Annotated in this window: 120 protein-coding genes and 2 pseudogenes (1 of these 122 only partly in view); 74 read left to right on the forward strand and 48 right to left on the reverse strand. The window is 45.6% G+C overall.

Translation table 11 applies throughout. The annotated features are described in order from the left end of the window. The first annotated feature begins 71 nt into the window (after nt 1-71). The 8 genes from ICN23_RS05220 to ICN23_RS05255 are packed head-to-tail and all read left to right on the forward strand — an operon-like array spanning nt 72 to nt 6,838. The gene (locus ICN23_RS05220) at nt 72-548 is read left to right on the forward strand and encodes a 4Fe-4S dicluster domain-containing protein (RefSeq protein ID WP_216231193.1); all 477 of its coding nucleotides are present in this window, start codon (nt 72-74) and stop codon (nt 546-548) included. Nucleotides 549-568: 20 nt separating this feature from the next. After that, on the forward strand, nt 569-2,416 hold the full coding sequence (locus ICN23_RS05225) for an aldehyde ferredoxin oxidoreductase family protein (protein ID WP_216231194.1): 1,848 nt from the start codon (nt 569-571) through the stop codon (nt 2,414-2,416). Between the two features lie 10 nt (nt 2,417-2,426). Continuing rightward, nucleotides 2,427-3,683, forward strand: coding sequence for an NAD(P)/FAD-dependent oxidoreductase (locus tag ICN23_RS05230; protein ID WP_216231195.1), 1,257 nt, complete (start codon nt 2,427-2,429; stop codon nt 3,681-3,683). A 9-nt stretch (nt 3,684-3,692) separates the two neighbouring features. Continuing rightward, a complete protein-coding gene (locus tag ICN23_RS05235) occupies nt 3,693-3,947 on the forward strand; it encodes a MoaD/ThiS family protein (RefSeq protein WP_216231196.1) in 255 nt (84 codons plus the stop codon). A 20-nt stretch (nt 3,948-3,967) separates the two neighbouring features. Further along, a complete protein-coding gene (locus tag ICN23_RS05240; protein ID WP_216231197.1) occupies nt 3,968-4,264 on the forward strand; it encodes a hypothetical protein in 297 nt (98 codons plus the stop codon). Nucleotides 4,265-4,302: 38 nt separating this feature from the next. Then, nucleotides 4,303-5,538 carry a bifunctional glutamate N-acetyltransferase/amino-acid acetyltransferase ArgJ gene (gene argJ / locus ICN23_RS05245; protein ID WP_216231198.1) on the forward strand — a complete coding sequence of 412 codons (1,236 nt, stop codon included), beginning with the start codon at nt 4,303-4,305 and terminating at the stop codon, nt 5,536-5,538. 15 nt (nt 5,539-5,553) lie between these two features. After that, entirely contained in the window at nt 5,554-6,411 is an 858-nt protein-coding gene (locus tag ICN23_RS05250; protein WP_216231199.1) for an ATP-binding protein, read from the forward strand. A gap of 10 nt (nt 6,412-6,421) precedes the next feature. Then, on the forward strand, nt 6,422-6,838 hold the full coding sequence (locus ICN23_RS05255) for an NUDIX domain-containing protein (RefSeq protein ID WP_216231200.1): 417 nt from the start codon (nt 6,422-6,424) through the stop codon (nt 6,836-6,838). On the opposite strand, the gene zapD is transcribed toward ICN23_RS05255, so the two are convergent. Genes zapD through ICN23_RS05285 form a run of 6 tightly spaced genes read right to left on the reverse strand, consistent with a single transcriptional unit; the run spans nt 6,835 to nt 12,142 of the window. After that, the gene (gene zapD, locus ICN23_RS05260) at nt 6,835-7,587 is read right to left on the reverse strand and encodes a cell division protein ZapD (RefSeq protein WP_216231201.1); all 753 of its coding nucleotides are present in this window, start codon (nt 7,585-7,587) and stop codon (nt 6,835-6,837) included. The two genes, ICN23_RS05255 and zapD, sit on opposite strands and share 4 nt — an antisense overlap. Nucleotides 7,588-7,598: 11 nt before the next feature. Continuing rightward, nucleotides 7,599-8,237: a dephospho-CoA kinase gene (coaE, locus tag ICN23_RS05265; protein ID WP_216231926.1), complete on the reverse strand. Its 639-nt coding sequence runs from the start codon at nt 8,235-8,237 to the stop codon at nt 7,599-7,601. A 2-nt stretch (nt 8,238-8,239) separates the two neighbouring features. Then, a complete protein-coding gene (locus ICN23_RS05270; RefSeq protein WP_216231202.1) occupies nt 8,240-8,740 on the reverse strand; it encodes an A24 family peptidase in 501 nt (166 codons plus the stop codon). Beyond that, complete coding sequence (locus ICN23_RS05275) at nt 8,740-9,786, reverse strand: type II secretion system F family protein (RefSeq protein ID WP_216231203.1); 1,047 nt, start codon at nt 9,784-9,786, stop codon at nt 8,740-8,742. Before ICN23_RS05275 ends, ICN23_RS05270 begins: the two co-directional genes overlap by 1 nt. Continuing rightward, on the reverse strand, nt 9,777-10,856 hold the full coding sequence (locus tag ICN23_RS05280) for a GspE/PulE family protein (RefSeq protein WP_216231204.1): 1,080 nt from the start codon (nt 10,854-10,856) through the stop codon (nt 9,777-9,779). Before ICN23_RS05280 ends, ICN23_RS05275 begins: the two co-directional genes overlap by 10 nt. Continuing rightward, complete coding sequence (locus ICN23_RS05285; RefSeq protein WP_216231205.1) at nt 10,853-12,142, reverse strand: HlyC/CorC family transporter; 1,290 nt, start codon at nt 12,140-12,142, stop codon at nt 10,853-10,855. Before ICN23_RS05285 ends, ICN23_RS05280 begins: the two co-directional genes overlap by 4 nt. A 225-nt stretch (nt 12,143-12,367) precedes the next feature. Between ICN23_RS05285 and ICN23_RS05290 the strand changes: the two genes are divergently transcribed. After that, nucleotides 12,368-12,772 carry a methylated-DNA--[protein]-cysteine S-methyltransferase gene (locus tag ICN23_RS05290; RefSeq protein ID WP_255532707.1) on the forward strand — a complete coding sequence of 135 codons (405 nt, stop codon included), beginning with the start codon at nt 12,368-12,370 and terminating at the stop codon, nt 12,770-12,772. 4 nt (nt 12,773-12,776) lie between these two features. On the opposite strand, the gene ICN23_RS05295 is transcribed toward ICN23_RS05290, so the two are convergent. Then, nucleotides 12,777-13,751, reverse strand: a complete 975-nt coding sequence (locus ICN23_RS05295; protein WP_216231207.1) for a squalene/phytoene synthase family protein — start codon at nt 13,749-13,751, stop codon at nt 12,777-12,779. Nucleotides 13,752-13,868: 117 nt separating this feature from the next. Here ICN23_RS05295 and ICN23_RS05300 point away from each other — a divergent pair, with 117 nt between their 5' ends. Further along, on the forward strand, nt 13,869-15,284 hold the full coding sequence (locus tag ICN23_RS05300; protein WP_216231208.1) for a sodium:solute symporter family protein: 1,416 nt from the start codon (nt 13,869-13,871) through the stop codon (nt 15,282-15,284). A gap of 100 nt (nt 15,285-15,384) precedes the next feature. Next, the gene (locus ICN23_RS05305) at nt 15,385-16,404 is read left to right on the forward strand and encodes a 2-dehydropantoate 2-reductase (protein WP_216231209.1); all 1,020 of its coding nucleotides are present in this window, start codon (nt 15,385-15,387) and stop codon (nt 16,402-16,404) included. A 74-nt stretch (nt 16,405-16,478) separates the two neighbouring features. Here ICN23_RS05305 and ICN23_RS05310 read toward each other — a convergent pair whose 3' ends face one another. Continuing rightward, nucleotides 16,479-17,246 carry a fumarylacetoacetate hydrolase family protein gene (locus ICN23_RS05310; protein ID WP_216231210.1) on the reverse strand — a complete coding sequence of 256 codons (768 nt, stop codon included), beginning with the start codon at nt 17,244-17,246 and terminating at the stop codon, nt 16,479-16,481. Between the two features lie 56 nt (nt 17,247-17,302). On the opposite strand from ICN23_RS05310, the gene ICN23_RS05315 reads away from it, so the two are divergent. Continuing rightward, entirely contained in the window at nt 17,303-18,238 is a 936-nt protein-coding gene (locus ICN23_RS05315; protein ID WP_216231211.1) for a reductase, read from the forward strand. On the opposite strand, the gene ICN23_RS05320 is transcribed toward ICN23_RS05315, so the two are convergent. Beyond that, the gene (locus ICN23_RS05320) at nt 18,235-19,239 is read right to left on the reverse strand and encodes a polyprenyl synthetase family protein (RefSeq protein WP_216231212.1); all 1,005 of its coding nucleotides are present in this window, start codon (nt 19,237-19,239) and stop codon (nt 18,235-18,237) included. The genes ICN23_RS05315 and ICN23_RS05320 overlap by 4 nt on opposite strands. Before the next feature lie 75 nt (nt 19,240-19,314). Here ICN23_RS05320 and rplU point away from each other — a divergent pair, with 75 nt between their 5' ends. The 4 genes and pseudogenes from rplU to proB form a co-directional block, all read left to right on the forward strand. Next, nucleotides 19,315-19,626, forward strand: a complete 312-nt coding sequence (gene rplU, locus ICN23_RS05325) for a 50S ribosomal protein L21 (RefSeq protein ID WP_011902040.1) — start codon at nt 19,315-19,317, stop codon at nt 19,624-19,626. 18 nt (nt 19,627-19,644) lie between these two features. Further along, complete coding sequence (gene rpmA / locus ICN23_RS05330) at nt 19,645-19,905, forward strand: 50S ribosomal protein L27 (RefSeq protein WP_011902041.1); 261 nt, start codon at nt 19,645-19,647, stop codon at nt 19,903-19,905. 87 nt (nt 19,906-19,992) lie between these two features. Then, nucleotides 19,993-21,081, forward strand: coding sequence for a GTPase ObgE (gene obgE, locus ICN23_RS05335; protein WP_216231213.1), 1,089 nt, complete (start codon nt 19,993-19,995; stop codon nt 21,079-21,081). Nucleotides 21,082-21,102: 21 nt separating this feature from the next. After that, a pseudogene (gene proB, locus ICN23_RS05340) lies at nt 21,103-21,882 on the forward strand (glutamate 5-kinase); the annotation flags it as partial. Here the strand turns inward: proB and ICN23_RS05345 are convergent. Further along, nucleotides 21,882-22,454, reverse strand: a complete 573-nt coding sequence (locus ICN23_RS05345; protein WP_216231215.1) for a CNP1-like family protein — start codon at nt 22,452-22,454, stop codon at nt 21,882-21,884. The pseudogene proB and the gene ICN23_RS05345 sit on opposite strands and share 1 nt — an antisense overlap. Further along, on the reverse strand, nt 22,451-23,050 hold the full coding sequence (locus ICN23_RS05350) for an RNA pyrophosphohydrolase (RefSeq protein WP_216231216.1): 600 nt from the start codon (nt 23,048-23,050) through the stop codon (nt 22,451-22,453). The genes ICN23_RS05345 and ICN23_RS05350 overlap by 4 nt, the downstream gene beginning before the upstream one ends. 48 nt (nt 23,051-23,098) lie before the next feature. Here ICN23_RS05350 and ICN23_RS05355 point away from each other — a divergent pair, with 48 nt between their 5' ends. Further along, on the forward strand, nt 23,099-24,841 hold the full coding sequence (locus ICN23_RS05355) for a proline--tRNA ligase (RefSeq protein WP_216231217.1): 1,743 nt from the start codon (nt 23,099-23,101) through the stop codon (nt 24,839-24,841). A 19-nt stretch (nt 24,842-24,860) separates the two neighbouring features. Here ICN23_RS05355 and ffh read toward each other — a convergent pair whose 3' ends face one another. Next, the gene (ffh, locus tag ICN23_RS05360; RefSeq protein WP_216231218.1) at nt 24,861-26,243 is read right to left on the reverse strand and encodes a signal recognition particle protein; all 1,383 of its coding nucleotides are present in this window, start codon (nt 26,241-26,243) and stop codon (nt 24,861-24,863) included. Between the two features lie 20 nt (nt 26,244-26,263). Here ffh and ICN23_RS05365 point away from each other — a divergent pair, with 20 nt between their 5' ends. From ICN23_RS05365 to ICN23_RS05390, 5 genes are all read left to right on the forward strand, one after another. Then, entirely contained in the window at nt 26,264-27,112 is an 849-nt protein-coding gene (locus ICN23_RS05365; RefSeq protein WP_216231219.1) for an inner membrane protein YpjD, read from the forward strand. A 3-nt stretch (nt 27,113-27,115) separates the two neighbouring features. Beyond that, complete coding sequence (gene ampD / locus ICN23_RS05370; RefSeq protein ID WP_255532708.1) at nt 27,116-27,934, forward strand: 1,6-anhydro-N-acetylmuramyl-L-alanine amidase AmpD; 819 nt, start codon at nt 27,116-27,118, stop codon at nt 27,932-27,934. Nucleotides 27,935-28,264: 330 nt separating this feature from the next. Beyond that, nucleotides 28,265-31,189: a ribonucleoside-diphosphate reductase subunit alpha gene (locus ICN23_RS05380; protein ID WP_370624776.1), complete on the forward strand. Its 2,925-nt coding sequence runs from the start codon at nt 28,265-28,267 to the stop codon at nt 31,187-31,189. Between the two features lie 44 nt (nt 31,190-31,233). Then, entirely contained in the window at nt 31,234-32,418 is a 1,185-nt protein-coding gene (locus ICN23_RS05385; protein ID WP_216231221.1) for a ribonucleotide-diphosphate reductase subunit beta, read from the forward strand. A 333-nt stretch (nt 32,419-32,751) separates the two neighbouring features. Beyond that, nucleotides 32,752-33,066 carry a hypothetical protein gene (locus tag ICN23_RS05390; protein ID WP_255532790.1) on the forward strand — a complete coding sequence of 105 codons (315 nt, stop codon included), beginning with the start codon at nt 32,752-32,754 and terminating at the stop codon, nt 33,064-33,066. Nucleotides 33,067-33,281: 215 nt separating this feature from the next. On the opposite strand, the gene ICN23_RS05395 is transcribed toward ICN23_RS05390, so the two are convergent. The 7 genes and pseudogenes from ICN23_RS05395 to ICN23_RS05420 form a co-directional block, all read right to left on the reverse strand. After that, nucleotides 33,282-34,241, reverse strand: coding sequence for a carbohydrate kinase family protein (locus tag ICN23_RS05395; protein WP_216231222.1), 960 nt, complete (start codon nt 34,239-34,241; stop codon nt 33,282-33,284). 52 nt (nt 34,242-34,293) lie between these two features. Then, the gene (locus ICN23_RS10010) at nt 34,294-34,809 is read right to left on the reverse strand and encodes a DUF3426 domain-containing protein (RefSeq protein ID WP_370624777.1); all 516 of its coding nucleotides are present in this window, start codon (nt 34,807-34,809) and stop codon (nt 34,294-34,296) included. A gap of 93 nt (nt 34,810-34,902) precedes the next feature. Continuing rightward, nucleotides 34,903-35,823 (reverse strand): annotated as a pseudogene (gene prmA / locus ICN23_RS10015) (50S ribosomal protein L11 methyltransferase); the annotation flags it as partial. A gap of 16 nt (nt 35,824-35,839) precedes the next feature. Continuing rightward, complete coding sequence (accC, locus tag ICN23_RS05405; RefSeq protein ID WP_216231224.1) at nt 35,840-37,204, reverse strand: acetyl-CoA carboxylase biotin carboxylase subunit; 1,365 nt, start codon at nt 37,202-37,204, stop codon at nt 35,840-35,842. Between the two features lie 51 nt (nt 37,205-37,255). Beyond that, the gene (gene accB / locus ICN23_RS05410) at nt 37,256-37,720 is read right to left on the reverse strand and encodes an acetyl-CoA carboxylase biotin carboxyl carrier protein (RefSeq protein ID WP_216231225.1); all 465 of its coding nucleotides are present in this window, start codon (nt 37,718-37,720) and stop codon (nt 37,256-37,258) included. 36 nt (nt 37,721-37,756) lie between these two features. Further along, entirely contained in the window at nt 37,757-38,206 is a 450-nt protein-coding gene (gene aroQ / locus ICN23_RS05415) for a type II 3-dehydroquinate dehydratase (protein WP_216231226.1), read from the reverse strand. 250 nt (nt 38,207-38,456) lie between these two features. Further along, on the reverse strand, nt 38,457-38,984 hold the full coding sequence (locus ICN23_RS05420) for a redoxin family protein (protein WP_216231227.1): 528 nt from the start codon (nt 38,982-38,984) through the stop codon (nt 38,457-38,459). Nucleotides 38,985-39,010: 26 nt separating this feature from the next. On the opposite strand from ICN23_RS05420, the gene mpl reads away from it, so the two are divergent. Genes mpl through mtgA form a run of 6 tightly spaced genes read left to right on the forward strand, consistent with a single transcriptional unit; the run spans nt 39,011 to nt 45,786 of the window. Further along, a complete protein-coding gene (mpl, locus tag ICN23_RS05425) occupies nt 39,011-40,411 on the forward strand; it encodes a UDP-N-acetylmuramate:L-alanyl-gamma-D-glutamyl-meso-diaminopimelate ligase (RefSeq protein WP_216231228.1) in 1,401 nt (466 codons plus the stop codon). A gap of 20 nt (nt 40,412-40,431) precedes the next feature. Continuing rightward, entirely contained in the window at nt 40,432-41,166 is a 735-nt protein-coding gene (gene fabG, locus ICN23_RS05430) for a 3-oxoacyl-ACP reductase FabG (protein WP_216231229.1), read from the forward strand. Between the two features lie 2 nt (nt 41,167-41,168). Further along, the gene (locus ICN23_RS05435) at nt 41,169-43,214 is read left to right on the forward strand and encodes a ribonuclease catalytic domain-containing protein (RefSeq protein ID WP_216231230.1); all 2,046 of its coding nucleotides are present in this window, start codon (nt 41,169-41,171) and stop codon (nt 43,212-43,214) included. Then, nucleotides 43,198-44,085 (forward strand): energy transducer TonB, encoded by an 888-nt coding sequence (locus tag ICN23_RS05440; protein ID WP_216231231.1) that lies wholly within the window; start codon nt 43,198-43,200, stop codon nt 44,083-44,085. The genes ICN23_RS05435 and ICN23_RS05440 overlap by 17 nt, the downstream gene beginning before the upstream one ends. Before the next feature lie 42 nt (nt 44,086-44,127). After that, the gene (gene aroE, locus ICN23_RS05445; protein WP_216231232.1) at nt 44,128-45,033 is read left to right on the forward strand and encodes a shikimate dehydrogenase; all 906 of its coding nucleotides are present in this window, start codon (nt 44,128-44,130) and stop codon (nt 45,031-45,033) included. 9 nt (nt 45,034-45,042) lie between these two features. Beyond that, nucleotides 45,043-45,786, forward strand: coding sequence for a monofunctional biosynthetic peptidoglycan transglycosylase (gene mtgA / locus ICN23_RS05450; protein ID WP_216231233.1), 744 nt, complete (start codon nt 45,043-45,045; stop codon nt 45,784-45,786). A 19-nt stretch (nt 45,787-45,805) separates the two neighbouring features. Here the strand turns inward: mtgA and pyrF are convergent, their stop codons facing one another. Next, nucleotides 45,806-46,651 (reverse strand): orotidine-5'-phosphate decarboxylase, encoded by an 846-nt coding sequence (gene pyrF / locus ICN23_RS05455; protein WP_216231234.1) that lies wholly within the window; start codon nt 46,649-46,651, stop codon nt 45,806-45,808. Nucleotides 46,652-46,724: 73 nt separating this feature from the next. On the opposite strand from pyrF, the gene corA reads away from it, so the two are divergent. Then, nucleotides 46,725-47,690 carry a magnesium/cobalt transporter CorA gene (gene corA / locus ICN23_RS05460; protein ID WP_216213576.1) on the forward strand — a complete coding sequence of 322 codons (966 nt, stop codon included), beginning with the start codon at nt 46,725-46,727 and terminating at the stop codon, nt 47,688-47,690. A 20-nt stretch (nt 47,691-47,710) separates the two neighbouring features. On the opposite strand, the gene ICN23_RS05465 is transcribed toward corA, so the two are convergent. The 3 genes from ICN23_RS05465 to thiL are packed head-to-tail and all read right to left on the reverse strand — an operon-like array spanning nt 47,711 to nt 49,772. After that, the gene (locus ICN23_RS05465; protein ID WP_216231235.1) at nt 47,711-48,190 is read right to left on the reverse strand and encodes a CinA family protein; all 480 of its coding nucleotides are present in this window, start codon (nt 48,188-48,190) and stop codon (nt 47,711-47,713) included. After that, the gene (locus tag ICN23_RS05470) at nt 48,190-48,750 is read right to left on the reverse strand and encodes a phosphatidylglycerophosphatase A (RefSeq protein WP_216231236.1); all 561 of its coding nucleotides are present in this window, start codon (nt 48,748-48,750) and stop codon (nt 48,190-48,192) included. Before ICN23_RS05470 ends, ICN23_RS05465 begins: the two co-directional genes overlap by 1 nt. Next, a complete protein-coding gene (gene thiL / locus ICN23_RS05475) occupies nt 48,747-49,772 on the reverse strand; it encodes a thiamine-phosphate kinase (protein WP_216231237.1) in 1,026 nt (341 codons plus the stop codon). Before thiL ends, ICN23_RS05470 begins: the two co-directional genes overlap by 4 nt. A 106-nt stretch (nt 49,773-49,878) precedes the next feature. Between thiL and ICN23_RS05480 the strand changes: the two genes are divergently transcribed. Together ICN23_RS05480 and ICN23_RS05485 are read left to right on the forward strand one after the other, a co-directional pair. Continuing rightward, nucleotides 49,879-52,200 carry an NADP-dependent malic enzyme gene (locus tag ICN23_RS05480; RefSeq protein ID WP_216231238.1) on the forward strand — a complete coding sequence of 774 codons (2,322 nt, stop codon included), beginning with the start codon at nt 49,879-49,881 and terminating at the stop codon, nt 52,198-52,200. A gap of 137 nt (nt 52,201-52,337) precedes the next feature. Continuing rightward, a complete protein-coding gene (locus ICN23_RS05485) occupies nt 52,338-52,958 on the forward strand; it encodes a barstar family protein (protein ID WP_216184501.1) in 621 nt (206 codons plus the stop codon). A gap of 34 nt (nt 52,959-52,992) precedes the next feature. On the opposite strand, the gene ICN23_RS05490 is transcribed toward ICN23_RS05485, so the two are convergent. Continuing rightward, entirely contained in the window at nt 52,993-53,754 is a 762-nt protein-coding gene (locus ICN23_RS05490; protein ID WP_216231239.1) for a 16S rRNA (uracil(1498)-N(3))-methyltransferase, read from the reverse strand. Between the two features lie 44 nt (nt 53,755-53,798). On the opposite strand from ICN23_RS05490, the gene tkt reads away from it, so the two are divergent. Together tkt and gap are read left to right on the forward strand one after the other, a co-directional pair. Next, nucleotides 53,799-55,790 carry a transketolase gene (tkt, locus tag ICN23_RS05495; protein WP_216231929.1) on the forward strand — a complete coding sequence of 664 codons (1,992 nt, stop codon included), beginning with the start codon at nt 53,799-53,801 and terminating at the stop codon, nt 55,788-55,790. Nucleotides 55,791-55,825: 35 nt separating this feature from the next. Next, the gene (gap, locus tag ICN23_RS05500; RefSeq protein ID WP_216231240.1) at nt 55,826-56,854 is read left to right on the forward strand and encodes a type I glyceraldehyde-3-phosphate dehydrogenase; all 1,029 of its coding nucleotides are present in this window, start codon (nt 55,826-55,828) and stop codon (nt 56,852-56,854) included. Between the two features lie 154 nt (nt 56,855-57,008). Here the strand turns inward: gap and fur are convergent, their stop codons facing one another. Further along, the gene (fur, locus tag ICN23_RS05505) at nt 57,009-57,449 is read right to left on the reverse strand and encodes a ferric iron uptake transcriptional regulator (protein WP_216231930.1); all 441 of its coding nucleotides are present in this window, start codon (nt 57,447-57,449) and stop codon (nt 57,009-57,011) included. 145 nt (nt 57,450-57,594) lie between these two features. On the opposite strand from fur, the gene ICN23_RS05510 reads away from it, so the two are divergent. The 10 genes from ICN23_RS05510 (at nt 57,595) to hemL (ending at nt 68,256) form a co-directional block, all read left to right on the forward strand. Continuing rightward, nucleotides 57,595-58,224 (forward strand): outer membrane protein assembly factor BamE, encoded by a 630-nt coding sequence (locus ICN23_RS05510; protein ID WP_255532709.1) that lies wholly within the window; start codon nt 57,595-57,597, stop codon nt 58,222-58,224. 73 nt (nt 58,225-58,297) lie between these two features. Beyond that, on the forward strand, nt 58,298-59,098 hold the full coding sequence (gene dapB / locus ICN23_RS05515; protein ID WP_216231932.1) for a 4-hydroxy-tetrahydrodipicolinate reductase: 801 nt from the start codon (nt 58,298-58,300) through the stop codon (nt 59,096-59,098). Between the two features lie 42 nt (nt 59,099-59,140). Beyond that, the gene (gene leuS / locus ICN23_RS05520) at nt 59,141-61,813 is read left to right on the forward strand and encodes a leucine--tRNA ligase (protein ID WP_216231241.1); all 2,673 of its coding nucleotides are present in this window, start codon (nt 59,141-59,143) and stop codon (nt 61,811-61,813) included. Between the two features lie 14 nt (nt 61,814-61,827). Further along, nucleotides 61,828-62,355 carry an LPS assembly lipoprotein LptE gene (gene lptE / locus ICN23_RS05525; protein WP_216231242.1) on the forward strand — a complete coding sequence of 176 codons (528 nt, stop codon included), beginning with the start codon at nt 61,828-61,830 and terminating at the stop codon, nt 62,353-62,355. A gap of 15 nt (nt 62,356-62,370) precedes the next feature. After that, a complete protein-coding gene (holA, locus tag ICN23_RS05530) occupies nt 62,371-63,432 on the forward strand; it encodes a DNA polymerase III subunit delta (protein WP_216231243.1) in 1,062 nt (353 codons plus the stop codon). 64 nt (nt 63,433-63,496) lie between these two features. Next, entirely contained in the window at nt 63,497-64,774 is a 1,278-nt protein-coding gene (locus tag ICN23_RS05535) for a glutamate-5-semialdehyde dehydrogenase (protein WP_216231244.1), read from the forward strand. Nucleotides 64,775-64,795: 21 nt separating this feature from the next. Then, nucleotides 64,796-65,221 (forward strand): CopD family protein, encoded by a 426-nt coding sequence (locus tag ICN23_RS05540; protein WP_216231245.1) that lies wholly within the window; start codon nt 64,796-64,798, stop codon nt 65,219-65,221. Nucleotides 65,222-65,262: 41 nt separating this feature from the next. Next, a complete protein-coding gene (locus tag ICN23_RS05545; protein WP_216231246.1) occupies nt 65,263-66,705 on the forward strand; it encodes a class I SAM-dependent RNA methyltransferase in 1,443 nt (480 codons plus the stop codon). A 66-nt stretch (nt 66,706-66,771) separates the two neighbouring features. Next, nucleotides 66,772-66,942 carry a rubredoxin gene (locus ICN23_RS05550; RefSeq protein ID WP_071464595.1) on the forward strand — a complete coding sequence of 57 codons (171 nt, stop codon included), beginning with the start codon at nt 66,772-66,774 and terminating at the stop codon, nt 66,940-66,942. 12 nt (nt 66,943-66,954) lie between these two features. Next, complete coding sequence (hemL, locus tag ICN23_RS05555; protein WP_216231247.1) at nt 66,955-68,256, forward strand: glutamate-1-semialdehyde 2,1-aminomutase; 1,302 nt, start codon at nt 66,955-66,957, stop codon at nt 68,254-68,256. Nucleotides 68,257-68,271: 15 nt separating this feature from the next. On the opposite strand, the gene ICN23_RS05560 is transcribed toward hemL, so the two are convergent. Together ICN23_RS05560 and ICN23_RS05565 are read right to left on the reverse strand one after the other, a co-directional pair. Then, nucleotides 68,272-69,111, reverse strand: coding sequence for a symmetrical bis(5'-nucleosyl)-tetraphosphatase (locus tag ICN23_RS05560; protein ID WP_216231248.1), 840 nt, complete (start codon nt 69,109-69,111; stop codon nt 68,272-68,274). A 38-nt stretch (nt 69,112-69,149) separates the two neighbouring features. After that, nucleotides 69,150-70,622: a deoxyribodipyrimidine photo-lyase gene (locus tag ICN23_RS05565; RefSeq protein WP_216231249.1), complete on the reverse strand. Its 1,473-nt coding sequence runs from the start codon at nt 70,620-70,622 to the stop codon at nt 69,150-69,152. 214 nt (nt 70,623-70,836) lie between these two features. Between ICN23_RS05565 and ICN23_RS05570 the strand changes: the two genes are divergently transcribed. From ICN23_RS05570 to ICN23_RS05605, 8 genes are all read left to right on the forward strand, one after another. Next, entirely contained in the window at nt 70,837-71,508 is a 672-nt protein-coding gene (locus tag ICN23_RS05570; protein WP_255532710.1) for a YdcF family protein, read from the forward strand. A gap of 127 nt (nt 71,509-71,635) precedes the next feature. Beyond that, nucleotides 71,636-72,175, forward strand: coding sequence for a YqgE/AlgH family protein (locus ICN23_RS05575; protein ID WP_255532772.1), 540 nt, complete (start codon nt 71,636-71,638; stop codon nt 72,173-72,175). Continuing rightward, nucleotides 72,168-72,584, forward strand: a complete 417-nt coding sequence (gene ruvX / locus ICN23_RS05580) for a Holliday junction resolvase RuvX (protein WP_216231251.1) — start codon at nt 72,168-72,170, stop codon at nt 72,582-72,584. The genes ICN23_RS05575 and ruvX overlap by 8 nt, the downstream gene beginning before the upstream one ends. Before the next feature lie 27 nt (nt 72,585-72,611). After that, nucleotides 72,612-73,112 (forward strand): bifunctional pyr operon transcriptional regulator/uracil phosphoribosyltransferase PyrR, encoded by a 501-nt coding sequence (pyrR, locus tag ICN23_RS05585; protein WP_216231252.1) that lies wholly within the window; start codon nt 72,612-72,614, stop codon nt 73,110-73,112. Next, nucleotides 73,112-74,059, forward strand: a complete 948-nt coding sequence (locus tag ICN23_RS05590; protein WP_216231253.1) for an aspartate carbamoyltransferase catalytic subunit — start codon at nt 73,112-73,114, stop codon at nt 74,057-74,059. Before pyrR ends, ICN23_RS05590 begins: the two co-directional genes overlap by 1 nt. A 33-nt stretch (nt 74,060-74,092) precedes the next feature. Next, nucleotides 74,093-75,415, forward strand: a complete 1,323-nt coding sequence (locus ICN23_RS05595) for a glycosyltransferase (RefSeq protein ID WP_216231254.1) — start codon at nt 74,093-74,095, stop codon at nt 75,413-75,415. An 8-nt stretch (nt 75,416-75,423) separates the two neighbouring features. Further along, complete coding sequence (locus ICN23_RS05600; RefSeq protein ID WP_216860543.1) at nt 75,424-76,326, forward strand: DUF6492 family protein; 903 nt, start codon at nt 75,424-75,426, stop codon at nt 76,324-76,326. Further along, nucleotides 76,326-77,045: a glycosyltransferase family 25 protein gene (locus tag ICN23_RS05605; RefSeq protein ID WP_215360779.1), complete on the forward strand. Its 720-nt coding sequence runs from the start codon at nt 76,326-76,328 to the stop codon at nt 77,043-77,045. The genes ICN23_RS05600 and ICN23_RS05605 overlap by 1 nt, the downstream gene beginning before the upstream one ends. Before the next feature lie 17 nt (nt 77,046-77,062). Here ICN23_RS05605 and ICN23_RS05610 read toward each other — a convergent pair whose 3' ends face one another. Both ICN23_RS05610 and ICN23_RS09940 read right to left on the reverse strand, forming a co-directional pair. Continuing rightward, the gene (locus ICN23_RS05610) at nt 77,063-78,121 is read right to left on the reverse strand and encodes a hypothetical protein (protein ID WP_216231255.1); all 1,059 of its coding nucleotides are present in this window, start codon (nt 78,119-78,121) and stop codon (nt 77,063-77,065) included. 3 nt (nt 78,122-78,124) lie between these two features. Beyond that, nucleotides 78,125-78,715, reverse strand: a complete 591-nt coding sequence (locus ICN23_RS09940) for a glycosyltransferase family 10 domain-containing protein (protein ID WP_223146561.1) — start codon at nt 78,713-78,715, stop codon at nt 78,125-78,127. Nucleotides 78,716-79,090: 375 nt separating this feature from the next. On the opposite strand from ICN23_RS09940, the gene ICN23_RS05620 reads away from it, so the two are divergent. From ICN23_RS05620 to waaC, 7 genes are read left to right on the forward strand one after another with little or no spacing between them, the layout of a single operon-like run. Continuing rightward, a complete protein-coding gene (locus ICN23_RS05620; RefSeq protein WP_216231257.1) occupies nt 79,091-79,864 on the forward strand; it encodes a glycosyltransferase family 2 protein in 774 nt (257 codons plus the stop codon). 17 nt (nt 79,865-79,881) lie between these two features. After that, nucleotides 79,882-80,877, forward strand: a complete 996-nt coding sequence (locus ICN23_RS05625) for a hypothetical protein (RefSeq protein ID WP_216231258.1) — start codon at nt 79,882-79,884, stop codon at nt 80,875-80,877. A 36-nt stretch (nt 80,878-80,913) separates the two neighbouring features. Beyond that, entirely contained in the window at nt 80,914-81,972 is a 1,059-nt protein-coding gene (gene rfbB / locus ICN23_RS05630) for a dTDP-glucose 4,6-dehydratase (protein ID WP_216231259.1), read from the forward strand. Between the two features lie 11 nt (nt 81,973-81,983). Continuing rightward, the gene (rfbD, locus tag ICN23_RS05635) at nt 81,984-82,958 is read left to right on the forward strand and encodes a dTDP-4-dehydrorhamnose reductase (protein ID WP_216231260.1); all 975 of its coding nucleotides are present in this window, start codon (nt 81,984-81,986) and stop codon (nt 82,956-82,958) included. A gap of 42 nt (nt 82,959-83,000) precedes the next feature. Further along, entirely contained in the window at nt 83,001-83,921 is a 921-nt protein-coding gene (rfbA, locus tag ICN23_RS05640; RefSeq protein ID WP_216231261.1) for a glucose-1-phosphate thymidylyltransferase RfbA, read from the forward strand. A gap of 5 nt (nt 83,922-83,926) precedes the next feature. After that, the gene (rfbC, locus tag ICN23_RS05645; protein WP_216231262.1) at nt 83,927-84,493 is read left to right on the forward strand and encodes a dTDP-4-dehydrorhamnose 3,5-epimerase; all 567 of its coding nucleotides are present in this window, start codon (nt 83,927-83,929) and stop codon (nt 84,491-84,493) included. A 43-nt stretch (nt 84,494-84,536) separates the two neighbouring features. Then, nucleotides 84,537-85,589 carry a lipopolysaccharide heptosyltransferase I gene (gene waaC / locus ICN23_RS05650; RefSeq protein ID WP_216231263.1) on the forward strand — a complete coding sequence of 351 codons (1,053 nt, stop codon included), beginning with the start codon at nt 84,537-84,539 and terminating at the stop codon, nt 85,587-85,589. A 17-nt stretch (nt 85,590-85,606) separates the two neighbouring features. Here the strand turns inward: waaC and ICN23_RS05655 are convergent, their stop codons facing one another. Further along, complete coding sequence (locus tag ICN23_RS05655) at nt 85,607-87,232, reverse strand: TolC family protein (RefSeq protein WP_216231264.1); 1,626 nt, start codon at nt 87,230-87,232, stop codon at nt 85,607-85,609. Between the two features lie 119 nt (nt 87,233-87,351). Between ICN23_RS05655 and ICN23_RS05660 the strand changes: the two genes are divergently transcribed. The 4 genes from ICN23_RS05660 to trmB are packed head-to-tail and all read left to right on the forward strand — an operon-like array spanning nt 87,352 to nt 90,493. Then, a complete protein-coding gene (locus ICN23_RS05660; RefSeq protein WP_216231265.1) occupies nt 87,352-88,194 on the forward strand; it encodes an undecaprenyl-diphosphate phosphatase in 843 nt (280 codons plus the stop codon). A 36-nt stretch (nt 88,195-88,230) separates the two neighbouring features. Further along, nucleotides 88,231-88,683: a DUF2721 domain-containing protein gene (locus ICN23_RS05665; RefSeq protein WP_216231266.1), complete on the forward strand. Its 453-nt coding sequence runs from the start codon at nt 88,231-88,233 to the stop codon at nt 88,681-88,683. A gap of 48 nt (nt 88,684-88,731) precedes the next feature. After that, nucleotides 88,732-89,667 (forward strand): UDP-glucuronic acid decarboxylase family protein, encoded by a 936-nt coding sequence (locus ICN23_RS05670; protein WP_216231267.1) that lies wholly within the window; start codon nt 88,732-88,734, stop codon nt 89,665-89,667. Between the two features lie 4 nt (nt 89,668-89,671). Continuing rightward, a complete protein-coding gene (trmB, locus tag ICN23_RS05675) occupies nt 89,672-90,493 on the forward strand; it encodes a tRNA (guanosine(46)-N7)-methyltransferase TrmB (RefSeq protein ID WP_255532711.1) in 822 nt (273 codons plus the stop codon). Between the two features lie 10 nt (nt 90,494-90,503). On the opposite strand, the gene ICN23_RS05680 is transcribed toward trmB, so the two are convergent. The 4 genes from ICN23_RS05680 to ribBA all read right to left on the reverse strand — a co-directional run bounded on the left by ICN23_RS05680 (nt 90,504) and on the right by ribBA (nt 94,284). Next, the gene (locus tag ICN23_RS05680; RefSeq protein WP_216231269.1) at nt 90,504-91,976 is read right to left on the reverse strand and encodes an NAD-dependent succinate-semialdehyde dehydrogenase; all 1,473 of its coding nucleotides are present in this window, start codon (nt 91,974-91,976) and stop codon (nt 90,504-90,506) included. A 107-nt stretch (nt 91,977-92,083) separates the two neighbouring features. After that, on the reverse strand, nt 92,084-92,593 hold the full coding sequence (gene nusB / locus ICN23_RS05685; protein WP_216860544.1) for a transcription antitermination factor NusB: 510 nt from the start codon (nt 92,591-92,593) through the stop codon (nt 92,084-92,086). 8 nt (nt 92,594-92,601) lie between these two features. Next, nucleotides 92,602-93,114, reverse strand: coding sequence for a 6,7-dimethyl-8-ribityllumazine synthase (gene ribH, locus ICN23_RS05690; RefSeq protein WP_216231270.1), 513 nt, complete (start codon nt 93,112-93,114; stop codon nt 92,602-92,604). A gap of 21 nt (nt 93,115-93,135) precedes the next feature. Beyond that, entirely contained in the window at nt 93,136-94,284 is a 1,149-nt protein-coding gene (ribBA, locus tag ICN23_RS05695; RefSeq protein ID WP_216231271.1) for a bifunctional 3,4-dihydroxy-2-butanone-4-phosphate synthase/GTP cyclohydrolase II, read from the reverse strand. A gap of 339 nt (nt 94,285-94,623) precedes the next feature. On the opposite strand from ribBA, the gene ICN23_RS05700 reads away from it, so the two are divergent. Genes ICN23_RS05700 through ICN23_RS05720 form a run of 5 tightly spaced genes read left to right on the forward strand, consistent with a single transcriptional unit; the run spans nt 94,624 to nt 97,901 of the window. Then, nucleotides 94,624-95,265, forward strand: a complete 642-nt coding sequence (locus tag ICN23_RS05700) for a hypothetical protein (protein WP_216231272.1) — start codon at nt 94,624-94,626, stop codon at nt 95,263-95,265. Beyond that, entirely contained in the window at nt 95,262-95,591 is a 330-nt protein-coding gene (locus tag ICN23_RS05705; RefSeq protein WP_216231273.1) for a hypothetical protein, read from the forward strand. The genes ICN23_RS05700 and ICN23_RS05705 overlap by 4 nt, the downstream gene beginning before the upstream one ends. After that, nucleotides 95,584-96,141, forward strand: a complete 558-nt coding sequence (locus ICN23_RS05710) for a GspH/FimT family pseudopilin (protein WP_255532712.1) — start codon at nt 95,584-95,586, stop codon at nt 96,139-96,141. The genes ICN23_RS05705 and ICN23_RS05710 overlap by 8 nt, the downstream gene beginning before the upstream one ends. Before the next feature lie 17 nt (nt 96,142-96,158). Next, on the forward strand, nt 96,159-97,274 hold the full coding sequence (gene ribD, locus ICN23_RS05715) for a bifunctional diaminohydroxyphosphoribosylaminopyrimidine deaminase/5-amino-6-(5-phosphoribosylamino)uracil reductase RibD (protein ID WP_216231274.1): 1,116 nt from the start codon (nt 96,159-96,161) through the stop codon (nt 97,272-97,274). A gap of 9 nt (nt 97,275-97,283) precedes the next feature. Then, nucleotides 97,284-97,901, forward strand: a complete 618-nt coding sequence (locus ICN23_RS05720) for a riboflavin synthase (protein WP_216231275.1) — start codon at nt 97,284-97,286, stop codon at nt 97,899-97,901. Here ICN23_RS05720 and queC read toward each other — a convergent pair whose 3' ends face one another. The 7 genes from queC to tolQ all read right to left on the reverse strand — a co-directional run bounded on the left by queC (nt 97,902) and on the right by tolQ (nt 103,297). Further along, entirely contained in the window at nt 97,902-98,645 is a 744-nt protein-coding gene (queC, locus tag ICN23_RS05725) for a 7-cyano-7-deazaguanine synthase QueC (protein WP_216231276.1), read from the reverse strand. Between the two features lie 14 nt (nt 98,646-98,659). Continuing rightward, on the reverse strand, nt 98,660-99,391 hold the full coding sequence (gene ybgF, locus ICN23_RS05730) for a tol-pal system protein YbgF (RefSeq protein ID WP_216231277.1): 732 nt from the start codon (nt 99,389-99,391) through the stop codon (nt 98,660-98,662). Further along, nucleotides 99,391-99,894 (reverse strand): peptidoglycan-associated lipoprotein Pal, encoded by a 504-nt coding sequence (gene pal / locus ICN23_RS05735; protein WP_216231278.1) that lies wholly within the window; start codon nt 99,892-99,894, stop codon nt 99,391-99,393. Before pal ends, ybgF begins: the two co-directional genes overlap by 1 nt. A 157-nt stretch (nt 99,895-100,051) precedes the next feature. Further along, a complete protein-coding gene (gene tolB / locus ICN23_RS05740) occupies nt 100,052-101,326 on the reverse strand; it encodes a Tol-Pal system beta propeller repeat protein TolB (RefSeq protein ID WP_216231279.1) in 1,275 nt (424 codons plus the stop codon). A 39-nt stretch (nt 101,327-101,365) separates the two neighbouring features. Beyond that, nucleotides 101,366-102,181 carry a cell envelope integrity protein TolA gene (tolA, locus tag ICN23_RS05745; protein WP_216231280.1) on the reverse strand — a complete coding sequence of 272 codons (816 nt, stop codon included), beginning with the start codon at nt 102,179-102,181 and terminating at the stop codon, nt 101,366-101,368. Between the two features lie 26 nt (nt 102,182-102,207). Further along, complete coding sequence (gene tolR / locus ICN23_RS05750; protein WP_215348372.1) at nt 102,208-102,627, reverse strand: protein TolR; 420 nt, start codon at nt 102,625-102,627, stop codon at nt 102,208-102,210. Nucleotides 102,628-102,640: 13 nt separating this feature from the next. Then, nucleotides 102,641-103,297, reverse strand: a complete 657-nt coding sequence (gene tolQ, locus ICN23_RS05755; RefSeq protein ID WP_216231281.1) for a protein TolQ — start codon at nt 103,295-103,297, stop codon at nt 102,641-102,643. A 76-nt stretch (nt 103,298-103,373) separates the two neighbouring features. Between tolQ and glyA the strand changes: the two genes are divergently transcribed. Together glyA and nrdR are read left to right on the forward strand one after the other, a co-directional pair. Next, entirely contained in the window at nt 103,374-104,618 is a 1,245-nt protein-coding gene (gene glyA / locus ICN23_RS05760; RefSeq protein ID WP_216231282.1) for a serine hydroxymethyltransferase, read from the forward strand. A gap of 27 nt (nt 104,619-104,645) precedes the next feature. Continuing rightward, on the forward strand, nt 104,646-105,092 hold the full coding sequence (gene nrdR, locus ICN23_RS05765) for a transcriptional regulator NrdR (protein ID WP_068320514.1): 447 nt from the start codon (nt 104,646-104,648) through the stop codon (nt 105,090-105,092). 82 nt (nt 105,093-105,174) lie between these two features. On the opposite strand, the gene adk is transcribed toward nrdR, so the two are convergent. From adk to ICN23_RS05795, 6 genes are all read right to left on the reverse strand, one after another. After that, entirely contained in the window at nt 105,175-105,840 is a 666-nt protein-coding gene (adk, locus tag ICN23_RS05770; protein WP_216231283.1) for an adenylate kinase, read from the reverse strand. A gap of 113 nt (nt 105,841-105,953) precedes the next feature. After that, nucleotides 105,954-106,718 carry a 3-deoxy-manno-octulosonate cytidylyltransferase gene (kdsB, locus tag ICN23_RS05775; protein WP_216231284.1) on the reverse strand — a complete coding sequence of 255 codons (765 nt, stop codon included), beginning with the start codon at nt 106,716-106,718 and terminating at the stop codon, nt 105,954-105,956. Nucleotides 106,719-106,739: 21 nt separating this feature from the next. Then, the gene (locus ICN23_RS05780) at nt 106,740-106,919 is read right to left on the reverse strand and encodes a Trm112 family protein (RefSeq protein WP_216231285.1); all 180 of its coding nucleotides are present in this window, start codon (nt 106,917-106,919) and stop codon (nt 106,740-106,742) included. Between the two features lie 72 nt (nt 106,920-106,991). Next, a complete protein-coding gene (gene lpxK, locus ICN23_RS05785; RefSeq protein ID WP_216231286.1) occupies nt 106,992-108,083 on the reverse strand; it encodes a tetraacyldisaccharide 4'-kinase in 1,092 nt (363 codons plus the stop codon). Nucleotides 108,084-108,107: 24 nt separating this feature from the next. After that, nucleotides 108,108-108,575 (reverse strand): biopolymer transporter ExbD, encoded by a 468-nt coding sequence (locus ICN23_RS05790; protein WP_216231287.1) that lies wholly within the window; start codon nt 108,573-108,575, stop codon nt 108,108-108,110. Further along, nucleotides 108,572-109,219 carry a MotA/TolQ/ExbB proton channel family protein gene (locus tag ICN23_RS05795; RefSeq protein WP_216231288.1) on the reverse strand — a complete coding sequence of 216 codons (648 nt, stop codon included), beginning with the start codon at nt 109,217-109,219 and terminating at the stop codon, nt 108,572-108,574. Before ICN23_RS05795 ends, ICN23_RS05790 begins: the two co-directional genes overlap by 4 nt. A 313-nt stretch (nt 109,220-109,532) precedes the next feature. Here ICN23_RS05795 and xseA point away from each other — a divergent pair, with 313 nt between their 5' ends. From xseA to ICN23_RS05810, 3 genes are read left to right on the forward strand one after another with little or no spacing between them, the layout of a single operon-like run. Further along, nucleotides 109,533-110,744, forward strand: a complete 1,212-nt coding sequence (gene xseA, locus ICN23_RS05800) for an exodeoxyribonuclease VII large subunit (RefSeq protein ID WP_216231289.1) — start codon at nt 109,533-109,535, stop codon at nt 110,742-110,744. Between the two features lie 59 nt (nt 110,745-110,803). Beyond that, complete coding sequence (locus tag ICN23_RS05805; protein ID WP_215360829.1) at nt 110,804-111,046, forward strand: type II toxin-antitoxin system Phd/YefM family antitoxin; 243 nt, start codon at nt 110,804-110,806, stop codon at nt 111,044-111,046. Next, the gene (locus ICN23_RS05810; RefSeq protein WP_216231290.1) at nt 111,043-111,306 is read left to right on the forward strand and encodes a Txe/YoeB family addiction module toxin; all 264 of its coding nucleotides are present in this window, start codon (nt 111,043-111,045) and stop codon (nt 111,304-111,306) included. The genes ICN23_RS05805 and ICN23_RS05810 overlap by 4 nt, the downstream gene beginning before the upstream one ends. Nucleotides 111,307-111,310: 4 nt before the next feature. On the opposite strand, the gene murB is transcribed toward ICN23_RS05810, so the two are convergent. Beyond that, on the reverse strand, nt 111,311-112,348 hold the full coding sequence (gene murB / locus ICN23_RS05815) for a UDP-N-acetylmuramate dehydrogenase (RefSeq protein WP_216231291.1): 1,038 nt from the start codon (nt 112,346-112,348) through the stop codon (nt 111,311-111,313). Nucleotides 112,349-112,479: 131 nt separating this feature from the next. Between murB and ICN23_RS05820 the strand changes: the two genes are divergently transcribed. Continuing rightward, nucleotides 112,480-112,965 carry a YajQ family cyclic di-GMP-binding protein gene (locus ICN23_RS05820; protein WP_216231292.1) on the forward strand — a complete coding sequence of 162 codons (486 nt, stop codon included), beginning with the start codon at nt 112,480-112,482 and terminating at the stop codon, nt 112,963-112,965. Beyond that, nucleotides 112,958-113,234 carry the 5' end (the start) of a site-specific tyrosine recombinase XerD gene (gene xerD / locus ICN23_RS05825; protein ID WP_216231293.1) on the forward strand. Its footprint extends 650 nt past the window's final position, so the window shows 277 of its 927 coding nt (coding positions 1-277); it begins with the start codon at nt 112,958-112,960; its stop codon lies beyond the right edge, outside the window. The genes ICN23_RS05820 and xerD overlap by 8 nt, the downstream gene beginning before the upstream one ends.

Below are 113,234 nucleotides of genomic sequence, written 5' to 3' on the forward strand. Positions count from 1 at the left end.
AGGAGTGCTAATTTCGATGATTATTGGTTCTAATATGCAACAGATTGCATTTATTGCTAAAAGGAATCGACATGCAAAAGTCACTGCTTATTAACGCAGACAAATGTACTGGGTGTCTTCAATGCGAGATGGCCTGCAGTTATGAGAATTACGGAGTGTTTAATACCTCCAAATCTCGTATCAAGGTATTTGAGTTTCACCTGACCGGCAAAAAAGTCCCCTATACCTGTACGCAATGCTCGGAGGCTTGGTGTTTGCAGGCTTGCCCTGTAGACGCCATTCGAGTGGACTTGGTTACTGGCGCCAAAGTAGTTTCAGAAGATACTTGTGTGGGTTGCAAGGTTTGCACAATTTCTTGCCCTTTTGGCACTATCAACTATGTGCAAGATACCGGTAAAGTTCAAAAGTGCGATTTATGCGGTGGTGATCCTGCGTGCGCCACAGCATGTCCAACCCAAGCTATTACATACGTGGATGCAGATTGGACTGGTTTAGACAAAATGCGTGAATGGGCCGATAAGCTCGGCAATCAAGATAGCGCTAACTAAAAAAGTATAGGAAAAATATCATGTCATGGGCTGGAAAACTACTCCGCGTTAACTTAAGCAAGGGCACTTGCCAATCTGAACCGCTCAATATGAAGTGGGCTAAAGAATATTTAGGCTCTCGTGGTTTAGCTTCTAAATATTTAGTGGAGGAGTTGGATCCAAAAACTGACCCCCTTTCTGTAGATAACAAAATTATTTGGGCAACAGGCCCTTTGACAGGAACGATGGCATCCACTGGCGGTCGTTACACCGTGGTTACTAAAGGTCCTTTAACAGGAGCTATAGCCTGTTCAAACTCTGGTGGTTATTGGGGTGCTGAGCTCAAGATGGCTGGTTGGGACATGGTGATATTTGAGGGCAAGTCCCCTAAGCCCGTGTACCTCTTCATTGAAAATGACAACGCCAAATTAATAGATGCTTCTGATCTTTGGGGTAAGACAGTTTGGGAAACTGAGCCGGCGATTAAAGCGAAGCATCAAGATCCGCAAATTAGAGTCTCTTGCATTGGACGTGCTGGTGAAAATCAAGTTCTTTATGCCGCAGTTGTAAATGATCTGCATCGCGCTGCTGGGCGCTCTGGTGTTGGCGCGGTGATGGGCAGCAAAAATCTTAAGGCTATTGCTGTTAGAGGTACTAAGGGGGTTGGCAATCTAAAAGATCCAAAAGGCTTTATGGCAGCAACCGCTGCTGCAAAAGCAGTGCTGGCTGGTAATGCTGTTACTGGACAGGGCCTACCAACATATGGCACCCAAGTGTTGATGAACGTCATCAATGAAATTGGAGGTCTGCCAACACGTAATCATCAAGATGTGCAGTTCGATGGGGCTAAGGATATTTCTGCTGAAGCTATGGCTACTCCACGACCCTCGGATGGCAAAGCGCATTTAGTTACCAATCAAGCTTGTTTTGGATGCACGATTGCCTGTGGACGAATTTCAAAGATTGATGAAACCCACTTTACAGTTGAAAACAAGCCGCAGTATTTTGGAGCGAGCGGTGGATTGGAGTATGAGGCAGCTTGGGCGCTAGGTGCAGCCAATGGCGTGAATGATCTCGAAGCATTGCAGTATGCCAATATGCTCTGTAATGAAGATGGCTTTGACCCGATCTCCTTTGGGGCTACTGTAGGTGCTGTCATGGAACTCTATGAGATGGGTGTTCTGACAAAAGAGCAGTTAGGGATTGAGGCGCCGTTTGGTTCAGCAAAAGCTTTAAGTTATTTTGCAGAAATTACTGCTAATGGAACAGGCTTTGGTAAAGAGCTTGGCCAGGGATCCGCACGCCTCACCAAAAAATATGGACATCCAGATTTGTCTATGAGTGTGAAGGGTCAAGAGTTTCCTGCTTATGACGGTCGCGTTATTCAGGGGATTGGTTTAGCCTATGCCACATCAAATCGCGGTGCTTGCCATTTGCGTGGATACACCATTGCCTCTGAAGTACTAGGTATTCCAGTTAAAACAGAGCCGGCTGATACTCAGGGCAAACCTGAGCTAGTGAAGGCTTTCCAGGATGCTACTGCAGCATTTGATGCCGCTGGTATTTGTATTTTTACCAGCTTTGCATGGACCTTAGCTGATGTGGCCCCACAACTACAGGCTGCATGCGGTGATGAATTCACGGTTGAGAATTTAACTACGATCGGTGAGCGTATCTGGAATATGGAGCGTGACTTTAATAATCGTGCTGGTTTTACAAACAAGGACGATAAATTGCCTAAACGTTTGATGGAAGAGGCTGCTAAAACTGGCCCAGGCAAGGGCATAGTCAGTGGTCTAGATAAGATGCTTCCCGAGTATTACCAAGTTCGTGGTTGGGATGCTGAAGGTCGTCCAAGTGCTGAAACATTGAAGCGTCTAGGTCTTTGAGCTTGCATCTATGAAGCATGTCATCTTGGGCAACGGCCCTGCCGGCGTCATTGCGGCAGAAACAATTCGAAAACGTTCGCCTAGCGATCAAATCGTCATGATTGGATCTGAGGATGCGCCACCATATTCTCGAATGGCTATTCCTTACTTACTGATGGGTAACATTCAGGAGTCGGGCACTTATTTGCGCAAGGATGCTGATCATTATCAAAAACTTAATATTGAGCAGGTGCGCGCAAAAGTTATTTCAGTTGATTCAAAAGCAAAGAAATTAGAGTTAGAAAATGGTCAGTCTATTCAATTTGACAAATTGCTGATTGCTGCGGGTTCTGTTCCTGTTCAGCCGCCAATTCCGGGAATTGATTTGCCTGGAGTTCATCCATGCTGGACTCTGGATGATGCGCGTGCGATTACGAAGTTAGCGAAACCAGGGTCGCGTGTGTTGCAGATGGGTGCGGGCTTTATCGGATGCATCATTCTTGAGGCGTTAGCTAGTAGAAAAGTAGAGCTAACGGTCGTAGAAATGGGTGATCGTATGGTTCCGAGAATGATGACTTCTGTAGCCGGGGGCATGATCAAAAAATGGGTTGAAGGTAAAGGCGTGCAGGTCCATACCAACACTAAGGTGGAAGCTATTACAAAAGCCAACTCAGGTTTGACGGTAAAACTGTCGAATGGAGAGTCTTTAGATGTGGATTTGGTTATCTCAGCAACAGGCGTTCAGCCTAATATCGCTTATCTGAAATCATCTGGACTTGAAACTCAAAGAGGAATTTTAGTCAACGAGAGAATGCAAACTTCTGATCTGGATATTTATGCGGCAGGGGATGTAACAGAAAGCATTGATTTTTCCACTGGAGAACGTATTGTTAACGCGATCCAGCCCAATGCTGCTGAGCAGGCCAGAATTGCTGCTATAGCCATGACTGGTGGCGATGTTGAAAGTTTGGGCGCACTTCAAATTAACGTTCTTGATACCTTGGGCTTAATTTCCTCTTCTTTTGGTTTGTGGTCTGGCGCCAAAGGTGGAGACCATGTGGAGTGGGTTGATTTGCAACAATACAAATACTTACGCCTAGAGTTTCTTGGAGATGTTTTAGTTGGTGCAACATGCGTTGGCAGCACTGAACATATCGGCGTACTTCGGGGCTTAATCCAAGGAAAAATTCCATTAGGCGAATGGAAAGAAGTCTTAATGTCAGATCCCACCCAAGCAATGAAAGCTTATTTAGCAGCAGGTCAAGCACAATCGGCTTGGATCAATTAAGCTTCAGGAATGCAAATTACTTTGAAGTTGTTTGCCAGCTTGGCAAGCTATTTACCGCCCAATAAAAAGAATGGCATTGAAGCTGATATCGAGGTTGCCGCTGGTAGTACGATCGGCGACATCATCAAGCTCTTCAATATTCCTGGTAAATCGGCCCACTTAGTGATGGTCAATGGTGTTTATATCAAGCCTGATCAACGCGACCAATACGTTCTCAGCGAGAAAGACGCCCTTGCTATTTGCCCACCAGTGGCCGGTGGTTAAGGCTTTGGGCTGTTCGCGGCATGTATCAGATTAAAAGAGAGATGGGTTGCTCCATCGAGGATTTGACTCGCTGGCTGCCTCAAGCATTGGGCGAACTCTATTCGTCAGCATCTTTGGATCTCAATGGAAAAGTATTGCTTCAGGCTCAGAGTCCCCTCGTAGAGATCTCTGGCTTTAGCCGTCCCAGCCGCAAAATTGCGCTTCTCAATATCCCAGTTCTAGAATTGAAACTTGTTTTTGCTCAAAGCCTCAGTCCTTCTCAGGTTGAGCAGGCCTTAAACCGATTTGATCTTTATACTCGGAGGGGTGGAGGTTAGGCCTCCCTCTTATTTACTTCAAATGATCGAGTGTTCTTATGGCTGTTAATTTACCCCTCCCGCAAAAATCCGAACTCAAGCCTGTTAAAGGCTTTCAAATGGGTATTGCCGAAGCCGGCATTAAAAAGGCGAATCGCAAAGATCTTTTGGTGATGACTTTGGCGCCTGGTTCGCAGGTAGCAGGTGTTTTTACCTTAAATCGATTTTGCGCTGCCCCCGTACAAGTCTGTCGCGAGCACTTGGCACAAGAGGGTCGTAATGGTGAGATCAGAGCTCTAGTGGTGAATACGGGTAATGCGAATGCCGGTACGGGTGAGTCAGGCATGAAGCATGCCCTGGAAACCTGCACAGCATTGGCAAAAGATCTGCAGATTCATCCTGAGCAAATTTTGCCTTTTTCAACAGGCGTAATTCTTGAGCCGCTACCGATTGAAAAGATTATCACCGCCTTGCCAAAAGCAGTATCCAATTTAGGTGAGGACAACTGGTTTGATGCGGCTGAAGCCATCATGACCACCGATACTCAGCCTAAAGCCACATCAGTCACCGTGGAGATGCCTGCTGGCGTAGTTACCATTACAGGCATCTGTAAAGGTGCGGGGATGATTCATCCTAATATGGCCACGATGCTTGGGTTTATTGCGACTGATGCAGGATTTGCGCCAGGCCTATTGGGTAACCTGACACGTGAAGTTGCAGACCTTTCTTTTAATGCCATCACGATTGATGGCGATACATCTACCAATGACTCATTCATCATCATGGCGACGGGTCAGTCAGCAGTGCAAATTAAATCAATCAATGATGCCGGTTATGCAATCTTGCGCGATGCGTTAATTGCTTTAGCTCGCAAGCTGGCGCAAATGATCGTGCGTGATGGTGAGGGCGCCACTAAATTCATGACTATTGAAGTAGTTGGCGGAAAAACTCCTGAAGAGTGTCGTTTGGTTGCCAAAGCGGTTGCGCATTCACCCTTGGTTAAAACAGCCTTCTTTGCTAGTGATCCTAATTTAGGCCGCATCCTTGCTGCTATTGGTTATGCCGGCATTACAGACTTAGATGTTAACCGTGTACAAATGTGGTTAGGCGACGTTTGGGTCGCTAAAAATGGTGGTCGTAATCCTGATTATCAAGAGGCAGATGGTCAGCGAGTAATGCAGGCCCCAGAAATTACCGTGAAGATTGATTTGGGTCGTGGCACAGCTACACAAATTATGTGGACATGTGATTTATCTCATGACTACGTATCGATTAATGCAGACTACCGCTCATAAAAGACTTCTTGAAATATGAATGAAAAATTAGACCGTCTTTTAGACCACCTCGATACTTTTTTACCCAAGCCTTTAACTGAAGAGCAGTGGAAATCGTCAACTGCATTTAGATGGCGTCGTCGCGATAGTATTTTTGGCAGCATTGGTTTTTTGCAGCCAGTAAAGCATGTATCCGATATCACCTTCGAGGATCTACAGAATATTGATCGTCAACGAGACGCTATTCGTGACAACACTAAAAACTTTATTCAGAAAAAACCGGCTAACAATATCTTATTGACTGGCGCGAGAGGGACTGGAAAGTCTTCTCTCATTAAGGCGAGCTTGCACGAATTTGCTAGCCAGGGTCTGCGTCTAGTTGAGGTTGAAAAAGAGCATCTGGCGGATTTGGCAGACATTACCGAGCTTTTGGCAGAGCGTCCGGAGCGTTTCATTATTTTCTGTGATGACCTATCCTTTGAGGATGGAGAATCTGGATATAAGGCCATGAAATCAGCCTTAGACGGCTCTGTTTCTGCCCAAGTCGACAATATTTTGATTTACGCCACCTCAAATCGACGCCATTTGTTGCCCGAGTACATGAAAGATAACGAGAGTTATGTTCATAACGATGATGGCGAAATTCATCCTGGTGAAGTGGTAGAAGAAAAAATTTCTTTATCTGAACGCTTCGGCCTCTGGCTATCTTTTTATCCACCTAAGCAAGATGAGTATTTGGCAATCGTGGCACATTGGTTGCAGCATTTTGGATTGAGTTCTAAAGAAATTGAAGCTGCTCGGTCTGAGGCTTTGGTGTGGGCACTAGAGCGTGGTTCACGTTCGGGGCGTGTTGCTTGGCAATTTGCCAAGCATTGGGCTGGCTCAAAAGCCTAAGCTACTTTTCATGTCTGAAATCCAACGCCCCATTACTGTTGTTGCTGCGGGAATATTGATTGATTCTGAGGGGCGCTATCTTTTAGGTCAGAGGCCTGCAGGAAAACCTTACGCAGGTTATTGGGAAGTTCCTGGTGGAAAGGTTGAGAAAGGGGAGACCGTTTTTCAGGCGCTGCAACGCGAGCTTCAAGAAGAGCTTGGCATCGATATTCATGCAAGTGAAGAGCTGACAGTTCTCGAACATGATTATCCACATGCCTATGTTCGTTTATATGTGAGCATTATTCGGAATTGGTCTGGCACACCCGGGGGGTGTGAAGGACAGGCATTATCTTGGGAATCAGTTGCCGCAGAATCACCGAGCGTTGAACCTTTGCTGCCGGCCGCTTGGCCAATGCTGGAGTGCCTTAAAAGGGCTTTAGCTTAAAACTGACAGAGTGTTAGCTTAAAGGGCACATCGGCATTTACCAGCTGCGCTTTTTTATCACGCTCAGACTGTAAAAAGCGTACCGAGAGTAAATATTTATTCGCGCTTATCTCTGAAAATAACGAATCATCTTCAATAGCGATACGCATTAGTTGATACACCTTGCCAGATGGGGCTTGCTGAAAAGACCCATTATGCGCAACAACATCTTTAGCTTCACCTGATTGGCGAAGAAGCCTTAAAAATAATTGACATGCTTCTTGCCAAGGCAAGAGAGGGCCAATATATTTCTCTAGTAACTCACGACGCTCAGATGTAGGGCTATTTTTCCAGGCATGGTAACTTGGCAAATCAATTGGACTTGTGCCACCTGGAATATTTAAGCGAGTGCGAATAGCATTTAACCATTCGCTTTCGGTAATAACTGAATTAGGGCGCCCAGCAGAATGGTTGATGCTGGTTGCAACCGCATCAATTTCAGAAAGTGTTTGTGAGAGTGCCTCTTGATCAACTTTTTGTGATGACTTTAATCCATTGAGAGCATATTTTTGGCGCTCAAATTCTTTCAGTAGCAATGACTTGATATCTCCGCGTGCACCAATGTCACCAAGATCAAACAAAATAGAGATAGCGTTGTGATGTAACTCTGGGTCATCGGAGCGGATAAAGTGATTAAAGCGGGCGAACAAATACTCCAGTCGAAGCATGCTTCGAACTAATTCATTGAAGGGGTATTCGTAGACAATCACAAGCCCATATTCTATGACGAACTTGAGCGATCTTTCTGAATTTGTAGGATTTTTTGGTGCAAGTTCAAAACCTCTGCCCCCAACTCAGCTAGGGTGCCCTGATTTTCAATGACTATATCTGCGCAGGCAAGACGCTCTGCTCTGCTGGCTTGGGCCTTCAGGATTCTTTCAACTTCATTTCGAGGTAATTTGCTGCGGTGCATCACCCGCTCAATCTGAGTTTCTTCTGGGCAATCCACCACAACTAAGTAATCTAGTAAGGGCTTCCAGCTACCTGACTCAACCAGAAGGGGGACAACAAAAACAAGATAAGGGACACCTTCTTGCTTTAGATGCTGCGCCTGCCTTATTGTTTCCTGCTTAATGAGGGGGTGCGTGATGGCCTCTAATGATTTTCTGGCTGCAGGGTCGGCAAACACTAAGCTACGCATCTTGACTCTATCAAGCGCTCCACTAGGGTCAATAAATTCTGCGCCAAACTGTTTTTGAATTAAAGGAATTGCCGATCCCTGGGGGGCGGTAATCTGATGGGCAATCAAATCGGTATCCACTATGCCCGCTCCCAATTTAGCCAGTCCGTCACTAACAGCGGTTTTGCCTGAGCCAATGCCGCCTGTAAGACCTACAAGGGGTAACTGCCCTTTTAGCATGCCTAAGCTAGATTGCTCAGAAGGAAGATTTGTATTGTCTGTGGCCATAACAACTCAATGATGCCAGCAATAGCTAGAAATGGTCCAAATGGAAAAGCTGACATGCGATTTTGCTTATTCCATTGCAGCCAAGCAATGCCACCAATCAGCCCAGTTAAAGATGCTACTAGCAAGATATTCGGTAAGGCCAACCAGCCAAGCCAGGCCCCTAGAGCTGCTAATAGTTTTGCATCTCCCATACCAATACCATCCTGTTTTTTGAGTGCCCGATAGAGTGCATTTAAGAGCCATAGGCCGGCATAACCAAGAAAGGCGCCAATAATCGAATCCTGAAAAGAAACGAAACCCTGTTTTGAGAGTCCGTTAAACAAGAGGCCCGCCAGGGTGAGTGGCAGTGTGATGGCATCTGGTAGTCGGAAAGTGCGGACATCAAAGTATGCCAAATAGCCCAAGACCAATATTAGGAATATTTGAATCCAACCCGCAAAAGCAATATTACCCATTAAACAATTTGCCCAAGGTTAAAGATAGGGAGATACAAAATGATGACTAGACTTCCAATAATGAGTCCAATAATAATAATTAATAAAGGCTCTAGGCTATGACTTAGAGTGTTCAAGCGATTACTTAACCGAGAGCTCAATATTGTTGCGCGCCTCTGTAGCATATCAGCTAGCGCACCACTTTCAGATGCAATTGTTAAGAGCTGTAGTGTTTCCTGATCAAATAGTATGTGTCTTGGATCCGCTTTAATGATGGCATCTCCAAGTGACCAGCCACGGGTTAGGTGTTTGAATATTTCTGCGCTGAAATCATGGCTAAGCCAATGGTTGGATGATTGGGCGGTCACCCTGAGGGCATCTGGCAAGGGTAATCCAGATTGCAGTAGATGACCTAGTGTGCGACACCAATAAGTCAGGGTGGCTAGCTGGAGTAGTCGTCCAACTAAGGGTAGGTAGAAGCCAAGTCGATCACAATATTTTTGTAACTTAGGCAACTTGGCCCATGCGATGCTAAAGAATCCGGCAATGACTACTAAAGTAATCAGCAGCTCAATGTAAAACGCTTCGAACCATGCTGATATATCGATCAATACCTTGGTTGGGGTTGGTAACTCCGCTTGAAAATGAGTGAAAACATCCTTAAAGACAGGCACAACCCAAATCATCATCACCATCACCAAAAGAAACGAGCTTGTCAGGGTGATAGTGGGGTAACTCATTGCCTGTTGAATTTTTTGACGCAGTTCAATTTGAGCCTCTAGCTGTTTGCAGATTGTTTGAAGTGCTAGATCAAGGTCGCCTGTACGCTCGCTTACTCGTATTAGGTTAATAAACTCCATGGAGAATTGATTATTTTGCTTTCCCAAGCATTGAGAAAAACTCTCTCCCTTTTTTAACTCCGCATAAATGCTACTGATCCAGGGAAGCCAAGACTTTGGTGCAGTGGAGTAAATGAGCGCAACTGCATTAAGAAGTGGTAGACCAGACTCTAGGAGTGTCAAGAGCTGGTCAGCAAAATGTAATTGATTTTGCTTGCTTAGCGCCATAAGCCGACTTCTGACTCTAGGTCTGCCTGAGTAATATGACCTGCATGTACATGAACTAATCCGGCATCCCGCATTCGAGTATATGAAATGGATGAGTCAAAAATTTTGCTGCTGTTGAGTACCTCATGAACTCCAATACGGCCAAAGTAGCCGCTGCCACCACAGCTAGAGCATTGGACTTTTTCAGTTGACTTGAGTTTTTGGCATTGGCGGCAAGCCATTCTGATTAAGCGCTGTGAACTGACACTTAACAAGCAAGATTCAAGTGACTCTTGATCAATTCCAAGACTCTTTAGTCGAGGCAATACTCCACGAGCATTGCGGGTGTGTAATGTGCTCAAAACAAGGTGCCCAGTTTGTGCCGCCTGAATCGCTAATTGTGATGTGGCAGCATCGCGAATTTCGCCAATCATGATGACGTCGGGATCTTGGCGTAGCAGGGCGCGAATGATCGTTGGAAAATCGAGTCCTGCCCGCGGGTGATATGCAACCTGATTAATTCCCGCTAGTCGAATTTCAATCGGATCCTCTATAGAACAAAGATTACGATGAGATTGATTGAGATATCTCAAGCAACTATAAAGCGTACGTGTTTTACCACTACCTGTTGGCCCACTTACCAGAATGAGTCCATTCGGTTGAGAAAGTGCTTGTTGAAATAAAGTGAATTGATCTGGCAGGAGACCAATTTCCGTAAGATCAAGATCTTCAATACGGCTTGGCAATATACGGATAACCGCTTTTTCTCCATAAAGAGTGGGTAGGATTGAAACGCGGCAATCCATATTGGGTTTAGAGAAATTGAGACCAATACAAAGACGGCCATCCTGCGGAAGACGTTTCTCTGCAAGATCAAGGCGAGCTAGGACCTTGATGCGAGCAATCAGGCGCTCATGTAATTCAATAGGAAAGTGTGAGTGGACTTGAAGTAAACCGTCTATGCGAAAGCGAACGAGGGTTGCTTGTGACCCAGCCTCAATATGAATATCACTCGCTCTAGCATTAATGGCATGAGCAGCAATTTCATACCATGTGCGAATAATTAGCGAATCATCTTTGGCAACGCTCAATCTTGTTCTTGAGCTTGGCTTGGCCGATAGAGTTTTACAGTTTTTACGCCGTGTTCATCAAATTGAACAATTTCCATAACGATGCCAGCAATTCGAATGCTGACATCATGATCGGGAATGGCTTCTAGCTTCTCAAGAATGAGGCCATTTAATGTACGCGGCCCGTCTAGCGGAAGATTGAGATTGAGCAGACGATTGAGGTCTCTTAGAGAGGCGCTGCCGCTGGCGAGGTAAGTGCCATCAGCAAGCCAATGAGGATCGGTTGAAAGGTTTGAGAACGAGGTGGTGAACTCTCCAATCAGTTCCTCAACAATATCCTCAAAAGTTACTAGACCTAATACTTCACCATATTCATTTACCACTAAGCTCAAGCGCTGCTGGTTGTCTTGAAAGAACTGCATTTGTTGCAGTACTGGCGTGCCGCTAGGAATAAAGTAGGGCTCATTCAACAGGACTCTAAAGTCCTCATGTTTTAAATCGGTATCACCCAATAATGACAAAGCTTTTTTCACTGAGAGGATGCCTACAATGCGTTCCGAATCCTGGTCGCATACTGGTAATTTGTTGTGATAGCAGGTTTCTAATTGCTGAACAACTTCATCAATTGGTCTTGATAAGTCCAAAACCTCAATCTTCGACCTAGGGGTCATCACATCATCAACAGTGATGTTTTCGAGGTTAAACAAGTTGAGCAAAATATTGCGATGATGATTGGAGACAAAGCGGTTTGATTCCAAAACTAGGCTGCGTAACTCCTCTTTGCTCATGGCTCTGCTATCGGAAGATGACTGCAAGCCGGATACTTTCATCAAGCCTGAGACAAAGCTATTAATAAACCAGAGTAAAGGCTTGAGTAAAAAAGTGAGTGGCAAAATAAACCAGCCAACATTGGACGCGATTTTTTCTGGAAATGCTGCTCCAATCACCTTGGGGGTAATTTCGCTAAAGATAATGATGAGCAGTGCAACCACTAGAGTTGCAATAGAGAGCACAAGACCGCTATCACCAAAAATATGCAGGGCAATGCCCGTTACCAGAATTGGTAAAACAGTATTAATAAGGTTATTGGAGATGAGTAGTACTGATAGCAGTGAATCAATGCGCTTTAAGAGTCTTTCAGCCAGTGCTGCGCCCGCATTACCACTATTGGCCATTGCACGGAGGCGATGACGGTTAGAGGACAGCATGCTGGTTTCTGCCATCGAGAAGAAGCCAGATAACGCAAGTAAGAATAGGACTAGAGCAACTTGGCTATAAAACGGCCAATCGTCAAAAAAGGTGTCCATGAGTTTTGCCTAAAAAAGTAAGTATGAGTCAATATAGCAAAGTGCTATTTAGGGGGCTATAGCTATAGAGTAAAGGGAAGTCAGCTACCGTGTTTAATTGTGTAAGAATAAATCCCTATGACAGCATTTCGAATGCCAAAAATCGCAAATTCCCCCAGTTACTGCGTGATTGCAGCGCCTTTCGGGCGCCTGGGAGTTACGACGGAGTTGGTGGAGGGGAGTTTGATGTTATCCAAAATCGACTACTTGCCAACAGATGCGGCATTGATTCCGCCTAAGAACGCATTGGCAAAAGAGGTAGCGCGTCAGTGCAAGGAATACTTTAAAGATCCTCATTGGCAATTCGATTTACCTATAAAACCAGCAGGTACTGAGCATCAGAAAAAAGTATGGTCTAGCATTCAAGATATTCCTGCCGGTAAAACGAAGACCTATGGCGAGTTAGCTAAGAAAATCAAAAGCGGGCCACGCGCAGTAGGTACGGCATGTGGTGCGAATCCCTATCCTCTTATTGCACCTTGTCATAGGGTGGTTTCAGCCCAAGGAATTGGCGGATTTATGAAAGAAAATTCTCCCGGTTTGTATCGCCAAATAAAGCTTTGGCTTTTAAAGCATGAGGGTGCTTTATAGGTTTTTACTTGGCCAGGGTTCTGCTGTTGAGATAGAAAAAAGCTTTCATCAGCATATCGCTTTTCACGGCCAGCTTGGTAAAGCCATAAAACTGCATTACCGTACTTTTGGAGAGTTTTACTTCATCTTTGCTATTAAATTCTGTGCGATTAGCAATTTTTGTAAGCGTCATTACTGCCAAGCCAAAAGCTAAAAAACAAAAACGCCTCATGCCCTGTTCTTGCTTGGGAATCAGCAGGATGTACTTTAAAGAGTCTTGTAATTTTTGGTAGGCGATCTTCAATAGCTCTGCCTGACTCATATTGATTGGCTTCCAGGAGACTCCGCGCGCCCTGTCTTCAGGGGAATCCTTAAGAATATTGGTCATTTGCAGTGCTTGACCAAATGCAATGGCTAAATTCTCATGCCCTACGAGCTCTTTTTTAAAAGCGTGTGAGTGATTGCTAAATATGGTGGTGAGTAACTCGCCAACTACGCCAGCAACCACATAGCAGTATTTCTCAAACTCAGCGAGGTCTTGAAGGCCGGCTTGATTTTGTTTTCCATGAAAAAAAGACATTCCTTCTGACATGATGGAAACGCATCGACTCACAGCCTGTTGGTCGTCGCTAGAGCAGGTATGCAGAATTCTTAAAACAGTCGGTGTATTTGCAATTAAATCGAGCTCATCTGGATTGCTGTAATTCTTTAATGCCTCAAGACAAGACTTAACAAAATTTTCAACGGAGACCTTTTCAAGTACGGCATCTAAAAAAAGCGCCGATAGCGCCTGCTTGGTTTGAGCGCTTAATTCTGCAGCATCCTCAATGGTGTCAACAATGCGGCAAAGTAGGTAGGTATTGCCAACTACCTTTTCAATACTTGGGGGGAGAAGCGGTATGGTGAGAGCAAAAGTGCGCGATACGGAGTTCAGAATGGCCTTTTGGTATGCCAGATCAGCGAACGGGCTTGATATTGGGATTTGCTTGGGTGCTCTCACTCTTGAATTATGTCAGACCGGCGTCTTTCATGGAGTGTTACAAGGAGATGTTTTTGCTAACTGTCAAAAGTGACATGGCCATATAATTTCATCAAATTTCAGAAGGAGCATATAGGCGTGCTAATTTGGTTCGTCATTATTTACTGGGTTGTCTCGGTAGGAATTGGTTTGTGGGCTGCCCTGCGAGTCAAAAATACCGCTGACTTTGCTGCGGCTGGACATAGTCTGCCGTTGCCGATTGTCACCGCTACAGTATTTGCTACCTGGTTTGGATCTGAAACTGTTTTAGGCATTCCCGCTACTTTTCTAAAAGAGGGTTTAGGAGGCGTAGTTTCTGATCCATTCGGATCATCCCTATGTCTAATTTTGGTTGGCCTCTTTTTTGCACGACATTTGTATAACCGTCGCATGCTGACCATTGGTGATTTCTTTCGTGAAAAGTATGGCCGTACGGTGGAGGTTTTAGTGACCCTCTGCATTGTGGTTTCTTATTTAGGTTGGGTGGCTGCACAAATTAAAGCCTTGGGCCTCGTATTTAACGTCGTTTCTGAGGGCAGCATTTCTCAGACGGGTGGCATGTTGATTGGTGCGGGTAGCGTTTTGATTTACACCTTATTTGGTGGGATGTGGTCAGTTGCCATTACGGACTTTATTCAAATGATCATCATCGTCATTGGCATGCTCTATATCGGCGGTGAAATGACATCACAGACTGGTGGTATTGGTGTGGTCATTGAGCATGCTGCCGCAGCTGGTCAATTCAGTAACTTCTGGCCGGATATGAATTTGGCATCCATCTTGGGTTTTGTTGCTGCTTTGTGCACCATGATGTTGGGCTCTATTCCGCAACAAGACGTATTCCAGCGGATTACCTCATCTAAGAATGTCAATATTGCCGTTCAGGCTGCTTTACTGGGTGGTGTACTGTATTTCATATTTGCTTTTGTGCCGATGTACTTGGCTTACTCAGCAATCTTGATTAGTCCGGATTTGGTGAAGCAATATTTAAATACCGATCCACAAATGATCTTACCGAAACTGATTCTGAATCATGCGCCACTCATTGCGCAGGTCATGTTCTTTGGCGCCCTCTTATCGGCCATCAAGAGTTGTGCGAGTGCAACTTTATTGGCGCCCTCAGTCACCTTTGCTGAAAACATTGTGCGCGGTTTTTTCAAGCATTTATCCGACCAGGATTTATTGAAGGTGATGCGAATTACCGTTCTTTGTTTTGCTGTGGTCGTAACATTTTTTGCCATTAATTCAAACCTATCTATTTTCAAGATGGTCGAGAACGCATACAAGGTGACTTTAGTAGCCGCATTTGTTCCTTTGGCTTTTGGCGTGTATTGGTCAAGAGCGAATTCTTTAGGGGGATTGTTGGCGGTAGTTGGGGGTCTTACGGTCTGGATCAGCTGCGAAACTTTGGCGCCGGATGCCATCATGCCGCCACAATTGGCCGGTCTCATGGCCAGTATTGCAGGCATGCTTTTAGGTAGCTTGGTACCCAGAGATCAATTAAAGGCGATTTAGGACAATAGTTGCTTAAAAAATAGGCAACCATAATTGCTGCAGCGCAAAAAGCCAATTAAAATGTCAGTAATTGAAAATTTTTAGTTCTTATGGAGTTCCTATGAAAATCTGTGTGATCGGTGGGGGTGGCGCTATTGGCGGTTACCTGGCTGTCATGTTGGCGCGAGCAGGCAACGATGTCACTGTTGTTGCTCGTGGCGCAACTTTAGCGGCGATTAAAGAGCGTGGCCTTGCTCTCATTATGGATGACCAACCAGAGCCTTTGGTTGCCCAAGTAAAAGCTGTTGAAAAAATTCGCGATGCTGAAACTCCAGATGTAGTCATTCTGGCAGTGAAGGCGCATCAAGTGGAGCCGATCATTGATGACTTGGCTGCGATCATGGGGCCGGAAACCATTTTGATTCCGATGCAAAACGGTATTCCCTGGTGGTATTTCCAAAAGCTGGGTGGCGAGTATCAAGACCACTCCGTGGAAACGGTGGATGCTGGTGGCGTTGCTAAGAATGCGATTAATCCAAACAACATTATTGGTTGCGTAGTGTATCCGGCAACCTTTACACAAGCGCCTGGCGTGATTCGTCACGTGGAAGGCAACCGCTTCCCATTGGGCGAGCTGGATGGCAAGACTACAGAGCGCATTCAGAAGATGTCTGAGATGATGGGCGCAGCTGGATTTAAGTCACCTATCTTGGACGATATTCGTTCTGAGATCTGGCTCAAGCTTTGGGGCAATATGACTTTCAACCCAATTAGCTCACTGACTCATGGCACCTTGGAAGGTATCTGCCAATACCCATTAACCAAAGAGTTAGCGCGCAACATGATGGCAGAAGCACAGACCATTGCTGAGAAGTTGGGCGTTACTTTCCGTGTTGATATTGAGCGTCGTATCGCAGGCGCTGAAAAAGTTGGCAAGCACAAAACCTCCATGTTGCAAGACTTAGAGGCTGGCCGTAGCTTGGAGATTGATGCATTGTTGGGTTCAGTTATTGAGCTTGGCAAGATCACACAAACTCCAACCCCTTGCTTGAATACCGTTTTTGCTTTGACGAAGTATCTAGATGAAAATGTCCAAGCTTCTAAAGGCAGCTTAGCGTTACCTTCAGTATCGGGTTACTAAAAAGCAAAGCTTTCGCAAATAAAAAACCCTTGCTACTGAACATAGCAAGGGTTTTTGTTTTATGTGCACCTCAATTATTCGAAGCGATTATCGAGTTGTCCTACGCCATCAATGATGATGCTGACATTGCTACCGGGCTTCATTGAGCCAACGCCAACCGAAGTTCCGCAAGCAATGATGTCGCCCGCTTCGAGTGGAACGTCTTGCGAGATCAGGCTAACTAATTTCGCGGGTTGGAAAATCATGTCGGCGATAGGATAGTTTTGACGCTCTTGATCATTGAGGATCGTCTTGATGCTTAGTTTGCTTGGGTCAACATCAGTGGTGATATAGGGGCCAAACACACCAAAGGTATTAAAGCTTTTTGCACGAGTCCACTGCGCATAACCAGGGTCGCGATTGAGAATTTCAATAGCAGTTACATCATTGATGCAGGTGTATCCAAAGATCGCTTTTGCAGCTTCTGCTTCATCCACCTCATGACAGCGCTTGCCAATAACAATGCCAAGCTCGCCTTCGTAAACTACTTTTCCTGTGTAGGACTTCGGCGTACGAATCACTTGGTTTGCTGCCAAGAAAGAGTTGTTGCCTTTAAGAAAGTAGAGGGGCTCAGCTGGAACAGCATGCTCAAGCTTGGTGACCAGAGCATGAAAGTTATCCACCATGGCAACCATTTTTGAAGGGGTGCATGGGATATCGATAGTGACATCGGATAATTTGATGGTTTCACCGGTCGCCTTGGGGCCGTTGAATAAATCCCCTTCATACACGGCGATTTGGTCGCCCTGCACCTGTCCCAAACCACTTTTTCCTTGATGCTGAAATCTAAGCCACTGAGCCATAATAAGTTCCTATGAAGTTAAATATTTGATATGCAATATCTTACAGGGATGAATTGATGTCTAGGACTTCTGAGCTTACTTTTGCACCAGAACAGGATCAACCGGTTCGTTACATGGAGCGCACCCGCAGTTATTACTTGGGTTTGGGTTACGAGAACCCTTATGTTTGGGCGCACTATATTGATGTTCCCTTTAGCCCCCTAAAAAAACCGTTGGCTCAATCAGTGTTGGGACTCATTACAACGGCCGTCCCATATGACTCGGATAAGGGTCCACAGGGTCAGGGCGCGCCTTACAACGCTGCAGCTAAGTTTTATCAGCCATACCAGCAAGCGATTGAGAAAAAAATTGATTTGCGTATCGCCCATGTGGGAATTGATCGCAAAAACGCGAATATGGAGGATGTTAATTGTTGGTTTCCGCTCGAAGCTGCTAAGAGAGTAGTTACTGCTGGAGGGGTGAAGGCAATCTCGCCGAATTTTTATGGCTTACCTACCAATCGGAGTCAGCGCCACACATTGGAAATTGATGCTCCTCGTGTTTTAGAAATGCTTCAGGCGGATGGGGTTGATGTCGCAGTATTGATCCCGAATTGCCCAATCTGTCATCAGAGCCAAAGTTTATTAGCGCGCTATTTAGAGGCTGCTGGAATTTCAACGGTAGTGATGGCTGCAGCAAAAGATATTGTTGAGTATTGCGGGGTGCCGCGATTGTTGTTTAGCGATTTTCCATTAGGTAACGCAGCTGCTAAACCGAATGATATTGTTTCGCAGGATTTCAATTTTCAATTAGCACTACGTCTTTTGGAATCAGCTCCCGCGCCGCGCACAACAGTTCAATCGCCGTTGATATGGTCAGCTGACCCATCTTGGAAATTGGATTATTCCAATCTAGATAAATTGTCTTCGCAAGAAATTGTGCGATTACGTGAAGAGGCCGAGCAGGTCCGGATTACTGCGCGTGAGCTCAGAGTCAGTAGTCTAGGAACTTAAGTTTGTCTTGTAAGTGAGTAAGCGCACAGAGCTTCTAGCGCTTTACTGGCTTCATTTACAGGGAAGTCTCTGAGGTATGACTGAGCTAGATCAGCTTCACGTTTAGCTGCAGCTTGCGTGTAATCGAGTGCACCCGAGTTTTGGACGGCAGCGAGTATTTGTGTAAAAACATCATCCGGTAAGTCTTGATTTTGCTCAATCGCTGCGCGTACTAAAAGTTGCTCTTCGTGGCTGCCATTTTCTAGCAAGTAGATGAGAGGCAGCGTAGGCTTGCCCTCACGTAAATCATCACCCGCATTTTTCCCCATCTGTGCAGCATTGGCGGTGTAGTCTAGTAAATCATCCATTAACTGAAAAGCAGTGCCAATGTGACGCCCAAATGCAGCAGCTTGTTCGCGTTGCACATCGGTGGCATTGGCCAAAATAGCGCCTAACTCAGTAGAGGCTTCAAATAGTTTGGCTGTTTTATAACGAATGACTTGCAAATAGCTGGCTTCATCTACTTCCGGGTCGTTCATGTTGAGGAGTTGCAGAACTTCGCCTTCAGCAATCGTATTAGTTGCATCAGACAGGATTTGCATCACTCTTAAATCATTTGGGCTCACCATCATTTGGAAAGCTCGTGAATATAAGAAATCCCCCACCAAAACACTGGCCGCATTACCAAAAGCGGCGTTGGCGGTTTCGCGACCTCTTCTGAGGGTGGATTCATCCACGACATCATCATGAAGGAGGGTGGCTGTGTGGATAAATTCCACAACGGCCGACATTTCTAGAATGTGGGGCGTTTCTTTACCATTAGCCAGGGCCTTGGCTACCAGCATCAGGAGGGCAGGTCGGACTCGTTTACCGCCGGCCTGGATGATATAGGTCGAAATCTGGTCAATTAAGGCCACTTTTGAGGCTAAACGCTGACGAATAACCTCATCTAAGGCCTTGAAATCTAAGGCAATTGGGGCCAGGATTTGGCTTAAGTCATTGATTTTGACAGTGCTGGGCATGCAAGATATAATAATGGGCTTAGCTGGTCCAGGGTGGATTAGCTTAAATGTAGATATTAATTGAGGTTTCAAACCATGTACGCGGTCATAAAAACCGGTGGCAAACAGTATAAAGTTGCTGCAGGCGAAAAATTGAAAATAGAACAGATACCAGCGGAAATCGGCAGCGAAATCACTCTTGACCAAGTCCTCGCCGTTGGCGAAGGCGCTTCACTGAAATTAGGTGATCCATTGGTTAATGGTGCAGCTGTGATGGCCACTGTCGTCTCCCAAGGACGTCACGATAAAGTGACAATCTTTAAGATGCGCCGTCGCAAGCATTATCAAAAGCACCAAGGCCATCGTCAGAATTTCACTGAAATTTTGATCAACACGATTAAAGCCTAATTCAGGTAGGAGAAAGATATGGCACAGAAAAAAGGCGGCGGCTCAACACGAAATGGTCGCGACTCAGAATCGAAACGCTTAGGCGTTAAGGTATTTGGCGGCGAGCACATTAATGCTGGCAGCATCATCATTCGTCAGCGTGGCACACGTGTTCATCCGGGTGCTAACGTTGGTATTGGTAAAGATCACACTTTGTTCGCCTTAATTGACGGTCAAGTGGAATTCGGCGTTAAGGGTGCTTTGAAGAAGGCCCAAGTTTCAGTCTTGCCTCGTTCATAAGGCGCCTGACTGAGACACGTTTGATTCAGATTTATTCCGAATTTAACTCTTAGGAACAGGCCTCGCTAAGCGAGGCCTTTTTTATTCATGAAATTTATAGACGAAGCACGTATCGAAGTGATTGCCGGGCAAGGCGGTGCCGGAAGCGCCTCTATGCGCCGTGAAAAGTTCATTGAATTTGGCGGTCCTGACGGTGGAGATGGCGGTAAGGGTGGTAGCGTGTGGGCAACTGCCGATCGCAATATCAACACTTTGATTGATTACCGCTACGCAAAAACGCACACTGCAAAAAATGGTGAGCCTGGCCGTGGTGCCGATTGTTATGGTCGTGCTGGAGATGATATTGAACTGCGTATGCCAGTTGGTACCATTATTTCTGATTACGAAACAGGTGAACCCATTGCTGACTTAACAACTCACGGCGAGCGCCTTTGCTTGGCGCAAGGTGGAGTTGGTGGTTGGGGCAATATTCACTTTAAGAGCAGCACGAACAGAGCGCCACGTCAAAAGACGAACGGCAAACCTGGCGAGCGCCGTAAGCTGAAGCTAGAGCTTAAGGTGTTAGCCGACGTTGGTTTATTGGGCATGCCTAATGCCGGTAAGTCAACATTGATTACTGCAGTTTCAAATGCGCGTCCAAAAATTGCCGATTATCCATTTACCACTTTGCATCCAAACCTGGGTGTGGTGCGTGTGGGTGCCGAACGAAGCTTTGTGATTGCCGATATTCCTGGATTAATTGAGGGTGCCGCAGAGGGTGCTGGCCTTGGCCATCGTTTCTTAAGGCACTTGCAGCGCACTGGTGTGCTTTTACATTTAGTGGACATTGCTCCATTTGATGCGAATGTTGATCCAGTAGCAGATGCTGTAGCGATTGTGAATGAGTTACGTAAGTACGATGAAGCTTTAGTTGAGAAGCCACGTTGGTTGGTGCTCAACAAGGTCGATATGATTCCGGAAGAGGATCGCAAAAAGGTTGTTGCAGACTTTGTGAAAAAGTTTAAGTGGAAAGGTCCTGTTTTTGAGATTTCCGCTTTGACTGGCATGGGTTGCGATAAGCTTTGTTACTCTTTGCAGGATTATTTGGATTCCGTACGCCGTGATCGTGATGATGCTGATGAGCGTGCGCAAGATCCTCGCTATAAAGATCAGTTAGAAGATAAAAAACCAGATTAAATATTTCATTTGTTCTTTGTTATGAATGCTAAAAAATCCCAACGAATTGTTGTCAAAGTAGGCTCTAGTCTCGTCACCAATAATGGTGAGGGCTTAGATCATGCTGCGATTGCTATGTGGGCTGAGCAAATGGCTGGTCTGCTAAAGGATGGCCACGAAGTATTGATGGTGAGCTCTGGCGCTATTGCTGAAGGAATGCAACGCTTAGGCTGGACTAAGCGCCCACAAGAAATCCACCAATTACAAGCAGCTGCCGCAGTTGGCCAAATGGGTTTGGTACAGGTATATGAAAGTTGTTTTGCGCGATTTAATTTGCGTAGCGCTCAGATTCTCCTGACTAATGCAGACTTGGCAGATGCTGAACGAAACGCAAATGCTAGGGGCACCTTAGATACTCTTCTGAAATTGGGTGTCGTTCCGATTATTAATGAGAATGACACAGTAGTAACTGATGAAATTAAATTTGGTGACAACGATAGCCTTGCGGCATTAGTAACGAATTTAATTCATGCAGATCTTTTGATTATTTTGACTGACCAGGGCGGTCTTTTTACCGCTGATCCACGTCAAAATCCTAACGCCACATTATTGACGGATGCTGTTGCTGGTGATCCTGCCTTAGAAAAAATGGCTGGTGGAGCTGCTAGCGAATTGAGTAAGGGCGGCATGTTGACCAAGGTCCTGGCTGCCAAGATCGCGGTCAAAACTGGAGCAGCCACCATCATTGCTTCTGGACGTGAGCCTAATGTACTGACTCGCCTAGTCAAAGGCGAGAAGATTGGAACCCGTCTTAACGCGCGTTAATAACCAATGATTTGACCCATTGAATTGCTGGGTTTTGTGCCGCCAGTAAATCCATTTGGGTTGAGAGAATTCAAGATTGTCTTAATATTTTTTTCTTGATTATTGAAGTCGCAAAAAGCGCCTTGAGCTAAAGCGGCCTGATAGCGATTTGGAATATCGCTATGAATTTTTTGCCAGCTGCTCAGAGGATTTTCTTTCCAACCACTACTTTCAAAGGTGCCATAAAGGCGCCACTGATATGAATCGCAACGAATACCTTCGTACTGGGTCTGCTGACCACCACTTGGATTGGTAATCACTACGATGTAGCGTGTAATACCATCCGCACCAATCAATATGGAATCCGTATCTACTGCAAACTTGAAAATGGTGCGTTGGGAGACATAAAACGGCAACAGGGTTTTTGGGTTCGGTGGATTCAGTGGCATGGTTGTTGTGCCCTCTTTAAACACCATGGGCGCAAAAGGATCCAAGCCACTTTGTAGTGGATCTCCAGCGCAGGCTGCTAAACCCACGGCTAAGATGAGGCATTGCAGGTACACAGCCAGTCTGGAAAATAGCTTTTTCATTTTTGTTTGTCTGATTTTTCTGAAGATTTAGGTTGATCTTCATTGTCGGCATATAAAGACTGGAAGATATCTAACGGCGTGCCCCAGGCTAGTTGCTGCATGCGCATACCCCGAGAAAGATAACGCGCCAATTCTGATAATGCTAGTTGATAGACTTCGCGCTTAAAGCCAATGACTGCATCAAGTTGAATCCAGAATGGTACCCAACGCCATGCATCAAACTCGGGGTGTTCTGATGCGCGTAATTGAATATCGCTATCTAGACCTACTAAACGCAAGAGAAACCAAATTTGTTTTTGACCACGATAAGCGGCTCTATGAACGCGGGTGGAGTTTTGGCGGCGCAAATATTCCTCAGGGACGTCGTAACGAAGCCAATCCCTGGTCCGTCCAATAATCTGGACATGTTCCGGCAGTAAGCCCACCTCCTCGTGCAATTCGCGGTACATAGCCTGTTCAGGGCTTTCACCATGCTGAATCCCGCCCTGCGGGAACTGCCACGAATGCTGCCCAACGCGTTTTCCCCAGAAAACCTCGTTACGGCTGTTGAGGAGGACAATGCCGACATTCGGGCGATACCCTTCACGGTCAAGCATGATCGTGCCTCAAATCCTTTAAAATCAATGATTTGATTATATCCATACATGAAAGCCTCACAATCATTTCTTGCCACGCTCAAAGAAGCCCCCTCTGATGCTGAGGTGGTTTCGCACAAACTCATGGTGCGAGCAGGTTTAATTCGCAAGTTAAGCGCTGGCGTCTACAACTATTTGCCTTTGGGTTTGAAAGTGATTCGCAAGGTGGAAAACATCATTCGCGAAGAAATGAACCGTGCTGGCGCCATCGAATTGCTAATGCCAATGATTCAGCCAGCTGAATTATGGCAAGAGACGGGTCGCTGGGAAAAGATGGGCCCAGAGTTGCTGCGCATCAAAGATCGCCACGATCGTGATTTCTTAATTCAGCCAACCTCTGAAGAGGTGATTACTGATTTGGCTCGAAATGAGATTAAGAGTTATAAACAGCTGCCAGTGAACTTCTATCAAATTCAAACCAAGTTCCGTGATGAGCGTCGCCCTCGTTTTGGCATCATGCGTGGTCGTGAGTTCAGCATGAAAGATGCTTACTCATTTGATCGCGATACTGAAGGCTTAAAAAAGTCTTATCAAATCATGTTTGATGCATACACCCGCATCTTCAAACGTATGGGTTTACAGTTCCGCGCAGTAACTGCAGATAATGGCGCGATTGGCGGATCCGGTAGTCAAGAGTTCCATGTGATTGCCGATACTGGTGAGGATGCGATTGTCTATTGCCCTGATTCAGGCTACGCCGCGAACTTGGAAGCGGCAGAATCATTAGCGTTGATCGCTAGTCGTGCTGCAGCATCTGCGGCAATGAGTAAGGTGCCAACACCGGATAAAACAAACTGTGCCGATGTAGCAAAGTTCTTAAATATTCCGATTGAGTCTACCGTTAAATCATTATTGTTTGCTGCAGATCAAGAAAGTGGCCCCGCAAAACTCTTTCTGTTATTGGTGCGCGGAGATCACGAGCTCAATGAGGTAAAGGCTAGCAAGATTCCTGGCATGGCCGAATCTCGTTTTGCTACCGAAGCAGAAATCAAGCAAGCTTGTAATGCGCCTGCAGGTTACTTAGGCCCCGTTGGAGTGAGTGCTGATGTGACCGTAGTTGCTGATCGCACCGTTGCCAATATGGCAGATTTTGTTTGTGGCGCAAATGATGCCGGGCATCATTTAACTGGTGTCAATTGGGGTCGCGATTTGCCGGAGCCTTTGGTATTGGATATTCGTAATGCCGTCATTGGTGATCCTTCTCCAGATGGCAAAGGTGTTGTTGATATATGCCGCGGCATTGAAGTGGGTCACGTATTCCAATTGGGCACACGCTATTCAGAAGCGATGGGATGCACCTACTTAGATCAGCAAGGTAAAGCTCAGCCCATGGTGATGGGTTGCTATGGTATTGGTGTAACGCGCTTGCTTGGTGCCGCTATCGAGCAAGGACATGATGAAAAGGGCATTATCTGGCCTATCTCAATGGCACCATTTGAGGTGGTCATCTGCCCAATGGGTTACGAAAAGTCAGAAGCGGTGAAGGCTGCATGCGACCAATTGCATGACGAGCTATTGGCAGCAGGTGTCGATGTCATTCTAGATGACCGCAATGAGCGTCCAGGGGCGATGTTTGCAGACTGGGAGTTAATCGGGGCACCATTCCGAGTAGTGGTTGGTGATCGTGGTTTGGCAGATGCTCAAGTGGAATTCAAAGGACGCACTGACGCTGAGTCTCAAAATATTCCATTAGCGCAAATTAAAGATAAAGTGATTGCCGCAGTTCAAGCAGCCAAACAATCTATCTCTTAAGTTTTATTTTCGGATTTAATTATTTTTTGAAGAGTCCGCCAATACCCTTGGCGGCTCCTTTTGCAGCCATGCTTGCCATGGTGCGCGCCATTTTTCCACCTTTAAATTGCTTCATCATGGTTTGCATTTGCTCAAACTGAGCAAGCAGGCGATTAATTTCTTGAACTTCCACACCGGAGCCTGCAGCAATACGACGTTTGCGACTGGCTTTGAGCAGTTCTGGCTTTCTGCGTTCTTGAGGGGTCATGCTGTCAATAATTCCACGCATGCGCGTGGTTTGTTTATCGGCATTACTTAAATTAGTTTTAGAGGCGGCTTGTGCCATCTGACTTGGCAATTTATCCATCAGGCTGGCCATGCCACCCATCTTTTGCATTTGCATTAACTGATCGCGGAAGTCTTCAAGATCAAAACCACCCTTAGAAATCTTGCTGGCTAATTTTTCTGCTTTAGCAACATCAACGTGCTGTTGAGCTTGCTCGACCAGGGCCAGAATATCGCCCATACCCAAGATGCGGTTAGCCATGCGTTCTGCATCAAACGCCTCTAGGCCATCCATCTTTTCGGCGACACCAATAAATTTGAGCGGTACACCGGTTACTTGGCGAACGGAGAGTGCTGCGCCGCCACGAGAGTCGCCATCTAACTTCGTGAGAATCACACCGGTTAATGGCAGCGCTTCGTGGAAGGCCTTGGCAGTATTGACCGCATCTTGACCGAGCATTGCATCTACCACGAATAAGGTTTCAATTGGGTTGAGGCTGGCATGCAAGGTTTTGATTTCTTGCATCAGCGCTTCATCAATACCAAGGCGACCTGCGGTATCCACCAGCACTACGTCGAAATAATGGCGCCTTGCCCAGTCAAGTGCGGCAAGCGCGATGTCATTTGGTTTTTGACTAATGTTGCTTGGGAAAAACTCAGCACCAACTTGTTTGGTAACGGTTTCTAATTGCTCAATCGCTGCTGGACGATAGACGTCACAAGAAACCGTGAGAACTTTCTTCTTCTTTTTCTCTTGCAACCACTTTGCCAGTTTCCCGACGGAGGTGGTTTTACCCGCGCCTTGTAAACCCGCCATCAATATCACTGCAGGTGGCTGGGTTGCTAAATTGAGTTCGCCGCTTTGATTGGTATCGCCCCTCATTACTTGGGCTAGCTCGCGTTGGACTACGCCAACCAATGCTTGACCAGGACTCAGGCTGCCAACCACTTCCTCGCCAAGGGCTTTAAATTTAATTTGTTCCAGCAAAGACTTCACTACAGGCAGTGCTACGTCAGCCTCTAATAAGGCTAAACGGATTTCCCGCAGCATTTCTGCGGTATTGGCTTCAGTGAGGCGGGCTTGACCCCGCATTGTTTTAACAACGCGAGATAGGCGGTCGGTGAGGTTTTCTAGCATTTATCGATTAGACTTTCCAGATGGATATTTTAGGTTACTCAAGTTCCGGTTGGCTCCCTTCCGCACTTTATTTAGCGCTTTTGCTTGTTTTGAGCTTCAAAGCCAAGAGCGGCGTGGAGTCTCGGCTCTCAAGCGCCCTTGTGCAGGCCGCTATTTTTGTGATTTTGGTGATTCATGGGGTGCAACTGCATGACTCCGTATTCACCCCTCAAGGCTTCGTATTTGGTTTTGCGCAAGATTTGTCTTTGATTGCTTGGGTTGGCCTAGCTTTTTACTGGTTCCAATCTTGGTTTTTGCCTATTTCAAGTTTGCGTTGGATGGCCTTAATGTTTGCGCTTGTTTGCGCATTTCTTCCTCACTTATTTCCCGGTGTTTTGATATCGCCTAAGGCTGTTTCGGATCCCTGGTTTAAAGGCCATTTTGTTGTGGCAACAGTCGCAGTGGGTCTATTAAGTTTGGCGGCCATGCACGCCATGCTCATGAGTGTGCAAGACCGCGCTTTACATCGTCAGCTAGCCATTATTCCTAATAGCCGTTTTGCGCATTGGCTCGAAGACCTTCCACCACTAATGACCATGGAAAGCCTCCTGTTTAACTTGCTCTACGTTGGTTTTGCATTATTGAGTTTGACAGTCTTCTCCGGTTTACTCTTTTCTCAAACGCTGTTTGGTAAGCCACTAGTGTTTGATCACAAAACTATTTTTGCTTTGATATCGTGGTTTTTATTTGCTGGCTTACTGCTGGCTCGCTGGCGAGTGGGCTTGCGCGGCAGAGCAGCCATTCGCTGGGTATTAAGTGCTTATACGGCTTTACTGCTTGCTTATGTAGGCAGTCGCTTTGTGCTTGAAGTTATTTTGCAGAGAACATAATTCTTGTTTAAGTGGCTTTTATTATTTGCAGGCGCTGGCCTTGTTTATCTTTGGATTAAAGGTAAAAAGCAGGCTAAGCGCAATGCAGAAAATCCTCCAAAACCCAATAAAAATAAGGCTGAGAAGGCTGTTGGTCCTGAGGCTATGGTGCAGTGCCAGTATTGCAAAGTACATCTTCCACAATCAGAGGCAATTAGTCATGACGGACGTTTTTATTGTTCGAAAGATCATTTTCATGAGTTGGATTCAGAAGGTTGGATTGGTGATGCGCAGTGGCGTATTTCACCCAACCAAGATGTCAGGCCTGAAAATATTCAGCCCGACTTAGCGGTGATTCATCACATTAGCCTTCCGCCCGGGGAATTCAGGCAGCGAGAATCCAGTAAGTACATCGTGGATTTTTTTCAAAACAAGCTAAACCCAAATGAACATGCCTATTTTGCGGAGATTGCTGCTCAAAAGGTCTCCAGTCATTTTTTGATTACACGCTCTGGAGCTTTGGTACAGTTTGTGCCCACTCAAAAAAAGGCATGGCATGCCGGGGCCTCTGAATTTCTGGGCAGGGAAAAATGCAATGACTTCTCTATTGGTATTGAATTAGAGGGCGATGGTGATACGCCATTTGAGCCCACTCAATATCAAGTATTGGCCAACCTTATTCAGAAATTGACAAGTACTTATCCTGATTTGCAATTTGCTGGACATAGCGACATCGCCCCCGAGCGAAAAACAGATCCTGGAATATTTTTTGATTGGAAAAAGTTCCAAAAAGAGACAGGAATTTCCGCCAAAAAACTGCCATACGGGCTGGACCCTCGGTAAGCTTTTTTTGTATGTGAGCGTACGCTTACTTTTACAGCCTTTGTCTAAAAAGGGCAAAAAAATCCGCACCAAAATGACCCCAAAATTAGGGGAAAACTTAGTAAAAGTACTAGTAAATATTTGTAATAAATAGCTTACCAAATACTAAATATTTCCCTATACTTAGTGCCTAATGCACTTCAAGACACTAGATGTAGTGTTTGAATCCAGCAATACCCCATTGTTTTTTAACGATATTTTGTCCAAATAACTATATATAGACGCAGGAGCAACATGACATACGCTAATCCACAAACAGCAGGCCAACCAACTGGTGCTAATAATCCAGGAATGAGTCCTGCAGGAGCTATTAACCAAGCTCCTTCTGCCGGTTTTGTTGCCGGTGGTGTTGGTGGTACTCAGGCAACCCAATTGTCTGATTACAAAATTATTCGCCGCAACGGATCAGTTGTTGCGTTTGAACCATCCAAAATTGCCATTGCTGTAACTAAGGCGTTTTTAGCAGTTAATGGCGGCCAGGGCGCCGCTTCTGCACGTGTGCGTGAACAAGTAGAGCAATTGACTCACTCTGTTGTGCGTGCATTGTTGCGTAGTCGTCCAAATGGCGGCACTTTCCACATTGAAGATATTCAAGATCAAGTTGAATTGGCTTTGATGCGTAGCGGAGAGCACAACGTTGCTCGCGCGTATGTTCTTTATCGTGAAAAGCGCAACCAAGAACGTGCTGCTCAGCAAGAAGTTTCGCAAGAAGCACAAACAGCTAATCAGGCTGGTGAGTCCGGTATTAAAGTGACTGATAACGGTGTTGAGAAGTGGCTGGATATGGCTGCTTTGCGTACCGTCATCGAAGCTGCCTGTGAGGGGTTAGGCACGCATATTGATGCCACCCCAATCATTACTGAAACCATTAAGAATTTGTACGATGGCGTGCCAATGGCGCAGGTGTATGACTCTGCGATTTTGGCTTCACGTACTTTGATTGAAAAAGATCCTGCGTATAGCCAAGTAACAGCGCGCATCTTGATGCACGTGATTCGTAAAGAAATTTTTGGCAAGGAAGTATTACAAGGTGATACTCAAGCTGAGTACAGCACCTATTTCGCTAAGTACATCAACGAAGGTATTTCTGCGGAGTTATTGGACCCACGTATGCGTGAGTTCGACTTGCCACGCTTGGCTGCAGCCTTGAATGCGAGTCGTGACTTGCAGTTCAATTACCTCGGTTTGCAAACTTTGTATGACCGCTATTTCTTGCATATTGAAGAGCGTCGTATTGAAATGCCACAGGCATTCTTTATGCGTGTTGCAATGGGCTTGGCTTTGAATGAGATGGATCGTGAACGTCGTGCTATCGAGTTCTATGAAATCCTCTCTACTTTTGATTTCATGTCCAGCACGCCAACATTGTTCAATTCAGCCACAACCCGTCCACAGCTCTCAAGCTGCTACTTGACGACTGTGGATGATGACCTTGATGGCATCTACGAAGCATTGAAAGAAAATGCTTTGTTATCTAAATTTGCTGGCGGCTTGGGTAACGACTGGACCAATGTTCGTGCATTGGGTAGTCACATCAAAGGCACTAACGGTAAGTCACAAGGTGTCGTGCCATTCTTGAAAGTGGTGAATGACACTGCTGTTGCTGTTAACCAAGGTGGTAAGCGTAAGGGCGCGGTTTGCGCCTACTTGGAAACATGGCACTTAGATATTGAAGAATTCTTGGAGTTGCGCAAGAACACCGGCGATGATCGTCGTCGTACACATGACATGAACACTTCTAACTGGATTCCAGACTTGTTCATGAAGCGCGTGATGGAGGGTGGCGATTGGACATTATTCTCACCATCCAATACCCCTGACTTGCATGACAAATTTGGTAGAGCCTTTGAAGAAGCTTATGTTGCTTATGAGCAAAAAGCTGACCGTGGCGAATTGAAGCCATTCCGCCGTATTCCGGCGCAGCAATTGTGGCGCAAGATGCTTGGCATGTTGTTTGAAACTGGCCACCCATGGATCACTTTCAAAGACCCTTGCAACATCCGTAGCCCACAGCAGCATATTGGTGTGGTGCACTCTTCTAACCTCTGTACTGAGATCACCCTCAATACCAACGAGACTGAGATTGCGGTTTGTAACTTGGGTTCTGTGAACTTAACTGCTCATATGACTACCGATGCCAATGGCAAGATGATTTTGGATCACGAGAAGCTCCAAAGAACCGTGCGCACTGCAATGCGTATGCTGGATAACGTGATTGATATCAACTACTACGCAGTTGCTAAGGCTCGTAACTCAAACTTAAAGCACCGTCCAGTTGGTATGGGCATCATGGGCTTCCAGGATTGCTTGCATATGCAGCGCATTCCTTACGCTAGCGATGAGGCTGTGAAGTTTGCAGATTCTTCTATGGAAGCGGTTTGCTACTACGCTTATCAAGCATCCAATGAGTTGGCTGAAGAACGTGGCGTTTACAGTACCTACAAAGGCTCCTTATGGGATCGCGGCATCCTCCCGCAGGATTCAGTAGCAATGTTGGCAGCTGAGCGCGGCGGCTACGTAGAAGTAGACAACTCCTCCACTATGGACTGGAGTGGTTTGCGTGCACGTATTAAGCAACACGGTATGCGTAACTCGAATTGCGTGGCAATTGCGCCAACTGCAACGATTTCAAACATCATTGGTGTTTCCGCTTGTATTGAGCCTACATTCCAGAACTTGTTTGTGAAATCCAACCTTTCCGGGGAATTCACAGTGGTTAACGAGTACTTGGTGCGTGATTTGAAGGATCGCGGCCTCTGGGATGAAGTCATGATTGCCGATTTGAAGTACTTTGATGGCACTTTGTCTAAGATCGATCGTATTCCTCAGGATTTACGCGATTTATATGCAACAGCGTTTGAAGTTGAGCCAACTTGGTTGGTTGAAGCTGCTTCCCGCCGTCAAAAGTGGATCGATCAAGCTCAATCACTCAATATTTACATGGGCGGCGCTTCTGGTAAGAAACTGGACGACACCTATAAGTTGGCTTGGTTGCGTGGCTTGAAGACTACTTATTACCTCCGCACTATGGCAGCAACCCACGTTGAGAAATCAACTGTTGCTAGTGGCCAGCTGAACTCAGTTTCTAGTGGCGGCGGTGTAAATGGTACTGATGCTACTGCTGCGGGCGCTGCTGGTGGAGTCGAAGCTGATGGCCCAGTTTGCACAATGCGCCCAGGCGACGCTGGTTTCGAAGAATGTGAAGCATGCCAATAAGCCATTCGCTTATTGGCCATAAATAGAAGAATCAGGAGAAAGTTATGTTGAATTGGGAAGAGGAAGTTGCTCCAGCACTAGCGAAAGCTGGTCTTGCACCGCAGCCGGTTGCAGTGGAGCCACAACGTCCACAGCCAGATCAAGTGGCAATGGCACCACAAGCTGCAGCACCTGCGCCAGTAGCGGCCGCTAATGTATCTGGCGGCGCAGCCTTGCGTGTAAATGCTGCTGATAAGCGCGTGATTAATGCTAAGACTGACGTAAATCAGTTAGTTCCATTTAAGTACAAATGGGCTTGGGAGAAGTATTTGGCAGGTTGTGCAAACCACTGGATGCCACAAGAGATCAATATGAATCGCGATATTGCGCTTTGGAAAGATCCAAATGGTCTGACCGAAGATGAGCGTCGCATTATTAAGCGCAACCTTGGTTTCTTTACGACTGCTGATTCTTTGGCTGCAAACAACATTGTTTTGGGTACTTATCGCCACATTACTGCCCCAGAATGCCGTCAATACCTATTGCGCCAGGCTTTTGAAGAGGCAATTCATACCCACGCGTACCAATATATTGTGGAATCTTTGGGCTTAGATCAGTCTGAAATCTTTAATGCGTACAACGAGATTGAGTCAATTCGTGCCAAAGATGAGTTCTTGATTCCTTATATTGATGTGCTTACTAACCCAAATTTCAAGACTGGCACGCTTGAAGCTGACCAAACTTTGCTCCGATCACTAATTGTTTTTGCTTGTGTGATGGAAGGTTTGTTCTTTTATGTTGGTTTTACGCAAATACTTGCAATGGGTCGTCAAAACAAAATGACGGGTGCTGCTGAGCAGTATCAATACATCCTTCGCGATGAGTCTATGCACTGCAATTTTGGTATCGATTTGATTAACCAAATCAAGCTGGAGAACCCGCAGTTATGGACTTCCGCGTTCAAAGACGAGATCAAATCGATCTTCGAAAAAGCGGTCGAATTAGAGTACCGTTATGCCGAAGATACGATGCCTCGCGGAGTGCTCGGATTGAACGCTCCGATGTTCAAAGGGTACCTAAGATACATTTGTAATCGCAGATGTTTGCAAATAGGACTTGACGCGATGTTCCCAAATGAAGAGAATCCATTTCCATGGATGTCAGAAATGATTGATCTGAAAAAAGAACGAAACTTTTTTGAGACACGCGTTATTGAGTATCAAACCGGTGGTGCGCTTAGTTGGGAGTAGTTGGGTAAGTAATGAAGCGCATAACTGGCTAAATAGGAGATTAGACGGTTGGATAGTTTTAGAAGTCAGCAAAACCAGACTCAAATCCGAAAACCCTTGCTCAAGGGTGCCTGGGCTATTCTCTCTATTTTTTCCAGCACATTTAAGAAGCCGTTGTCCTTCGGGGCCACGGCTTTTTTTCCAGGATTCATTAGCGTGCAGCACTTAGCATCAAGCCGCGCGCCGATGAATGGCTCGCTCGTCAGATCCAAGAGGTTGCAAAACCAGGCGGAAATGAGTGGTCGGGTCTTCTTAATGTAGTTTGTACTAATCCTCACGTGAAGGAGCAATACTATGGCAACTGCCAAGAAAAAACCTGCTGCAAAGAAACCAGCTGCTAAGAAAAAAGTAGCTGCTAAGAAGCCTGCTGCTAAAAAAGTAGCTAAAAAGAAGCCTGCTGCTAAGAAAAAAGTAGCTGCTAAGAAGCCTGCTGCTAAAAAAGTAGCTAAAAAGCGTCCTGCTGCTAAAAAAGCTGCGGCTAAAAAGCCAGCTGCTAAAAAAGTAGCTAAAAAGCGTCCTGCTGCTAAGAAAAAAGCTGCGGCTAAAAAGCCTGCTGCTAAAAAAGCTGCAAAAAAGGTTGCTAAAAAGCGCGTAGCAAAAAAAAAGTAAGTAAGCCTGCTGCGAAGAAAGCGGGCTCTGCTGTAAAAAAGCCCGCGGCTAAGAAAGCTGCACCAGCGACTAGTGCGTTGAATCCTGCCGCTGCTTGGCCCTTCCCAACTGGCACACGTCCTTAATTGGACGGGTGTTACTAGAAGGGGTCTCTCACGAGACCCCTTTTTTTATTTCCTAAATTTGGATGACTCGGACTGGAGTCGGAGAGGTGTTTAGAAGCTGAAGCCAAAAGCCGTTTTAAATTGCTCGGCGATCTGATCTTTGCTGAGTTGGTGATTTTGTGGTCCTTGGTGGGTAATTTTGATTGAACCCATGAGACTGGCTAGGCGACCGGTAGTTTCCCAATCCATGCCATTTTCCAGTCCAAACAGTAAACCACCCCGGAATGCGTCACCGCAACCAGTTGGATCAACCACTTTCGCTGCTGGTACAGGTGGAATGGCAATGCATTTGCCTTCAAAGTAGATGTCAGCACCTTCAGCACCCTTGGTAACGATGAGCGCTTTAACGCGTTCAGCTACTTTTGCCAAACTTAAACCCGTTCTTTGAGAAAGCATTTCCCCTTCATAGTCGTTTACGGCAAGATAGCTCGCGATGTCAACGAGCTCTAGGAGCTCTGGACCATTAAACATTGGCAAGCCTTGGCCTGGATCAAAAATAAATGGAATATTGGCATTAGCCAACTGATGGCAATGCTCCCACATACCTTGGCGACCATCGGGAGCAACAATTCCTAATTTAGCCTCACCTTTAGCGTTCTTACTGCGCTCAGCTATCACGGCTGATACTTGGTTGAGGTGTGACTCGCCCATTGCTCCTGGATGAAAAGCTGTAATCTGATTATTGGCCTGATCGGTTGTGATCATTGCTTGTGCGGTAAAAGCATTCTGGATCTGGCGAATATGGCTGGCATCAATTTGAAGCTGTTCAAGACGTGTCATGTAGGGGGCGGCATCTCCTCCAACGGTCGCCATGATGATGGGGTCGCCACCCAAAAGGTTAAGGTTGTAGGCAATATTGCCAGCACAACCACCAAACTCTCGACGCATTGTCGGAACCAGGAAGGCTACGTTCAGGATGTGAATTTGCTCAGGCAGAATCTGATCGGCAAATTTGCCTTCAAAGTTCATGATGGTGTCGTAGGCAATAGAGCCACAGATCAAGCTAGCCATAAATTACTTTCTTTATAGAAATAGGAGGTAAAGGTGATGTTAATCAATGGATTTAAGGGTAAAGCACCCGCACGCGATAGCCTGCAGCATTGGGTGGCAAGTTGATTGGTAATTCAATCTGTAATAGCTCACCTGAAGGAATACCTTTTTTCAAAACGTCTGGATGCGTGTCTTGCCAAGTTTGAGGAATCCACTCTTGCGGAGAAAATTGCAGTGATTTGATTTCAGATTCTTCTGCATCTGTCAGAGTAATTTCTAAATTTGGCGGTAAAACAGCAATCGCAAGACGATTTTGTATTTCAACTTGCAATAGAGATTGATTTGCGGGGCTTTTAAGGCCTTCTCGCACGTTTTCTGGTGAAAGTGCAGCTGAAGTTATTTTCCAGGCAGCAAAATCGCTTACAGCGCGATCTAGACATCCTAGTGCGCTACAAAGTTTTGCATCAATACGCTGTAAAACTTGAAATGCGTTTACAGAAATCGCATGAGATGTTCCATCCACGCGTGGTGCGACTGCAGGAAGTAATGCATTTCTCGATAAATGCTCTCCAAAAACAAGTAAGAGCACCAAGAAAACAGCGTAAAGAGCTAACTTAAAACTTTTTTTTTGAGCAGGTGCAACAAAAGCAGTATCTGTACCGCTCTGTTTATCTTTGTTTAGGGTGCCATGCAAGCAAACCCAACCTTCGCTCTCTTTCCAGACTGAGAGTTTGAGCCATTGACTATATGTGGCAATGACCTCTTCAGCTTGGCGGGCAAGCACTCCCGATAAAACAATGCGTCCGCCTAATTTCATCTTATTTACCAGTGCAGGTGCAAGCACTTGCAGTGGGTTGGCCAAAATATTAGCCATCACGATGTCGTATTTGGTCTCAGCGGCGAGTTCAACCGCACCTTCGTTTGGCAGAACAAAGCGAATGGTGGTGTTATTGATTTCTGCATTGCTACGGGCTGCAACCATGGCTTGGGGGTCGATATCAGTACCGACGACGGGATTGCAACCCAGCTTTGCCGCAGCAATTGCCAAAATTCCTGAGCCACAGCCGTAATCCAAGAGGCTTTGGTTTTGTAAATTACCTTGTTGTTCAAGCCAAAGTAGGCATAAATGCGTAGTGGGATGACTGCCTGTACCAAAGGCAAGTCCAGGATCAACAGCAAGACAAATCGCATTCGGATCACTTGGCGCATCGTGCCATGAAGGTACTACCCAAATGCGTTCACCAATCTGAATGGGGGCAAATTGACTTTGCGTAAGTCTGACCCAATCTTGTTCTTCAACCGTCTTTTCTTGAGGAGGCGCTAACTGGAAGCCGGCCTCTTTAAGGGATTCCAGCAACTCAGGAATAAACTCTGCGGAACCCGATGCATCAATATCGGGATTAAAGAGAGCGGTTACAGCGGATCGATCCCAGGCTTGTACTTCTGGAGAAAGTCCCGGCTCTCCATAGAGAGGGTTTTCATCGTATCCGCCAGCGGCGTCGTCTTCAACAGTGACTGATAGGGCGCCCAATTCCAAAAGCGCATCACCCAGAGGTTCTGCGATTTCAGCTGCTACCGTGAATACCAGCTCACGATAAGACATCGGGCGCCTGCATTAATTAGGATTTACCGCGACTTGCAGCTTGCTCTTCTAAGCGATGCTCCAAGTAATGAATGCTGGTACCGCCTTCAATGAAGTTGGGATCAAGCATCAGTTCACGATGAAGTGGCACGTTGGTTGTAATTCCATCAATCACCATTTCGGACAAAGCAATTTGCATACGACGAATGGCTTGCTCGCGAGTATTGCCGTAAGAAATGAGTTTGCCAATCATAGAGTCGTAATTGGATGGCACTACATAACCGCTATAAGCATGTGAGTCGACGCGAATGCCAGGACCGCCCGGCATATGGAATGAACCAATCTTGCCTGGGCTTGGAGTGAATTTGAATGGATCTTCAGCATTTAAGCGGCACTCAATGGCATGTCCACGGAAAACGATATCTTTCTGGCGATAACTGAGTTTTAGGCCAGCAGTAATACGAATCTGCTCTTGAACAATGTCCACGCCCGTAATCATTTCAGTAACCGGGTGCTCTACTTGAACACGGGTATTCATCTCAATGAAGAAGAACTCACCATTTTCATAAAGGAATTCGAATGTGCCTGCGCCGCGGTAGCCAATCTTGCGACAAGCTTCTGCACAACGCTCGCCAATTTTGGCGATTAGACGGCGATCAATGCCGGGTGCCGGAGCTTCCTCAATCACTTTTTGGTGACGACGCTGCATGGAGCAATCGCGTTCACCCAGCCAAATCGCGTTGCCATGGGTATCAGCCAGAATTTGAATCTCTACGTGTCGAGGTTTTTCTAAAAACTTCTCCATATAGACTTCTGGGTTGCCAAAGGCGCGACCAGCTTCTTCGCGAGTCATATTCACCGCATTGATTAAGTGCGCTTCTGTGTGAACCACGCGCATACCGCGTCCACCACCACCACCAGCCGCTTTAATAATGACTGGGTAGCCTACTTTTTTTGCTGCTGCAACGATCTCTTTTGGATTATCAGGAAGAGCACCTTCAGATCCGGGAACGCAAGGCACACCCGCTTTAATCATGGCGCGTTTAGCAGAAACCTTGTCACCCATTAAACGAATAGATGCTGCCGTAGGCCCGATAAAGGCAAAGCCAGATTTCTCAACGCGTTCAGCAAAGTCTGCGTTTTCGGAAAGGAAGCCATACCCAGGATGGATTGCTTCTGCATCAGTTACTTCTGCTGCAGAAATAATCGCTGGCATATTGAGATAGCTTAGCGGAGACGGCGCTGGTCCAATGCACACCGCTTCATCAGCGAGCCTCACATACTTGGCTTCTTTATCTGCGGTTGAATACACCACCACAGTTTTAATTCCCAACTCGCGGCATGCGCGTTGGATGCGGAGAGCAATTTCTCCCCGATTGGCAATCAGAATCTTATCGAACATGTCGGCTCTGAGTTAAGTAACGGTGAATTGGAATAGATCTAAGTTGATCTATTAGGCGATGATGAAAAGAGGTTGGTCAAATTCAACACCTTGACCGTTTTCACACAGAATTTCTTTGATCACACCTGCTTTTTCAGACTCAATTTCATTGAGCAACTTCATTGCTTCAATAATGCAAAGGGTTTGACCTACTTTGACGGTATCGCCAATGCTGACGAAGTTTGGAGACTCTGGATTTGGTGCTCGATAGAAAGTGCCCACCATTGGGGACTTCGCAACAAAACCAGTTTCAGTAGCGGGAGCTTCAACAGCCGCTACTGGGGCAGGAGAATTAGGAACTGGGGCAGCCTGAAGAGATGGTGCTGGCGCCGGATTGGCATAAACCATTTGGCCAGCAGGAGCTGGAGATCCGGCGTTGACGATGCGAACGCGATCTTCACCTTCATTTACTTCTAACTCAGAAATACCTGATTCAGAGACTAAGTCGATCAAGGTTTTTAGTTTTCTCAGATCCATACGAGTGCTTCCTCTCTTGTAATTCTTTAAATAGATTTACTTCTTTAGACGTGTAATAGCTGCTTGGAGTGCTAATTCATAGCCAATTGCGCCAAGCCCACAAATAACTCCCGTCGCAATATCAGACAAGTAGGAGTGCTTGCGGAATTCTTCGCGCTGGTGAATATTGGATAAATGAATTTCAATAAATGGAATGGCTACACCGGCTAGAACATCCCGAAGGGCAACGCTAGTGTGGGTAAAAGCACCTGGGTTAATGATGATGAAATCAACACCATCTACTTTTGCCTTTTGAATGCGATCAATTAATTCACCTTCATGATTGCTTTGATAGGTGTCCAAATCAATAGACTGAGCTTTGGCTAGTTCACCCAGCCTTTGATGAATGTCTTCCAGAGTCGTTTTGCCGTAAACATCGGGTTCACGGGTGCCTAATAGGTTTAGGTTTGGGCCCTGAATTACGAGAATTGAAGCTTTTTTCGACATAGATCCCTGTTTTTAGAGGCAGTTAAGCGTTAATTGACGATCTGGGCTTTCCGCCCTACATACAACTTCATGCTCGATTGCTTATGAAGGGAAGTATACCTTCATAAGATAGATAGAAAGCCAAAAAATTGCCTCAAAAATAGGAATTTTCTGAACTTTTAAATGCAGATATTGAAAAATAATGAATATATTACCTAAAATTTAGGCGAAGGCAGATCAAAAATGAGTCGTTAAAATTACCTAAAATTCATTATAAAGCTGATTTAATTGCACTTCTGAGCTCATCTTCGCTTATTTTTCCTAATTTGCTGTAATTTGACTTGCCTTTGGCATTAATGATGATGGTGTAGGGAAGGGCGCCTTGAGAATTGCCCATTTGCTTTGAAAGAGCGCTGCCTTGCAAACCACCAATCATGATGGGGTAGCTAACTGGGGTTTTTTCGAGAAATTCACGAATGTTAGAGGGAGAATCGATACCGATGCCGACAAATAAGACATTTTGCTGCAAAAATTCTTGCTGAAGCTTATCTAAAGTGGGCATTTCTTCAACACAAGGAGGGCACCAGGAGGCCCAAAAGTTCACTACCAGGACTTTTCCTTGCCATTCTTGGGTATTGGCAGTTTTTCCATCCGGAGTTTGCCAGGGGTTATCAAAAAAAGCTTTTACGGCTGGATCGCTAGCCAACCCAGTTTTATAAATCCATTGTGAGGTCAGCACCCCTCCAGTAAGCGCTATGAGGCCTGTTAGGGCAATCATGATCCATTGTCTGCGGTTCACTGCAACTCCTTCGCTAAAATTCGTTAATGCATATACATATCTTGGGCATTTGCGGTACTTTCATGGGCGGCATTGCCGCAATCGCCAGGCAGGCTGGACACCGCGTTACAGGCTGCGATGCCAACGTATATCCACCAATGAGTACGCAGCTTGAAGCACAAGGCATCGAACTGATTGAGGGATTCTCACCCGAGCAATTATCTCAGTTTGAGACCATGCCTGATTTATTCGTGATTGGCAATGTGGTTTCACGCGGCAATCCGTTAATGGAGGCAATTCTGAATCAAGGTCTGCCCTATATTTCTGGTCCGCAGTGGTTGGGTGAGCAAGTTTTATATGGCAGACATGTTTTAGCTGTTGCTGGCACACATGGCAAGACGACTACTTCGGCGATGCTGACTTGGATTTTAGAATTCAACGGCTATAAACCAGGATATCTCATTGGCGGCGTGCCTTTGAACTTCACGGTATCTGCGCGTTTGGGTGAAAGTAAATATTTTGTAATCGAGGCGGATGAATACGACACTGCATTCTTTGATAAGCGTAGTAAGTTTGTGCACTATCGCCCACGTACCGCCCTATTAAATAATTTGGAATTTGATCACGCTGATATTTTTGCTGACCTTGCTGCAATCGAAACCCAGTTTCACCATTTAGTACGTACCGTACCTGGTGATGGCTTATTGGTAGTAAATGGCGAAGAGCCAGCATTAGCAAGTGTGATTACACGTGGTGCTTGGGCCCCTGTAGAGCGCTTTGGCCAAGAGCTTGCAAATGAATGGTCCTTAATTTCGCAAGAGAATGACGGATTTATTGTGCGCAAGTCCGGTAAGGAAGTGGCAACCGTAAAGTGGGCGCCTGATTCTGGGGTGATGGGTCGACACAATCAACTGAATGCGCTTGCTGCGATTGCTTCCGCTAACCACATTGGAATTACTCCAGCGGATTCTGCGCGCGCCTTGTCTGAGTTTAAGAATGTGAAGCGCCGTTTAGAAACGATTGGCGTTGCAAATGACATTACGGTCTACGACGATTTTGCACATCATCCAACAGCAATCACCACAACTGTGGATGGTCTTCGTCGGCGCGTTGGCAAGTCTCGCATCCTGGCGGTATTGGAACCGCGTTCCAATACGATGAAGCTTGGCGTGATGAAAGCTCAACTTCCTGGCAGTCTTGAGGCTGCAGATAAAGTTTTTGCTTATGGCGCAAACTCAGGGAAAGAATCATTAGGGTGGGATTTGGCCGAGGTCTTATCCCCGTTAAACCAGCAGGAACAGGCTAAAGCACAGGCTTTCGATGATCTTGAAGCTTTAGTGAAAGCGGTTGCCCAAGAAGCAAGGCCAGGGGATCATATCTTGGTTATGAGTAATGGCGGATTTGGCGGCGTGCATCAAAAAATATTAAAAGCCATTTCGGCAAAGTAAGAAAATACAGAAAGTAAAAAATGGGCGATAGATTAAAAGACAAAGTAGCCATCATCACCGGTGCCGCTAAAGGCATTGGGTTCGCTACTGCCCAGCGTTTTTCGGAAGAGGGTGCGAAAGTTATCATCACCGATATCAACCAAGAAGCTGTCAATGGAGCGGCCAAACAAGTGGCCAATGCTGAAGGCTACGCAATGAATGTGACTGATCGCGCAAGCATTCAGGCGGTAGTGGATCAGGTAATGCAAAAACATGGACATATTGATATCTTGATTAATAACGCTGGCATCACTCAAGATGCGCGCTTAATTAAGATGACCGAGGCACAGTTTGATACGGTAATTGATGTCAACTTAAAGGGTGTATTTAATTGTACTCAGCTGATTGTTCCGCACATGCTCGAGGCTGGCTCCGGCGCAGTAGTGAATGCATCTAGCGTCGTAGGTCTCTACGGTAATTTTGGCCAAACCAATTACTCGGCTACAAAATTTGGCGTCATTGGTTTTACAAAAACCTGGGCTCGCGAATTAGGCCCTAAAGGTATTCGAGTCAATGCAGTGTGTCCTGGTTTTATCGCCACCGAAATGGTGAAAGCTATGCCAGAAAATATTTTGCAGGATATTGAGAGGCGTAGCTGGTTGGGCCGTCTAGGCACTCCTACAGAAATGGCGAATGTGTATTTGTTCCTAGCTAGCGATGAGGCAAGCTATGTCAATGGTGTGGCACTAGAGGCTAGCGGCGGGATCTCGCTCTAAGCATGAATCTTTTATATGAAGAGGGTGGCGATATTAAGATCGCTACAGTTCAGTCTGCATCTGGTGCGGGAGATGCAGAGTCTTGGCAGGCTACCAGCCTTTCAGGTAAAAAAATCAAACTCAAAGCCAAAGAGGTCTGGCTGCGCTTTGAAAAGCCAGAAGCACAAGCTGCTATGGATGAGGCCAACACACTCAGTGCCGATATTGATTTGCAGTTACTTTGGGATTGTGCGCCTGATGAAGAGTTTGGTTTGGTAGATGTGGCTCAGGAGTACTTTGGATCACAAGTCAGCGTTCCGCAGCAAGTGGCATTAGCCATTGCTTTGCAAGGTGCCCCTGTATTTTTTCGTCGCAAAGGACGTGGCCGCTTTCAGAGGGCGCCACTAGAGCAGCTGCAGGCAGGTCTGGCCGCATTAGAGCGCAAGCAAAAAGAGCTTGAGCAGCAATCGGTTTGGCAACAGGAATTGGTTGATGGAACTTTCCCTGAAACGCTCAAGTCTTCAGCCAAGCAATTACTTTTTTCTCCCGATAAAAATACGTCTGCGTACAAGGCGCTTATTGCTGCCTGTACCGAGACCGGTGAATCTCCAGCTCAACTGATAATTCGTTGTGGCGCAATTGATTCACCCTTGGCTTATCACCAGGGAATGTTTCTTAAAGCGCATTTTCCAAATGGTGCGAATCACAATCCAGCTATTGGGGTTGATCAAGCAGCATATGCATCTGCTATAGCTGAGCTGCCAGTCGCCCAAGTGCAGGCATTTTCAATCGATGATTCCGGTACTACTGAGATTGATGATGCTCTATCAGTCACGCCAATTGAGGGCGGTCATAGGGTGGGCATTCATATTGCGGCTCCAGGATTAGCGATTACTAAAGATGACCCATTGGATCAAGTCGCTCGCAATCGAATGTCAACAGCGTATTTCCCTGGCGACAAAATTACGATGTTGCCTGATTCGGTCATTGAGCAATTCTCATTGGATGAGGGCATGCCAAGACCTGCTTTATCAATCTATGTAGATATTGATGCTCAAGGAGTGGTGAATCGCGAGACCTTGCAGATGCGATCTGAAATGGTCCCAATGGCAGCTAATTTACGCTTAGAGGATATCGAGCATCTTGTGAGTGAAGAAAGTTTGGCGGATGAGTTTGCAAGCTATCCTTATCGCAAAGAATTAGCTATCTTGTGGCGGGCCGCTAAGCATCTTCATGCTGGACGCCAAGAAAAGCGAGTAGCAAATGGTTTGCGGGCTGAGCAATTAGGGCTCATTGACCCCAATGCTTTGGCTAGAGATTTTCATTTCCTAATCCAAGAAGTGGATGGAGTTCAGCGTGTAGAGATCCTACCGCGTCAACGTGGGTCTATTTTGGACACTATTGTTGCTGAATGGATGATTTTCTGTAACAGCGCTTCTGGTCAGCTTCTGGCAGATCACGGTCTTCCTGGCTTATTTAGAACCCAGAAGGGTTGGGGTCCATTGCGTACTCGCATGCAGATCACTCCTGGGCCGCATGAAGGATTGGGCTTGGACTATTACGCTTGGTGTACTTCGCCTTTGCGCCGGTATTCTGATTTAGTCAATCAATGGCAATTAATTGCACTTGCGAAGCATGGCGTCGCCGCCAAAATGGTTGCGCCATTTCCGCCGCGTGATGCAACCCTGATGGGAATTGCGGCTGACTTCGAATCTTGTTACCAGGCTTATGGTGAGTTCCAGGACCGACTAGAGAAATATTGGTGTTTGCGTTGGGTTGTGCAAGACGGTGAATCAAAGACAGTGCATGTTCGTCATTTGAAGGAGGGTATGTCTCGCGTGGAGTTGGTCCCACTACACTTGCCCATTCCTGAATTAGCAACCCATCCCCGCATGACTCGAGCAGAAGTGGTCATTGCTGACGTAGATTTATTGCAACTGAGCGTAGGCGTTCGTGTTTTGGAGATTGAAGCAAAGGCAGAATCCCCTGAAAAGGAATCGGCTGACCAGGGCGTAGATTCTGGGTCAGGAGCATCAGACAATCCAGAAGAAGATGCTAGCCCAAATTAAATCCTTTGAGATTCCATGCCCTGAGAAGCTGGGCAAAGTCTTGCATTACCTTGGCCGCACGTGGAATCGCTACCCGTTTCGTTTTGCCTTATGTGCCTCGATTCTGATTCATATTGTGTTTTTATCATTTCGCTGGGGTATTGGGGAAATTCAGAATCGCAGACTTAATACGCCCTTAAGTGTGGTTTTAGTCAATGCCAGCAATAAAACACCTCCCCTAAAAGCTAGCAAATTAGCTCAAGCTGATTTACAGGGCGGTGGCAAAACAGAGAGTCAAGATGCAACAGCGCTACATCGCGCTCGATTGGGTGCTGAAGCAAGACTTGAAGTTTTGGAGAAACAGCAAAAGCAAATGCTGGCAAAGTTAGATGAACAGCGCAATCGATCTGGCGGTCGTAAGAGTGGTGATGAGCAAAAAATTACTCCTCAACTAAATTCTTTAGAGGCTGAGTTAGCAAAGCGACTCCAGTCAGATGGCAGGGAGCCAAGGCGCAAGGTCTTAACTGGCGCTAATACAAAGGCAGTGAGCTTTGCACATTATTACGATGCCATGCGCCAAAAAATTGAAGCTTATGGCAGTGCTTTTTTCCCCAGGGCGAATGGGCGCCCCTTATATGGCAGCCTAGTGATCGTAGTGAGTGTGGATAACCAGGGAAGGATCACTTCAAATGCTCGGGGTAAAGATGGGCTCTCAATTGGCCGCAGCTCCGGTAATCCTGAGTTAGATCGCCAAGCCCTCGCCATCGTCAGAGCTTCCGCCCCATTTGGCCCTTTTCCTTCAGAAATGCGTAATCAAATCGATGTATTGGATTGGATCTCGACTTTTGAGTTCACGCGGGATGGGATAGATCGTTTAGAGCTACGTCATTAAAGCAATAACTAACTTTATAAATTCGCTTATTCTGTAATCATTATGAGTTCCGTAAATACCACCCCTTTGCATACAGACCCAAGCCTCTTTGCTGGCGTAGATGTCTATGCTGTGGCTGGTAATCCGATTGTTCACAGCAAGTCTCCAGTAATCCATCAACGTTTTGCGGAGCAAGCAAAACAACGAATGCACTATGGGCGTCTACAACCCGAGTTGGAGGCTTTTGCAGAAGTAGCCAAAGCGTTTTTTTCTGCGGGCGGCAAGGGAATGAACGTCACCGTACCATTCAAACTTGATGCACAAAATTTAGCTGATGTATTGACGCCCCGCGCGCAATTGGCAGGCGCGGTCAATACCTTGTGGAAAACAGAGGGCAAAATTTTTGGTGACAATACTGATGGCGCCGGTCTCGTGCGCGATCTTTTAGCGCAAGGCATTGCATTACATAGCGCCCGCATTTTGTTGATTGGCGCTGGTGGAGCTGCGCGCGGTGTGATTGGTCCTTTGTTGGAGCAAGCTCCTAAAGCTCTCATCATTGCAAACCGCTCCAGTGCTAAAGCAGATGAATTGGTTAAGTTATTTGCTGATCTAGCCGCCTCTAAGGAAGTGGCTTTAGAGTCGCGAACATTGGCTGATTTAGAGGATCCTGCAAAAACACAGTACCCATTTGATTTGGTAATTAATGCCACTGCTGCTGGCCTCACGGATGAGTCCCCCTTAAGTTCAATGGCAGTGAGCAATATTTTTGTACCCAGTTCTTTTGCTTATGACATGGTCTATGGCAAAACCACTGCCTTTATGCAGCAAGCTCTTCAACGGGGTGCGCGGGTTAGTGATGGCCTTGGTATGTTGGTCGAGCAGGCGGCTGATGCATTCTTGCTATGGCGAGGTGCGCAGTTGGCAGCCTCTATTGATCCTCGCGTAGTGTTGGCAGAGTTACGTAGTTAAATTATTCTGATGCGCTGGCTTCTTTATCCAGTGAAGTGTTTGCTAGCGGGGCTTATCGCTATGCAAATCTTTTTTGCCCTGCAGATTGCTTTGTGGACTGTTTTAGATCCGAGTAGTACTGCATTCCAGAGGGCAGAGCGTTGGCGCCTATGTTCATGGCATTGGAGTTGCTCAGTGCAATCCCAGTGGGCGCCTTATGACAAGATCTCCAATAATCTCAAGCGCGCAGTGCTGGTCAGTGAAGATGATATCTTCTTTCAGCATAGTGGCGTTCGGGTAGAGGATATGCAAAAAGCTTGGCAGAAGAATCAACAGCAAAATCAGCAAAACACCCAATCAGGCAATAAATCAAAAACAGCTTTGCGAGGTGGTTCAACCATTACGCAGCAGTTGGCAAAGAATTTATTCCTTTCCTCGGAGCAAAACTATTTACGCAAAGGACAAGAGCTCATCATTACGGGGCTTTTAGAGTTAATACTCTCTAAACAGAGATTGTTTGAGATTTATCTCAATTCTGTTGAGTGGGGCGAGGGTGTTTTTGGAGTTGGCGCTGCCTCTAAACACTATTTTGCTATTTCGCCAGCAGTTTTAGACCGAGAGCAGGCTGCGGCTCTAGCTTCTGCCTTGCCTGCGCCAAAGTGTTTTGATAAACAGCAGTATTGCCGTCGAGGAAGTATTAACTACTCTGCTCGCCAAGAATTTATCTTGGAGAATATGGACCGAGTAGCTCTGGCGCCTTATCCAAAGAAATAAGGGCGCTTAGTTTTCTTGGTTATTTATTTGCTGCAGCTCTGAGAGCATCGCGCGTACTCAGGGCAACTGCCCTGGCAGCTTCTGCAAAATCACTTCCAGAGCTGGCGTACAGAATGGCTCGGGAAGAGTTGATGATCATGCCAGTTCCTGGCTTGCCTACAATCTTTCCGGCGCTGACTGTAGCGTCTATATCGCCGCCTTGTGCACCTATACCTGGAATCAACAAAGGCATCTCACCAACAATGGCTCGTACTTTGGCAATTTCCTCTGGGAAGGTGGCTCCGACGACTAGGCTAACCTGACCGGACGTATTCCATTGCTGTGCAGCGAGTTTAGCTACATGCAAATACAGCGGTTCACCATTAGGGGCAATATTCAGAAACTGCAAATCTGACCCGCCAGGGTTTGAGGTCCGGCACAAGACGATGACTCCTTTGCCGGCATGCTTAAGGTAAGGCTCGATCGTGTCAAAGCCCATATAGGGGTTCACAGTTACCGCATCAGCGCCATAGCGATCAAAGGCCTCCAGAGCGTAATGGTCTGCGGTGCTGCCAATATCCCCACGCTTGGAATCGAGAATTACAGGAATATGGGGGTATTTATCTTTGAGATGCTGAATCAGTTTTTCTAGTTGAGCCTCGGCTCTTTGGGAGGCAAAGTAGGCAAACTGGGGTTTAAAGGCACAGACCAAATCCGCAGTCGCGTCAGCGATTTCACGGCAGAACTCATAGATGGCTTCTGGATTCCCTTGTAGGGATGGGGGTAAGCGCTTAGGATCTGGGTCAAAACCAACGCACAGCATGCTGCCTTGGGAAGCCCATGCAGACTGGAGTTGCTGGTTAAAGGTATTTGAGCGAGAGTTCATTGGATTTAGCTTATTTTAGTGAAACTGTGATGTTCTATAGGATAAACTAGCGCACATTCCTTAGGAGTTCACCATGATCAACTTGTTCGTCCTGCAAAATGGCCGCCTCTCTCAAGAGCAAGTCGAAGATCGCAATGAATTGTTGCAATATGCCAATCCTATCTGGATTGACGTGGTTGATCCAGAAGAAGAGGAATTAATCTGGATTAAAGAGGCGTTTGGCGTACTCTTGCCTGAGTTGGATGACTTGGGTGACTTAGAAGCTTCTGCGCGTTACTTTGAAGCAGATGATGGCCACCTCCATATTCGTACCGATTTCTTATTGGATGAAGAAGAAACTTCTCGTAACGTTCGAGTCGCCTTCGTTCTTACCAAGCAAGTATTGTTCTCGATTCATGATGAAGATTTGCCAGTGTTCCGCTTGGTTCGCTTGCGTGCGCGTTTGCGTCCTGGATCAGTAAGTAATGCAAAAGATGTATTGCTAGATTTATATTCAACTGATGCCGAGTACTCTGCAGATGCTTTAGAAGAGGTTTATGAAAACCTGGAACAAGCAGGTAAGCGCGTACTTTCTGACAGCATTAATGATGCTGATGCTGCAGAGGTTTTGGAGACAATTGCAAAAGAGGAAGATACCAACGGACGTATTCGTCGCAATGTGATGGATACCCGTAGAGCCTTATCTTTCCTAATGCGCAGCAAGTTACTCTCCGATGAGCAGCAAGAGGAAGCGCGTCAAATTTTGCGTGATATTGATTCACTCGAAAACCATACTGCCTTCTTGTTCGACAAAATTAACTTCTTAATGGATGCGACCGTTGGTTTCATTAATTTGAATCAATCCAAAATTATTAAGATCTTCTCGGTGGTATCCGTAGCTTTAATGCCGCCAACATTGCTCGCAAGTGTTTGGGGCATGAACTACAAACACATGCCTGAGTTAGATGCGACTTGGGGTTACCCAATGGCGATTGGTGCGATGGTTATTTCTGCGATCATCCCGCTAGGTTATTTCCACAGCAAAGGCTGGATGAAGTAATCGGCGGTTTGGAGTTTCTTTTAGCTTCTGAGTAGAGCAATTAGCTCGGTAAGTGCGAACTCGGTTGCTTGCTCTCTCACCTTTTGACGATCGCCGTCAAAACGCATGGTTTTGGTCTGGGTTTGATTTGCAGTTGCCCAGCCAAACCAAACAGTTCCAACCGGTTTTTCGGGTGTGCCACCAGATGGCCCTGCCACTCCGGTGATGGAGATCGCCACATTGCCCCCCGAATTGATCCTGGCACCCTCGGCCATAGCCCTGGCAACGGCCTCGCTGACTGCCCCATGGGTCTCGATGATCTCTGCTGGCACCCCAAGGCATTCAGTTTTGGCTTCGTTGCTATAGGTAATGTACCCACGTTCAAACCATTCGCTTGATCCCGCCAATTCAGTCAAGGTGGCACAGACCAGTCCGCCAGTACATGACTCGGCCAGCGATACCGTCCAGTTTCTGGAAAGCAAAATTTCAGCTAATGTTTTGGTGAGGTCAGTAGTCTTCATTATTGAATTAAAAACTGTAGCAAAGCAATGACAAGTAGCGTACAAAAGGCAGCCGCAAGATCATCAACCACAATGCCAAAACCACGCCAAGTAATTTGTAAGATGCTGGAGGAATGACTACTATCACCTGCCGAATGTTTAAAGTGACGATCAATTATTCCAATGGGGCCAGGTTTAATTGCATCGAAATAACGGAATAGTGCAAATGCAAGAATCTGCATCCAAATATTCGTTGGCATGATGAAGATGAGGACTAGCCAAAAGGCAACAATCTCATCCCATACAATTCCGCCAAAATCTTTTTTACCAAGCTCTTCGCTGACATGTCCGCAGATCCAGCAGCCAAGCAGGATGCCGCCACCAATAATCCAGAGAAAGTCTTCAGTACTCAGAAAATATTCTCCCACTAGAAAGGCCGCCCAGGCCCAAAGCGTACCGGCAGTACCTGGTGCTACCGGGCTGAGCCCGCTGCCAAAGCCAAATGCAATGGTTCGGCTAGCAGTTTGAAATACCCACTTAAACGTTGGCTTTACTTCTGAGGAATGATGAATATTCGTCATGATGCAAAGTGATCAAATGAATTTAAAAATGGCGCAGCTTCAACGTCACTCAAAAGGGTGCCGGAATCATCTAATAAATCTACTTTTACCTCGACATCTTTTTTTGAAACTATTTTGCCAATGATAGTGAGAGGTAATCCGATCGATTTACTGATGGCTTGAATATTCTCGCGCTGACTTGCTGGAGCAGTGAAGCAGATTTCATAATCATCACCACCGCATGCGGCGAATTGATTTTGAATACTCACATTTTGTTTTTGTAGTGTGGCCGATTTTGGTAATTGATCCAACTGAATTTCTGCATCGACTTGTGACTGCTTCAAAATGTGACGTAAGTCGCCAAGAAGACCATCGGATACATCCAAAGCAGCGCTTGCAATATTTCTGAGTTGCATACCCAATTCAATTCTGGGTGTGGGGTTGTGCATGCGGCGCTCTATTTTCTGTAAATCCTCGGCAGGCAGGATAATTTCATGACGCAGTGCAGCAAGAATGAGTCTGGCATCGCCAACAGTTCCAGAAACCCAGATGTCATCACCAGCTTTTGCACCTGATCTGCGAATGGCTTTTCCAGTGGGAATTGAGCCAAAGGCAGTAATAGAGATCGTAAGTGGTCCAGCAGTAGTGTCCCCGCCAATAAGGGGGCAGGAATACTCTTTAGCGATGGCAAAAAGACCCTTAGAAAATGCCTCCAGCCATGCGTGGTCTACTGTTGGCAGGGCAATGGCCAGCGTAAACCCAGTAGGCTTTGCGCCCATGGCGGCGAGGTCTGAGAGGTTGACTGCTAGGGCTTTGCGGCCTAATTGCTCGGGAGCGGCGCCTACAAAAAAATGCCTACCTTCAACTAGCATGTCACTAGTAATGGCAATTTCCTCGTCCCCTCGCGGTTGGATCAGCGCGCAGTCATCGCCGATTCCTAGGGTGACTGCCTGGTCTACATTTATGCGCAATGAGTCCGAACCCGTTTTAAAAAAACGTTCGATCAGATCAAATTCCCCAAAGGGTTTGGAATGAGAGGACATACCCCATTTTATGGTGGTTATGTGGTCAGCGCCCGGGAGGAATAGAATTAAGCTCTTAACAGTCTTAGATAAAACAAAGATAAGACGAAATTTAGCGAGCTAGTGAATGAGCAAAGAAAATAATAAAGAGCAACAAATTGCGGCCTTAAGAGAGGCTGCCCTCCAGTACCACGAGTTTCCTACTCCGGGCAAAATTGAAATTGCCCCCACAAAACAACTAACCAACCAACGAGATCTAGCCTTGGCATACACGCCAGGTGTTGCCGCTCCTTGCGAAGAGATCGTTAAAGACCCTGCGAATGCATTCAAGTACACAGCACGTGGAAATTTAGTGGGCGTGATCACGAACGGTACTGCTGTTTTGGGTTTAGGCAATATTGGACCATTAGCAAGTAAGCCAGTGATGGAGGGTAAAGCAGTTCTCTTTAAGAAATTTGCTGGCATTGATGTTTTCGATATCGAAGTCAATGAAAACGATCCAGACAAATTAGTGGAAATTATTGCGGCATTAGAGCCAACATTTGGCGGCATTAATTTAGAAGATATTAAAGCGCCTGACTGTTTCGTAGTAGAGCGAAAGTTGCAAGCGCGCATGAAGATCCCGGTCTTCCATGACGACCAGCATGGTACGGCGATTGTGGTTGCAGCCGCTATTCTCAATGGCTTGAAGGTGGTTGGCAAAAAAGTAGAGGACGTAAAACTCGTTACCTCTGGAGCAGGTGCAGCAGCATTGGCTTGTTTAGATTTACTAGTTGATCTTGGTATTCAACGCAAAAATATCTGGGTAACGGACTTGGCTGGCGTTGCTTACAAAGGTCGAAAAGAGTTGATGGATCCAGAGAAGGAGCCATTCTGCCAAGATACTGATTTACGCACACTCGATCAAGCAATTGAAGGTGCCGATATTTTCTTGGGCCTTTCTGCTGGCGGTGTTCTGAAACAAGACATGGTGAAGAAGATGGCGCCTAAGCCATTGGTATATGCCTTGGCTAATCCAACCCCAGAAATCTTGCCTGAAGAAGTCAAAGCAGTTCGTCCGGATGCGGTGATGGCGACTGGTCGCACTGACTATCCTAACCAAGTGAATAACGTACTGTGTTTTCCATTCATCTTCCGCGGGGCGTTAGATGTTGGTGCAACGACCATTACTCGCGGCATGGAAGTCGCAGCAGTAAAGGCTGTAGCTGAGTTGGCCCAGGCTGAGCAGAGTGAAGTGGTTGCTTCCGTTTACGGCATTGAGAACCTTTCTTTTGGCGCGGAGTATTTGATTCCAAAACCATTTGATCCGCGTTTGATTACTGTAATTGCACCAGCCGTTGCTAAAGCCGCAATGGATGATGGCGTAGCTTCACGTCCGATTAAAGATTTCGATGCCTATCGCAATCAGTTGCAACAATTTGTGTACCACTCTGGTACTTTGATGAAACCACTCTTTAGCATCGCTAAACGTGTACCTGCAAATCAAAAACGGATTGTCTTTGCTGAGGGCGAAGATGAGCGCGTATTACGTGCTGTACAGATCATTATTGACGAACACTTGGCAACTCCAATTTTGATTGGTCGTCCTGCTGTTATTGAGCATCGCATTGGGAAGTTTGGTCTTCGCATGAAGGCTGGCGATGACTTTGAGATAGTAAATCCAGAAAACGATCCACGTTACCGTGATTTCTGGCAAACCTACCTTGGCCTTACAGAACGTAAGGGCGTCACAGAGTCTTTCGCCAAGCTAGAGATGCGCCGCCGCAATAGTTTGATTGGTTCCATCATGATCATTAAAGGCATGGCTGATGGCATGATTTGTGGAACGGTAGGTAATTCTGCAACGCATCTGAAATATGTAGATGAGGTGGTTGGTCGTGAAGCTGGTGCGAATGTTTATGGTGCGATGTCTGGTTTGATTTTGCCTGGCCGCCAAGTATTCTTGCTTGATACCCATATCAACATTGATCCAACTGCTTGTGAATTAACTGAGCTCACTTTGATGGCTGCAAGCGAAATGCGTAAGCTGGGTCTCGTACCAAAAGTAGCGCTACTTTCTCATTCCAATTTTGGTTCAAGCAACGCGCCATCCGCAGTCAAAATGCGCGAAGTATTGGCAATGATTCAAAAAGCAGATCCAACCTTGGAAGTTGATGGTGAAATGCACGGCGATAGCGCTTTGGATGCAACGATTCGCGCGGGTGCGGTAACTTCATCACCATTGAAGGGTGATGCGAATCTTTTAGTTCTGCCAAATATTGATGCGGCGAATATTTCTTACAACTTGCTTAAAACAGCAGCAGGTAATGGGATTGCAATTGGCCCATTACTTTTAGGTGTTGCTAAGCCGATTCATATTTTGACTCCGGCAGCTACAGTTCGCCGTATTGTGAATGTGACAACTTTGGCGGTTGTGGAAGCTGCAAGCAACGCAAGAGGCATTTCTTAAGCTGTATAAGTACTATTAAATTATGTAAGTTAGTGATAACTTACATAATTTATTTCTATATAAATCAGTGTGTTACATAAAATGCACTGTATTTGGGCTTGATTTGATGGCGTGTTACGGGTAACCTAGCACCCATCATGAATAATCGCTCTGAAAACAGCAATACAGCCAGCTTCGAAGAACATAGCCGCGCTGAAAGTTGGGATAGCAATGATCGACTGGAAACCGAATCATCCGCTGCCAATATTTATGCTGAAGGCGGTTTATCTCGTTTACAAACCTATGCAGCAAATCAAGTTTCGGGGAAAAAAGTGACAGCTTCTTGGCGTGCCGCTTTGGCCGTTCGCGATGCCGGACCGCCGGCAATGTTGCGCAGTGTGCGCCCTAATATTGTGCAATCAATTCGTGCCTTCCGTACTCCGGATTTGCAGGAAGCGGCAACAGAATTAGGCCAACACTTCATTTATGCCAATTGCGCTAATGCAATGACTAAGGGTGAGGTTTTGGAGTCTATTGCGATTGCTTATTCGTTTACTAAGCAGCAGGCAAAAAACTACGATCCTTTATTAGACGCTTTGACTACTACAGTTGATAAGTCTGGTCCGCAGCCTGGCTTCGTTGTCGTACTCGAAGGTTTGCCATGCACTCAGAAGTTTGACAAAGAAGCTCGTGAAACGTTGTTAGACGTTTTCCGTGATGCTGTTGATTTCTGGGCTGAACGCCGCACTCCATATCGCGTCTTCTACTCTTTCGCTTAATCGCTAAGGCCTCAGAAGTTCCATAAATCGCCTCTTATTTGAGGCGATTTTGCATTTCAGGGTTCCATACGCTATGAACGGCTGTAATCGCCACCACGCCAGCAGTTTCTGTTCTCAGTACTCGCTCACCTAGGGAAACTAGTTGATAGCCTGCAGCCTCTGCCTGAGCCTCTTCTTCGGGAGAATGGCCACCTTCAGGTCCAATCATTAATACAACATCTTGGGGTTCACTCTTTATGAGCACGGAATACAAGCTTTTGGTGGCATCAGGACTCAGTAGTAGCTTTAAGGCTGGTTTTGGAGTTGCCTTTAAATAGCTCTCAAAAGTTTGGATGGGCTCTAGGTTCGCAAAGACAGTGCGGTCGCATTGTTCGCATGCTGCCTGAATAATGCCTTCCCAGTGAGCAAGGCGTTTTTGGGCGCGCTCAGCATCGCTTGAGCGTGTCAGTTTCAAGATAGAGCGTTCACATTGCATCGGCGCAATATTTTGGGCGCCAGTCTCAACCGCTTTTTCGACAATCCAGTCCATTTTGTCGCCGCCAGCCAGTCCCTGGGCCAGGGTAATGGCATATGGGGTCTCGCGGTGGGTATCTTCGCGGATGTCGGTTAATTGAACTTGACCTGTTTTTCCGCTTAAAGCAAGGAGTTCTCCCTTGGCAACCTGGCCTTTTCCATCAAATACTGGGAAGAATTCCCCGGTCTGAATGCGTCGAACACGCAAATGGTGGGCAACCTCAGGTGTGAGGGTAGTTGGCTTTTGGGATTCCCATGGCCCGGGAAGATAAAATTGAGGCATTACTGAAATATAGCCAATTTATTTTCCTCGAGACCACTTTTACGATGTCAAACCTTCAAATTCGCATGGCCAATGCCATTCGCGCTTTATCCATGGATGCAGTACAGCAGGCAAATTCTGGTCACCCTGGTATGCCGATGGGTATGGCAGATATTGCTGTAGGTCTTTGGAACGAACATTTAAAACATAACCCAACCGATCCACATTGGATGGATCGCGACCGTTTTGTTTTATCCAATGGTCACGGCTCTATGTTGTTGTATTCGCTCTTGCATCTTTCCGGTTACGACTTACCGATCGAAGAGTTGAAAAATTTCCGTCAATTGCATAGCAAGACTCCGGGACATCCTGAATATGGAATTACTCCTGGAGTAGAAACAACTACTGGACCATTGGGACAGGGAATTTCTAATGCTGTGGGAATGGCATTGGCTGAAAAATTACTCGCTGAAGAATTTAATCGTCCTGGTCACAACATTGTTGACCACTACACCTATGTATTTTTAGGTGATGGTTGTTTGATGGAAGGTATTAGCCATGAAGTCTGTTCATTGGCTGGCACACTCAAGCTCAATAAGTTAATTGCATTGTGGGATGACAACGGTATCTCGATTGACGGCAAAGTAGTTTCTTGGTTTAACGAAGATACGCCTAAGCGCTTTGAGGCCTATGGTTGGAATGTGATTCGTGATGTCGATGGACATGATGCCGAAGCGATATCTGCGGCAATTACCAAAGCTAAAAAGAGCGATAAACCTACCCTGATTTGCTGCAAGACCGCGATTGGTCAAGGCTCGCCGAATATGGCTGGTAGCGATAAAGTACATGGTTCACCATTGGGTGCCGCTGAGATTGCAGCTACACGTGTAGCCTTGAATTGGCCTTATGCGCCATTTGAAATTCCGAAAGATATTTATGCGGCATGGGATTTTAAAAAGCGTGGTCAAGCTGCTGAGCATGAATGGAATAAAGAATTTCAGAAATACAAAAACAAATTCCCAGAACTTGCTTCTGAATTGCAGCGTCGCATGGAAGGTGAGTTATCAAAAGACTTTTCATCTACCTTAAATGCGTATTTAAAAACTTGCCAAACTAAAGCAGAAACGATTGCTACTCGTAAGGCTAGTCAAAACGCGATTGAAGCATTGGCACCTGCATTGCCAGAATTTATGGGCGGCTCTGCCGACTTAACGGGCTCTAACTTAACCAATTGGTCTACATGTAAAGCAGTCCGTGGCGATCAATGGGGTAATCACATTAATTATGGTGTGCGCGAATTCGGCATGAGCGCCATCATGAACGGCATTGCCTTGCATGGCGGATATATTCCATTCGGCGGCACATTCTTAACTTTCTCAGACTACAGTCGCAACGCTTTGCGTATGGCCGCCCTGATGAAATTACGCAGCATTTTTGTCTTTACCCATGATTCGATTGGTTTGGGCGAGGATGGCCCAACCCATCAGTCTGTAGAGCATGTAGCTAGCCTACGCCTCATTCCAAATCTCATGGTTTGGCGTCCTTGCGATACCACCGAGAGCGCCGTCGCTTGGGGCTCAGCCATTGAGCGCAAAAATGGTCCTAGCGCTTTGATCTTTAGTCGTCAAAATTGCCCGTTTGTATCACGCACTTCTGCACAAATTAAAGAGATTGCTCGTGGCGGTTATGTATTGCGCGACCCTTCTGGAAAGATTGATGCGGTAATTATTGCGACTGGTTCTGAAATTGCTCTCGCATTGCAAACTGCAGAGCGTCTTGAAAAAGAAGGCTTGGGCGTACGAGTTGTTTCCATTCCTTCGACTACTGTTTTCGATCAGCAAGATGCTCCATATAAAGCAAAAGTATTGCCAGCCAATATTCCACGTATTGCAGTAGAAGCTGGCGTAAGCGATTTCTGGTGGAAGTATGGCTGTGCAGCAGTGCACGGTGTTGACACTTTTGGCGAGTCTGCGCCAGCACCAGTGTTATATGAATATTTTGGTTTAACAGTGGATCAAATTGCCAAGACTGTTAAGCAATGTATCTCGAAGAAGTAAATTGAAATAAATTCAAAATTAGTAAGGGGGAATAAATGACAATTCGTGTCGCAATTAATGGTTATGGGCGTATCGGCCGCATGGTATTGCGTGCTTTATATGAAGATCAAGTAAACGGCAAACCACGCCGCGATATCAAGATTGTTGCAATTAATGCGATGGGTGATATTGCTATTAATGCCCATTTGACGCAGTACGATTCAGCGCACGGCCGCTTCCCGGCTGAAGTTTCAGTAGACGGTGACTGCATGGTAGTTAATGGCGATCGCATCAAAATGTTTTGTACACGTAATCCAGCTGAAACACCATGGGGTGAGTTGGGTGTGGATTTAGTTTTAGAGTGCACTGGCAAGTTCACCTCTAAAGAAAAAGCCATGATCCACATTCAACAGGGCGCGAAAAAAGTATTGATTTCTGCTCCGGGTGAAAAAGATGTCGACGCAACAATTGTGTATGGCGTTAATCAAAACGTATTGAAGCCAAGCGATGTCGTTGTATCTAATGCAAGCTGCACTACAAACTGTTTGGCTCCACTGGTTAAGCCGCTCTTAGAGAAAATTGGCATTGAATCTGGTTTGATGACTACGATTCATGCGTTTACAAATGATCAAGTATTGACTGATGTGTATCACAAAGATATGCGCCGGGCGCGCTCTGCAGTTACCAGTATGATCCCAACCAAGACTGGTGCAGCTAAGGCAGTTGGTTTAGTTTTGCCAGCGTTGGCAGGTCGTTTCGATGGGTTTGCAATGCGCGTTCCAGTGATCAACGTTTCCGTTGTGGATTTAACGTTTGCAGCAAGTCGCGCCACTAGCGTGGATGAAGTGAATTCAATTCTCAAAGCGGCAAGTGAGGGTGAGCTCAAAGGCATTTTGGGCTTTAATACTTTGCCCTTGGTTTCAATCGACTTTAACCATGATCCGCGCCCAAGTATTTACGACGCCTCTCAAACTCGTGTTTCTGCAGATGGCAAGTTGGTCAAAGTATTGGCTTGGTATGACAACGAATGGGGTTATTCAGTACAAATGCTCAATGCTGCTGAAGCATTAATGGCGGTAAAGTAATAAAAAGTAGCTAAAAGTCGTTAAAATTCCTTAAAAGTTGTTAAAAAGTATTTTGATGAAGAGCTGAAATACTCTGAATGTAAAAAAAGACCTCGATTTGAGGTCTTTTTTATTTTAATAATCGCTAAAAACGATTATTTGTAGTTAAAAGTTCTTATTTTTGTTTATTTCGACAGTTTTTCTTTTGACAATGGCCATACATAGCTAATGAGTGCTCCTGGAGCTTGAATCCCAGGTTTTTAGCGATATCTTGCTGCCTTTTTTCAATGGCCTCATCTACAAACTCTTCAACATGGCCGCAATCTATGCATACCAGGTGGTCGTGGTGCTGACCTTCATTTAACTCATAAATTGCTCGGCTATCGCCCTTGCTGGATTCAAAGTGACTCCTCAACAGCAGGCCAGCCTGTTCAAACTGGGTGAGAACTCGATAAACCGTGGCTAAGCCAATTTCCTTGTCATCTTTCGCCAGAGCCATAAAGACATCTTCAGCGCTGAAATGGGTGCCGCCATTTTGATGGAAAAAATCCAGAATTTTCATTCGTGGCCCAGTAGCTTTAAGGCCAATATCACGTAAATTTTCAGGGGTAGGGATTTGGGTCATATATATGGCATTGGGAGCTAAAATCAATGTCTTAATGATACGGCCAGCCATGCAAAATTGCCTCGAACTTTTTTCCCGCTTTTTTAGCCCAACTTTGAAGGGTGCTTATTCCCCACTCAGATTGGGATTTGTGGCAATGGCCGTTTCTGGCCTCTTGGGAGTGACTGGGTGCACAAGTGCGGTTGATGAAACTCAGCGTAACTGGGTAAACAAGATTTTCAGGCCATATGTGCCAGACGTTGTGCAGGGTAACTTTATTTCTAGCGAGCAGTATGCGAAGTTGCAATTGGGCATGACTCGTGAACAGGTGCGACAAATTTTAGGTACTCCATTATTAGCAAGTTACTTTCATGCAAACCGCTGGGATTATATTTTTGAATTCAAGCGCTCTGGTCAGCCTATAGGTAAAGAACGTCATGTCACGGTTTTTTTTGATGGCGACAAGGTAGTGAAGTTTGAAGGTGATGCATTGCCAACCGAGATTGAATTGGTTGCTGAAATTGATAACTATGCAAAATCAAAACGTTCATTCTGGGACGTCATGACTGGTGCTAATAAGCCGCCAGTAACACCTAAATTACAAAGCCCTGAAGTATTGGTTCCAAGTAAGACTGACAACTTAGCGGCAGGTGTGCCTGTGCCTCCAGCAAATACCAGTTCATTCTGGGATTTCTTCGGCTCTTCTGATAAGAAGTCGGATGCACAAGCTCCCGCCCTAGGTCCTGGCGCTCTAAATGATGTGCCAAAGGCAGTAGAGCCTAAGTAGTAGAAATCTCTTTTGTATTGATGCCAATAAGAACCGTATTGGTTCACTTGAATAAGAAGCGAAGAAACACATGATGAAGATTGCAATTGCTGGCGCAACTGGTCGTATGGGAAAGATGTTGATTGAGGCTGTACTCAATACTCCAGATGCTCAACTGGTCGGCGCACTAGAACATACCTCTTGCCCACAATTGGGAGAGGATGCAGGGTCATTCTTGGGTAAAAAGACTGGCGTATTGATTTCTTCTGATGTTGCGCAGGTATTGTCGGGCGCACAATTCTTAATCGACTTCACTAGACCTGAAGGCACGATGGGCCATTTGGTGGTTGCGGAAAAAACTGGCACCAAGATGATTATTGGTACTACTGGCTTAACCGCAGATCAAATTGCTAGCTTGAAGAAGGCCTCTGCAAAGTTAGCTATTGTTTTTGCGCCCAATATGAGTGTGGGCGTGAATGCCACATTTAAGCTTCTTGAGATTGCAGCCAAGATGCTCAATCAAGGATATGACATTGAAATTATTGAAGCTCATCACAAGCATAAGGTAGATGCGCCTTCGGGCACAGCTCTCAAGATGGGTGAAGTAATTGCGGATGCGTTGGGCGAGAAATTAGATGATGTCGCGGTTTACGCACGCGAGGGTCATACCGGTGAGCGTAAACAGGGTTCGATCGGTTTTGCAACGATTCGTGGTGGCGATATCGTAGGCGATCACACTGTTTTATTTGCTGGCGATGGTGAGCGTATTGAAATTAGTCACAAGTCTTCAAGCCGTCAGTCCTATGCACAAGGATCTTTGCGTGCAGCACGCTTCTTGCAAAATCAAAGCAATGGTTTATTCGATATGCAAGATGTTCTTGGCTTACGTAAATAAAAAGTCACTTAATTAAAAATAGAAGAAAAGAGTTGTTTAAGAATGAGTAAGGATTACGACTACCGCAGCATTGAAGCGGCAGCGCAAGCTGACTGGGAAGGTGCGCAAGTCTATCAAGTGGCAGAAAATGCAGTTGATGCACAAGGCAAGAAAAAGCCTAAGTACTACGCCTGCTCTATGTTGCCTTACCCTTCTGGCAAATTGCACATGGGCCATGTGCGCAACTACACTATTAATGATGTGATGGCTCGTCAGCTTCGCATGCAAGGTTATAACGTATTGATGCCAATGGGCTGGGATGCTTTTGGTATGCCTGCTGAAAATGCAGCGATTCAGAATAAAGTGCCTCCAGCTAAATGGACCTACGACAACATTGCTTATATGAAAAAGCAAATGGCGGCGATGGGCTTAGCGATTGATTGGTCACGTGAAGTAGCAACCTGTAGTCCTGATTACTATCGTTGGAACCAGTGGCTCTTTTTGAAGATGCTAGAAAAAGGTATCGCGTATCGTAAGACGCAGGTAGTGAATTGGGACCCAATCGATCAAACAGTTTTAGCAAACGAACAAGTAATTGATGGTCGCGGTTGGCGTTCTGGTGCTTTAGTGGAAAAGCGCGAGATCCCGGGCTACTACTTCAATATCACTGCCTATGCTGAGCCGCTGCTCTCTGGACTGGACGGCTTAGGTTGGCCAGAGCGCGTTAAAACGATGCAGCAAAACTGGATTGGTAAAAGTCGTGGTGTGCGCTTTGCGTTTAAGCATGAAATTGCTGACGACCATGGCAACTTTATTCAAGATGGTCTTTTGTATGTTTTTACTACGCGCGCGGACACCATTATGGGTGTTACCTTTTGCGCAGTTGCTGCTGAGCATCCACTAGCTACGAAGGCTGCCGCTAATAATCCGGCTTTAGCTGCATTCATTGAGAAATGCAAAACAGGTAGCGTAATTGAAGCTGACTTAGCGACCCAAGAAAAAGAAGGCATGTTTACCGGTCTATACGTCACACATCCATTGACGAAAGAGCAGGTGCCAGTTTGGGTTGGTAACTATGTATTGATGTCATATGGTGATGGCGCTGTGATGGGTGTGCCTGCACATGATGAACGCGACTTTGCTTTTGCACTGAAGTATGAATTGCCCATTAAACAAGTCATTGCACTCAATAGTGAGTCGCCGATGTTTAATGCTACGCGTTGGGAAGATTGGTATGCCCAAAAGGATGGTGTAGTTTGCTTTAACAGTGCTCAATTTGATGGTTTATCCCATGATGAGGCGGTGAGTGCAGTTGCTAAAGAATTAGAGCAGCTTGGTATAGGCGAAATCAAAACAACTTATCGCTTACGTGATTGGGGCATCTCTCGCCAACGCTATTGGGGAACGCCAATTCCGATCATTCATTGTGGTGATGAAGCGAATCCAGGTTGTGGCGCAGTCCCAGTGCCCGAAGCAGATTTACCTGTAGTGTTACCTGAAGATTGTGTACCAGATGGCAGCGGCAACCCATTAAATAAACGCGCTGACTTTTTGAATGTGAAGTGTCCGAAATGCGGAAAGCCTGCGCGTCGCGAAACTGACACCATGGACACCTTTGTAGATTCTTCCTGGTATTTCATGCGCTATACCGGTCCGAATGCAAAGACCATGGTTGACGAGCGCAATGAATATTGGATGCCAATGGATCAATACATTGGCGGTATTGAGCATGCGATCTTGCATTTACTGTATGCGCGTTTCTGGACTAAGGTCATGCGTGATCTCAAGCTGATTACCTTTGATGAGCCTTTCCAAAACTTACTCACTCAGGGCATGGTTCTGAACGAAACCTATTATTCTGAAGATGCCTCTGGCAAAAAGACTTGGCTCAATCCATTAGATGTTGAGTTAGATTTGGATGAGAAAGGTCGCCCCAAAGGCGCTAAGTTAATTGGTGACACATCAAATACCCCAGTTATTGTGGGTGGTGTTGAGAAGATGTCGAAGAGTAAGAATAACGGCGTTGATCCTCAGGCTTTAATTGATCAATATGGCGCTGATACTGCTCGTTTGTTTGTGATGTTTGCTGCTCCTCCTGAGCAACAGCTTGAGTGGTCTGGTGCTGGGGTAGATGGAGCTTCGCGTTTCTTGCGACGTGTATGGATGTATTCCAACAGTCAGGCGGCAGCATTGCGTGATGCCTCAGATGTATTGCCAAGCAACTTAAATGATGCTGAAAAAGAGTTGCGTCGCGAGGTGCATGGCATTCTGAAGCAAGCTAACTTTGATTATCAACGTCGTCAGTACAACACTGTAGTTTCTGCTGCGATGAAAATGCTTAATGTCCTAGAGCCTATTAAATTAGACCAGGGTTCTAATATTACCGCGCCTGTATTACGCGAATGCCTCAGTATTTTGTTGCGTGTTTTGTATCCAGTGGTTCCGCACCTCACCCACGTGCTCTGGAAGGATTTGGGCTATGCAAAAACCTTTGGACCTTTGCTAGACGCTCCTTGGCCAGCCGTAGACGAAGCAGCTTTGGTTCAGACAGAAATTACGTTGATGCTGCAAATTAATGGCAAGCTACGTGGCGATATTAAAGTGCCAGCAGATGCTAATAAAGAGCAAATTGAAGTTTTAGCCTTAAAGAGTGACCCCGCACAAAAAGCATTAAATGGCAGCGCACCTAAGAAGGTCATTGTGGTGCCTGGCCGTCTTGTGAATATTGTTGCTTAATCAAAGATAGAGACATGAATGTAAATTCCCTGCGTCGCGCAATGCTTGGTTTGATCGCTACTGCACCTCTAGGTGGATTGCTTGCTTGTGGCTATCGTTTGCGCGGCATGGTCGATGTACCTTTCAAAGTCATTGCCATTACTGGTAATCCATCGCCACCTTTGCGGGCGGATTTGCAGACAGCAATTTTGACTGGTACCGATGCCAAGGTCGCTATCAACCCCAAAGATGCTGATCTCATTCTAGAAATTACCAATGACATTCAGGGTCGCGAGATATTAGCTTATAACGCTAGTGGTCAGGTGTCAGCCTATCGCTTAAACATTCGCGTTGGCTTTAGAGCATTTGATTTGAGTGGGGCTGAAGTGGTTCCAGAGGCTGAGATTTATATGACACGCGATATGGACTTTACGGTGTCTACAGTTCTGGCAACAGACGTACAAATGCAGCAGTTCATAACGCTGATGCGTAAAGACTTGGCTATTCAAATATTGCGTCGTGTAGCGGCAGCCGCTAAGGCACCGCAAGCCCGTTCTTTTTAGGTAAACAGAGCTCGCATGGTTAAAGTCGATGCCTTGCAAGTGCACCTTAAGTCCCTAAGTTCAGGCGGCGTAATGTTGCCGCTATATATTTTTAGTGGCGATGAGCCGTTATTAATGATGGAGGCTATGGACCAATTGCGATCTGCAGCTAAGAAGCAGAACTTTACTGAACGTGAGGTATTGCTACAGGAGCGCGGCTTTGATTGGAGCACCCTTTTAAATGCTGGTCAGACCATGTCTCTGTTTGGGGATAAGCGTTGGGTCGAGTTACGCATTCCAACTGGGAAGCCTGGGCGTGATGGGGCTGACGCTCTAAAACAATTCGCGGCACAAATTGCTTCGCAATCTATTGGCTCAGAAGGCCCAGATACCGTAGTTTGTATTGTCTTACCACGCTTAGATGGCAAGACCAAAACCTCTGCATGGTTTAGTGCTCTAGATGATGCTGGCATGGCAATACAGATTGATTCCTTGGATCGCAGTCATTTACCGCAGTGGATTGCAGGACGTCTTAAGCGTCAAGATCAAGAGGTTGAGCCGGGTCCTGAAGGTCAACGTGCACTTCAATTTATCGCTGATCAGGTAGAAGGCAATTTAATCGCTGCCCATCAAGAAATTCTGAAACTAGGTCTGCTATATCCCACGGGAAAATTAACTGAAGAGCAAATTCGTTCTTCTATTCTGAAAGTGGCGCGCTATAACGTCTTTGAGTTAACTGAAGCAATGTTGGCTGGTGATTTAGCACGATTAAATCGCATGCTTGATGGCTTAAAGGGTGAGGGTGAGCCGCTCGTATTGATTCTGTGGAGCGTAACAGAGGAGCTTCGGATACTATCTAAGCTAAAGGCGGCAAGTGATGCTGGCGAGTCTTTGCAAAACCTGATGCGCGCTAACCGGATATGGGGAAATAAGGAGCGCTTATACCCAGCGGCAATTAGAAGGGTTCAGCCTCTGAAATTGCGAAGAGCTATGCAGGTAGCTGCCGGTTTAGATCGACAGGTAAAGGGGTTGCATGCTGCGGAGTTGCCAGCTGATCCCTGGGATGGTTTGCGTTTAGTTGGAAATTTATTGCGCTAAGAGAATTATTTAGTAAATACATAACAGTTTATAAAGTAACAAGAGAGCAACAAGAGAATACAAAATGAGTTCAGCGATTCAAGTAATGATGCAAGATATTGGAATGCGAGCGCGAGCGGCATCGCGTGCAATGGCGCGTGCATCAAGTGAGCAAAAGAATCAAGCTTTATTGCATATTGCTAAAGTGGTTCGCCAAAAGACAGATGAGATTCAGCGAGTGAATCAAGTGGACGTGGAGCGTGCCAAGGCGAATGGTCAAGATGCAGCTTTTGTAGATCGCTTAACGATGACACCAAAAACCATTGAAACGATGGCTTTAGGTCTAGAGCAAATTGTTTCGTTAGAAGATCCTATTGGCAAAATTACACCCTTACAAAAACAGGCTTCAGGTATTGAGCTTGGACAGATGCGTGTGCCATTAGGTGTCATCGGCATTATTTATGAGTCACGTCCCAATGTCACTATTGATGCAGCTGCTTTGTGCTTAAAGTCCGGTAATGCCGTGATTCTGCGTGGGGGCTCTGAGGCAATTGATTCCAATACTTTATTGGCCCAGATTATTCAAGAAGGTTTGGCAGCTGCTGGCTTGCCTAAGGATGCAGTGCAAGTAGTGACAACGACTGATCGCAGCGCCGTTGGTGAAATGATCACCATGACTCAATATATTGATGTCATCGTGCCACGGGGTGGAAAGAGCTTGATCGCACGGTTAATGGCTGAAGCACGGGTTCCAATGATCAAGCACTTAGATGGCATCTGTCATACCTATATTGATTCCGATGCTGATGTAGCAATGGCCGTAAAGGTATGTGATAACGCTAAGACTCAACGCTATGCTCCATGTAATGCAATGGAGACTTTGCTAGTGAATCAAGAGATTGCAAATAAAGTGCTGCCAACCCTTTGTAAGATTTACCAAGATAAGGGCGTAGAGCTACGCGTTGATTCATTAACTCGTAAAACACTAGAGTCCAATGGCTTCCAGAATTTAGTCGATGCCCAAGAAGAAGATTGGCAAACTGAGTATTTGGCACCAATTCTGTCAATTAAGACTGTCGCCAATATTGATGAGGCGATGAATCACATTGAACAATATGGCAGCAAGCACACGGATGCCATCATTACTAATGACAAATCCAAAGCCGATCGTTTCTTGCGTGAAGTTGATAGCGCCAGCGTGATGGTCAATGCTAGTACGCGTTTTGCAGATGGTTTTGAGTATGGCCTGGGCGCTGAAATTGGGATCTCAAATGACAAACTACATGCTCGTGGCCCTGTTGGTCTGGATGGGTTGACTTCCCTGAAGTATGTTGTCATGGGTCATGGCGAGATCCGCACTTAAATTTAATAGAAAAGATTCAATATGAGTAATGCCTATCTCTGGGTCAAAACCTTTCACATCGTATTTATTACCTCGTGGTTCGCTGGCTTGTTTTACCTACCCAGAATTTTTGTTAACTTAGTTGAAGAGAAGAATGTTGAAGCTTATGCTCGTTTGTTAGGTATGGCTGACCGTCTATTTCGGTTTATGACTATTTTGGCGGTACCGGCAGTCTTGTTGGGCCTGACTCTTTGGCTTCACTTTGGCATTGGTCGCGGTGATGCCTGGATGCACGCTAAATTGTTATTTGTGATTCTAGTGATTGGTTATCACCATGCATGTTTAAGTTTGCTCAAGAAGTTCCGTGCCGGAGTGAATAAGCGTTCAGGTGTTTGGTTTCGTTGGTTTAATGAAGTACCGGTCATTTTGCTAGTCATCATTGTTGCTTTAGTGCTTTTCAAGCCATAAAGCCGCCTCATTTTTAATTTCTTTTAAAGACTGTTAGCCCCATGAGATTTTTTGTTGTATGTCCAGGCGGTTTAGAAGTACCGCTTGCCCAGGAGCTCGCAGAGATTGCTGGACGTCCAGAATGCAAGGCTTTAGGGGCTTGGGTAATAGATCCGACACCTACAAGTCCGACTGGAGGCGTTGGTCTTGCTGCGCCATTATCTGCAGCAATGGCACTAAATTTACACTCCAGAATTGCAAGCCGTGTTCTATTGCAAATGGCTCAAGCACCCTATAGGCAAGAAGAAGATTTGTATAAGTTGGCTAGCGGTTTAGCGTGGGAGGAGTGGTTTACCTCCAAGCAAACTTTGCGTGTGGATGTGACGGCACATCGGTCTCCTTTAAAAAGTTTAAATTTTGCAACGCTCAAAATTAAAGATGCGATTGTGGATCGCTTGCGTGATGTCACCGGTGACCGGCCTAGTATTGATACCGCTTTCCCAGATGTGCGTGTACAGGCTCATTTAACGGCAACCCAAGTCGCGATTTATTTAGATACTTCTGGAGAGGCCCTATTTAAACGTGGCTGGCGTGACGAAAAAGGGGATGCGCCCCTAAAAGAAAATTTAGCAGCCGGGATCTTGTCGTTCACTGCATGGAAGCCTGGGCAAACTTTATTTGACCCAATGTGCGGTAGTGGCACTTTTTTAATTGAGGCTGCTCAGATAGCTTTGTCTATTCCGCCTGGGGCGATTCGCGCAGGAATGTATGGTGATGATGCTAAGTCTAGCAGGCTGGCTTATCGCCCCCTGATTACCTCTGCACATGGCTTTGGGTTTCAGAGGCTTAAGCCATTTAATGAGTCTGCTGAACAAAAGCGTTGGGTAGATTTAAAAGAGGGCGCTCTAGCGCAAATGTTAGAAAAGCGTAAACAGTTCCCTGGAGTTGAGGCTTTACAAATTACCGGTGGCGATATTAATGAAAAATTAGTGTCGATGTTTAAGGGTAACTGGCAAAGAGCGCAGTTACCTGACCAGCCGGTAGTCCGTCAAATTGATGCCCTTGCTGCTAAGCCTCCAGGTGGAGTTGGTGAAGGAGTGATGTTGTTAAATCCACCTTATGGTGAGCGTCTAGTGATTAAAGGTGGTCGCGGACAAGATCGCGCTGCTAATCAAGATGCTCGATACGATGACTTGGATGAACCAGATAATCGCTTTGAACTGAATTTAGAGACTGGTCGTCAAAGTGCTAAACGTTCTAGCCGTGAATCATTAAAAAAACTACAGGCCCAAGAAGAGCAAGACCCTAAATTTGTGGAGTTTTTGCGTCAGTTTGGCCAGCATTTGAAAGATGACTTTGGTGGTTGGAATATATTCGTTTTAACTGCAGATATGGCCCTACCGGGTCAATTGCGTATTAAAGAATCCAAGCGCACCCCTTTATTTAACGGTCCGCTTGAGTGTCGTCTATTCAAGTTTGAGATGCATGCAAAGCGACCTACTTAAGTGGTCATAAAACCGTAAAATAAGACAACAAGTTAGAAGAAGTAAAGATAGGCGGAGAGCAAAGTAATGGAATTTAAAACATATATGTGTTTAATCTGCGGTTGGGTTTATGACGAAGCTGCTGGTTTGCCTGATGAAGGTATTGCGCCAGGCACGCTTTGGAAGGATGTGCCGATGAATTGGACATGCCCGGAGTGCGGTGCCCGCAAGGAAGATTTTGAAATGATGGCAATTTAATTAAAAACAATAATGGCAAAAGTAGATCAAAACGAAGCGCTGTTTGAGCGTGCGCAAAAGACAATTCCTGGAGGAGTGAACTCTCCGGTGAGGGCTTTCCGTCAGGTGGGCGGCACACCTCGTTTTGTTGCTAAAGCTAAGGGCCCTTATTTTTGGGATGTCAACGATAAGCGCTATATCGATTTGATTATGTCTTGGGGTCCTATGATTGTGGGCCACGCAAATCCTGAAGTAGTAGCTGCAGTGCAGAAGGCCGCAGAAACTAGCTTTAGTTACGGCGCCCCAACTGAAGGTGAGATCGAATTGGCAGAACGTATTTGCGCTTTGATGCCAAGCGTAGAACAAGTGCGCATGGTTTCAAGTGGCACAGAGGCAACAATGAGTGCCTTACGTTTAGCTCGTGGTTATACCGGACGTGATTTGATTATCAAGTTTGAGGGTTGCTATCACGGTCATGCTGATAGTCTTTTGGTGAAGGCAGGTTCTGGCTTATTAACCTTTGCGGACTCTACTCAGAATGCACCGTCTTCAGGTGGTGTTCCACAGGATTTGGTGAAACATACTTTAGTTCTGCCGTACAACGATGTGGCGGCAATTGAAGAGGTGTTTAAAAAACAGGGCAATCAAATTGCTGCTGTCATTATTGAGCCGATTGCTGGCAATATGAATTTAATTAAGCCATCGAAAGCATTTTTGGCTGCGATTAGGTCTCTCACTAGTAAGTATGGCGCCGTACTAATCTATGACGAAGTGATGACTGGCTTTAGGGTGGCTTTGGGCGGCGCTCAGTCTTTACAAGGTATTACTCCAGATTTGACATGCTTGGGCAAGGTAATGGGCGGCGGTATGCCGATGGCAGCCTTTGGTGGCAAGAAAGAAATCATGTCTAAGCTTGCCCCTTTAGGCAATGTTTACCAGGCCGGAACGCTCTCTGGTAATCCAGTAGCTGTTGCTGCGGGTTTAAAGACATTAGAGATTATTTCTAGAGAAGGTTTCTACGAATGCCTGACAGGTCAGACTGAAAAACTCATGGCCGGCCTTAAGGCAGCTGCAGACAAAAATAAGATTCCTTTTGCAGTCGATAGCGAAGGCGGCATGTTTGGTTTTTATTTTGCTGATCATGTTCCGAATTCTTATGAAGCAGTAACCAAAACTAATATTGATGCCTTTAAGAAATTCTTTCATCTAATGTTGGATGAAGGGGTGTACTTGGCACCATCAGCTTATGAGGCAGGATTCACTTCCATTGCGCATGATAATACTGTGCTAGATGAGATTATTGCTGCTGCAGAGACGGTATTTAAGAAGCTCTAAAGTAGTATTTTTAAACTACATCCGCAGTGGATGGTCGTAACCTTCTACTTGGGTGACATCTAATTTTTTGCTGTCTTTATTCGAGTCTGCGATTTCTAGGGCAGTAAGTTTGCCGCCCCAAACGCAGCCGGTATCTAAGCCAATAACGTTGTGTTTGCGGAGTAAGCCCAACGTAGACCAGTGTCCGAAGTAAATTAAAGTATCAGTGGTTTTTCTATTAGGCGCCATAAACCAAGGGGTGTAGCCCTTCGGACCATCTTCCAGGCCTTCTTTGCTCTCAAACTCCATCTGACCAGTCGGGCTGCAAAAACGCATTCTGGTTAGTGCATTGGTAATCACGCGTAAGCGTTCATATCCTTTTAGGGAGTTGCTCCACTTATTGGGTGTGTTGCCATACATATTAGATAGAAAGGTTTTATAAGACTTGCTACGCAATGCTTTTTCAACTTCTTGAGCGCATTCAATCGTCTGCTGTAAGTCCCATTGCGGCAGTACGCCTGCATGCACCGTCAGAACGTTGCCATTACTGAGTGCCATAGGGCGGTGCCGCATCCAGTCAATAAGCTCTGCACGATCGGGTGCATGTAGGATCGGCCCAACGGTATCGAGGCCTTTTGTTTTGCGAAGACCGGCATCAATAGCAAGAAGGTGTAAGTCATGATTACCTAGGATGCATTCAGCGCGGCCAGATTCTTGTAATGTTTTTAAGTGCCGCAACGCCCCTAATGAATCAGGCCCGCGATTAACTAAGTCTCCCAGAAAAATCATTTTGGATTTTGGTGGGAGCTTTTTGACTAAGGCTTTTAATGAGGGTGCGCAGCCTTGCACATCACCTACGGCATATATCTTGCTCATGTCTTATCTTAAAGCCGAATCCAAATATATTGCAGGGGCTAGGCGATTTTTTTGACAACGCTATATCGCACTAAAGTCTTTTTGCGTGCTTCATCGTGATCTACTACCGGCAAGGGGTAATCTCTTCCCATGAGAATGCCTGCAGCCTCTAGCTCAATATGGCCGGCCTTCCATGGGGCATGAATCGACTTCTTGGAGAGCTTGCTTAACTGAGGAAGATAGCGTTTGATGAACTTACCCTCAGGATCAAATTTTTCCGATTGGGTGATCGGATTAAAGATCCGAAAATAAGGTTGAGCGTCGCAGCCTGACGAGGAAGCCCATTGCCAGCCACCATTATTGGAAGACAGTTCAAAGTCATTGAGGTGCTCTGCAAAATAAGCCTCACCCCAGCGCCAATCAACGCCCAAATCTTTTGTTAAAAAACTGGCTACGACCATACGCAGACGATTGTGCATATAGCCACTTTGATTGAGTTGATGCATGGCTGCGTCAACTAGTGGGTAACCTGTTTTGCCCTCACACCAAGCGGTAAATAATTTTTTGGCTGTAGCTCCGCTCTCCCAGGCAATATTATCGTAGTCGGGCTTAAACGACGCACCTTTTGCAAGGCGAGGGTGATTGGCCAGAATCATGAAATAGAAATCGCGCCAGATTAATTCACTCAGCCAAATGGTGGCGCCCATACTTCCTGCTAGCATGCGGCGATGCGCTTCACGCACCAATCCGCGGATAGAGAGCATGCCAAAACGTAAGTGTGTAGAGAGGTAACTCACTCCTTTAATTGCAGGAAAGTCTCTGCCAATTTGGTATTGATCAATGCGGGTGAGAAAGTCTTCTAAAAAAGCTTGACCACCTTCTGAGCCCGGCGGCAAATAGCTCTCAATACCGGTGGAGCAAAAACCCATTGACTCAAGTGAGGGGAGTGGCTCATTCAGTTTTTTGGGAATGGCTGCAAACTGACCAGCTTTTGCCTTGCATGAATAAGCTGCCAGATCTTTTTCTTGCAGCGTTTTGAGCCAATTATTTTTGTAGGGTGTAAAGATGGAAAAGACAGTATTTGAATTAGTGAGAATTTCTTTCTTCTCAAAGATCACTTGATCTTTAAAAGCCTCAAAACCAATCCCTTGTTTTTCTAATTGTGCTTTGACAGTCTCATCGCGTTCAATTGCTGATGGCTCGTAGTCATGATTGGTAAAGACCGTATTCACACTTAATGCTTTAGCAATTTCTGGAATACATTGAGCTGGCTTTCCAAAGCGGACAATCAGTCCTCCGCCTTGTTTTCTTAGCTCATCATCAATTTGCTTGATGCCCTGCCAAATAAAGTCTACCCGGCGGTCGTGCTTTAGCCCATTGGCATCTAGTTCGCCCTTTAATAAGGGTTGAAGAATATCGGCATCAAAAATAAAAGTAAGCCATACCTGGCCACATTCTTTGAGGGCGTGGTGAAGGGCGGCATTGTCATAAAGGCGGAGGTCGCGGCGGAGCCAAACAAGAGCTTTTTGCATAGCCCCTATATTAGGGCTTATTGGGACAAAGTGCTGAAGGCCTAAAGCCTAGGACGGGTTAATATCGACAGTAATGATGGATACAACCTTTTTTATTCTTGCGAATGTGGTGCAGTTTTGTATTGAGCCATTAAATTGGCTTTTGATCTTATTGCCCCTAAGCTTACTTTTTTTATACCTCAGAAAGCCGGCGCTGTGTAAGCGGTTTCTACTATTGGCATTCGTCGATCTGATACTTGTTGGCTGGATACCTACCGCAGAAATTTTCTTGAGGGCGCTAGAAGATGCGGTGCCCAAAGCGACTCTCTCACAATTTGCTGAAAAAGATATTGGCGGGATCATTATTTTGGGCGGTGCAATTGAAGGGGGGCGGATCTCGATTGACAGAGGTGAAGTTTCTATTGGTTCCTCCGCTGAGCGCATCACTAAGGCATTTGAGCTGATCCGTAAATATCCCGATCTACCATATATATTTAGTGGTTACTCAGCACGCCTTTTGCCTCAGGGCCTATCTGAAGCGGATGCATTTAAACAGCTTGTTCAAGAGCAGGGCCTGAATCAGGCTATGGCGCACTACGAGAACCAATCCCGGAATACCTATGAGAATGTCCTTTTCATAAAGCCTATGATTGCTGAATATGGATCTAAGGGTGATTTCGATCAACCCAAACCTTGGCTTTTAATAACCTCAGCAAGCCATATGTACCGATCGGTCAAAATTTTTCAGAAACAGGGAATTCAAGTCATTCCTGTGCCGGTGGATTACCAAACGGCCAATACCCTGCACTGGTGGAGGTTTGATTTGGAGGATGGAGCTCAAAATTGGAATAAATTGGTTCATGAAGTCATCGGTCTTGTGGGTTACTGGGTTACTGGAAAGATCTAGATATTCGGTAAAATAGATACATATGACCTCGGCTAAAAAAGCACCCCCTGCTTCAGATACAGTACCTTCGCCAGAGTCAATAATTTCGTTTTCCGCAGATCACTTGGCTAATCAATTTCTGATTGCAATGCCAGGCATGGAAGATCCTAATTTTGCGGGTTCCGTAATCTATCTTTTTGAGCATACCCAGAGAGGGGCGATGGGGTTGGTAGTGAATAGACCTACCGAAGTTGATTTAGCTACTCTTTTTGACAAAATAGAACTCAAATTAGAAATCGCCCCCTTACTAGAGCAGCCGGTATATTTTGGGGGACCAGTTCAGGTAGAGCGTGGCTTTGTTTTGCACGAGTCAAACCCCAATCTTTCATACAGTTCTTCTTTAATCATTCCTGGCGGCTTAACCATGACTACTTCCAAGGATGTGCTTGAGGCAGTAGCTATAGGTAATGGCCCCAGAAAATTTTTAATGACTCTTGGTTACGCAGGTTGGGGTGCTGGTCAGCTAGAAGAAGAAATTACTTTAAATGGCTGGATGAATGTTCCACTTTCGCGTGAGCAAATGAGTGAAATTATTTTTAATACGCCTTCCGGTCAGCGCTACGAAAAAACCATGAGTCATCTGGGTTTTGATTTATCTCATCTTTCTGGTGAGGCGGGACATGCTTAAGTCGAGCCCTAATTCAGCGGCAGTCCCAGGAACTGTGATGGCTTTTGATTACGGCCTCCGTCGGGTAGGGGTTGCGGTTGGAAATACCGTAACTAAACTGGGCCAGCCCCTAAAGACCATTACTGCTCCCAATGCGGATGGCTTATTTCGTGAAATAGAGTGTCTTCTAGGGGAGTGGGCCCCCAATCAGCTGGTGGTTGGACTTCCCATGCATCCAGATGGTGCTGAGCATGAAATGACCTCTAAAGCTAAGCGCTTTGGCAATCAGCTTCATGGCCGCTTTGGTTTGCCCGTAAGCTGGGTGGACGAGCGATATACATCAGCAGTTTTAGAGGGCAATGCTCAGATGCGGGACAATCTAGATGCGCACTCTGCCGTGCTAATTTTGGAGCAATATTTTGCTGAGTAAACGAAATAATGGTGTTGGAACTAAATCATGAATGCTGAACTGTTATATGAAAAGCTGCTGGCGAATCTGCGCAACAGATCGCAGACCGGTTCTTTTGAATTGGCTGGTCTGGCGATGGGCGGAGCATGGATTGCAGAACGCTTGGCAAAAGATTTGGGTTTACCACACTATGGCGTGATTAATGTTGCCTTTCATCGTGATGATTACGCTGAAAAAGGTATGACTGCATTACGCACTGCTGGCACGATGACAACCCATCTGCCATTTGATGTCAATGGCGCAAATGTGATTTTGATTGATGATGTTTTGTTAACGGGTAGAACCGTTAGAGCGGCTCTCAATGAGTTATTCGATTTTGGTCGACCAGCTCAAGTCGAATTAATGGTGCTTGCAGATCGTGGGAAGCGAGAGCTACCAGTGAGCGCCGATTTTGCGGCGGAGCAAGTACAGGTTCCTGAGCAACAAATTTTGGTATTAGAAAAAGATGCCGCTGGCAAGTTCAGCTTTCAGCTAGAGGAGCGAGTTTAATGAACCAATTTAATGCTACTGGTGAATTAACTCACCTTCTGACCTTAGAAGGCCTACCAAAAGAGCAAATTCTGCACATTCTCGATACCGCTCAACAGTTTGTTAGCGTGACTGACCCTTCTCGAGAGGTAAAGAAGGTCCCTTTATTACGCGGCAAAAGCGTATTTAACTTATTCTTTGAAAACTCTACGCGCACGAGAACAACTTTTGAGATTGCCGCCAAGAGATTGTCTGCCGATGTTATTAACTTAGACATTTCCACCTCTTCGACCGCTAAAGGCGAGAGCTTGTTGGACACCATCGACAACTTGGTTGCGATGCAGGCAGATATTTTTGTGGTACGTCATGGCGTATCTAAAGCACCCATTGAAATAGCCAATCATGTGCCTTCACATGTTCACGTTGTGAATGCGGGCGATGGAAGTCATCAGCATCCAACCCAAGGCTTGTTGGACATGTATACGATGCGCCACTTTAAGCAAAATTTCAAAGGCTTAAAGGTAGCTATTGTGGGCGATATTGTTCATAGCCGTGTTGCTAAATCGAACATTCATGCACTTACGACCTTGGGCTGCGAAGATATTCGTGCGATTGGCCCTGAAAGTTTGTTGCCTAGTGATTTAGATATGTTGGGAGTAAAAGTGTTTCATTCCATGGAAGAAGGTCTTAAGGATGTCGATGTGGTGATGACTCTGCGCATTCAGAAGGAACGCATGGAGGCTGGCCAGGTTCCAGAGGGTGATGCCTTTTTTAAACAATATGGTTTAACGCCGGGCCGCTTAGCTTTAGCTAAGCCAGATGCAATCGTGATGCATCCAGGCCCAATGAATCGTGGTGTAGAGATTGATTCAGCTGTAGCAGACGGTCCACAATCAGTTATCTTGAATCAAGTCACCTTTGGGATTGCTGTGCGGATGGCTGTGATGTCAATCGTTGCTGGTAATTAAGCATTCACCAATTTCATGCCCGCGGACCAATTAATGAATAAGCGGTGGCTAATTTTGTCGCATGGCTTCAATATGGATGGACGTGCATCCAGCCAGACGATTACAGACAAGATGCCTTATCTATTGGATGATGGCATAAAGCCTATAGTCTTTAGTGCCATTACCGGAATCAAAGATCACCGTTTCCCGCATCGCCAGTTTTTGGCTTGGGGCCCAGCTGCGTTTCGGTTTGATTTTCGCCATTGGTTTGCAAATCAATATGGTCGTGGACTTTTATACAAAGTATTGACTGGAGTAGTGTCCATTTTGCTGGCGCCATTAATTAGCCTAGAGAAGCTGATTCTTGGGTATTCAAGCCAATGGTCTTGGGCAATGCCTGCATTTATGCATGGATATAAATTAATCCGCAATGGACAGATTGATTTGGTGTATTCCACAGGCGGTGCATGGTCTGCACATCTGGCTGGCTTATGGTTGAAGAAGGTGACTGGTGTGAGGTGGATTGTCGAAATTCACGATCCATTGGTTATTCGTAAAAGTCCGGTGGATGAAGGTTCTGAAAAGCCTAGAAATCGAGATGCTAGATTTCGACAGTATCTCGAAAAGCAAATTGTTCGCTATGCTGATTTTGTATGGTGGTTCACCGATGGTGCAGTTCATTATGCAAAAGCAAGAAATCCAAATTTAAATACATCTGGGAATGCCCATGGTTTTATGGTGTTACCGGGCGCGGAACCGCCGGGTGGTTTAAGTGCAGCTAAGACCCATCTTTATACGGATACGCTAAATTTATCTCACTCAGGATCTTTGGCTAAAGACCGTTCACTCTCCACTATTTTGAGAGCGCTTCATTCTTTATTCCAGAAATATCCACATGCTCGTAAAAAGATTCGAGTCCATGCTTATGGCGCAGCATTAGATGAATTAACCCAAGATGCAATAAAGCAGTTTAATTACCAAGACGTTCTTATTGCCCATGGGCGCTTAGAAAAAGATCCTGCCACTGGGAAGTCTGGTCGGGAGCGTGTCGTTGAAAAGATGCAGGAAGCCGATGTCTTGATTTTGCTTCACGGTAATGATGAGTGGTGCGCTGAATATATTCCATCTAAGTTTTATGAATACCTTTGGACTGGACGTCCAATCTGGGGAATTACCCATCGCAATCCCCAGCTCGATGAAATGCTCTCGGAGCGCGGTGCTTACCTGAGTCATGAGGGCGATAAAATTGGCATTGAAATGGCTCTCGAAAGAATTTGGTTAGACTGGCAGGAGCGCCGGCTAATTGAGCCAAAATGGCTACCCTTGGGAGTCAATCAGGCGGTTGCGCAGATTCTGACTGAGATTCAATACAAATAGGAAGCCCATTGAAAGATTTTGTCCTCTATTGCAAGTCCTATCGCAATGACTTTCTGCGCCTAAAAAGACTGCTTTCCTCCATAGAGCAGTTTAATCAGGACCGTTTGCCCTTTTATATTTCTACTCCTAGAGCAGATAAAGATCTCTTGGTCCAGGCGCTGGGAAATGAAGCTAGCTATGTGTGGATTGCGGATGAAGATATCGTAAGGGCTAACCCAGATGCCTCTCTGGAAAAATATCAGGCAATGCCAGGTAGTTTGTCGCAAGCAATTGTGAAGTCAGAGTTTTGGCGACTAAGTTTGGCAAAAAATTATTTATGCCTTGATTCTGATTGTGTTTTCATCCGACCATTTTTCATGGACGATTTCATGGGCTCTGATGGGGTTCCATTTACAGTGCTCCATCAAAATAAAGAGTATTTCCAGCTAGCTCAGAATCGTGGTCAGTCTGAGGTCCAGCGTAATCTGCAGTTAGAAGCTAAACGCGTGCAGGCTTTATTTGGTAGAGTGGGCCCAGAATTTTATTGTGCTCCTGCTCCTTTTATATGGTCTGCAAAGGTTTGGGAGTCACTGGATCGGTACTACCTAAAGCCTAAGGGGCTCACTCTTTGGGATATGGTGACACCTGACTACCCCGAGACATTGATTTATGGCGAGGCATTACTTAATTACCGAGCCATTCCCTTAATTGCTATTGAGCCCTTATTTAGGGTCTATCACTACGATTGGCAGTATTACTTGATGAAGCGCCTTGGGGAGAGTGATGAAAAGCTCAAGTCGAATTACCTTGGGGTTCTGTATCAGTCTAATTGGGAGTCGAGTATGAGCGCAGGAGGCGATCAGAAGTCATTGCCTTCCCGAGTTTTAAAACGGACAAAACGTTTTTTACGTTACTTACAAAGCTATCTCTAATGCCAGAAATTCAGGGTTTAGTTATTTCATTGGCTGGTTCAGAAGTTCGCCAGCAAAAGGTGAAATCAGAGTTGGATAAAACCAACTTGCACTGGCGTTTTTTAGACGCCGTGCGGGGGTCTGCATTAACGAATACCCCTAAAGAGTATCAACCAGGAAAGGTAAAAAATTTACTAGGATTTGAATTAACCCCAAATGAACTGGGATGTTTTTTGTCCCACAAAAAAGCCTGGCAAGATTGTGTCGACAAAAATATTCCAACTATTATTTTTGAGGATGACTTTTGCTTGCTACCGCACTTTGAGAAAGCAATTCATTTTTTAGTAAATGAATCGACTAACTGGGATGCGGTAAGACTCCAGGGCTTGAGTACTGTTCCTCAAGAGAAAATTCAAGGCAATGCTGAATTTTCTTTGGTGAGAAATATTGGGGATGCAGTAGGGGCAACAGCCTATCTTTTAAAGCCAAGCGCTGCCCAAACTTTGATTGATGCATCTAGTGATATTTATGAGCCCTTAGATCACTTCTTAGAGCATCACCAAAAGCACCATCTGGAATTCCTGGCAATTAGCCCTTATCCAGTCGATATTACTGGGGTAGAGACGACTATTGCAGACAGGCCAAGCAGATTGCCAATACGCGGTTGGCATAAGACAAAAAGATCTATTTTGCGTGCTTTAGATCGTTGGTTTTCAAAGAACCCTTGGTTCCCAAGCTAAGTTAATCCCACCCCAGCTTACAGATAGAGCTTCTTTTGTAAGTTACGCAACTTACGCTTAAGCCGATACTTTTGAATCACAATGCGATCAATCGCTGAGAGTTGAATCTCGCTAAGATTTTTTCCTTTAATGAAGACATCATTAAATTGGCGCATGATGACTTTTGGAGAAAAATTCTCTGAATAGGCGTCCCAATTTTTCTCATGCTGTACTCGGCGGGTAAAGTTGCTAAATATTTCCGCTAACTCTTTCTTGCCCCTATAGAGAATTGCTTTGTCTCCTAAAATCTCTATATGGCTGCGCTGAGGGGAGAGAGCATAGGTAATGACAGGCTTTCCCTTGATAGAAAATTCACCGCAAGCTAGCCCAAAGCTTTCACCTATTCCTCTGGCATGCAGCATCCCATCGCAAGTATTAATAAACTGTACTTTGTAATTAAGATCGGAATTGCCAGGTAAAAATATCAGTCTTTCATGCTGCGCAAAAGGATCCATATTCATAAATAGGAAGAAGAGATCACTACGCTGCTCTACAGCTGATAAGACAGTTTCTTTAACAAAGTCAAGATTGAAGCTATCCGAGCCTCCATACCAACCCAATACTGTGGCCGTTTCAGGTATGCCTAGGCTAGAGCGAAGATTGCCAGCCACCTCTGGCAATTCAATCATGTGGGGCACAAAAGGGATTTTGTTATTGGAATATTCTTTTGAAAGCCACTGAGAAACAAAAGCGTATTTATCCCCATGAAATTCTTCAGGCTTAGTTGGAAAGACCGCATGAATTAAAGATGGCGAGCTTTCACTAATGGCATCGTCACGCTCCCCGGATTTGATGAAGTAGGTTAAATCAATTTTTTCCCGCTCAATCAAGCGCTTCAGTTCAACTTGTCCATCATACGGATACAATTTAAATTGTTGAGAAAACTTTTCTAAAACAGATTGAACAACATTATTGTTCTTACGATAGAAGATGACCGATTCATTCCCGAGTAGTTTTTGATTGTGATGCGCATAATCGTATAGGGCAATTTCCGTTCCCCGCAATGAGAGCCCATTAGTATGAAAACCAAGCTTCATTTTTTAAGAGATGGCATCTTCAAGAATGCGTTTTAGAAAATCCCGAAAGGGCAGAATACTCGGAGCTTTTAATAATAGGGCTTGGGAGGCGTAATCTTGCAGTGCTTGGGGTGAGTTGATTATCTCAGTCAGAGGTGCATAATTGCACCACGACATTGGCCCCAGATTGATAAAGGCATAGGGGTTAAAGTCAACCTTGACGTTTTCATCGGTCCATGTAATCGGTAAACAATCTGCAAAGAAAGCTTCTGGAATTTTTTCTGTGTAGTAGCCAGGGTACATGCCATTCTCAGGGCAGAGATTAAAACCATATTCTTGAAGTAATTCATATTTCAAGAAACCGCTGAGGTGATGATTTTCAATAGTCTTATCAAAGTGCGCACCAAATCCTATGATAGGCATTACTTTTTGGACCGCCTCATACAACGTTTTTCTAGGCTCTCTAATGTGTGAGCTTAAAAAAGCAACACGATGATTCTTTTCTAAAAAGCGATTACCTAATGGCTGCATCAGACGTTTGATATCAATCAATTTGCCATAACGCGGATTTAGGTTGCCAATAATTCCCTCATGCGACCAATCGATCATCTCCATCCAGTAGGGCAGTCGAAAATGTTGCTCTGAAGAAATATTTAAGTCAAAAGAAATGCTGTAATCCGCCGGTACGGTGTCATGACGCAGGTTCTCTGCGCTATGGAAAACCCTAAGTGGTGAGATTTTGTTGGCTGGCGCTAAATTGAGTACTGAATTTACTGCGGGTCGAAGCGATTTGGGGCACCATTTGAGCCTCTTAGAATCAGGCTTAATAAAGGGCCCCAATATCAGCAAATCTGCTTGATTTGGAGTAACCCAATCTAACTGATAACCAAGGCTTTGAGCGATAATTGGAAGCAAGCCTTGTGAATAGTCACTTGGGCAGCCAGCAGTTGAAATTCGTACGCTTCTCATTCCCTAATACTAATTTATTTTATGTCTGAGTTTTCAGCCCAAAACCCATATTCGGTAGTCATCACTACTTTTGACAAGCGATTTGATGCCTATTTGGTGCCTTTGCTTGCTCAGATTAAGGCTCAACGTCCAGACATTGAAGTGATTGTGACAATCAATGGCCCTGCCAAAGGAGCTTTTGATGAAGTCTATCGCTCCAACATTCTGTCTTACATCTCGAAATTTCCGCAGGTATTTCCGACGATGTTCCCAAGTTTTCAGTCGCTGGCCAAGCTATGGAATCGTGGTGCGTTAACGGCTAGCCACCACCGTGTGTTGGTATTGAATGACGATCTAGAGCTCAAATCAGAAAATGGCAGCTGCTTTTTTGATCTTCTAGAAACGGCCTTAGCAAAAAATACTGGAACTTTCAAGATCAATGGCAGTTTTTCTCACTTCATCTTAGATAAGCAAGAGTTAATTGAAGTCGGTTTTTTTGATGAACGTCTTTTAGGTCTTGGCGAAGAGGATGGGGATTTTTACTGGCGCTTCTATAAGAAGTATAAAAAGGAAATCTCTAGCGTAGATATTGATTTAATTGATAACGTGCAATCTGATTTAGCGGATGATGGCTACACCAAAGGTATCCGCACTGCTTCTAAATTTAATCGCGATTTTATTCAAAACCAGAAATACAAGGCAGCCCTCTTGGGCGGTTATCGCGGTATGTTTGACAAGCGAGTAAATCAGATACTAGATGATGAGAAGCAGTATCCATATGAACTTTTTTATCTTGAAAATAAAAAAGATATCTGAGGCTTAAGATATTAAAGATGCCTTTTTTATATTTAATAGTCACCGCAATTGTCTGGCTGAGAAATCCATTCTCCAGGAAAAAATATCAAACTCAACTAATTAATAAAGTGATTTTGATTTATCGTGGCAATCCCGAGATTGTTATCCATGATTACTACAATTATGTTTTGAGTTTTCTTTTTCAAAATTTAGAAAACATTGAGAGGGCCGGGTTAGTGTTTTATGAATGTCCTGGTCTAAGGCTTCTTAAATTCTTGCACTCACCGATCAATATTTTCTTGCAAATTGAACACACACTATTTAGGCCTGGAAGCGAGACCTCAACTTCTGCCATGCAGGGTGAGCTCCCTATACCAGGGGGTAATCAAAAATATTTAATTAGAATTGCTGAATTGGATAGGCTTGCCTCTGCGGATATTATTTTTGATTACAGCAGAATTAACTTATTTAATATTCAATCGTCACCCGCTCTAAGGGATTATTTACAAAAGTCATTTTGTATCAGCCCTGCTTTATACCCAATATTTACTAACGGTAATGATCGGCATGGTGTAATTACTCTATTCGGAAATCCCGATATTTCTAGGAGAAAGTTATTTCTGAAGGATCTAGAACGTCAAAGAGTTTCATCTGAAAATATACGTGGATTGTATTTTGGAGTAGACGAGATTTATCGTAAGACTAAAATAGTGATTAATATTCGCCAAACTGATGGGCATGAAACGCTTGAAGAGCTAAGAGTTTTGCCAGCATTGCGAAGTGGAGCGATAGTAGTGTGTGAATCCGCACCCTACGTAGAAAAAACTGCGTACTCTAAATTTATTATTTGGGGATCTTTACAAGAACTGCCTAGTTTGATTGCTGAAGTAGAAAATAATTACGAAGAAGTTCGTCAGCGTATTTTTGGAGATGGCTCGGAAAACTCTTTTTTTGTAAAAAGAATGAAGCGAATTGAAAAATGTAATCAGTTGGCAATGAATAGGGCGATAAATCATATTAATGCTCAAAGCTAATGTGAAGCTGAAGTTAAACAAAGAAATGGGGCGGGAATGATCTTAGTGACAGGTGGGGCTGGATTTATTGGTGGAAATTTTGTTTTGGATTGGCTGGCTCATGCCGATGCCGAAGGTATCGTCAATCTTGATAAATTAACTTATGCTGGTAATTTAGCTACTCTTAGCCCACTAGAAAAAGATGCGCGACATGTGTTTGTTCATGGCGATATTGGGGATAAAGCACTAGTTAACCAGCTCTTGGAAAAGTATCGGCCACGAGCAATCGTAAACTTTGCTGCGGAGAGCCATGTTGATAGATCTATTCATGGTCCGGCTGAATTTGTTCAAACCAATATTGTTGGAACTTTTAATTTATTGGAGTGTGCACGTGAGTACTGGAATAGTCTTGAAACACAGGATAAAGAGCAATTCCGTTTTCACCATGTTTCAACCGATGAGGTTTATGGTTCTCTGTCCTCTTCGGATCCTGCATTTACGGAAACAAATCCCTATAAGCCCAATAGTCCTTACTCTGCATCCAAGGCAGCATCGGATCATTTAGTAAGGGCTTGGTTTCATACTTATGGGTTCCCAGTAATTACTACGAATTGCTCTAATAATTATGGTCCGTATCACTTTCCTGAGAAGTTAATTCCGCTGGTAATTCTCAACGCTCTAAATGGTAAGCCTTTACCAATCTATGGTGATGGTCAGCAGGTGCGTGATTGGCTTTATGTGGGCGATCACTGTTCTGCAATTCGAAAAGTTTTGGCTTCTGGAAAATTGGGAGAGACTTACAACATTGGTGGTTGGAATGAAAAGGCCAATATTGATGTCGTCAAAACTATCTGCAGCATTCTCGATGAATTAAAGCCTCGCACAGATGGTAAGTCATATGCTGAACAAATTACATTCGTGAAGGATCGCCCAGGGCATGATCGACGTTATGCAATTGATGCCAGCAAAGTAGAACGTGATTTAGGTTGGAGACCTGCTGAAACATTTGATACTGGAATTCGTAAGACAGTGCAGTGGTATTTGGATAATCCCATTTGGATTGAGGGTGTAGTCAGTGGCTCCTATCGTGACTGGCTAAAGCAACAGTACAACTGAGCGCGCACTCGATGAACATACTGGTTTTTGGAAAAGATGGGCAGCTAGGCAAAGCATTTAAATTGTTATTTGAACAAATGCCCATTGCTGCAAATGTACAAATTACTTATTTCGGTAGGTCGGATTGTGATCTAAGTAAAGAGGCGGATATTCTTGCCCAACTCAAATTATCAAAACCGGATCTCATTATTAATGCTTCCGCTTATACGGCGGTTGATGGAGCAGAAACGGAAATCGATTTAGCTTTTGCAGTAAATGCTAAAGCGCCCGAATTAATGGCTCGCTATGCCGCAGAAAATAATATCACCCTATTGCATTATTCAACGGACTATGTTTTTGATGGTAATAAATCTGATTTCTATGTTGAGAGTGACGCACGTACCCCCTTGGGCATTTATGGAAAAAGTAAGGCCGCGGGTGAAGAGGCGATAGAAAATGTATTTGCAAATTCGTCTAAGGGACAATTTGCGATTTTCAGAACCAGCTGGGTCTATGGGGATGGAGGTAATTTCATTCGTACCATCTTACGTTTAGCAAAAGAACGCGAAGAATTAAAGGTCATTCATGATCAGCATGGTGTGCCAACTAGCGCAAAATGGCTTGCGCAAATAAGCTTGGCTTTAGCTTTAGATACTGACTGCAATGTAAGACAGTTCCCGTCTGGTATTTATCATGCCGTTCCAGCTGGTGAGACAACTTGGTACGATCTGGCATGTTTAGTAGTTCAGGCTGCCATGGATGCCAAGGTGATGTTAAAAGCCAAGCCCAGTGCCATTAAGCCTATTCTGGCTGTTGAATACCCTCTACCAGCGCCAAGGCCGATGAATTCTCGGATGAATACCGCTAAATTATGTGAAGCCCTTCATGACGTGGGTTTGGGAGCTTCGAACTCTTATAATGATCCTCAAAAGATGCCAAATTTCCCTGCATGGGATGGCATGGTTCAAGAATATGTATCTAAGCTTGCTGCGGACGGTTTGATCTAAGTACTGCTCGCGCTGACTAAGGTGCTAAATAGGGGGTTTCGCATGGCTACAAATCGTAAAGGCATTATTTTGGCTGGCGGGTCAGGGACTCGTCTATACCCAGTCACTCAAGCAGTTTCCAAGCAATTAATGCCAGTGTATGACAAACCCATGGTGTATTACCCGCTGAGTACTTTGATGTTGGCGGGTATTCGGGATATCTTATTAATTTCTACACCTCATGACACGCCGCGCTTTACGGAGTTACTTGGTGATGGTTCACAATGGGGCCTCAATATTGAGTATTGTGTGCAGCCATCTCCAGATGGGCTGGCTCAAGCATTTACCCTAGGAAAAAACTTTGTCGGTAATGATCCGAGCGCTTTAGTGCTTGGAGATAATATTTTTTATGGTCATGAGCTCGTTGATCAACTCAATAGTGCTAATGATCGAAAAGCTGGTGCAACCGTGTTTGCATATCATGTGAATGATCCAGAGCGTTATGGTGTGGTTGAGTTTGATAAAGATTACAAAGCGCTCTCCATCGAAGAGAAGCCTTTAAACCCAAGAAGTAACTATGCGGTAACAGGCCTCTATTTTTACGACAATCAAGTTTGCGATATAGCTGCTTCTATTAAGCCAAGCGCTAGGGGTGAGCTTGAGATTACTGATGTAAATCGTGTTTACCTTGATAAGAATGAATTAAGTGTTGAAATCATGGGCCGAGGTTTTGCTTGGCTTGATACCGGTACTCATGATTCATTGTTAGATGCAGCGGGCTTTATTGCAACTTTGCAAAAGCGCCAAGGCCTAATGGTGGCTTGTCCCGAAGAGATTGCTTATCGCCAAGGTTGGATCAGTGCTGAAACAGTGCAAAAGGTAGCCGCTCAATTGAGTAAAAATAGCTATGGTCAGTATTTAGGCAAGATTTTAAAAGAGCTTAATAGCTCTGCTCAGTCGATTTCTTTAACTGCAAAGAAGTAGAGCTAATGAATGCACCTTCTAAGTTAAAAGTAACGCCTACAGCAATTCATGATGTGCTCGTTATAGAGCCTCAGGTATTTGGGGATGAGCGAGGTTGGTTTACTGAGTCATTCAATGCGCAAGACTTTGCCGATGCGACTGGCCTTGATGTCGAATTTGTTCAAGATAATCATTCCTTTTCTCGTCAATGGACCTTACGAGGGTTGCACTATCAGCTTGAAAAAACTCAAGGCAAATTAGTGCGCGTAGTTTCCGGAAGCGTATTTGATGTGGCAGTAGATATTCGTAAAGATTCCCCTACTTACGGTAAGTGGGTGGGTGTTGAGTTGAGCGCGCAAAATCACAAGCAACTTTGGATTCCTCCGCAGTTGGCACATGGATTTCTGGTGCTTTCTGAAACTGCTGAATTTCTCTATAAAACCACGGATTACTACCACCCACAAAGCGAGGCTTGTCTTGCATGGAATGATCCGTTTGTGGGCATCGAGTGGCCTTTACCGGCTGGCATCTCTCCCAATATGAATGCCAAAGATACTGCCGGTCTGGTTTGGGACCTTGCACCCAAGTTTTAGAGTGCCCAAAGGGGCTCTATATAAAAAATAAGATAATCCCTCCATGAGTAATACATTGGCGCAATCAGCTAACCCTAAGATCTTATTGGTCAAACTCTCCTCATTGGGGGACGTTTTGCACAACTTACCAATACTTTGGGATCTGCGGGCGCGATTGCCCGATGCCCAGATTGATTGGGTGGTTGAAGAAGGGTATGTTCACTTACTGACACCCCTACTATCGAAAGATGGTTTTAGAGGAATTGATCGCATTATTCCCTTTGGTTTACGCCACTGGAAAAAGAATTTACTAAAGCCGTCTACTTGGAAACAATTTTTTGCCTTCAAAAAAGAGCTTCAAGCAGTTTCTTATGATGTCATTATTGAAACTCAAGGCTTACTTAAGTCAGCCATCGTTTGCTCATTAGCTAAAAAGAATCCTAGTACAGTGATTGCGGGATTAGCTAATGCAACCGAGTTCTCTGGTTATGAGCCGATCGCAAGATCTTTTTATAGTCAGTCAGTTCAAGTTCCCACGCAATGCCATGCAGTGGATCGCTCGCGCTGGGTGATGTGCTCGGCATTGGACTGGCCGCTACTTGAGCGTACGAGCGTCCCACAGTTTTACCCCGTTCAATATATTCAAACGTTGCCCGCTCCTGGGCAGGTCCTTGCTCAGCAGCTAGTGGTGCCTTATGTGCTTTGTTTTCACTCTACTGCGCGTGAAGCAAAGCGCTGGCCTAATGGCCATTGGATTGCTCTAGGTCAGGAACTCTCTAGCCGCGGCTATCAAGTGGTTTTGCCTTGGGGTAATTTAGCTGAGCGTGCAGTGAGTGAAGCAATTGCCTCGCAAATTCCAAATGCCTTGGTGCCGCCAGCATTTTCGATTGAAGATGCTTTTGCTGTGATTGCTGGTGCTGCTTTGACGATCGGAGTAGATACGGGTCTAACGCACTTAGCGGCCGTCCTAAATAAACCTACTGTTGAGATTTATTGTGATTCCCCGCTATGGAAAACAGAAGGATATTGGTCTAGCAATATTCGTAATGTGGGGGATATTCAAAAACCTCCAACAGTAGCCGAGGTTCGGCAGGCTGCCACTGAATTACTGCACTAGTTTTTGTTGGCTCGAGATTAGCGTAGCAGCGTATTGATCGCGAGTAAGTCTTCATCAGTTAAAGCGGCCGCATGCGCCTTTAACTTAATCGCATTCAGAATTGTGTTGTAGCGTGCTTGTTGCAACAAAGAGCGTGTATTGATTAACGAGTCTAAGGCAATCAACACATCAATATTAATTAAAGTACCCACTTGAAAGCCAAGCTTGCTAGATTCAAGAGCGGAAGATGTTGAGCGCTCTGCAGCTTCATAAGCTTTAACACTCGCCAAGCCACCATAAAAACCAGTAAAAGCTGCACGTGTATTTTGAGCTGCTGTGCGTCGATAGTTATCGTAGTTAGCTTTTGCAGCATCGACTAGAGCAGCGTTTTGACGAATCACAGAACTGTTGTATCCACCCGATACCAGTGGAATGGTCATTTGTAGAGCAACCGTATTGTTATACACATTGGTATTCGCTGGTGTGTAGCTATTAGGTGTGCCGTTTGAGGTGTTGTAGCCCGACGTGCCAACAAAATTAATCGTTGGGTAATTTAAAGCCTGAGCACCTCGGTAGGTACTTTCTGCCAAGCTGACAGAGAGCTGGCCTGCGAGGACATTAAAGTTTGCCGACTCCGCTTGTCGAATCCAGTCATCCAATGTTTGACCGGGAGGTAAATGGGGATTAACACTCTCAGCAATAGGATTGCCTTTTGCATCTTTCGACTTACTGCGAGGGTCTTTTAAAACGCCTTCAATCTTAGCGTCTTTGACTAGTGGTTTTAATGCGCCGACAGGACGGCCAACAATTTGCTCTAGTACGCCACGTTTCACAATAAGGTCTGCTTGAGCAGAAATCTCTTGAGAAGTAGCTAAATCCATAGCTGCTTGGGCAGTATTCACATCCACAATGGTTGCTAACCCTGCATCAAATTTGGCTTGGGCCACCTCGAGTTGTTGCTTGATTAAATCTTTTTTGTTCTTATAGAGCGTAACGTTATCTTGGCTTGTCAGTGCATCAAAGTAGGCTTGAGACACTCGCAAGATGAGGTCTTGTTGTGCCAAGAAGAAGCGCATATCCGCAAGCTTGGTATTGAGGTCCCCTTGTTTGAATAACTCAATCGCACCCACGTTAAATACGGGCTGCGTTAAGGTGACCGTATAACTTTTTTGATCGAATACGCGTGAGTTGCCTGCGTTATTAGAAACCACCGTACTACCAGCACCATGTTGGTAGTAACGTGTTCCACCTGGCGTTGCATTGGCTTGCGGCATTAGTAATGAAAATCCTTGCCAGTACAACTCTTTACTTGCTTGGTAATTAAAGCGTGCTGCAGTTAAGACTGGATCACTAAAAGCGGCCTCTTGATAAAGCTGAATCAAATCATTTAATTGCCCCTGACTATCGGCCGCTCTGTTTCCATTTAAATTGGATGGAGCTGAGGCAGATGGTAAAGCGGGCTTAGTGGGTGGTGGTGCTATTTGGGGTGGCTGCTCGAGGCCAATGAGGGTTGATGCACTCATTGGAGTCGGTAGCGCTGGCCTTGCGGCTGCATTTGGGCTCTGGGCCATCGCATTGCCATACCAGGCATTCCAGCCCATTGCTTGACTTAGGATCAAACCAAAGGCGGTAAGTCTAGAAAGTCTAAAGCGGCTTGGGGTCATGTAATTCAGGTAATTTCAATGTGCCATGCAGTTTAAGGCCAAATTATTCAAAATGCTTATTTAGGCACTATTTTGCCAAAACCTCTGGATTAGCCCTGTATGCCTATAAAATTTGGCCTATGGATCTAATTTTGTTACTAAAAGCAGTCATTCTGGGAGTGGTAGAGGGATTAACGGAGTTTTTGCCGATCTCCAGTACAGGGCACCTCATTTTGGTTGGTGACTTACTGGACTTTAATGACGAACGCGGCAAAGCCTTCGAAGTCATCATTCAGTTTGGCGCCATTTTGGCAGTGTGTTGGGAGTTCCGAGAAAAGCTTCTCAAGGTTATTACCTCCTTTTCCGAAAGCGCTCAGTCTCGCCGTTTTGTGCTCAATTTACTGATTGCTTCTATCCCGGCAATGGGCTTAGCCTTTTTATTTGGCAAGTACATTAAAGCAGTACTGTTTTCACCCATTCCGGTAGCAAGCGCTTTTATCGTAGGTGCTCTCATTATTTTTTGGGCGGAGGGTCGTCAGAAAAAAATAACCACTACTAGTCACATCAAAACAGTAGATGACTTAAGTCCCTTGGACGCACTCAAGGTTGGCTTGGCACAGTGTGCCGCCTTAATTCCGGGGACATCTCGTTCTGGTGCAACAATTATCGGCGGCATGTTGTTTGGTTTGCCGCGTGCAGTGGCAACAGAGTTCTCCTTCTTTTTGGCAATTCCAGTGATTGGTGGTGCGACAGCTTATGAGTTACTTAAGCTCTGGAAGGCGCCTGTAGTATTTTCTGGAGAATTCTCCTTAGCGATTGCAGTAGGCTTTGTATCTGCCTTTATCTCTGCTTTCGTGTGTGTCCGCTGGCTAATTCATTATGTAGCGCACCATAATTTCATCCCATTTGCTTGGTATCGCATCGCTTTTGGGTTGCTAGTTTTATTTACCGCATATAGCGGACTCATTGCTTGGTCGCATTAATTTCACTAACACTCTAAATTAAAGTTCAAGATCAAAATGGATGTATCAATAGACGCTATTACCAATAATATTCAGCTGGCGTTAGCCCCAGTGTTTTTATTGACTGCAGTTGCCACTTTGATTAACGCGATTTCTGGACGCTTGGCACGATCAGTGGATCGCATGCGTGCAATTCGACATGCTATTGATCGCGGTGAGGTAACGGATGCAGCACTCCTGGCGCATATGAATAAAGAGGCGGACGAGGCTAAAGCCCGTGGCCGTCTTTGTACGGCTGCCATCTTTTTTGATGTGCTCAGCGGGGTATTTATCTCATTAACTGTATTGGAGTTGTTTTTCTTTCAAGCGGGTGCGGTACGATCACTACAAACAACGTATGTGATTTGGACATTTGTGCTGGGCCTCGTTTTTTTCATGACCTCTTTATCCATCGTTTTGACTGAGGTAGTCTATGCCTATCGATCAGCCGGCTGGAATAATCCAAAATAAGTAAAAGACTTATTTCTTTAAAATATTACTTTCTATAAAAGTCTGACTATGAACAAAATCCTCATCACCGGCGGCGCAGGCTTTTTAGGCTCCCACTTGACCGAAAAACTTCTTAAAGAGGGCAATGATGTTTTGGTAGTAGATAACTACTTCACTGGCTCCAAAGAGAACTTGGCCCATTTACTACCTAATCCACGCTTAGAGCTCATGCGTCATGATGTGACTTTTCCGCTTTATGTAGAAACTAATCAAATTTACAACTTAGCTTGTCCCGCATCCCCAGTGCATTATCAGCATGACCCTGTACAAACAACCAAGACCAGCGTTCATGGCGCTATCAATATGCTGGGCTTAGCTAAGAGAACTCGGGCGCGGATCTTGCAAGCATCTACTAGTGAGGTCTATGGTGACCCCGAAGTGCACCCTCAGCCAGAAGAGTATTGGGGCAAAGTCAATCCCATTGGAATCCGCTCTTGCTACGATGAAGGTAAGCGCTGCGCTGAAACCCTCTTTTTTGACTACAACCGTCAACACAATTTAGATATCAAAGTTGTACGTATTTTTAATACTTACGGCCCACGCATGCATCCTAACGACGGCCGAGTGGTGAGTAACTTTATTGTGCAAGCACTGCAAGGTAAGGACATCACCATCTATGGAGATGGTCAGCAAACCAGAAGTTTTTGCTATGTCGACGACTTAATCGATGCTATGGTCAAAATGATGAACTCTGAACAAGGTTTTACTGGGCCAGTCAATATTGGCAACCCAGGCGAGTTCACTATGCTCCAGTTAGCGGAAGCTGTTCTGAAGCTCTCTGGTAGTAAATCGAAGATCATTCATCAGCCATTACCATCAGATGATCCAAAACAGCGTCAGCCTAATATCGAATTAGCCAAAGCGAAGCTTGGCTGGCAGCCTAAGGTCAATTTGGAAGATGGTCTAAAAGAGACTATTGCTTACTTTAAGAAGGTTGTGGGGTAAGTCGTTGAGTAAAGTGGATAGCACGACTCCAGAAAAGCATTTTGATCGTATCCGTTCATTTGTCCTCAGGGCTGGGAGAACAACTGCTGGACAACAGCGGGCTATCGAAGATTTGGGTCCTCAATTTTTAATCTCTTTTAAAGAAGCTACCCTCGATTTAGTAGGCGCTTTTGGTGGCTCAACTAAACCCAAGATTTTAGAGGTTGGTTTTGGTATGGGGGAGACTACTGCCAAGATCGCTGCATTACGCTCAGATGATGATTTCTTGGGAATTGAAGTTCATCCACCGGGGGTTGGTGCCTTACTCAAACTCATTGGCGAAAACCAACTCACCAATATACGAGTCATTCGACATGATGCTGTTGAGGTCCTTGAAAGAATGATTACCCCCAATAGCTTGGACGGTATTCATATTTACTTTGCAGATCCATGGCATAAGAAGCGCCATCACAAGCGTCGTTTGATTCAAGCTGAGTTTGTTCGTTTATTAGTTTCTCGCTTAAAGCTTGGCGCTTACTTGCATTTAGCAACGGATTGGCACAACTATGCAGAGCAGATGCTTTTGGTATTAAATGCAGAGCCCACTCTTCAAAATACTTCCAATGATTTGGTAAGAATTGAAACTTTTGATGTTTCGGATATCGCTAGAGCAGATGAAGTTCCAAATGAATTTAAGCCTACGCTAGTGCAATTAACTGCTCAGCATGCAGGGTATGTTCAAAGACCGGCTTATCGTCCTGTAACCAAGTTTGAAAACCGCGGCATCAAGCTAGGCCACGGTGTATGGGACTTGGTTTACAAGAAAAACGAAGTCAATCAAAAATAATCTAAGTTATTTATAAGCCTACGCAGACGTATTTCATTTCCAAATACTCGTCCATGCCGTAAACGCTACCCTCGCGACCTAAGCCTGATTGCTTGATGCCACCAAAGGGCGCTACTTCATTAGAGATAAGGCCTGTGTTGACACCTACCATGCCGTACTCCAGGGCTTCAGCAACTTTCCAGACGCGACCAACATCACGGCTGTAGAAATATGAAGCCAAACCAAATTGACTGCTATTAGCAAGCTTGATAACTTCCTCATCACTCTCGAAGGGGATAATTGGCGCTATAGGGCCAAAGGTTTCTTCGTAGGTAATGAGCATTTGGCTATTTACATTGGATAGGATGGTTGGCTCGTAGAAATTTTTACCCTCAACCGATGGTTTGCCGCCAGTGACGAGTTTGGCTCCTTTGCTCAATGCATCGGCAACATGTTTTTTGACCTTTTCGAGTGCGGCAGTTTCAATCAAAGGCCCTTGGGTGATGCCGGCCTGCATACCATTGCCCACCTTGATCATTTCAAGTGCTTTCGCAAACTTCTCCACAAAAATATCCTGTACTTTTTTGTGAACATAAAAGCGATTGGCGCACACACAAGTTTGACCTGAATTTCTAAATTTAGAAGCCATAGCGCCGGTCACGGCAGCATCGATATCGGCATCTTCAAAAACAATAAAGGGAGCATGACCGCCTAACTCTAGCGCCAGCTTTTTCACCGTCGGGGCACATTGCTCCATGAGAATGCGGCCAACCTCTGTAGAGCCTGTGAATGAGAGGTGGCGAACCGTAGGTGAAGAGCAAAGGGTTTTACCAATTTCAATGGATTGATTGGCATCAGCAGTCACAATATTAATCACACCATTCGGAATGCCGGCACGCTTACCAAGCTCTGCTAGCGCCAATGCAGATAATGGTGTGAGCTCAGCAGGCTTAATCACAATTGTGCAACCAGCAGCCAGCGCCGGAGCAATCTTGCGGGTGATCATCGCAATCGGAAAGTTCCAAGGGGTAATGGCTACACAAACACCGATCGGTTGCTTGATAACCATCAGTCGCTTATCGCTCCAAGTCGTACTCAGAATAGAGCCTTCAACTCTTTTTGCCTCTTCGGAAAACCACTCCACAAAGGAAGCGCCATAAACAACTTCACCCGCTGCCTCGGTCAGCGGCTTACCTTGTTCAAGCGTCATGAGAGTGGCTAGATCTTGGGTGTTCGCAATAATGAGATCGAACCACTTACGCATAATGGAGGCACGCTCTTTTGCAAGTTTGTTGCGCCATTCTGGTAATGCCCTCTCTGCGGCGGCAATAGCACTGTCGGCATCTACAGTTTCTAGATTCGCAACGTTGGCAATGATTTCATCGGTAGCAGGGTTATTGACTGTAAAGGTCTTTTTGGAGCTAACCCAGTTGCCATCAACAAAAGCCTCTTCTTTGAATAGGCTTGAATCTTTTAATTGAGTGCGGATATCTATTTTTTGCATGATGTCTAACCTTGGTATGGATGCAAATCATTTTATCCCCTTATAAATAAAAAAGCCTCCGGGCTTGCATGCCTGGAGGCTGGGGTATGAAAATGTGGAAAGCGGTATTAGCCTGCCTGTATCTCAACACTCCGCAGTTTTTGGGCAAGCAGGTCAAGCACGCCATTAACGTATTTGTGCCCATCAGTGCCGCCAAAGGTCTTAGCGAGTTCAACCGCCTCATTGATAGCTACCTTGTAAGGTACGGAGAGATCGGCTGCTAACTCATAAGCGCCAATGAGTAACGCAGCATGTTCAACTGGGGAGAGTTCATTGATAGGGCGATCTAATGCTGGAGTAATGATTGCCTCTAGCTCATCTGTTTTGGCTAAAACGCCATCAAAGATACCTTGGAAGAGATCAAGCTGGCAACGACGAAACGCAGGATCCTCGGATAGCTGTTTAGCAATAGCTGCCCCGTTCGGAATGCTGCCAGCACGGCGCATCACGAGGCTTTGATATACGCCTTGAAGGGCATATTCACGAGCACGGCGTCGCGGCGTTAAAGAGCGCTTAACAGGAGCCTTGGCATCCTTGGATGCCACTAAGTTTTCTGGATTAGGAATAGATTTGGACATGTGTTTGCTTATTCTTGGCTCGAGTTAATTTCGATATCAATGTCCGGCGTCAGCGCTAGCGCTAAATTAGCCATTTCAACTACCGCTTGAGCGCACTCGGCACCTTTGACTTCGACACGTGCAAGTGCCTGTTCATCTGTGTCACAAGTTAATACCCCGTTTGCAATTGGCAAGCCAGAGTCAATCGAGATGCGTGTAATTCCAGCCGCAGATTCGTTGGAGACCAATTCAAAGTGATAGGTTTCACCGCGAATCACTGCGCCAAGCGCAACCAATCCATCGAACTCACCAGTCTCAGCAAGTTTTTGTAGGGCAAATGGAATCTCCAATGCACCTGGAACGGTAACTAGTTTGATATCGGATTGATGAACGCCTAAGGAGATAAGTTCATTAATACAAGAGTTTGTTAGCGCTACGCAATGATCTTCGTTAAAGCGCGCTTGTACAACGCCAATACGTAGATCTTGACCATTTAAATCGGCCTCTAATACACCTACAAAATCATTGGTGGAATCGGTCATAGTGCTTTTCTAAAGTAAGGATTAAGAGTTGTGAGAATCGCTAGGCTTGAATGGGGTATAGCCTGTTACTTCAAGCTTGTAACCAGATAGGCTTGGCACTGGACTTGGGTTCGCTAGCAAACGCATTTTGCCAACGCCAATATCTTTCAGAATTTGTGCGCCAATACCATAGCTTCTGAAATCCGTTTTACGGGCCAACGGTTTTTGCTCAGCATCCTGAGAGTGGTTTAACTTTTGAAATTGCGCTAGCCAATCACTGTCGCCAGGAGCGGCAATGCCAGAAGCATTTAATAAAACCGCTACACCCGCAGGTGAGGCTGCAATTTTTTGAAGTGCTTGAGCTAGTGGCCAAGAATGGGTGCTGACATTAGAGTCCAAGAAGTCTAAAACAGTTACAGGCTCATGAACGCGAACAAGGGTTTCTTGTGCTTCAGATGGCTTGCCATGCACTAATGCAATATGAATACATGAGCTAGGTGTATCGCGATAAATGATGCCTTGAAATTTCCCCCAGGGGGTCACAAATTCTCGGGAACCTTCACGCACTACAATACTTTCATGTTGACTACGGTACTTGATGAGATCAGCAATACTGCCAATCTTTAATTGATGTTCTTTAGCAAACTCAAGTAAGTCGGGAAGGCGGGCCATGCTGCCATCGTCTTTCATGATTTCGCAAATAACAGATGTGGGTGAGCAACCAGCCATTGCTGCTAGGTCACAACCTGCTTCTGTGTGGCCAGAGCGAATCAATACACCACCAGGTTGCGCCATTAAAGGAAAAATATGACCAGGTTGTACTAAATCACTGGGTTTGGCATTTGGCGCCACTGCAGTTTTGATCGTGAGCGCGCGATCTGCTGCAGAGATACCAGTGGTTACGCCGGTAGCTGCCTCAATTGAGACTGTGAAATTGGTGCCCATCGAGGTGCCGTTGTCTCTCACCATTAGCGGCAGGTTGAGTTGTTGGCAACGCTCACGAGTCAGTGTGAGGCAAATGAGTCCGCGTCCATGCTTGGCCATGAAATTAACCGCTTCCGCAGTGACGTGATCTGCAGCCAGCACCAAATCCCCCTCATTCTCACGATCTTCTTCGTCGACAAGGATCACCATTTTGCCGGCGCTGAGGTCGGCAATGATTTCTTCGGTGGAGGCTAGGGTATTTAGCATAGCCCTCTATTTTAAGCTCAGGAGAGGGTATCCGTGAGGTCTCACAGCAATATCCCGCCTTTCAGACGGCAAGAGCCCAACAAGATGGTTTTATCTGGTCTATGCCCCCTAGAAAATGGCCTGTGACCATTCGGGACCATGAACCCTCAACTAATGGCAGTGCCAGGCCAAATGGCTTCATTTTGCTCGAGGTTTTGGTAGCGATGAGCTTGATCATGGGTTCTTGGATGACGGCCACTCATAGCTATCAGAAGTTGGTCCTGATTTTGCTGCAGCAAGAAAGGAAACGATCTCAATTGAGGACAGAATTGGATGCATATGAAATTGCGAGCGTAAAAAATGACGCTACTCGAGTGTCTGGTAGGAATCACACTTTGCGCACTTCTACTAAACCCGCTATTAAAGGTCAGCGCACATTTAGCAGCGAAACAAATGGAATATGAAAAAACCCAAGCATTCATTTCCGAAGCAGAGCGTGCATTTGAGTTAATGGGTAGAGCAATTCGAATGGCCGGTTATCAAAATATCAAGAATGTTCAAACAATAAGAAAAACAGATTCATCGCAGTCAGTTATTCAAATAAATAAAAAAGTGGGTTACCGAGGTTCGGATTCATTGAGTATTCAGCATGGCTTATCTGATGGTGTAGATTTTGATTGCATTGGCAATGTTCTAGATAAAGAGCGAACCAGAAAAGATTTGGCATTTCAAGGATTCACTGTCGATCGACAAGCTGGTATTGCCAAAGGCAAAAAAGTGGCTGGCGGCTCACTCATTTGCCAGTCACTTGATCGCCAGGGAAGAATCCAAAACACCACTTTGATGAATGGCGTAAATCACCTGCTTATTGAGGAGCTCGCCGACCTCCAGGCCAATGGCAGCAGTAGTCAAAAGCTTTATAAGTTGAGTTTGCAAATGACAGACGGGGCTTTCATTCAGGTCGATTTAGAAAGAACCTTTGCCACAAGGAACTTACGATGATTCTGGCATGGATCGCCTCTTTGTTATTGCTGTGTTCATCTTTAATTACTCATATAGAAAAACTAAGTACATTGCGCATGATTGAGGTAAACACGATAGAGGTAGCTCAGAAAAAATTTATTGCCGCTGAAAAAGTAGTGCAAGAATGTGCGCAACACATCACTGCGCTATCAACATTGAAAAGTAATCAGTGTTTCATTAAACCTGCTGGAAACCAGCGCTGGCTAATATCAAGTAAAGAAAAGCCGGGCATTGAGATTGGCATTCTGGTTGATGAAAAAACCGGCTCAGTTATTCGCATTAATTGGCGTCAAGTATTTGAATAAACAATCCGGTTGCCAATGCGGATCTACCTTGTTGGAGTTGATGGCGGTTGTGTTGATTATCGCCATCACTGTAACGATGAGCACACCTTTGTTACAAGAGCAAATTGCTGCTCGTGAGATTGATACCATCGCGCGCCGTTTTATTGCCCATGCGCACTTCGCGCGCGGGCAAGCTTTGCATATTGGGCAGCCTGTGCAAATGACTCCAGTCAATGGCGGCACTTGGGAGGCTGGATGGGTAGTGCAAAGTGGGTGTGTTGACAGGCGGTTCAATAACAATTGCCAGGCCAAAAACTGGTTTTCCCAAGCAAATATCGAACCTGTTTACTTTAAGGGTGGAGGCAAGCAATTTACCGACCTACATTCCGGCAGGAGAGGAATTCTATTTAATCCTGCAGGAGCAGCAAAGACAGCGCAAGGCGGGTTTGTAGCCAACCGCTTGATTCTGGGCCATCAGCAGGCGCCTCACCTTGAACGGCAAATGATTTTGGGTAGTGGCGGGCGATGGAGAATCTGCGATCCCTCCAGAGATGTAAAGTGCTGCCATTGAATGGTTTAATAGACCCTATGTACAGCGCAGTTGACCACCAATGGATGAGCGAGGCTTTAGTCCAAGCTCAAAAAGCCCTTTATCTTTCCAATCCGAACCCGCGGGTGGGATGCGTCATTGTCAAGGATAGTCAAGTCATTGGAAAAGGCTTCACTCAAGCAGTTGGTAAAGCGCACGCAGAAGTGCAGGCGCTGGCAGATGCCAAGACGCAAGGCAATGATGTCTCCGGCTCCACCATTTATGTCACCCTTGAGCCATGTAGTCACACAGGTAGAACACCACCATGTGTTGATGCTCTCATTGCTGCTAAGCCCGCTAAAGTCATCGTGGGTATGTCTGATCCCAATCCTCTTGTCGCTGGTAAAGGTCTAGAAAAATTAAGAGTGGCTGGTATTGAGGTGCAGTGCGGGTTGCTAGAGTCTGAAGCGCAGGCGCTCAATCGTGGATTTATTTCAAGGATGACTCGTGGTTTACCGTGGGTACGCATGAAGATTGCCGCTAGTTTAGATGGCAAGACTGCGTTGCCAGATGGTCAAAGTCAGTGGATTACTGGCCCACTAGCAAGAGCGGATGGACATCACTGGCGCGCACAAGCATGCGCCATTGTGACCGGTGTTGGAACGGTGAAAGAAGACGATCCCAGTCTCAATGTGAGAGACGTAGAGACGCATAGACAGCCGGTGCGTATTACTATTGATTCCAAATTAGAAACTCCACCAACAGCCAAGATTTTGCACAATCCAGAGTTGTCTGAAGTCATGATCGTGTGCGCTAGCTTGGATAGCGCCGAGATGCAAGCAAAGGCGAAGTCGTTCGAAGGGCGCGGCATCCAGGTGATTGCGATGGCAAATGCATTCGGCAAAGTAGATCTGCCAGCATTATTTTCCTATCTCGCCAAAGAGCGTGAGATGAATGAAATTCATATTGAGGCCGGCTTTAAGCTCAATGGCTCCATGCTCAGAGAAGATTGTGTTGATGAACTTTTACTTTATTACGCCCCATTTTTAATGGGCGAGGGTATTGGCATGGCCAATGTGGGTCTGATGAATTCCTTAAGTAATCGTCAGAACTGGCAGGTCATTGATCAAGCACTTTTTGGCCCTGACCTGCGTTTACGTTTAATTAAGAACTAAAATTACTACATGTTTACAGGAATCATCACCGCAGTCGGCCAGATTAAAAGCGCTCAAGCAAAGGGCGACGGCCTCCATCTCGTTGTAGAGGTGCCAGAGAGTTATTTGGATGACGTTGCCTTGGGTGACAGTATTGCAATCCAAGGTGCGTGCATGACAGCAACTCAGTTAACCGGCAATTCCTTTGCTTTGGATATTTCTCGCGAGTCTCTTAATAAAACAGTGGGCCTAGATAAAGTGGGCCCAGTTAATCTGGAGAAAGCCTTACGTTTAAATGATCGTCTAGGCGGACATTTGGTTAGTGGTCACGTTGATGGTGTTGGCAAAGTAGTCCACTTTTCGCAAGTGGCCAATGATGCTTATGGCTCTTGGCTTTTGCAAATTGAGGCACCCAAAGAGCTTGCACCGTTTCTTGCCTACAAGGGCTCTATTGTCGTAAATGGTGTTTCACTCACTGTCAATAAAACAGAAGATAGTGCAAGTGCTTGTGTAGTAGATATCAATATCATCCCTCACACCTTGCAAAACACTACCTTGGGTAAGCTTGTAAAGGGGGATGCAGTTAATCTAGAGATAGATCTGATTGCGCGGTATGTCGCGCGCATGCTTGAGACCCAAGCAAAATAACTATCTGGTTTTTTGATAGCGAGTCGGGTCGCTCACACCAGCCTGTTTAAAGCCTGCTTGTCTTAGGCGGCAAGACTCACATTCACCACAGGCTTCGCCCAAGTCGTTTGCTTGATAGCAAGATACTGTTTGTGAGTAGTCCACACCCATAGTGCTACCCAATTGAATGATTTGCGCCTTGGTAAGGTCAATGATGGGAGCATGTACCCGAAAGCGGTTTGCATCATTGATGGCTTCAACACCAGCCTTGGTGGCAAGGTTGGCCATGTGTTCAAAAGATGCCACGTATTCTGGCCTGCAGTCTGGATACCCCGAGTAGTCAACGACATTGGCGCCGTAAAAAACATCTAATCCACCGAGAGATTCAGCCCAGCCTAATGCAAGTGACAACAAGATCGTATTGCGTGCGGGCACATAGGTCACTGGAATCTCTTGATCTTTGCCAGGCGTAATAGGCACAGCGATGGAAGAGTCGGTGAGGGCTGAGCCACCAAAACGCGTGAGGTCTAAATTCACTACTTCGTGACGTGCAACACCAATTTGTTTGGCGATGTGCTTTGCAGCAGCAAGCTCTGAAGAATGGCGTTGCCCATAGCCCACTGAAAGAGCATATGGTGTGTAGCCTAAGTCTTTGGCTAACGCGAGTACGGTCGTAGAGTCTAGGCCGCCAGAAAATAGAATGACAGCTGGAGCGCCCGCTTTACGAGGTGCAAGTGATTCAAATGCAGCTGACAGCTTAGACATGAATATTAAAGGCCTTACTTCGTTCCAGCGATCAATTGCTGTGCATCTTTAGCAGCATCTGTATCTGGATACTTGGCAATAATTTCACTGAAAGTTTTTTTGGCCGCTGCCTTATTGCCACTCTCTAATTGGGCGTTACCTAATGTCACCATCGCAGCGGGTATGCGCGGATGATTTGGGTAGCGCTTAATTAAGCTTTGCAATTGATTGATTGCGCCTGTGTAATCTTTATTGGCGTATTTGCTGTTACCACTCCAGTAAAGCGCCAGAGGTAAGTAAGGGCTTTTTGGATACTTGGCAGCAAATGCAGAAAAACTTTCATCTGCTTTCTTTAGATTGCCAGCCTGAAATGCTTTCAATGCATCGTCGTAAGCTTTTTTCTCGCCAGGCTGAACTGTGCCACTTACGCCTTCAATCGTCGCTGTACGGGGCTCAAAATTACCCAAGCGTGTATCCAGATCCTGGTAGTAAGTTTTCTGGCTGGTGTTAATGTCTTCACCTTGCTTCTCAAGCTCTTCTACTTTGCCACGTAGCTCTGCATTCTCAGTTTTGAGCTTGTCGATTTGTCCTTGCAACTCAAGCTGAGTGGTGGCAAGAGACTTTCGAAGATCCAGAATGGCCTTACGAGCTTCATCGTCGGAAAAAAGGGCCCAAGCACTATTCGATGCACCTAAGCAAATGAGGGCGGCACTTAAACAAAACGCTCGTGAGAGCGTTTGTTTTACTGAGTGAGAAAGCGTCATCATTAGTTGGTGATGTAAACAATGTCAGCGCGGCGATTTTGTGCCCATGCTGCTTCGTTATCGCCTTCCGCTTTTGGTTTTTCTTTACCAAAGCTTACTGCTTCCATTTGGTCGTCAGACACACCCATCAGGTTTAATGATTTACGTAATGCATCTGAACGACGTTGGCCTAGTGCCAAGTTGTATTCGGCTGTGCCACGTTCATCAGTGTTGCCTTGAATAATAACTTTTTGTTTTGGATTGGCTTTTAAGTAGCTTGCGTGTGCAGACAACATTTTTTGATATTTAGTCTGAACGGTGTATTCATCAAAGCCAAAGTAAACGCTCTTGTCAAAAAGAGGGCTATTAGGATCGTTCCATGGCTGTGAGCCGAATTTTCCACTACCACCACTTCCATTTGCGCCGTCAACATCATCTAGCTTCACGCTAGAGCATGCTGCCATGAGAAAAGCGGCAGCGCCGACGATGGCGAATGTCGCTGCACGACGTGCGATAGAAATCTTCATGAATTTTCCTTTTTCCTACAAGCTGAATGACAAATTAACTAATAAAGCCGCTCCAAAGGAGCTGATAGTTAATATTATGCCCCCAAGAACATCAAAAGTGACTATTTAAGCCCTGAAAAAGGGTTTGCTTGAGTTTGGTGCGCTTTATCTCTTCTCATCAGTCCATAAATGGACCCCAGGATGGCTGACGTACATCAGACCCTGGAATGCTGAGCACCTGTTTGGAGTTTCCATCTACCGAAACAGCGGCTAGGACTCGCTTGCCACCCACTTTGGTGGAGTAGAGAACATAGCGGCCATTGGCGGCAAAGGATGGGGATTCATCGCTACTGCCGTCGGTAAGGGCTTGAGCGTCACCTGTAGCCAAATTCAGAATATAGAGACGATATGCGCCGCCAATGTTGGCAATGTAAGCCAAATACTTTCCGTCTGGCGAGATGCGAGGTGAGGTGACAAAACCTTGTTTGAAGGTCACGCGTTTGACGCCTTCAGCTTGTTCGCCATCAGCACTCATGCGATAAATTTGTGGGTTACCACCACGATCACTTGTGAAGTAGATATAGCGACCATCAGCTGAATACTGTGGTTCAGTATCAATTGTGTTGCCACGAGTTAAGCGATGTAAACCAGTTCCGTCCGCATTGATGCCATAAATCTGTGTGTTGCCATCTTTAGATAATGAGATCGCCAATTTTTTGCCATCCGGTGACCAAGCTGGTGCGCTGTTATTTCCTTTTTGATTGGAAAGAGAAATACGACGACCAGTTGCAAGCTCATGAACGTAAATCACAGGCTTACGATCTTCGAAAGAAACGTAGGCTACTTTTTTACCATCAGGAGACCACGATGGGGAGATGATGGGTTCGCCGCTATTCATCGCATTACGAATATTTTGACCATCAGCATCTGAAATGACTAAGCGATAGCGCTTGCCATCCTTGATGACATAAGAAAGGCGGGTAGAAAACACGCCACGCTCGCCTAGTAATTTAAAGATGATGTCATCAGCAATCTTATGTGCCGCAGCACGTAAATTGTCTGCGCTGGAATTTAGGTTTAGCCCACCAAGGCTTAAGCTCTTACGAACATCAAATAACTTATAGTGAATCTCAAATTGTGCGTTACCGGTTTGTACTACAGAGCCCACTACCAATGCATCGGCACCACGTGCTGCCCAAGATTTGTAGTTAGGTGTACCTTCATCGCTTTCAACTCCATTGCCGTTTTCAGTATTTTTAAAGTAACCACTGCGGGCTAAATCTTGACGAATGATTTCAGTAACGCTAGTTGGTAATTTGTTCTCATCTTTAAAGCGCATCACTGCGATTGGATAAAGTGATTGACCAACACCAGTGATTTCAATATTCATTTGCGCGAATACGGGTGTTGCAATGCTGAGTAGCAATGCGACGATTGCCACTTTGTAAGACATTACTCTGGATTTCAATAGAATCGCCAAATGCAGCATGCTTTAGTCCTTGGGTTTAAAGGTCAGTTTTACTTCGCGTTGCGGAATTTTGCCATTGTCGTCTTTTGGCAGACTCTCTGCACGTGAAAGAGCGAGTAATACAGCCCGATCCCAACCGGCATTGCCGCTAGATGACTGAATGCTGGTGCTCAAAATCGCACCATCCGGAGCGAGCGTTACCAAAATCACTGCTGCAGGATTCCCGCTTACGGATTCTGGGTTAAAGACAATCAATGGCTTCACCTTTTTAATGACTTTATCCGTCCAGCCTGGAGGGGCATTACCACCGCCACCAACTCCGCTGCCGACTGTGCCACCACTGCCACCCTCAGCGCCAGCCGCTGCACGCAAACGTGCTAATTGATCAGCGCGCGCTTTTTCTGCAGCAGCATTTGCTTTTGTCTCAGCAGGAGATTGTGCTTTTGGTACTTCAGCTTTTTTTGGCTTCTCAGGCTCTTTTTCTTTTGCCTTCTCTTTTGGAGGGGGCTTGACCGCCTTTGGCGTTTCTTTCACTTCTTTTTTAGGAGGCTCTTTTTCTACCTTCTTTTTCTTAATGGCAATGTCAGCAGCTTCTTCTTTCATTTCCGTTTTAAGTTCTGGCTCGGGTGGTGCTTGAACTTGTGGAGTGGAGTCCCAGAGTTCTACTTCTACACCTGAAGATGTGCTGTTGTTCCAGCTGATACCAATCATTAAAAATGCTAGCAATCCTAGATGTGCTACCAAGGAAAAAGTAAAGGCACGTTTAGTGCTCTCTTGCTTAGTAAAGCGACCTCGCTTGAACGGCGAGAAGGATGGCTGAAAAGTGGGGGCGCTATTCATGGGCGATTAAAACAAGCCTCTAAGCCTTATTGAGTCTTGACCGCAAGGCCGACGCGCTTCACGCCATTCTCTTTGAGCTTGGACATCACTTCCATCACTGTTTCATATTTAATGGATTTATCAGCTGCAATCACAATTGGTTGCTCTGCAGATTTTTCTGCTTGTGATCGAGCAAATGCGCCGAGTTCAAACTTATTAAGTGTTTGTGTTGGGTCACCATCTTTTTTCACGATGACATTTTCATTTGCATCGATAGTCAAAAAGACAGGTGGTAAAGATTGCACTTTCGCGCCACCAACGGTAGGCAAGTTCACGACCCCAGGATTAACCATGGGTGCGGTGACCATAAAGATCACTAACAGTACCAACATCACATCGATATACGGAACGACGTTAATGTCGGACATTGCCCGACGTTTGTTTTTGCGCAAGGAGGAGCCGGCCATGGTGAATTACTCCTTAGCGACCAGCAGTTTGACGTTGCAAGATGTTGGTGAATTCTTCGATAAAAGTTTCAAAGCGAATAGAGAGGCGATCCACATCGGTAGCTGCGCGGTTATAAGCAACGACTGCTGGAATTGCTGCAAACAAACCAATCGCAGTTGCAACGAGTGCTTCGGCAATACCAGGGGCGACTGCTGCCAAGGTGGCGTTTTGGACGTTAGCCAAACCGCGGAAGGCGTGCATGATGCCCCAAACAGTGCCAAAGAGGCCGATGTAAGGAGAGACTGAGCCTACGGATGCCAAGAACGGCAAGTTGGCCTCAAGGGCATCCATTTCGCGTTGGTAGGTGGCTTTCATGGCGCGGCGGGCAGCATCGATCTCCCGACCCTTGGTGAACTCCTGCATGCCAGCCTCAAAAATATGCTCCAAGACAGCATCGCTGCGGGTATTGCGCTGGGCAGCCTCTAGAAGGGTGTTCAGGTCTCCACCGGACCAAAAATCCCGCTCAAAGCGCTCGGTATCTTGTCTAACCCCCCGTAAAACCGCTGTTTTCTTGAAAATGATGGTCCAAGAGGCAATCGACATGCTGAGTAATAACAACATTACCAACTGTACTAATAGGCTGGCATTGAGGACTAGGGAGAGGAATGAGAGGTCTTGTGTGGAGGTCATGATGGATTTTGTATGATGTAGGTTGATTTTACTAAGTTAATTTACTCAGCAATCCAACTTCATCAGGATTATCACCATGTTTGACCGTCAAAACACCTTAGCCAAAACAGATCCCCAGCTATGGGAAGCCATTCAGAACGAAAACAAGCGTCAGGAAGACCATATTGAGCTTATTGCCTCTGAGAACTATACCTCTCCAGCGGTGATGGCAGCCCAGGGTTCCCAGTTGACCAATAAGTACGCTGAAGGCTATCCGGGCAAGCGTTACTACGGTGGCTGCGAATTTGTGGACGTTGCTGAGCAATTGGCGATTGATCGCGTAAAGGCTTTGTTTGGTGCTGAGGCGGCGAACGTGCAACCGCATTGCGGTGCATCTGCCAACCAAGCAGTATTTTTGGCGTTCTTAAAACCCGGTGATACGTTTATGGGTATGAGTCTTGCCGAAGGTGGTCACTTGACTCACGGTATGGCTTTGAACATGAGCGGTAAATGGTTTAACCCAATTGCTTACGGCTTAGATAAAAATGAAGAAATTGATTACGAGCAAATGGAGCGTTTGGCTCGTGAGCACAAGCCTAAATTAATTATTGCTGGTGCATCCGCTTACTCAAAGAAAATTGATTTTGAGCGCATTGGTAAATTAGCAAAAGAAGTGGGCGCGATTTTTATGGTCGACATGGCTCACTACGCAGGTCTGGTAGCAGCGGGTGTTTATCCAAATCCAGTGCCACACGCAGACATCGTTACTTCAACTACTCACAAGAGTTTGCGCGGCCCACGTGGCGGCATCATCTTGATGAAGGCTGAGCACGAGAAGGCGATTAACTCTGCGGTATTCCCAGGCTTACAGGGCGGGCCTTTGATGCATGTGATTGCTGCTAAAGCAGTAGCATTCAAAGAGGCAGCAGACCCAGGCTTTAAAGATTATCAAAAGCAAGTAGTGGCTAATGCCAAAGCATTAGCTGAAACATTAATTGCTCGTGGCTTACGTATTGTTTCTGGTGGCACTGATTCTCATGTGATGTTAGTTGACTTACGTGCAAAGAAAATGACAGGCAAGGAAGCAGAGCGTGTTTTGGGTGAGGCCCATATCACTTGCAACAAGAACGGCATTCCGAATGATCCAGAAAAACCAATGGTGACGAGTGGTATTCGTTTGGGTTCACCGGCGATGACAACGCGTGGATTTAAAGAAGCTGAGGCAAGACAAGTTGGAAACTTTATTGCTGATGTTTTGGACAATCCAAATGATGCAGACAACATTGCTAAGGTGCGCGCACAAGTGGCTGAATTAACCAAACGCTTTCCGGTATACGGTTAAGCAATTTAGCTAAGGCGAGAACACCCTTTGCGCTGCCCTTTTTGCCATAACGACGATACCCAGGTGTTAGACACTCGGGTATCGGACGAGGGCGATACTATTCGCCGTCGTCGCCGTTGTGCCAAATGCGACAAACGTTTTACTACCTACGAGCGTGTTGAACTCGCGCTACCAGCGATTGTGAAGAAAAATGGTAGCCGTGTGGAATATAGCCACGACAAGTTAGCAAGCTCACTGAAGCTGGCTTTACGTAAACGCCCAGTCTCGTCAGATTCGGTTGATGAGTCGATTGCCCGCATTGAAGAAAAACTCCTCAGTCTCGGTGAAAAAGAGATTCCTAGTGAGCGCGTTGGTGAGTTGGTGATGCGCGAACTCAAGCGCTTAGACAAAGTCGCCTATATTCGCTTTGCATCAGTCTATAGAAGCTTTGCAGATATTGAATCATTTGAGAGTGCTCTAAAAGAACTGAAGTAAGAAGCCTTTACAAAGAATGAAGCAAATAAAAAAGGACTGCATTGCAGTCCTTTTTCTTTAGCAAATGCTAATGTGGGAAGCATTACTTCAAGACAGCAAAAATCGAAGCGGTAATATCTTCAACGCTGCCAGTGCCGCTGACCTTGCGATACGCTGGCGCCTTCACCTTGTCTGCTGCGTTAGCCTGTGCGGCCCATGAGGAGTAGTACTCCACCAATGGACGGGTCTGATCATCGTACACCTGTAAACGCTTGCGTACAGTTTCTTCTTTGTCATCGTCACGCTGAATCAAATCTTCACCAGTGACATCATCCTTACCAGCTACTTTTGGTGGGTTGTATTTGATGTGATAGGTGCGGCCAGATGCAGGGTGAACACGACGACCACCCATGCGATCGATAATGGCATCAAATGGCACGTCGATTTCTAAAACATAATCAATTGGTACGCCAGCATCTTTCATTGCTTGTGCTTGTGGAATAGTTCTTGGGAAGCCATCAAACAAATAACCTTTGCTGCAATCAGGTTGAGTAAGGCGATCTTTTACAAGGCCAATGATGATGTCATCGGAAACTAAGCCGCCAGCATCCATAATTTTTTTGGCAGCAATACCCAATTCAGTTCCCGCTTTCACAGCAGCGCGCAACATATCGCCTGTTGAGATTTGTGGAATAGCGAACTTTTCGCAAATAAATTGAGCTTGTGTGCCTTTTCCAGCACCTGGTGCACCGAGCAGAATCAACCGCATTGTTTTCCCCTTAGAAGAGCTGTCATTGTCCCGTATTTTGTTGGGCTCATGAATATGTAATGCCTAGGATTATCCCCGAGAAGGGTGGCCATAGGCTCTGAAAAGCAATTTTTCTAGGTATTGCCTAGCAATTGTCTGATGCGCTCGAGGTCTTCGGGGGTATCAACCCCTGCTGGAGGTGCCTCTGGAGCAATATGCACCGCGATACGGTATCCATTCCAGAGGGCGCGAAGCTGTTCCAAGGCCTCAGCTTGCTCCGGGGGTGCTGGCTCTAGGCGGCTATACGCTTGCAAAAAGTCAGCCCGGTAGCCATAAATTCCAAGGTGGCGTAAATGCCCGGTAGTTTGCTGCGCTTGAGTATCCCTGACAAAAGGAATTGGCGCTCTTGAAAAGTACAGCGCTTCACCTGAGCGATTGAGCACAACCTTCACTACATTGGGGTTGTTAATTTCTGCAACTTCAGTAATCGGCACAGCAACGGTAGAGATGGCGCAGCGTGCATTCTCAGCTAGAGTGCTGGCAACTTGGTTAATCAGTTCTGGCGGTATGAGTGGCTCATCACCTTGAACATTCACAATTAATGCATCATTAGGCAGCTTCAATAATTGCGCAACTTCTGCAATGCGATCGGTTCCAGTTGGATGATTCTCGCTAGTGAGTAAGCAATCTATGCGATGCTCATCACAAGCCGCTTGAATTTCTGGGGAGTCAGTGGCAACTACAACACTTTGCGCAAGAGATAGCTTGGCACGTTCCGCCACTCGGATCACCATTGGCTTGCCGCCAATATCGGCTAACGGTTTACGAGGTAAGCGGGTTGATCCTAGCCTTGCCGGAATCACTACTAAAAAATCTGGAGATTTGATGGAGACAGTCATTAAGAAGTTGTGCTTACGCTATCAAACGATTTCATCGGCAGTCATGCTGCGAGCTTCATCTACCAGCATTACTGGCACATCATCACGAATTGGGTAGGCCAAGCGATCTGCCTTGCAAATTAATTCATGTTTATTGGTGTCCAAATGCAATTGGCTTTGGCATAAAGGGCAAACCAAAATATCGAGCAGTCGTTTATCCATGATGTATTGAAGTGGTTCTATGTAATTGATGAAACAGTGTAGTGCTAACTATACGCTGGCTACAAGTATGAACTAAAGGGTATAGCGATAAGGGTCAGGTCTTTGCAGAATAGATTGCAGCCATTCGCTCAGGCTATCGGGAAGGGTGAGCGTCATAGGAATCACCCAAATACGCTCATCTTGAATGCCTGCGCATTTGACAGCATCTTTTTCCGTAATCAGAATGCATTGGGCGTTGAGCTTTTCAAAGAACTCAGGGGTATAGGTGGCGTGATCTGGTAAAGGAATGCATTTAGCGGCAATGCCTTGATTGAGGAGGTCATCAAAAAAACGCTGTGGATTACCAAGAGCTGCAACAGCAGTAATCTTGTTAGGCAGGTAACTATCGGCAATTTGAGGCAGTGTCTGATGATTGCTTGGTTTGATGAGTTGATATGCATTACCTAAATTACTTAAAAGCGAGAATGCGCGACGACCCAGAAAGTATTCATCTTGTTGACCTATTTTGTGGGCGCCATCCTTTGCTTGTCCGGTAAAAAGGGTTGCATCACGTTCACGTGTGGTGGGCTCACGTAGGGGGCCTGCCGGTAATAAGAAACGATTACCTTCCCCTCGTCCATCACGAACTACAAGCTCGATATCGCGACCACCTTCACGGGCCGGCCAGCGAGCCAGACCAGCATGTTGTAGACCATCATCGCTGATGATGACATTCACATTGGGCGAATGCTTTAGTAAAACCCTAATACTTTGCCGACGTTTAGGAAAAACCCAAATAGGAAATTGGTTGTGTGTACGTTTAGCAATTAATACAGGCTCATCACCAACCAATGCAGGATCAGAATCACTATTGACTTGTAGTGGAGTCAACTGTGATGAAGAGCCATAACCTCTGCTGATAATTCCTGGAATCCAACCTAGTTGCTGTAAACGTTCTGCTAAAGCAATCACGATTGGTGTCTTGCCGGTACCACCCACGCGAATATTGCCCACAATGATGATGGGCACCGGAGCCGGATATTGTTTGATGAAACCCGTATCTAAAACTAATTTGCGAACGCGGAGCACTAGGCCATATAGCCAAGATAGGGGCCACAAGATCAAGCTAGTGGGGCCACGTCTTTCCCAGAACTGAGGTGCTTTACGGAAAAAAGAAAAGGACATGAAATGGGTTTCTGAGTTTGTGGCTTACTTTTTGGTTTGACTGCTAAACACAATATTAGAGAGGTTGGCATCACGGGCTGCTTCGAGGGCGCTCATCACAGCTTGATGTGGTGCTTTGGCATCAGCATCAATGTTGACTTGCAAGCCATTTGCCGAATCTTTCTTGTTATCAGTTTGTCCGCTGAATTGAATCAGTGCGCCGCTCAGTTGAGAACGATCAGTCACTTTGCCATTGATTGCAAAGCGCCCATCACGACTAACGGCTATATGAATCTGCTTTACCTCTACTTGGCTCTCATTGCCATTCGCAGTAGGCAAGGTAATTGCGAGTTCTTGATAGCGAGTGAAAGTGGTTGAGATCATTAAAAATATTAATACCACCAACAACACATCAATAAAGGGAATGAGATTAATCTCAGGCTCTACTGGTGCGGAAGTAGCCCCTAGAGAAAAACGCTTGCGCGCATACGCATGGGTTTCTAGCCAACTCATGAAGCGCTATCAGTTGGATATAGTTTTTTAAATATTTGGCGAGTAAATTCTTCGCACTCACGTTGACGCTGATTTGCCATGGCGCGTAATCCACGCCACGCTGCCAATGCAGGAATCGCAATCAGCAATCCAAAGGCGGTGTTATACAAAGCAACTGAAATCCCGTGAGCTAATTGCTGAGGGCTGCCTGCTGCACCATTGATCGCACCTTGACTGCCGAAGATCTCAATCATGCCGACTACGGTGCCAAATAAACCGAGTAAGGGTGCAATGGTGGCAATCGTAGCCAGCGCTCCAAGATAGCGCTCTAACTTGAGCCAAGTGCTTTGAGCGGTTGCTTGAAGTTCTTCTAAGGCACTCTCAGCACTGCTGCCGCTGAGCTTCTCTTTGAGGGTGCACGCCAGTAATGGACTTACTGGAGAAAGTTGAGTTAACTCAACAAGCTGTAATTCATTCACTGCAGTGCCTGCCTTGGAGTTAAGCATTTGATTGGTAAGAGAAAAAGCTGTTTCTAGGCAATTTTTGGGGAAAATATGGATCTGACGCAGATACCAGGAGCGCTCTAAGGCAATTGCTAAGCCCAAAATAGAGATAACAAGGAGGGGCCAAATGGGCCAGCCAGCGGATAGTAAGATGGAGTACATAAGCTCAGTACTTTAGCTGAATTAAAAAGCCTGTTTCAGAAAGCGTACCTGTGGATAACTCTGTGCAAAACTTTTTTGGATTTGTGCTGTAAGTCCTTGATTGATCGTGAGTTGTGCAATAAATAGGCTGGTATTGAATTTTTTGGGATGATTAATTCTCATATAAATCAATAACTTAGTTTATCAGTGTTGGATTTATGAGACGTTTTGGGTCAGTAATTACTTACTTATGAGTATTCAACCTAGGGTGTATGGGGGTCTGTGGATATTTATTGGTGCCCAAGCCAGATGGATGCAGGATTAAAGAGAAAAAATGTCGGAAATATCAAGAGAAATTCTGAGTGTTGGTGATCTCAACCGCGCCATTGCAGCCTCTTTAGAGGACCGCTTTGATACGGTGTGGGTCAGCGGGGAGATTTCTAACTTCAAGGCCTATGACAGCGGGCACTGGTATTTCTCCTTAAAAGACGAGGAAGGTCAAATTCGCTGCGTAATGTTCCGAGGTCGTAATGGCCAAGTCGGGTTCATGCCGCAATCAGGGGATTTGGTTGAGGTCAGCGCCAATCTTGGTTTGTACGTTCCACGCGGCGATATACAACTGACCATTCAAACCTTGCGCCGTGCGGGCATGGGTGGTTTATACGAAGCATTCTTAAAGCTCAAAGCCAAACTTGCCAAAGAGGGCTTATTTGATGAGGACCGTAAACGAGAGATTCCAACGCATCCTAGATCAATTGGCATCATCACATCTCCTCAAGCCGCAGCGCTAAAAGATGTCTTGAGTACATTAGTAAGAAGAGCGCCACATATTCCGGTTGTGATTTATCCAACGCTTGTGCAAGGACCGGATGCACCCGCCGGAATGATGAATGCATTAAAAGCTGCCCAAAAAGAAAATGCAGTAGATGTGATTTTGCTAGTACGTGGTGGCGGCAGCATTGAAGATCTATGGGCATTTAATGACGAGCAACTGGCGTATGCAATTGCAGAATCATCGATACCAGTAGTGAGTGGTGTTGGTCATGAGACTGATTTCACGATTGCAGATTTTGTTGCTGATCTACGTGCACCCACTCCAACTGGAGCGGCAGAGTTGGCGGCACCAAGAAGAGATCAAATGTTGCAAGAGTTAGATGCCATCATGCAAGCTTTGTTGCAGCGTATTCATCAACGCGTTGAACGTGAAGCACAAACCTTAGATCAATTAGCCCTGCGACTTAGTCATGCTTTGCCTAATCCGGATCGTATGCGTGAGCAAATACAGGGTTGGCAACAACGCCTAAACCAAGCCTGGTCTGTGCGCATGGAAAACTGGAATCGCAATCAAACGCATTACCAATCACAGTTGGAGATGTTAAATCCTCAGCGAACCCTGGAGCGGGGATATGCGGTGATATTGAGTAAAGAAAAAGACCAACTACATGCAGTGCGTGATCCAAGCGAGCTCAATATAGAGCACGTATTTAAGATAAAGCTAGCTGAGGGCCAAGCAGAGGTCCAATTCTCAGAGGTGCTCAGAGAATAGTCATGCTGTGGTCTTGACAAAGAGTACGTTTTTACGTACTCTTTGGTCTGGAGGCCATTATGACAACTATTACCGCAAGTGAAGCTAGAGCAGGGCTTTATCGCTTGATTGATCAGGCAGCAGAGTCTCATAAGCCTGTGACGATTTCCGGAAAGCGGGCTAACGCTGTGCTGATTTCTGAGGAGGACTGGAGTGCAATTCAGGAGACGCTATATCTTATGGCGATACCTGGAATGCGTGAGTCTATTAAAGATGCGATGGCAGAACCCTTATCAAAGAGTAAAAGGGTATTGAAGTGGTGACTTGGAATTTAGTATTTTCCAAGTATGCAATAAAAGATGCCAAAAAATTATCTGCCGCTGGATTAAAAGAAAAAGCGCAGTCTTTGCTTAAAGTATTAGAGGCAGATCCACTGCAAAATCCACCGCCTTACGAGAAATTAGTAGGAGATTTAAAGGGCGCGTATTCTCGTCGAATCAATATACAACATCGTTTAGTTTATGAAGTTTTTCGTAAAGAAAAAACAGTTCGAATATTGAGAATGTGGACTCACTACGATTAAGCGCTCAAAAAATATTGGGCTCTATCTGCAGAGTCACACCAAATTGGTCGTGCACTTTGTCTTTAATGCATTTAGCAAGGCCTAAAATATCTTGAGCTGTACCGCCGCCATGATTGACTAGGACCAATGCTTGGTTTTCATATACGCCAACAGCACCCATACGTTTACCTTTAAAACCACATTGATCTATCAGCCAGCCTGCCGCTAACTTCCGCTTACCGGGCAGGTCAGGATAAGAAACTAAGCCGGGATAAGTCTTGAGAAGAGTCTCATATTGCTCGTTCGGAATAACCGGATTTTGAAAAAAGCTGCCGGCATTACCAATCACTTTTGGATCGGGGAGTTTCTGCGTGCGAATTTTGCACACAGCGAGGAAGATGTCTTCCGGACTGGGATTGGCCTTTGAAGGAAATTGCTTAGCAAGGTCTGCGTAATGAATGCGAGCTTGCCAAGCTTTAGGCATCTTAAAAACGACCTTTGTCACGATAAAGTGCCCGGGATTTTGCTTAAAGTGGCTATCGCGATACGCAAAGTGGCATGCCTCTTTTGGAAGGGTGACAAAGGCATGAACTTTGGCATCAAACGCTTCGATGCGATCAATGTATTCGCCGACCTCAACCCCATAAGCGCCAATATTTTGTATAGGGGCAGCGCCAACAGTTCCCGGAATTAAAGCCAGGTTTTCAAAACCAGGGAGGTTGTTCTCTAGGGTCCAGGCAACTAGCTCGTGCCAGCCCACTCCAGCGCCAACTGATAAATAGGTAGCGTCTTCATCGCTAGCAAGAATTTCTTGACCCAGAATATTAATCAAGAGGGTCGCGCCAGAAAGCACGCTTGGCAAAATGACATTACTTCCACCGCCCAATACTCGCCATTGCAGTTTTTGGGCGGCAATCTCTGACATGGCAGCCAAAATTTGCTCGGGAGAGCTAATTTCATAAGCGAGCTCGGCTACAGCATCAAGACCAAAGGTATTGCGGTGCTTGAGCCCTAAATTTGGGGTCAATTTAGCGAGAGTGGACGCATTTGGGGCGCGAGTCATGCCACAATCTTATTCGTAAACGAATCTAGAACCATTTTTTTGTGTGTAAAGCAAAAATTATGGCCATAAGCTCTAGAAATTCGCAAAAATAGAACTTAAACCAAATAAGCAAGATTATTGAAGGAGTAGAGATGCCATCATTTGACGTTGTTTGCGAACCAGACATGGTTGAGCTCAAAAATGCGATTGAGCAATCGAATAAAGAAATTAGCAATCGTTTCGACTTTAAGGGCTCCGATAGTCGTGTAGAGCAAAAAGACGAAGCTCTCATTTTGTTTGGCGACGATGACTTTAAGTTGGGTCAAGTACGCGATGTTCTGATTGGAAAAATGGCGAAGCGCAATGTGGATGTGCGCTATCTCAAAGATGACAAAACAGAAACGATTGGTGGTGACAAGCGTAAACAAACCATGAAGATTCAAAAAGGCATCACTTCTGATTTATCTAAAAAAGTGGTGCGCATCATTAAAGACAGCAAGCTCAAAGTGCAAGCAAGTATTCAGGGTGATGCAGTGCGTGTTACTGGTGCTAAGCGCGATGACTTACAAGAAACAATGGCGCTGCTCAAAAAAGAAGTAACAGAAGCTCCATTGGGCTTTAATAATTTCCGTGACTAATGTTGCGTCACCTGCAATAGCTCCAGCAAGCCAAGAAGCCATTGAGCGCTTCTGCGATGCTTGCTGGTTAGAAGATGGTCTTGCTCAAAATAGCCTAGCTGCATACCGTAGAGACTTGCTCCTTTTAGCTCAATGGCTCTACAAGGAGTCTGGCGGCGATCTTTACTGCGTAACAGAAAAAGACCTCACGGCTTACATCGCGCATCGCAGAGCAGATAAAGCCACCACTGCCAATCGACGTCTAACGGTCTTTAAGCGTTTCTATCGTC

Origin of the sequence: Polynucleobacter sp. MWH-Jannik1A5 (genome assembly GCF_018881795.1) — a bacterium.
In the GTDB taxonomy this organism is placed as follows: domain Bacteria; phylum Pseudomonadota; class Gammaproteobacteria; order Burkholderiales; family Burkholderiaceae; genus Polynucleobacter.

Coding starts and splice junctions, on each gene's coding strand:
- ICN23_RS05220 (WP_216231193.1), top strand. CDS start 72: ATGCAAAAGTCACTGCTTATTAACGCAGACAAATGTACTGGGTGTCTT.
- ICN23_RS05225 (WP_216231194.1), top strand. CDS start 569: ATGTCATGGGCTGGAAAACTACTCCGCGTTAACTTAAGCAAGGGCACT.
- ICN23_RS05230 (WP_216231195.1), top strand. CDS start 2,427: ATGAAGCATGTCATCTTGGGCAACGGCCCTGCCGGCGTCATTGCGGCA.
- ICN23_RS05235 (WP_216231196.1), top strand. CDS start 3,693: ATGCAAATTACTTTGAAGTTGTTTGCCAGCTTGGCAAGCTATTTACCG.
- ICN23_RS05240 (WP_216231197.1), top strand. CDS start 3,968: ATGTATCAGATTAAAAGAGAGATGGGTTGCTCCATCGAGGATTTGACT.
- argJ (WP_216231198.1), top strand. CDS start 4,303: ATGGCTGTTAATTTACCCCTCCCGCAAAAATCCGAACTCAAGCCTGTT.
- ICN23_RS05250 (WP_216231199.1), top strand. CDS start 5,554: ATGAATGAAAAATTAGACCGTCTTTTAGACCACCTCGATACTTTTTTA.
- ICN23_RS05255 (WP_216231200.1), top strand. CDS start 6,422: ATGTCTGAAATCCAACGCCCCATTACTGTTGTTGCTGCGGGAATATTG.
- coaE (WP_216231926.1), bottom strand. CDS start 8,237: ATGCTAAAAGGGCAGTTACCCCTTGTAGGTCTTACAGGCGGCATTGGC.
- ICN23_RS05270 (WP_216231202.1), bottom strand. CDS start 8,740: ATGGGTAATATTGCTTTTGCGGGTTGGATTCAAATATTCCTAATATTG.
- ICN23_RS05275 (WP_216231203.1), bottom strand. CDS start 9,786: ATGGCGCTAAGCAAGCAAAATCAATTACATTTTGCTGACCAGCTCTTG.
- ICN23_RS05285 (WP_216231205.1), bottom strand. CDS start 12,142: ATGGACACCTTTTTTGACGATTGGCCGTTTTATAGCCAAGTTGCTCTA.
- ICN23_RS05290 (WP_255532707.1), top strand. CDS start 12,368: ATGTTATCCAAAATCGACTACTTGCCAACAGATGCGGCATTGATTCCG.
- ICN23_RS05305 (WP_216231209.1), top strand. CDS start 15,385: ATGAAAATCTGTGTGATCGGTGGGGGTGGCGCTATTGGCGGTTACCTG.
- ICN23_RS05310 (WP_216231210.1), bottom strand. CDS start 17,246: ATGGCTCAGTGGCTTAGATTTCAGCATCAAGGAAAAAGTGGTTTGGGA.
- ICN23_RS05315 (WP_216231211.1), top strand. CDS start 17,303: ATGTCTAGGACTTCTGAGCTTACTTTTGCACCAGAACAGGATCAACCG.
- ICN23_RS05320 (WP_216231212.1), bottom strand. CDS start 19,239: ATGCCCAGCACTGTCAAAATCAATGACTTAAGCCAAATCCTGGCCCCA.
- rplU (WP_011902040.1), top strand. CDS start 19,315: ATGTACGCGGTCATAAAAACCGGTGGCAAACAGTATAAAGTTGCTGCA.
- rpmA (WP_011902041.1), top strand. CDS start 19,645: ATGGCACAGAAAAAAGGCGGCGGCTCAACACGAAATGGTCGCGACTCA.
- obgE (WP_216231213.1), top strand. CDS start 19,993: ATGAAATTTATAGACGAAGCACGTATCGAAGTGATTGCCGGGCAAGGC.
- ICN23_RS05345 (WP_216231215.1), bottom strand. CDS start 22,454: ATGAAAAAGCTATTTTCCAGACTGGCTGTGTACCTGCAATGCCTCATC.
- ICN23_RS05350 (WP_216231216.1), bottom strand. CDS start 23,050: ATGCTTGACCGTGAAGGGTATCGCCCGAATGTCGGCATTGTCCTCCTC.
- ICN23_RS05355 (WP_216231217.1), top strand. CDS start 23,099: ATGAAAGCCTCACAATCATTTCTTGCCACGCTCAAAGAAGCCCCCTCT.
- ffh (WP_216231218.1), bottom strand. CDS start 26,243: ATGCTAGAAAACCTCACCGACCGCCTATCTCGCGTTGTTAAAACAATG.
- ICN23_RS05365 (WP_216231219.1), top strand. CDS start 26,264: ATGGATATTTTAGGTTACTCAAGTTCCGGTTGGCTCCCTTCCGCACTT.
- ICN23_RS05380 (WP_370624776.1), top strand. CDS start 28,265: ATGAGTCCTGCAGGAGCTATTAACCAAGCTCCTTCTGCCGGTTTTGTT.
- ICN23_RS05385 (WP_216231221.1), top strand. CDS start 31,234: ATGTTGAATTGGGAAGAGGAAGTTGCTCCAGCACTAGCGAAAGCTGGT.
- ICN23_RS05390 (WP_255532790.1), top strand. CDS start 32,752: ATGGCAACTGCCAAGAAAAAACCTGCTGCAAAGAAACCAGCTGCTAAG.
- ICN23_RS05395 (WP_216231222.1), bottom strand. CDS start 34,241: ATGGCTAGCTTGATCTGTGGCTCTATTGCCTACGACACCATCATGAAC.
- accC (WP_216231224.1), bottom strand. CDS start 37,204: ATGTTCGATAAGATTCTGATTGCCAATCGGGGAGAAATTGCTCTCCGC.
- accB (WP_216231225.1), bottom strand. CDS start 37,720: ATGGATCTGAGAAAACTAAAAACCTTGATCGACTTAGTCTCTGAATCA.
- aroQ (WP_216231226.1), bottom strand. CDS start 38,206: ATGTCGAAAAAAGCTTCAATTCTCGTAATTCAGGGCCCAAACCTAAAC.
- mpl (WP_216231228.1), top strand. CDS start 39,011: ATGCATATACATATCTTGGGCATTTGCGGTACTTTCATGGGCGGCATT.
- fabG (WP_216231229.1), top strand. CDS start 40,432: ATGGGCGATAGATTAAAAGACAAAGTAGCCATCATCACCGGTGCCGCT.
- ICN23_RS05435 (WP_216231230.1), top strand. CDS start 41,169: ATGAATCTTTTATATGAAGAGGGTGGCGATATTAAGATCGCTACAGTT.
- ICN23_RS05440 (WP_216231231.1), top strand. CDS start 43,198: ATGCTAGCCCAAATTAAATCCTTTGAGATTCCATGCCCTGAGAAGCTG.
- aroE (WP_216231232.1), top strand. CDS start 44,128: ATGAGTTCCGTAAATACCACCCCTTTGCATACAGACCCAAGCCTCTTT.
- mtgA (WP_216231233.1), top strand. CDS start 45,043: ATGCGCTGGCTTCTTTATCCAGTGAAGTGTTTGCTAGCGGGGCTTATC.
- pyrF (WP_216231234.1), bottom strand. CDS start 46,651: ATGAACTCTCGCTCAAATACCTTTAACCAGCAACTCCAGTCTGCATGG.
- corA (WP_216213576.1), top strand. CDS start 46,725: ATGATCAACTTGTTCGTCCTGCAAAATGGCCGCCTCTCTCAAGAGCAA.
- ICN23_RS05465 (WP_216231235.1), bottom strand. CDS start 48,190: ATGAAGACTACTGACCTCACCAAAACATTAGCTGAAATTTTGCTTTCC.
- ICN23_RS05470 (WP_216231236.1), bottom strand. CDS start 48,750: ATGACGAATATTCATCATTCCTCAGAAGTAAAGCCAACGTTTAAGTGG.
- thiL (WP_216231237.1), bottom strand. CDS start 49,772: ATGTCCTCTCATTCCAAACCCTTTGGGGAATTTGATCTGATCGAACGT.
- ICN23_RS05480 (WP_216231238.1), top strand. CDS start 49,879: ATGAGCAAAGAAAATAATAAAGAGCAACAAATTGCGGCCTTAAGAGAG.
- ICN23_RS05485 (WP_216184501.1), top strand. CDS start 52,338: ATGAATAATCGCTCTGAAAACAGCAATACAGCCAGCTTCGAAGAACAT.
- ICN23_RS05490 (WP_216231239.1), bottom strand. CDS start 53,754: ATGCCTCAATTTTATCTTCCCGGGCCATGGGAATCCCAAAAGCCAACT.
- tkt (WP_216231929.1), top strand. CDS start 53,799: ATGTCAAACCTTCAAATTCGCATGGCCAATGCCATTCGCGCTTTATCC.
- gap (WP_216231240.1), top strand. CDS start 55,826: ATGACAATTCGTGTCGCAATTAATGGTTATGGGCGTATCGGCCGCATG.
- ICN23_RS05510 (WP_255532709.1), top strand. CDS start 57,595: ATGGCCGTTTCTGGCCTCTTGGGAGTGACTGGGTGCACAAGTGCGGTT.
- dapB (WP_216231932.1), top strand. CDS start 58,298: ATGAAGATTGCAATTGCTGGCGCAACTGGTCGTATGGGAAAGATGTTG.
- leuS (WP_216231241.1), top strand. CDS start 59,141: ATGAGTAAGGATTACGACTACCGCAGCATTGAAGCGGCAGCGCAAGCT.
- lptE (WP_216231242.1), top strand. CDS start 61,828: ATGAATGTAAATTCCCTGCGTCGCGCAATGCTTGGTTTGATCGCTACT.
- holA (WP_216231243.1), top strand. CDS start 62,371: ATGGTTAAAGTCGATGCCTTGCAAGTGCACCTTAAGTCCCTAAGTTCA.
- ICN23_RS05535 (WP_216231244.1), top strand. CDS start 63,497: ATGAGTTCAGCGATTCAAGTAATGATGCAAGATATTGGAATGCGAGCG.
- ICN23_RS05540 (WP_216231245.1), top strand. CDS start 64,796: ATGAGTAATGCCTATCTCTGGGTCAAAACCTTTCACATCGTATTTATT.
- ICN23_RS05545 (WP_216231246.1), top strand. CDS start 65,263: ATGAGATTTTTTGTTGTATGTCCAGGCGGTTTAGAAGTACCGCTTGCC.
- ICN23_RS05550 (WP_071464595.1), top strand. CDS start 66,772: ATGGAATTTAAAACATATATGTGTTTAATCTGCGGTTGGGTTTATGAC.
- hemL (WP_216231247.1), top strand. CDS start 66,955: ATGGCAAAAGTAGATCAAAACGAAGCGCTGTTTGAGCGTGCGCAAAAG.
- ICN23_RS05560 (WP_216231248.1), bottom strand. CDS start 69,111: ATGAGCAAGATATATGCCGTAGGTGATGTGCAAGGCTGCGCACCCTCA.
- ICN23_RS05565 (WP_216231249.1), bottom strand. CDS start 70,622: ATGCAAAAAGCTCTTGTTTGGCTCCGCCGCGACCTCCGCCTTTATGAC.
- ICN23_RS05575 (WP_255532772.1), top strand. CDS start 71,636: ATGCCAGGCATGGAAGATCCTAATTTTGCGGGTTCCGTAATCTATCTT.
- ruvX (WP_216231251.1), top strand. CDS start 72,168: ATGCTTAAGTCGAGCCCTAATTCAGCGGCAGTCCCAGGAACTGTGATG.
- pyrR (WP_216231252.1), top strand. CDS start 72,612: ATGAATGCTGAACTGTTATATGAAAAGCTGCTGGCGAATCTGCGCAAC.
- ICN23_RS05590 (WP_216231253.1), top strand. CDS start 73,112: ATGAACCAATTTAATGCTACTGGTGAATTAACTCACCTTCTGACCTTA.
- ICN23_RS05595 (WP_216231254.1), top strand. CDS start 74,093: ATGAATAAGCGGTGGCTAATTTTGTCGCATGGCTTCAATATGGATGGA.
- ICN23_RS05605 (WP_215360779.1), top strand. CDS start 76,326: ATGCCAGAAATTCAGGGTTTAGTTATTTCATTGGCTGGTTCAGAAGTT.
- ICN23_RS05610 (WP_216231255.1), bottom strand. CDS start 78,121: ATGAAGCTTGGTTTTCATACTAATGGGCTCTCATTGCGGGGAACGGAA.
- ICN23_RS09940 (WP_223146561.1), bottom strand. CDS start 78,715: ATGGAGATGATCGATTGGTCGCATGAGGGAATTATTGGCAACCTAAAT.
- ICN23_RS05620 (WP_216231257.1), top strand. CDS start 79,091: ATGTCTGAGTTTTCAGCCCAAAACCCATATTCGGTAGTCATCACTACT.
- ICN23_RS05625 (WP_216231258.1), top strand. CDS start 79,882: ATGCCTTTTTTATATTTAATAGTCACCGCAATTGTCTGGCTGAGAAAT.
- rfbB (WP_216231259.1), top strand. CDS start 80,914: ATGATCTTAGTGACAGGTGGGGCTGGATTTATTGGTGGAAATTTTGTT.
- rfbD (WP_216231260.1), top strand. CDS start 81,984: ATGAACATACTGGTTTTTGGAAAAGATGGGCAGCTAGGCAAAGCATTT.
- rfbA (WP_216231261.1), top strand. CDS start 83,001: ATGGCTACAAATCGTAAAGGCATTATTTTGGCTGGCGGGTCAGGGACT.
- rfbC (WP_216231262.1), top strand. CDS start 83,927: ATGAATGCACCTTCTAAGTTAAAAGTAACGCCTACAGCAATTCATGAT.
- waaC (WP_216231263.1), top strand. CDS start 84,537: ATGAGTAATACATTGGCGCAATCAGCTAACCCTAAGATCTTATTGGTC.
- ICN23_RS05655 (WP_216231264.1), bottom strand. CDS start 87,232: ATGACCCCAAGCCGCTTTAGACTTTCTAGACTTACCGCCTTTGGTTTG.
- ICN23_RS05660 (WP_216231265.1), top strand. CDS start 87,352: ATGGATCTAATTTTGTTACTAAAAGCAGTCATTCTGGGAGTGGTAGAG.
- ICN23_RS05665 (WP_216231266.1), top strand. CDS start 88,231: ATGGATGTATCAATAGACGCTATTACCAATAATATTCAGCTGGCGTTA.
- ICN23_RS05670 (WP_216231267.1), top strand. CDS start 88,732: ATGAACAAAATCCTCATCACCGGCGGCGCAGGCTTTTTAGGCTCCCAC.
- ICN23_RS05680 (WP_216231269.1), bottom strand. CDS start 91,976: ATGCAAAAAATAGATATCCGCACTCAATTAAAAGATTCAAGCCTATTC.
- nusB (WP_216860544.1), bottom strand. CDS start 92,593: ATGTCCAAATCTATTCCTAATCCAGAAAACTTAGTGGCATCCAAGGAT.
- ribH (WP_216231270.1), bottom strand. CDS start 93,114: ATGACCGATTCCACCAATGATTTTGTAGGTGTATTAGAGGCCGATTTA.
- ribBA (WP_216231271.1), bottom strand. CDS start 94,284: ATGCTAAATACCCTAGCCTCCACCGAAGAAATCATTGCCGACCTCAGC.
- ICN23_RS05700 (WP_216231272.1), top strand. CDS start 94,624: ATGACGCTACTCGAGTGTCTGGTAGGAATCACACTTTGCGCACTTCTA.
- ICN23_RS05705 (WP_216231273.1), top strand. CDS start 95,262: ATGATTCTGGCATGGATCGCCTCTTTGTTATTGCTGTGTTCATCTTTA.
- ribD (WP_216231274.1), top strand. CDS start 96,159: ATGTACAGCGCAGTTGACCACCAATGGATGAGCGAGGCTTTAGTCCAA.
- ICN23_RS05720 (WP_216231275.1), top strand. CDS start 97,284: ATGTTTACAGGAATCATCACCGCAGTCGGCCAGATTAAAAGCGCTCAA.
- queC (WP_216231276.1), bottom strand. CDS start 98,645: ATGTCTAAGCTGTCAGCTGCATTTGAATCACTTGCACCTCGTAAAGCG.
- ybgF (WP_216231277.1), bottom strand. CDS start 99,391: ATGATGACGCTTTCTCACTCAGTAAAACAAACGCTCTCACGAGCGTTT.
- pal (WP_216231278.1), bottom strand. CDS start 99,894: ATGAAGATTTCTATCGCACGTCGTGCAGCGACATTCGCCATCGTCGGC.
- tolB (WP_216231279.1), bottom strand. CDS start 101,326: ATGTCTTACAAAGTGGCAATCGTCGCATTGCTACTCAGCATTGCAACA.
- tolA (WP_216231280.1), bottom strand. CDS start 102,181: ATGAATAGCGCCCCCACTTTTCAGCCATCCTTCTCGCCGTTCAAGCGA.
- tolR (WP_215348372.1), bottom strand. CDS start 102,627: ATGGCCGGCTCCTCCTTGCGCAAAAACAAACGTCGGGCAATGTCCGAC.
- tolQ (WP_216231281.1), bottom strand. CDS start 103,297: ATGACCTCCACACAAGACCTCTCATTCCTCTCCCTAGTCCTCAATGCC.
- glyA (WP_216231282.1), top strand. CDS start 103,374: ATGTTTGACCGTCAAAACACCTTAGCCAAAACAGATCCCCAGCTATGG.
- adk (WP_216231283.1), bottom strand. CDS start 105,840: ATGCGGTTGATTCTGCTCGGTGCACCAGGTGCTGGAAAAGGCACACAA.
- kdsB (WP_216231284.1), bottom strand. CDS start 106,718: ATGACTGTCTCCATCAAATCTCCAGATTTTTTAGTAGTGATTCCGGCA.
- ICN23_RS05780 (WP_216231285.1), bottom strand. CDS start 106,919: ATGGATAAACGACTGCTCGATATTTTGGTTTGCCCTTTATGCCAAAGC.
- lpxK (WP_216231286.1), bottom strand. CDS start 108,083: ATGTCCTTTTCTTTTTTCCGTAAAGCACCTCAGTTCTGGGAAAGACGT.
- ICN23_RS05790 (WP_216231287.1), bottom strand. CDS start 108,575: ATGAGTTGGCTAGAAACCCATGCGTATGCGCGCAAGCGTTTTTCTCTA.
- ICN23_RS05795 (WP_216231288.1), bottom strand. CDS start 109,219: ATGTACTCCATCTTACTATCCGCTGGCTGGCCCATTTGGCCCCTCCTT.
- xseA (WP_216231289.1), top strand. CDS start 109,533: ATGTCGGAAATATCAAGAGAAATTCTGAGTGTTGGTGATCTCAACCGC.
- ICN23_RS05805 (WP_215360829.1), top strand. CDS start 110,804: ATGACAACTATTACCGCAAGTGAAGCTAGAGCAGGGCTTTATCGCTTG.
- murB (WP_216231291.1), bottom strand. CDS start 112,348: ATGACTCGCGCCCCAAATGCGTCCACTCTCGCTAAATTGACCCCAAAT.
- ICN23_RS05820 (WP_216231292.1), top strand. CDS start 112,480: ATGCCATCATTTGACGTTGTTTGCGAACCAGACATGGTTGAGCTCAAA.